General features: G+C 69.4%; 111 protein-coding genes (2 of these 111 only partly in view). 56 read left to right on the top strand and 55 right to left on the bottom strand.

Annotated elements, in window-relative coordinates; all coding sequences use genetic code 11:
- On the bottom strand, window positions 1-378 hold the beginning of the coding sequence (locus ACX80L_RS00800) for an ATP-binding protein (RefSeq protein WP_208739014.1). Its footprint begins 1314 nt before the window's first position; the window shows 378 of its 1692 coding nt (coding positions 1-378); it begins with the start codon at window positions 376-378; its stop codon lies off the left edge, out of view.
- A 196-nt stretch (window positions 379-574) separates the two neighbouring features.
- On the opposite strand from ACX80L_RS00800, the gene ACX80L_RS00795 reads away from it, so the two are divergent.
- Window positions 575-1375 carry a response regulator transcription factor gene (locus ACX80L_RS00795; protein ID WP_459287110.1) on the top strand — a complete coding sequence of 267 codons (801 nt, stop codon included), beginning with the start codon at window positions 575-577 and terminating at the stop codon, window positions 1373-1375.
- A 63-nt stretch (window positions 1376-1438) separates the two neighbouring features.
- Here ACX80L_RS00795 and ACX80L_RS00790 read toward each other — a convergent pair whose 3' ends face one another.
- The 9 genes from ACX80L_RS00790 to ACX80L_RS00750 all read right to left on the bottom strand — a co-directional run bounded on the left by ACX80L_RS00790 (window position 1439) and on the right by ACX80L_RS00750 (window position 8877).
- Window positions 1439-1816, bottom strand: a complete 378-nt coding sequence (locus tag ACX80L_RS00790) for an Hpt domain-containing protein (protein WP_459287108.1) — start codon at window positions 1814-1816, stop codon at window positions 1439-1441.
- 126 nt (window positions 1817-1942) lie between these two features.
- Window positions 1943-2824 (bottom strand): type II secretion system F family protein, encoded by an 882-nt coding sequence (locus ACX80L_RS00785; RefSeq protein ID WP_459287106.1) that lies wholly within the window; start codon window positions 2822-2824, stop codon window positions 1943-1945.
- Between the two features lie 10 nt (window positions 2825-2834).
- Entirely contained in the window at window positions 2835-3761 is a 927-nt protein-coding gene (locus tag ACX80L_RS00780) for a type II secretion system F family protein (RefSeq protein ID WP_459288059.1), read from the bottom strand.
- A gap of 11 nt (window positions 3762-3772) precedes the next feature.
- The gene (locus ACX80L_RS00775; protein WP_459287104.1) at window positions 3773-5212 is read right to left on the bottom strand and encodes a CpaF family protein; all 1440 of its coding nucleotides are present in this window, start codon (window positions 5210-5212) and stop codon (window positions 3773-3775) included.
- Window positions 5209-6405 carry an AAA family ATPase gene (locus ACX80L_RS00770; RefSeq protein ID WP_459287102.1) on the bottom strand — a complete coding sequence of 399 codons (1197 nt, stop codon included), beginning with the start codon at window positions 6403-6405 and terminating at the stop codon, window positions 5209-5211. The genes ACX80L_RS00775 and ACX80L_RS00770 overlap by 4 nt, the downstream gene beginning before the upstream one ends.
- A complete protein-coding gene (gene cpaB, locus ACX80L_RS00765) occupies window positions 6402-7109 on the bottom strand; it encodes a Flp pilus assembly protein CpaB (protein WP_459287100.1) in 708 nt (235 codons plus the stop codon). The genes ACX80L_RS00770 and cpaB overlap by 4 nt, the downstream gene beginning before the upstream one ends.
- A gap of 73 nt (window positions 7110-7182) precedes the next feature.
- Window positions 7183-8211 (bottom strand): pilus assembly protein TadG-related protein, encoded by a 1029-nt coding sequence (locus ACX80L_RS00760; protein WP_459287098.1) that lies wholly within the window; start codon window positions 8209-8211, stop codon window positions 7183-7185.
- Complete coding sequence (locus tag ACX80L_RS00755; RefSeq protein ID WP_459287096.1) at window positions 8199-8594, bottom strand: TadE/TadG family type IV pilus assembly protein; 396 nt, start codon at window positions 8592-8594, stop codon at window positions 8199-8201. Before ACX80L_RS00755 ends, ACX80L_RS00760 begins: the two co-directional genes overlap by 13 nt.
- A 79-nt stretch (window positions 8595-8673) precedes the next feature.
- Window positions 8674-8877, bottom strand: coding sequence for a Flp family type IVb pilin (locus ACX80L_RS00750; RefSeq protein WP_459287094.1), 204 nt, complete (start codon window positions 8875-8877; stop codon window positions 8674-8676).
- A 543-nt stretch (window positions 8878-9420) separates the two neighbouring features.
- Here ACX80L_RS00750 and rplM point away from each other — a divergent pair.
- The 3 genes from rplM (at window position 9421) to glmM (ending at window position 11871) form a co-directional block, all read left to right on the top strand.
- The gene (rplM, locus tag ACX80L_RS00745) at window positions 9421-9864 is read left to right on the top strand and encodes a 50S ribosomal protein L13 (protein ID WP_133082581.1); all 444 of its coding nucleotides are present in this window, start codon (window positions 9421-9423) and stop codon (window positions 9862-9864) included.
- A 40-nt stretch (window positions 9865-9904) separates the two neighbouring features.
- Window positions 9905-10402 carry a 30S ribosomal protein S9 gene (gene rpsI / locus ACX80L_RS00740; RefSeq protein ID WP_133082432.1) on the top strand — a complete coding sequence of 166 codons (498 nt, stop codon included), beginning with the start codon at window positions 9905-9907 and terminating at the stop codon, window positions 10400-10402.
- Window positions 10403-10512: 110 nt separating this feature from the next.
- Window positions 10513-11871, top strand: coding sequence for a phosphoglucosamine mutase (glmM, locus tag ACX80L_RS00735; RefSeq protein ID WP_459287092.1), 1359 nt, complete (start codon window positions 10513-10515; stop codon window positions 11869-11871).
- 10 nt (window positions 11872-11881) lie between these two features.
- On the opposite strand, the gene ACX80L_RS00730 is transcribed toward glmM, so the two are convergent.
- Window positions 11882-12691: a sirohydrochlorin chelatase gene (locus tag ACX80L_RS00730; RefSeq protein ID WP_459287090.1), complete on the bottom strand. Its 810-nt coding sequence runs from the start codon at window positions 12689-12691 to the stop codon at window positions 11882-11884.
- Between the two features lie 18 nt (window positions 12692-12709).
- Complete coding sequence (gene nirD / locus ACX80L_RS00725; RefSeq protein ID WP_459287088.1) at window positions 12710-13072, bottom strand: nitrite reductase small subunit NirD; 363 nt, start codon at window positions 13070-13072, stop codon at window positions 12710-12712.
- 224 nt (window positions 13073-13296) lie between these two features.
- Here nirD and nirB point away from each other — a divergent pair, with 224 nt between their 5' ends.
- From nirB to ACX80L_RS00710, 3 genes are read left to right on the top strand one after another with little or no spacing between them, the layout of a single operon-like run.
- A complete protein-coding gene (nirB, locus tag ACX80L_RS00720) occupies window positions 13297-15960 on the top strand; it encodes a nitrite reductase large subunit NirB (protein WP_459287086.1) in 2664 nt (887 codons plus the stop codon).
- Between the two features lie 3 nt (window positions 15961-15963).
- Window positions 15964-16998: a uroporphyrinogen-III C-methyltransferase gene (gene cobA, locus ACX80L_RS00715; RefSeq protein ID WP_133082437.1), complete on the top strand. Its 1035-nt coding sequence runs from the start codon at window positions 15964-15966 to the stop codon at window positions 16996-16998.
- The gene (locus tag ACX80L_RS00710) at window positions 16995-18116 is read left to right on the top strand and encodes a uroporphyrinogen-III synthase (protein WP_459267158.1); all 1122 of its coding nucleotides are present in this window, start codon (window positions 16995-16997) and stop codon (window positions 18114-18116) included. The genes cobA and ACX80L_RS00710 overlap by 4 nt, the downstream gene beginning before the upstream one ends.
- A 56-nt stretch (window positions 18117-18172) precedes the next feature.
- On the opposite strand, the gene ACX80L_RS00705 is transcribed toward ACX80L_RS00710, so the two are convergent.
- From ACX80L_RS00705 to ACX80L_RS00685, 5 genes are all read right to left on the bottom strand, one after another.
- Window positions 18173-19717 carry an FAD-dependent oxidoreductase gene (locus ACX80L_RS00705; protein ID WP_459287084.1) on the bottom strand — a complete coding sequence of 515 codons (1545 nt, stop codon included), beginning with the start codon at window positions 19715-19717 and terminating at the stop codon, window positions 18173-18175.
- Window positions 19714-21876: a molybdopterin oxidoreductase family protein gene (locus tag ACX80L_RS00700; protein WP_459287082.1), complete on the bottom strand. Its 2163-nt coding sequence runs from the start codon at window positions 21874-21876 to the stop codon at window positions 19714-19716. Before ACX80L_RS00700 ends, ACX80L_RS00705 begins: the two co-directional genes overlap by 4 nt.
- A gap of 3 nt (window positions 21877-21879) precedes the next feature.
- Window positions 21880-23280: an MFS transporter gene (locus ACX80L_RS00695; RefSeq protein WP_459288057.1), complete on the bottom strand. Its 1401-nt coding sequence runs from the start codon at window positions 23278-23280 to the stop codon at window positions 21880-21882.
- Between the two features lie 99 nt (window positions 23281-23379).
- A complete protein-coding gene (locus ACX80L_RS00690) occupies window positions 23380-23718 on the bottom strand; it encodes a hypothetical protein (RefSeq protein WP_459287080.1) in 339 nt (112 codons plus the stop codon).
- Window positions 23719-23748: 30 nt separating this feature from the next.
- A complete protein-coding gene (locus ACX80L_RS00685; RefSeq protein ID WP_459287078.1) occupies window positions 23749-24009 on the bottom strand; it encodes a hypothetical protein in 261 nt (86 codons plus the stop codon).
- A gap of 188 nt (window positions 24010-24197) precedes the next feature.
- Here ACX80L_RS00685 and ACX80L_RS00680 point away from each other — a divergent pair, with 188 nt between their 5' ends.
- Entirely contained in the window at window positions 24198-24929 is a 732-nt protein-coding gene (locus ACX80L_RS00680) for an SDR family NAD(P)-dependent oxidoreductase (protein ID WP_459267153.1), read from the top strand.
- A 31-nt stretch (window positions 24930-24960) separates the two neighbouring features.
- Here ACX80L_RS00680 and ACX80L_RS00675 read toward each other — a convergent pair whose 3' ends face one another.
- Together ACX80L_RS00675 and coaA are read right to left on the bottom strand one after the other, a co-directional pair.
- Window positions 24961-25803, bottom strand: a complete 843-nt coding sequence (locus tag ACX80L_RS00675) for a M15 family metallopeptidase (RefSeq protein WP_459287076.1) — start codon at window positions 25801-25803, stop codon at window positions 24961-24963.
- Between the two features lie 2 nt (window positions 25804-25805).
- Window positions 25806-26783: a type I pantothenate kinase gene (coaA, locus tag ACX80L_RS00670; RefSeq protein ID WP_459267151.1), complete on the bottom strand. Its 978-nt coding sequence runs from the start codon at window positions 26781-26783 to the stop codon at window positions 25806-25808.
- 61 nt (window positions 26784-26844) lie between these two features.
- On the opposite strand from coaA, the gene glmS reads away from it, so the two are divergent.
- The 9 genes from glmS (at window position 26845) to ACX80L_RS00625 (ending at window position 40654) form a co-directional block, all read left to right on the top strand.
- Window positions 26845-28785: a glutamine--fructose-6-phosphate transaminase (isomerizing) gene (glmS, locus tag ACX80L_RS00665; protein WP_133082446.1), complete on the top strand. Its 1941-nt coding sequence runs from the start codon at window positions 26845-26847 to the stop codon at window positions 28783-28785.
- Window positions 28786-28839: 54 nt separating this feature from the next.
- A complete protein-coding gene (locus tag ACX80L_RS00660) occupies window positions 28840-29211 on the top strand; it encodes a holo-ACP synthase (RefSeq protein WP_133082447.1) in 372 nt (123 codons plus the stop codon).
- A 44-nt stretch (window positions 29212-29255) separates the two neighbouring features.
- Window positions 29256-30809, top strand: coding sequence for a bifunctional ADP-dependent NAD(P)H-hydrate dehydratase/NAD(P)H-hydrate epimerase (locus ACX80L_RS00655; RefSeq protein ID WP_459287074.1), 1554 nt, complete (start codon window positions 29256-29258; stop codon window positions 30807-30809).
- Window positions 30810-30946: 137 nt separating this feature from the next.
- A complete protein-coding gene (gene glgX, locus ACX80L_RS00650) occupies window positions 30947-33133 on the top strand; it encodes a glycogen debranching protein GlgX (RefSeq protein WP_133082449.1) in 2187 nt (728 codons plus the stop codon).
- 47 nt (window positions 33134-33180) lie between these two features.
- Window positions 33181-35496: a malto-oligosyltrehalose synthase gene (gene treY, locus ACX80L_RS00645; RefSeq protein ID WP_459287072.1), complete on the top strand. Its 2316-nt coding sequence runs from the start codon at window positions 33181-33183 to the stop codon at window positions 35494-35496.
- A complete protein-coding gene (gene treZ, locus ACX80L_RS00640) occupies window positions 35493-37247 on the top strand; it encodes a malto-oligosyltrehalose trehalohydrolase (RefSeq protein ID WP_459287070.1) in 1755 nt (584 codons plus the stop codon). Before treY ends, treZ begins: the two co-directional genes overlap by 4 nt.
- 156 nt (window positions 37248-37403) lie before the next feature.
- A complete protein-coding gene (locus ACX80L_RS00635; protein ID WP_459287068.1) occupies window positions 37404-38609 on the top strand; it encodes a GGDEF domain-containing protein in 1206 nt (401 codons plus the stop codon).
- A 54-nt stretch (window positions 38610-38663) separates the two neighbouring features.
- The gene (mgrA, locus tag ACX80L_RS00630; RefSeq protein ID WP_459287066.1) at window positions 38664-39710 is read left to right on the top strand and encodes an L-glyceraldehyde 3-phosphate reductase; all 1047 of its coding nucleotides are present in this window, start codon (window positions 38664-38666) and stop codon (window positions 39708-39710) included.
- 185 nt (window positions 39711-39895) lie between these two features.
- Window positions 39896-40654 (top strand): HpcH/HpaI aldolase family protein, encoded by a 759-nt coding sequence (locus ACX80L_RS00625; RefSeq protein ID WP_459287064.1) that lies wholly within the window; start codon window positions 39896-39898, stop codon window positions 40652-40654.
- On the opposite strand, the gene ACX80L_RS00620 is transcribed toward ACX80L_RS00625, so the two are convergent.
- Window positions 40609-41979: a 6-phospho-beta-glucosidase gene (locus ACX80L_RS00620; RefSeq protein WP_459287062.1), complete on the bottom strand. Its 1371-nt coding sequence runs from the start codon at window positions 41977-41979 to the stop codon at window positions 40609-40611. The two genes, ACX80L_RS00625 and ACX80L_RS00620, sit on opposite strands and share 46 nt — an antisense overlap.
- A 121-nt stretch (window positions 41980-42100) precedes the next feature.
- Between ACX80L_RS00620 and ACX80L_RS00615 the strand changes: the two genes are divergently transcribed.
- Entirely contained in the window at window positions 42101-43231 is a 1131-nt protein-coding gene (locus ACX80L_RS00615; protein WP_133082457.1) for a PfkB family carbohydrate kinase, read from the top strand.
- Window positions 43232-43286: 55 nt separating this feature from the next.
- Here the strand turns inward: ACX80L_RS00615 and ACX80L_RS00610 are convergent, their stop codons facing one another.
- Window positions 43287-43865, bottom strand: a complete 579-nt coding sequence (locus ACX80L_RS00610) for a GIY-YIG nuclease family protein (protein WP_459287061.1) — start codon at window positions 43863-43865, stop codon at window positions 43287-43289.
- 130 nt (window positions 43866-43995) lie between these two features.
- Here ACX80L_RS00610 and alr point away from each other — a divergent pair, with 130 nt between their 5' ends.
- The 8 genes from alr (at window position 43996) to ACX80L_RS00570 (ending at window position 50222) form a co-directional block, all read left to right on the top strand.
- Complete coding sequence (alr, locus tag ACX80L_RS00605) at window positions 43996-45162, top strand: alanine racemase (protein WP_459287059.1); 1167 nt, start codon at window positions 43996-43998, stop codon at window positions 45160-45162.
- Complete coding sequence (gene tsaE / locus ACX80L_RS00600) at window positions 45146-45694, top strand: tRNA (adenosine(37)-N6)-threonylcarbamoyltransferase complex ATPase subunit type 1 TsaE (protein WP_459287057.1); 549 nt, start codon at window positions 45146-45148, stop codon at window positions 45692-45694. The genes alr and tsaE overlap by 17 nt, the downstream gene beginning before the upstream one ends.
- 9 nt (window positions 45695-45703) lie before the next feature.
- The gene (gene tsaB, locus ACX80L_RS00595; protein WP_459287055.1) at window positions 45704-46384 is read left to right on the top strand and encodes a tRNA (adenosine(37)-N6)-threonylcarbamoyltransferase complex dimerization subunit type 1 TsaB; all 681 of its coding nucleotides are present in this window, start codon (window positions 45704-45706) and stop codon (window positions 46382-46384) included.
- A complete protein-coding gene (gene rimI, locus ACX80L_RS00590; protein WP_133082461.1) occupies window positions 46381-46848 on the top strand; it encodes a ribosomal protein S18-alanine N-acetyltransferase in 468 nt (155 codons plus the stop codon). The genes tsaB and rimI overlap by 4 nt, the downstream gene beginning before the upstream one ends.
- A complete protein-coding gene (gene tsaD / locus ACX80L_RS00585) occupies window positions 46845-47930 on the top strand; it encodes a tRNA (adenosine(37)-N6)-threonylcarbamoyltransferase complex transferase subunit TsaD (RefSeq protein ID WP_459287052.1) in 1086 nt (361 codons plus the stop codon). Before rimI ends, tsaD begins: the two co-directional genes overlap by 4 nt.
- Before the next feature lie 113 nt (window positions 47931-48043).
- Window positions 48044-49282: an MFS transporter gene (locus ACX80L_RS00580; RefSeq protein WP_459287050.1), complete on the top strand. Its 1239-nt coding sequence runs from the start codon at window positions 48044-48046 to the stop codon at window positions 49280-49282.
- A gap of 114 nt (window positions 49283-49396) precedes the next feature.
- Window positions 49397-49714 (top strand): ArsR/SmtB family transcription factor, encoded by a 318-nt coding sequence (locus tag ACX80L_RS00575; RefSeq protein ID WP_459267145.1) that lies wholly within the window; start codon window positions 49397-49399, stop codon window positions 49712-49714.
- Window positions 49715-49724: 10 nt separating this feature from the next.
- Window positions 49725-50222, top strand: coding sequence for a MarR family winged helix-turn-helix transcriptional regulator (locus tag ACX80L_RS00570; protein WP_459287048.1), 498 nt, complete (start codon window positions 49725-49727; stop codon window positions 50220-50222).
- Here the strand turns inward: ACX80L_RS00570 and ACX80L_RS00565 are convergent.
- The 11 genes from ACX80L_RS00565 to ACX80L_RS00515 all read right to left on the bottom strand — a co-directional run bounded on the left by ACX80L_RS00565 (window position 50210) and on the right by ACX80L_RS00515 (window position 57779).
- Window positions 50210-51208 (bottom strand): NADP-dependent oxidoreductase, encoded by a 999-nt coding sequence (locus tag ACX80L_RS00565; RefSeq protein ID WP_459287046.1) that lies wholly within the window; start codon window positions 51206-51208, stop codon window positions 50210-50212. The two genes, ACX80L_RS00570 and ACX80L_RS00565, sit on opposite strands and share 13 nt — an antisense overlap.
- Window positions 51209-51363: 155 nt before the next feature.
- A complete protein-coding gene (locus ACX80L_RS00560; protein ID WP_459287044.1) occupies window positions 51364-52185 on the bottom strand; it encodes an SRPBCC family protein in 822 nt (273 codons plus the stop codon).
- A 129-nt stretch (window positions 52186-52314) separates the two neighbouring features.
- Entirely contained in the window at window positions 52315-52557 is a 243-nt protein-coding gene (locus ACX80L_RS00555; protein ID WP_459287042.1) for a nuclear transport factor 2-like protein, read from the bottom strand.
- Complete coding sequence (locus tag ACX80L_RS00550; RefSeq protein ID WP_459287040.1) at window positions 52554-52703, bottom strand: hypothetical protein; 150 nt, start codon at window positions 52701-52703, stop codon at window positions 52554-52556. The genes ACX80L_RS00555 and ACX80L_RS00550 overlap by 4 nt, the downstream gene beginning before the upstream one ends.
- Before the next feature lie 9 nt (window positions 52704-52712).
- Window positions 52713-53603 carry a TIM barrel protein gene (locus tag ACX80L_RS00545; RefSeq protein WP_133082466.1) on the bottom strand — a complete coding sequence of 297 codons (891 nt, stop codon included), beginning with the start codon at window positions 53601-53603 and terminating at the stop codon, window positions 52713-52715.
- Complete coding sequence (locus tag ACX80L_RS00540) at window positions 53600-54754, bottom strand: dihydrodipicolinate synthase family protein (RefSeq protein WP_459287038.1); 1155 nt, start codon at window positions 54752-54754, stop codon at window positions 53600-53602. Before ACX80L_RS00540 ends, ACX80L_RS00545 begins: the two co-directional genes overlap by 4 nt.
- Window positions 54751-55938 carry a Gfo/Idh/MocA family protein gene (locus ACX80L_RS00535; protein ID WP_133082468.1) on the bottom strand — a complete coding sequence of 396 codons (1188 nt, stop codon included), beginning with the start codon at window positions 55936-55938 and terminating at the stop codon, window positions 54751-54753. Before ACX80L_RS00535 ends, ACX80L_RS00540 begins: the two co-directional genes overlap by 4 nt.
- A 98-nt stretch (window positions 55939-56036) precedes the next feature.
- Window positions 56037-56285 (bottom strand): hypothetical protein, encoded by a 249-nt coding sequence (locus tag ACX80L_RS00530; RefSeq protein ID WP_459287036.1) that lies wholly within the window; start codon window positions 56283-56285, stop codon window positions 56037-56039.
- A gap of 142 nt (window positions 56286-56427) precedes the next feature.
- On the bottom strand, window positions 56428-56724 hold the full coding sequence (locus tag ACX80L_RS00525) for a hypothetical protein (protein ID WP_133082470.1): 297 nt from the start codon (window positions 56722-56724) through the stop codon (window positions 56428-56430).
- A gap of 33 nt (window positions 56725-56757) precedes the next feature.
- Window positions 56758-57051 carry a hypothetical protein gene (locus ACX80L_RS00520; protein ID WP_133082471.1) on the bottom strand — a complete coding sequence of 98 codons (294 nt, stop codon included), beginning with the start codon at window positions 57049-57051 and terminating at the stop codon, window positions 56758-56760.
- A complete protein-coding gene (locus tag ACX80L_RS00515) occupies window positions 57048-57779 on the bottom strand; it encodes a GAF and ANTAR domain-containing protein (RefSeq protein WP_459287033.1) in 732 nt (243 codons plus the stop codon). The genes ACX80L_RS00520 and ACX80L_RS00515 overlap by 4 nt, the downstream gene beginning before the upstream one ends.
- Window positions 57780-58167: 388 nt before the next feature.
- Here ACX80L_RS00515 and ACX80L_RS00510 point away from each other — a divergent pair, with 388 nt between their 5' ends.
- Window positions 58168-58392, top strand: a complete 225-nt coding sequence (locus tag ACX80L_RS00510) for a hypothetical protein (protein ID WP_459287031.1) — start codon at window positions 58168-58170, stop codon at window positions 58390-58392.
- Between the two features lie 9 nt (window positions 58393-58401).
- Here the strand turns inward: ACX80L_RS00510 and ACX80L_RS00505 are convergent, their stop codons facing one another.
- Entirely contained in the window at window positions 58402-59454 is a 1053-nt protein-coding gene (locus tag ACX80L_RS00505; RefSeq protein WP_459287029.1) for a LacI family DNA-binding transcriptional regulator, read from the bottom strand.
- Window positions 59455-59614: 160 nt separating this feature from the next.
- Between ACX80L_RS00505 and ACX80L_RS00500 the strand changes: the two genes are divergently transcribed.
- Both ACX80L_RS00500 and ACX80L_RS00495 read left to right on the top strand, forming a co-directional pair.
- Window positions 59615-60835 (top strand): Gfo/Idh/MocA family protein, encoded by a 1221-nt coding sequence (locus ACX80L_RS00500; protein WP_459287027.1) that lies wholly within the window; start codon window positions 59615-59617, stop codon window positions 60833-60835.
- Window positions 60832-61797, top strand: a complete 966-nt coding sequence (locus tag ACX80L_RS00495; protein WP_459287025.1) for a DUF6807 family protein — start codon at window positions 60832-60834, stop codon at window positions 61795-61797. Before ACX80L_RS00500 ends, ACX80L_RS00495 begins: the two co-directional genes overlap by 4 nt.
- Window positions 61798-61876: 79 nt before the next feature.
- On the opposite strand, the gene ptsP is transcribed toward ACX80L_RS00495, so the two are convergent.
- A complete protein-coding gene (gene ptsP, locus ACX80L_RS00490) occupies window positions 61877-63562 on the bottom strand; it encodes a phosphoenolpyruvate--protein phosphotransferase (RefSeq protein WP_459287024.1) in 1686 nt (561 codons plus the stop codon).
- Between the two features lie 117 nt (window positions 63563-63679).
- Here ptsP and ACX80L_RS00485 point away from each other — a divergent pair, with 117 nt between their 5' ends.
- The 5 genes from ACX80L_RS00485 to ACX80L_RS00465 all read left to right on the top strand — a co-directional run bounded on the left by ACX80L_RS00485 (window position 63680) and on the right by ACX80L_RS00465 (window position 70866).
- On the top strand, window positions 63680-64408 hold the full coding sequence (locus ACX80L_RS00485) for a TetR/AcrR family transcriptional regulator (protein ID WP_133082478.1): 729 nt from the start codon (window positions 63680-63682) through the stop codon (window positions 64406-64408).
- Window positions 64409-64470: 62 nt separating this feature from the next.
- Window positions 64471-66456 (top strand): PTS mannitol transporter subunit IICBA, encoded by a 1986-nt coding sequence (locus ACX80L_RS00480; RefSeq protein WP_208739358.1) that lies wholly within the window; start codon window positions 64471-64473, stop codon window positions 66454-66456.
- Window positions 66456-67610 (top strand): mannitol-1-phosphate 5-dehydrogenase, encoded by a 1155-nt coding sequence (locus ACX80L_RS00475; protein ID WP_459287021.1) that lies wholly within the window; start codon window positions 66456-66458, stop codon window positions 67608-67610. The genes ACX80L_RS00480 and ACX80L_RS00475 overlap by 1 nt, the downstream gene beginning before the upstream one ends.
- Before the next feature lie 124 nt (window positions 67611-67734).
- Window positions 67735-70305 carry a rhamnogalacturonan lyase gene (locus tag ACX80L_RS00470; RefSeq protein WP_459287019.1) on the top strand — a complete coding sequence of 857 codons (2571 nt, stop codon included), beginning with the start codon at window positions 67735-67737 and terminating at the stop codon, window positions 70303-70305.
- Between the two features lie 105 nt (window positions 70306-70410).
- On the top strand, window positions 70411-70866 hold the full coding sequence (locus ACX80L_RS00465) for a BLUF domain-containing protein (protein ID WP_459287017.1): 456 nt from the start codon (window positions 70411-70413) through the stop codon (window positions 70864-70866).
- A gap of 73 nt (window positions 70867-70939) precedes the next feature.
- Here ACX80L_RS00465 and ACX80L_RS00460 read toward each other — a convergent pair whose 3' ends face one another.
- Complete coding sequence (locus ACX80L_RS00460; protein WP_459287015.1) at window positions 70940-71923, bottom strand: acetylxylan esterase; 984 nt, start codon at window positions 71921-71923, stop codon at window positions 70940-70942.
- Window positions 71924-72085: 162 nt separating this feature from the next.
- On the opposite strand from ACX80L_RS00460, the gene ACX80L_RS00455 reads away from it, so the two are divergent.
- From ACX80L_RS00455 to ACX80L_RS00430, 6 genes are all read left to right on the top strand, one after another.
- Window positions 72086-73378 carry an ABC transporter substrate-binding protein gene (locus ACX80L_RS00455; RefSeq protein ID WP_459287013.1) on the top strand — a complete coding sequence of 431 codons (1293 nt, stop codon included), beginning with the start codon at window positions 72086-72088 and terminating at the stop codon, window positions 73376-73378.
- Between the two features lie 20 nt (window positions 73379-73398).
- Complete coding sequence (locus ACX80L_RS00450) at window positions 73399-74385, top strand: carbohydrate ABC transporter permease (protein ID WP_459287011.1); 987 nt, start codon at window positions 73399-73401, stop codon at window positions 74383-74385.
- A gap of 56 nt (window positions 74386-74441) precedes the next feature.
- Window positions 74442-75302, top strand: a complete 861-nt coding sequence (locus tag ACX80L_RS00445) for a carbohydrate ABC transporter permease (protein WP_208741757.1) — start codon at window positions 74442-74444, stop codon at window positions 75300-75302.
- Window positions 75299-75937, top strand: coding sequence for a hypothetical protein (locus tag ACX80L_RS00440; RefSeq protein WP_459287009.1), 639 nt, complete (start codon window positions 75299-75301; stop codon window positions 75935-75937). Before ACX80L_RS00445 ends, ACX80L_RS00440 begins: the two co-directional genes overlap by 4 nt.
- Window positions 75938-75975: 38 nt before the next feature.
- Window positions 75976-77952 (top strand): beta-galactosidase, encoded by a 1977-nt coding sequence (locus ACX80L_RS00435; RefSeq protein WP_459287007.1) that lies wholly within the window; start codon window positions 75976-75978, stop codon window positions 77950-77952.
- 113 nt (window positions 77953-78065) lie between these two features.
- Window positions 78066-78311, top strand: a complete 246-nt coding sequence (locus tag ACX80L_RS00430; protein WP_133082487.1) for a hypothetical protein — start codon at window positions 78066-78068, stop codon at window positions 78309-78311.
- Window positions 78312-78384: 73 nt separating this feature from the next.
- Here ACX80L_RS00430 and ACX80L_RS00425 read toward each other — a convergent pair whose 3' ends face one another.
- Together ACX80L_RS00425 and ACX80L_RS00420 are read right to left on the bottom strand one after the other, a co-directional pair.
- The gene (locus ACX80L_RS00425; protein WP_459287004.1) at window positions 78385-78648 is read right to left on the bottom strand and encodes a hypothetical protein; all 264 of its coding nucleotides are present in this window, start codon (window positions 78646-78648) and stop codon (window positions 78385-78387) included.
- A gap of 268 nt (window positions 78649-78916) precedes the next feature.
- On the bottom strand, window positions 78917-79363 hold the full coding sequence (locus ACX80L_RS00420; RefSeq protein ID WP_133082489.1) for a rhodanese-like domain-containing protein: 447 nt from the start codon (window positions 79361-79363) through the stop codon (window positions 78917-78919).
- Window positions 79364-79456: 93 nt separating this feature from the next.
- Between ACX80L_RS00420 and ACX80L_RS00415 the strand changes: the two genes are divergently transcribed.
- The 5 genes from ACX80L_RS00415 (at window position 79457) to ACX80L_RS00395 (ending at window position 83151) form a co-directional block, all read left to right on the top strand.
- Window positions 79457-79915: an Lrp/AsnC family transcriptional regulator gene (locus tag ACX80L_RS00415; RefSeq protein WP_133082490.1), complete on the top strand. Its 459-nt coding sequence runs from the start codon at window positions 79457-79459 to the stop codon at window positions 79913-79915.
- A gap of 211 nt (window positions 79916-80126) precedes the next feature.
- Window positions 80127-80315, top strand: coding sequence for a hypothetical protein (locus tag ACX80L_RS00410; protein WP_459287002.1), 189 nt, complete (start codon window positions 80127-80129; stop codon window positions 80313-80315).
- Window positions 80316-80425: 110 nt separating this feature from the next.
- Entirely contained in the window at window positions 80426-80791 is a 366-nt protein-coding gene (locus tag ACX80L_RS00405) for a hypothetical protein (RefSeq protein WP_459287000.1), read from the top strand.
- A gap of 271 nt (window positions 80792-81062) precedes the next feature.
- Window positions 81063-81581, top strand: a complete 519-nt coding sequence (locus tag ACX80L_RS00400; protein WP_459286998.1) for a hypothetical protein — start codon at window positions 81063-81065, stop codon at window positions 81579-81581.
- Window positions 81582-81942: 361 nt separating this feature from the next.
- Window positions 81943-83151: a cysteine desulfurase-like protein gene (locus tag ACX80L_RS00395; RefSeq protein ID WP_459286996.1), complete on the top strand. Its 1209-nt coding sequence runs from the start codon at window positions 81943-81945 to the stop codon at window positions 83149-83151.
- 119 nt (window positions 83152-83270) lie between these two features.
- Here ACX80L_RS00395 and ACX80L_RS00390 read toward each other — a convergent pair whose 3' ends face one another.
- Window positions 83271-83678, bottom strand: a complete 408-nt coding sequence (locus ACX80L_RS00390) for a RidA family protein (protein WP_208738979.1) — start codon at window positions 83676-83678, stop codon at window positions 83271-83273.
- Window positions 83679-83732: 54 nt separating this feature from the next.
- On the opposite strand from ACX80L_RS00390, the gene ACX80L_RS00385 reads away from it, so the two are divergent.
- Entirely contained in the window at window positions 83733-84023 is a 291-nt protein-coding gene (locus tag ACX80L_RS00385) for a hypothetical protein (protein ID WP_459286994.1), read from the top strand.
- A 369-nt stretch (window positions 84024-84392) separates the two neighbouring features.
- Here the strand turns inward: ACX80L_RS00385 and ACX80L_RS00380 are convergent, their stop codons facing one another.
- Window positions 84393-85532, bottom strand: a complete 1140-nt coding sequence (locus ACX80L_RS00380; RefSeq protein WP_133082497.1) for a glutamate--cysteine ligase — start codon at window positions 85530-85532, stop codon at window positions 84393-84395.
- A 148-nt stretch (window positions 85533-85680) separates the two neighbouring features.
- Here ACX80L_RS00380 and ACX80L_RS00375 point away from each other — a divergent pair, with 148 nt between their 5' ends.
- Entirely contained in the window at window positions 85681-86499 is an 819-nt protein-coding gene (locus ACX80L_RS00375; protein WP_459286991.1) for a shikimate 5-dehydrogenase, read from the top strand.
- Between the two features lie 60 nt (window positions 86500-86559).
- Here ACX80L_RS00375 and ACX80L_RS00370 read toward each other — a convergent pair whose 3' ends face one another.
- The 5 genes from ACX80L_RS00370 to ACX80L_RS00350 all read right to left on the bottom strand — a co-directional run bounded on the left by ACX80L_RS00370 (window position 86560) and on the right by ACX80L_RS00350 (window position 94053).
- A complete protein-coding gene (locus tag ACX80L_RS00370) occupies window positions 86560-88494 on the bottom strand; it encodes an alpha-amylase family glycosyl hydrolase (RefSeq protein ID WP_459286989.1) in 1935 nt (644 codons plus the stop codon).
- Between the two features lie 219 nt (window positions 88495-88713).
- Complete coding sequence (locus tag ACX80L_RS00365; RefSeq protein WP_133082499.1) at window positions 88714-90048, bottom strand: ABC transporter substrate-binding protein; 1335 nt, start codon at window positions 90046-90048, stop codon at window positions 88714-88716.
- A 93-nt stretch (window positions 90049-90141) separates the two neighbouring features.
- Window positions 90142-90975 (bottom strand): carbohydrate ABC transporter permease, encoded by an 834-nt coding sequence (locus ACX80L_RS00360; RefSeq protein ID WP_133082590.1) that lies wholly within the window; start codon window positions 90973-90975, stop codon window positions 90142-90144.
- Window positions 90976-91070: 95 nt separating this feature from the next.
- Window positions 91071-92009 (bottom strand): ABC transporter permease subunit, encoded by a 939-nt coding sequence (locus tag ACX80L_RS00355; protein WP_133082500.1) that lies wholly within the window; start codon window positions 92007-92009, stop codon window positions 91071-91073.
- Window positions 91987-94053 carry a beta-galactosidase gene (locus ACX80L_RS00350; protein WP_459286987.1) on the bottom strand — a complete coding sequence of 689 codons (2067 nt, stop codon included), beginning with the start codon at window positions 94051-94053 and terminating at the stop codon, window positions 91987-91989. The genes ACX80L_RS00355 and ACX80L_RS00350 overlap by 23 nt, the downstream gene beginning before the upstream one ends.
- 305 nt (window positions 94054-94358) lie before the next feature.
- On the opposite strand from ACX80L_RS00350, the gene ACX80L_RS00345 reads away from it, so the two are divergent.
- Window positions 94359-94490, top strand: coding sequence for a hypothetical protein (locus ACX80L_RS00345; protein WP_459286985.1), 132 nt, complete (start codon window positions 94359-94361; stop codon window positions 94488-94490).
- On the top strand, window positions 94481-95209 hold the full coding sequence (locus ACX80L_RS00340; RefSeq protein WP_459286983.1) for a trypsin-like serine protease: 729 nt from the start codon (window positions 94481-94483) through the stop codon (window positions 95207-95209). The genes ACX80L_RS00345 and ACX80L_RS00340 overlap by 10 nt, the downstream gene beginning before the upstream one ends.
- 16 nt (window positions 95210-95225) lie before the next feature.
- Here the strand turns inward: ACX80L_RS00340 and ACX80L_RS00335 are convergent, their stop codons facing one another.
- Both ACX80L_RS00335 and ACX80L_RS00330 read right to left on the bottom strand, forming a co-directional pair.
- Entirely contained in the window at window positions 95226-95930 is a 705-nt protein-coding gene (locus ACX80L_RS00335) for a maleylpyruvate isomerase family mycothiol-dependent enzyme (RefSeq protein ID WP_459286981.1), read from the bottom strand.
- Window positions 95927-96373, bottom strand: a complete 447-nt coding sequence (locus ACX80L_RS00330; RefSeq protein WP_459286979.1) for a VOC family protein — start codon at window positions 96371-96373, stop codon at window positions 95927-95929. The genes ACX80L_RS00335 and ACX80L_RS00330 overlap by 4 nt, the downstream gene beginning before the upstream one ends.
- A gap of 224 nt (window positions 96374-96597) precedes the next feature.
- Between ACX80L_RS00330 and ACX80L_RS00325 the strand changes: the two genes are divergently transcribed.
- Both ACX80L_RS00325 and ACX80L_RS00320 read left to right on the top strand, forming a co-directional pair.
- Window positions 96598-98052 carry an APC family permease gene (locus ACX80L_RS00325; protein ID WP_459286977.1) on the top strand — a complete coding sequence of 485 codons (1455 nt, stop codon included), beginning with the start codon at window positions 96598-96600 and terminating at the stop codon, window positions 98050-98052.
- A gap of 31 nt (window positions 98053-98083) precedes the next feature.
- Window positions 98084-98920, top strand: a complete 837-nt coding sequence (locus tag ACX80L_RS00320; RefSeq protein WP_459286975.1) for a PhzF family phenazine biosynthesis protein — start codon at window positions 98084-98086, stop codon at window positions 98918-98920.
- A 27-nt stretch (window positions 98921-98947) separates the two neighbouring features.
- On the opposite strand, the gene ybaK is transcribed toward ACX80L_RS00320, so the two are convergent.
- On the bottom strand, window positions 98948-99442 hold the full coding sequence (ybaK, locus tag ACX80L_RS00315) for a Cys-tRNA(Pro) deacylase (RefSeq protein ID WP_459286973.1): 495 nt from the start codon (window positions 99440-99442) through the stop codon (window positions 98948-98950).
- Window positions 99443-99458: 16 nt separating this feature from the next.
- Window positions 99459-99815 (bottom strand): hypothetical protein, encoded by a 357-nt coding sequence (locus ACX80L_RS00310; protein ID WP_133082508.1) that lies wholly within the window; start codon window positions 99813-99815, stop codon window positions 99459-99461.
- Window positions 99816-100250: 435 nt separating this feature from the next.
- Here ACX80L_RS00310 and ACX80L_RS00305 point away from each other — a divergent pair, with 435 nt between their 5' ends.
- Together ACX80L_RS00305 and ACX80L_RS00300 are read left to right on the top strand one after the other, a co-directional pair.
- Window positions 100251-101264, top strand: a complete 1014-nt coding sequence (locus tag ACX80L_RS00305; RefSeq protein ID WP_133082509.1) for a LacI family DNA-binding transcriptional regulator — start codon at window positions 100251-100253, stop codon at window positions 101262-101264.
- A 32-nt stretch (window positions 101265-101296) separates the two neighbouring features.
- Window positions 101297-101590: a DUF503 domain-containing protein gene (locus ACX80L_RS00300; protein WP_208738968.1), complete on the top strand. Its 294-nt coding sequence runs from the start codon at window positions 101297-101299 to the stop codon at window positions 101588-101590.
- Window positions 101591-101654: 64 nt separating this feature from the next.
- Here the strand turns inward: ACX80L_RS00300 and ACX80L_RS00295 are convergent, their stop codons facing one another.
- The 6 genes from ACX80L_RS00295 to ACX80L_RS00270 form a co-directional block, all read right to left on the bottom strand.
- Entirely contained in the window at window positions 101655-102356 is a 702-nt protein-coding gene (locus ACX80L_RS00295) for an HAD family hydrolase (protein ID WP_459286970.1), read from the bottom strand.
- 110 nt (window positions 102357-102466) lie between these two features.
- On the bottom strand, window positions 102467-103681 hold the full coding sequence (locus tag ACX80L_RS00290; RefSeq protein WP_459286968.1) for a class I SAM-dependent methyltransferase: 1215 nt from the start codon (window positions 103679-103681) through the stop codon (window positions 102467-102469).
- 9 nt (window positions 103682-103690) lie between these two features.
- Window positions 103691-104449, bottom strand: a complete 759-nt coding sequence (locus tag ACX80L_RS00285; protein WP_459286966.1) for an iron ABC transporter ATP-binding protein — start codon at window positions 104447-104449, stop codon at window positions 103691-103693.
- Complete coding sequence (locus ACX80L_RS00280) at window positions 104446-105459, bottom strand: iron chelate uptake ABC transporter family permease subunit (RefSeq protein WP_459286964.1); 1014 nt, start codon at window positions 105457-105459, stop codon at window positions 104446-104448. Before ACX80L_RS00280 ends, ACX80L_RS00285 begins: the two co-directional genes overlap by 4 nt.
- Window positions 105449-106462, bottom strand: a complete 1014-nt coding sequence (locus ACX80L_RS00275) for an ABC transporter permease (RefSeq protein ID WP_133082514.1) — start codon at window positions 106460-106462, stop codon at window positions 105449-105451. The genes ACX80L_RS00280 and ACX80L_RS00275 overlap by 11 nt, the downstream gene beginning before the upstream one ends.
- Window positions 106463-106494: 32 nt before the next feature.
- Window positions 106495-107439 (bottom strand): siderophore ABC transporter substrate-binding protein, encoded by a 945-nt coding sequence (locus ACX80L_RS00270; protein WP_133082515.1) that lies wholly within the window; start codon window positions 107437-107439, stop codon window positions 106495-106497.
- Window positions 107440-107765: 326 nt separating this feature from the next.
- Between ACX80L_RS00270 and groES the strand changes: the two genes are divergently transcribed.
- Window positions 107766-108062, top strand: a complete 297-nt coding sequence (gene groES, locus ACX80L_RS00265) for a co-chaperone GroES (RefSeq protein WP_055768411.1) — start codon at window positions 107766-107768, stop codon at window positions 108060-108062.
- 73 nt (window positions 108063-108135) lie between these two features.
- A complete protein-coding gene (gene groL, locus ACX80L_RS00260; protein WP_208738963.1) occupies window positions 108136-109752 on the top strand; it encodes a chaperonin GroEL in 1617 nt (538 codons plus the stop codon).
- Between the two features lie 306 nt (window positions 109753-110058).
- Here the strand turns inward: groL and ACX80L_RS00255 are convergent, their stop codons facing one another.
- Window positions 110059-111693 carry a ribonuclease J gene (locus ACX80L_RS00255; protein WP_459286962.1) on the bottom strand — a complete coding sequence of 545 codons (1635 nt, stop codon included), beginning with the start codon at window positions 111691-111693 and terminating at the stop codon, window positions 110059-110061.
- A 301-nt stretch (window positions 111694-111994) separates the two neighbouring features.
- Here ACX80L_RS00255 and ACX80L_RS00250 point away from each other — a divergent pair, with 301 nt between their 5' ends.
- Window positions 111995-112720 carry the start of an acyltransferase family protein gene (locus tag ACX80L_RS00250; RefSeq protein WP_459286960.1) on the top strand. The gene runs 1329 nt beyond the window's last position, so the window shows 726 of its 2055 coding nt (coding positions 1-726); its start codon is at window positions 111995-111997; its stop codon lies off the right edge, out of view.

Below are 112720 nucleotides of genomic sequence, written 5' to 3'. Positions count from 1 at the left end.
CGCCCACGTGGGCAGCGAGGAGCGCATGAGCCAGAGGACGGGGAAGATGGCGAGGACGCCGAGAGCCGGCTGGGTCTCCGATGCGCCAGTCCGGATCAGGGCGATCGCGATGAAGTCGAGCACGGGGACGATGAGCAGGCTGCCGGCCGGCAGCTCACGCCAGGGGACGACGAGGCAGATGGCCAGCAGCACCAGGATCATCGAGAAGCCGAGCTCGAACGTCCGGTTGGACATCAGTCCGGGCCGGAGGAGGGGCGCCGTGACACCGATGACCACGACGATCAGTGTGAGGGGGATCTGGCACAGCACGAATGAACGACTGATGGTGATCCTCGATGCCGTAGCGCGCAGCCACGCTGCACTGACATCCCTAGGCACGCACTATCCAAGGAAAGGTGAAACCCCGCATGCTGAACAACTTCCCGACGCTGAGACCTACGTACTGCCTACCATTATGTAGCCCAATCCGCGTTTTGACCGGAACCCGGCGCAAATCCGCTGCGGAGACAGGCACAATGGGATTCATGACGGATCGAACGGGCTTTAGAGCAGGCCACATGGGGGCGGGAGTCGAATGAGCGACCCGGGAGTTGCAGTGGTCATCGAGGACGACGCCGACGTGCGGAACCTCGTGGCTGCGGTCCTGAAGCAGTCGGGCTTCACCGTGCACCTGGCACCCAACGGACGGACCGGTGTGGACCTGGTCCGCACGCACGACGCGACGGTGGTGACGGTCGACGTGGGTCTGCCGGACATCGACGGGTACGAGGTCCTGCGGCGCATCCGGAGTTCCAGCAACTGCTACGTGGTGATGCTGACCTCCCGCGGGGACGAGCTGGACACGCTCACCGCCCTGCAGTCCGGGGCCGACGACTACCTGACCAAGCCTTTCCGCCCGCGGGAGCTCCGCGCGCGGATCGCGGCCATGCTCCGACGTCCCCGTGCGGTCCCCGAGCCGGTAGCGGTTGCCCCGGCGGCCGTGTCGGTTCCCGCGCCCACTGCGGCTGCTGCTCCGGCCGCTCCCGCGCCGGCACCTGAGCCGTCCCCGGTCCTCGAACACAACGGACTGGCGCTGAACACCGCCGCCCGCACCGTCGTCGTGGACGGGCGGGACCTGCCGCTGACGCGCAGCGAGTTCGACCTGCTGGCCGAGATGCTGCGGAGCAGCGGGGCCGTGAGGACCAAGGCAGACCTGGTGAGGGTGGTCCGTGGGGACTACTACGGCGAGGACACCTACATCAGCGATTCCGACGAGCGGGCCATCGAGGTGCACATCGGGAACCTCCGCCGGAAGCTGGACGAGGACCCGAAGAACCCCCGGTGGCTGCAGACCGTCCGCGGCGTGGGTTACCGGCTCACGCCTGCCCGTCCCTGATCGCCGTACCGCCCACGGCGGCCTGCAGACGGAACTCTTCGACGCGATGTCCGCGGCGACCTCTCAGGCCGACGCGAGGTAGCGGGACTCGAGCTCGTCGATGGTGTCCATGCCGCAGCGCTCGATCCCGGGAAGTGCCCTCCGGGCCGTATCCAGGTCCGCTGAGGTGACAGCGCTCTCGAAGCTCGCAGCCATCGCCGAGAGCCGCGCTGCGCCGACCATCGTCGACGAGTTGCGCAGGCTGAGGGCGGCATCGATGGCGGCGGGCAGGTCCCGGTTCCCCACGGAGCTGGAGAGGCGGAGGTAGCGATCCTCGAAGCCCGTGATGTAGTCGCGAGCGAAGGCCCGAGCGGGTCGGGGGTCGTTCAGCTGTCGCTCGAGCTGGGACAGCACGGTGAGGTCCACCAGTGGCAGGACCTTCGGGGTAGCGTTCGGAAGCACCATGTCAGGCTACGGCCGGAAGCCGATGAGATAACGGGAATCAGCTGATGCTGAGGGATAACTGCGCAATTGCTTTCCTGTTCTCCTGATTCGGTGCGGAGGCCCGGCGCTCTTGAGGGAAAGCGCCTATTGGCCTGCAAAGGTGTCGATGACGTTGAGTGCCGCGGGGCCCAGGATGACGATGAACAGGACGGGGAAGATGAACAGCAGCAGTGGGAAGAGCACCGATACTGGTAGCTTCATTGCTTTCTCCTCGGCGCGCTGGCGCCGCTTCACGCGCATGACCTTGGCCTGGGTGCGCAGCACGCCGGACAGTGCGATGCCGTAGGCATCGGCCTGCACGATGGCCTTGACGAAGCTGCGGAGTTCCGGGATGGTACTTCGTTCCGCCATGGCGAGATAGGCCTCTCGTCGGCTACGCCCCACCTGCATGTCCTGCAGCGTCCGCACCAGCTCGTCCGCGAGAGGCCCTTTACCGGTCTCACCGGCTCGCTGCATCGCGCTCTCGAAGCCTAGCCCCGCCTCGACGGAGATGAGCATCTGGTCGAGCGTATTCGCGAGCTCGAGGGCCATGGCCTTCTGCCGCTCCTGGCCCCTGCTGTACAGGAGGAGATCCGGGACGAAGTAGCCAAGGATCGTGATGAAGATTGCCAGAAGCACGAACGTCCCACTGGAATTGGACTGCAGCAGTAGCAAACCGGCGATACCGCCGGCAAATCCGAGGAGCGGCTTGGCCGCAAGGACCTTCGCCAGGGGGAGGGACGCTGGTCGTCCCGCGAGGGCCAGTAGGTAATCGAGCTTCGCCGCGTATGCCTGTGGTGTCGCCCGACGCCCGATTTGGAGCAGAGGATTCGGCCTCTCGACAGAGGTGGATGCCAAACCCATACCCTGGTTCAGGTTGTGCTGGACCGAGCGCCGCATTCTTGTGTCCGATGTGAGCAGAGACCACGTGAAGTAGCCGATCGGCGCCGAGACCATCAGCAGTGAGGTGAGCAGAATCAAGTTCACGATGCTTCCCTCAGAACTTCAAATCGATAATTTTGCGTAACCAGAGTCCACCGATTGTCATCATGACGGCGGCCACGCCGAGCATGACCCACCCCAGGGGCTTGATGAAGAGCACGTCTATGTATCCCGGGCTCACTACCGTCAGGACGAGCGCGATTCCGAAGGGTAGAGCTGCCAGGATGTAGGCGGAGAACTTACCTTCCGCCGCGAGGGCTTTGATCTGCCCCTTGATCTCAGTCCGCTCACGAATGGTGTGTCCCACCTCGTCGAGCACCTCGGCCAGGTCCCCGCCCACCTCACGATTGATCTGGATGGCTTGAGCGATCCACTCGAAATCCTCGCTCCGCATGCGGTGCGAGGTGTCGATGAGGGAGGCCAGCAGGTCCTTCCCGAGACTCGTCTCGGCGATGATGCGGCGCATCTCCTCGGACGTCGGGCTGTCGGCTTCCGTGGCAGCGGCATCGATGGCGCGGAGGATACTGTGCCCGGCTCGTAAGCCACCGGTGAGGAGCTGGAGCGTGTCTCCGAGTTGGGCGTCGAAACGATGGCGTCGCCGCCCCGACAGGAAGGACACTGTGACGTGCGCCATTCCGGGGGAGAGCAGCAACAGCAGGACACCGGCCGCTGGGCCGATCAGCACCCAGCCCAGCACCAAGCCTGTGGCTGCGGCGAGGATGACGAGGAGGTACACATCGGCCTGGCTCAGTCTGACGCCTGCCGTCTCCAGGGTGCTTCGGTCCAGGAATCGTTTTGGATTCCGGCGCAGGTAGGAATCCACAGCACGGCCTGCTGCACCTGCGAAGCGCGACAGCTGTGAATGCTGCTGCTCGAGGGGCGGGCGACGGCGGTCCAGTGGAACAGGGGACTGCAGTGGGCGGAGGGCCATAAGGGTCAGCGCGATGGCGCCGATAACGAGCAGGACGCCGCCCAGCAGCATGGTCACCGGGGTCACCGTCCCCGGACGGGAACCGACCCGAAAACGGCGGGCGAGACAGTGATCCCCATGTCCTCGAAGCGCTCCATGAAGCGGGGACGAATACCTGTCGGTACGGGCTTCCCGAGGAAGCGGCCCTTGTGATCGACCCCAGCGGAGTAGTCGAAGACAAAGGCGTCCTGCAGTGTGACGACGTCGCCTTCCATGCCCTGCACCTCGGTGACGTGCGTGATGCGGCGCGTGCCATCCCGCAGTCGCGAGATCTGGACCACCAGGTTGACAGCGGACGCCAACTGCTCGCGGATGGCACGGAGCGGGAGGTCCATGCCCGCCATGAGGACGAGCGTCTCGAGGCGCGCGACAGCGTCCCTCGGTGAGTTGGCGTGGACCGTGGACAGTGACCCGTCATGGCCCGTATTCATGGCTTGCAACATATCCAGCGACTCGCCGCCACGCACCTCGCCGATCACGATGCGGTCGGGCCGCATACGCAGCGAGTTACGGACGAGGTCACGGATGGTGACGGCGCCCTTTCCCTCGGTGTTCGGTGGGCGGCTCTCGAGGCGCACCACGTGTTCCTGCTGGATCTGGAGCTCGACGGCGTCCTCGATCGTGACGATTCGCTCATTCCCTGGAAGGAACGATGACAGCACGTTGAGCAGTGTCGTCTTTCCGGTACCGGTGCCGCCTGAGACGATGATATTGAGCTTCGCCTTCACGCAGGCATCTAGCAGTTCCGCCATCTCCGGGGTGAGCGTGCCGAAGTCGATCAGGTTCTGCACCGTCAGCGGGACCTTGCTGAACTTGCGGATGGTGAGCGAGGACCCATTGACTGCGAGAGGCGGGATGACCGCGTTGACGCGCGAACCGTCCTCCAGACGCGCATCGACGAAGGGTGACGACTCGTCGATGCGGCGACCGACCTTCGAAACGATCCGCTCGATGACCCTGCGCAGGTGCTCCTCCGAGCTGAATCGGGAGTCGCTCAGTGTCAGGTGGCCCTTCTGCTCGACGTAGATCTGGTCCATCCGGTTGACCATGATCTCGGTGACCGAGGGGTCGTCGAGGAGGCGCTGCAACGGCCCGAAACCGAGCACGTCGTCGGCCACATCCCGGATGAGGCGGCGACGTTCGTCTGGACTGAGCGGCACCTGTTCGGCATCGATGATCTGGCTCAGTTCCTCGCGGGCAACAATCTTAAGGTCGTCCTCGCTGATGGTGGTGTCACTCGCGCGGGTGCCCATGCGCTCGAAGAGGGCGGACGCGGCGCGCTGTTTCAGCCCGGCGAAGACGTCGACCTTCGCCGTGCCGGGCTTCTCCGCGGCGTCGAGGATGATCGCGGGAGCGAGCGTTGCCGATCGGGGCTCCTCTGGCTTCGCTCCGGCAGCCGTCGGTTCGACGGCTGCGGGGGTGGGGGAAATCCCTGCGGCTTGGATGCGGGCCGAGAGCTTCATCGAACCACCACGCGCCGGTGGAGCTTGCGTTGTGATTTCGCGCGCCACTCGTGGTCAAAGCGCTGCACCAGATCGTTGAGGCTCTTCGTCGCAGGGTCGCGGACCTTGTCCTGCAGCAGGGGGACGCCGCGATTGGTGGCTAGGGAGATAGCTCGGGAACGCGGAATCGAGACGTCGACGGGTGCTGCGAGGGTCGCCTCGATGTCCTGCACGGAGAGCCCGGTCTTGGCATCCGCGAAGTTGAGGACGACATGACGGGTCTCCGGCATCAGGTTGAGTTGACTCAGTACGTCGAGTCCCGTTCGTAGGCCTCTGACGCTGGGAACATCCATGCCGGTGACCCACACGGCGTCCGTGCACTGCTCCAAGGCGGCAAGGCTAGGTTCCGTGAGCCCGGGACCGGTATCGACGACGACATACCGGAACTCGAGCGCCAACTGCTGGATGAGGCGGGTGATCTGCTCCGAGGATATACGGTCGGCATCGGCAGGGTTGCGTGGACCGCACAACGCATAGATGCCCGAGGGGTGCGCAGTGAGGAACGCCTTGAGCACCATCGAGTCCTGCGTCGCGGCACCCGAGACGGCATCGAGCACCGAGTATTCGGGGTTCAAGTAGAGGCCCGTCCCGACGTCGCCGAACTGCAGGTCCAAATCGACGATGACCACGCTCATTGGGGCGATCTTGCCGAGACCGACCGCGAGGTTGGTGGCGATGGTCGTTTTGCCGACACCGCCCTTGGGGGAGAAGACCCCGATGACCAGTCCGCTCTGCTTCTCGCCAGAAAGCTGCGTGTCGGAGCGCTGTCGGGTGGCGAAGGCCTGGCAGGCGCGTTCGAGCTGAGCCCTGATGCTGGCTACGTCTGCCAGGGGCGAGAGGATGTCTCGGACGCCGGCCCGCATTGCCTGCAGGGCGATCTCGGGATGGTCGTCGTGGACCAGCACCACGCTGATTTCCGGGAACTTCACGTCCACGATGATCGCGAGGCGCAGGGCGTCTTCCAACGCGATTCCCGGCCCGAAGACCAGCACTTCGGGCCGCTCGAGGGCGAGCTGGTCGAAGATCGCGTCGGAGTCCCCGGACAGGATGCTCGCGGGCAGGCTCTTGACGTGGCCCTGCAAGCCACCTGCGACGGCGAGGCGGATTTTCTGCTCGAAGTCGGAGCTGGGGGTGATCAGGACGAATCTGCTCATCGGTACAGGTCCTTGTTTCCGATAGTGATGGGTTCAGGGCTTTCCGTTGCGGTGGTCGGTTCCTTGCTGAGCCAGACCAGGCCGAACTCGTTGCCGAAGACGAGTCGGGTTGCCTGGTCCTCCGTGACGGCGACGGTCAGGAGTAGCGAGCCGGATGGAAGCGCCTCAGCTTGTGCCCGAGCTTGTTCTTCCGGCGCCGCTGCAGGATCGATCTCGGCTTCGACGGCGGCACGCTGTACGGCCGTGACCAACACTTTGTGGAGAACCAACTGCGTCGACTCCAGCTCAGAACCAGCCGGTCGGACTCCCGGTTCCATCGAGATGAAGATGCCGACGGTATCTCCTGCTTGGATACTTCCACCCACGGCGCGGTGCGGCTCCAAAGCAAAAGACACCTCCTGGAGGCCCTCGGGCACGGGGGATCTGCCCGTGAGATCGATGCTCTCCGGTTCGATGAGGCGCTCGGTCAGTAACTGCTCACCGGGAACCAGATCGACCGCGGTGACTTTACCGCCCGAGGAATCGAGGTCCCTGAGCGCGGAGCCGCTGACCGCGGTTGCGGGCAGGCGCTCAGTGGTGAGGAAGGGCAGAAGGTCTTCCGATGGAGTGCCGGCCGGAACCGCAGTAGCCACGACGAGCACATCGACGGGCTCGAGGCCCTCGACGGCGCGGGCCTCGGCGTTCTGGGCGTAGCCGAACAGCATGATGGCGCCGATGAGGGCGAGGACGACGGAAGCGACGCCGGCCAGAAGGCGGGATTTCATGTGCTGCTCTTTCTCAAAGCGTCAGCCGGATGACAGCTGTGCCCATCGTGGGGTTGTAGGGGCCGAACGTATAGGCGTCGTCGAGGGACACCATCTTGATGAATTTTCCGATGATGCCGATGCATTTCACCGTGTCGCATTTGTAGCCCGGGTAGTAGTTGTCGCGGAACGAATCCGGGTAGGCCGAACTGCCCTCCTGCTTGAATTTCCAGCCGTGCACTTCGAATGCGGCGAAGCCGATGAGGTGATAGACCCCGTTGTTGCCGCTGTCGGTGACGTTGTCGTAGATCGGGAAGAGTCCTGTCGGCGGGTCTCCTGCTTCTATCTTGGCCCGCCATTCGTCGAGGAGGCTCCTGCAATTCGGGGGTGCTCCGTTGTTGCCGGTGTTGCTTCCCGTGGCGCTCTTCGTGATGTCAACCATGGCTTCGCACTTGCCGGGCATTTGATCAAGGCTGCCGAACCCGCCAGGGGGACCTCCGGCGCAGGCCGGCGTGCCGTCCGATTTTTTGCGGTACTCCACGACCTGCCAGCCGGGTCCGTCCCTGAGCTCGCATTCGGAGAAGGTGATGGGGAATGGAGCCGGTCCGGCTGTCGGGCTACCCCAGGTGGCGGTCGAGGATGCTGTCACTTCCGTCGAGGCGAGTCCGAGTGCTTTCGCGAAGATGAGGGAGACATGGTTGGGTGACTGTCCACTCTCCGAGGCCCCGGCGGTCACCGTCACTCTTCGCAGGGAGCTGTTGACCACGATGCCCTTGATATTGCTTCTATCATCGAGTGCATTTTTGTTGGTGAGATTTCGCGCGAGATCGGGGGCTCCAGTACAGCTGGCGGCGGCTGTATCGAGGGAACATTTCTGGGCCATCGCCAAGGCAGCGGCGTCAGCTCCGTTTTGCAACTGTGCCCGTTCGGCATAGACCATGCCGACGTCGATGGCCAAGGCCGCGAAGGCAAGCAAAACGACCATGACCAGGGCGACGATGACGCTGATTGCGCCACCTTCGTCTCGACGTGAGTGCTTGAAAAATCCTGTTAGCCACCGCACAGCATGACTCCTTTGCCACGCAGAGCGAACGGCGTAGCGATTCCGGTGAGAGTGGTCATGGTGTACCTGATCGTCACTGTGACGGTGCTGTTGACCGGACAAGTGTTCGCGGCGCCGCTCGGAGACCGCGTGACGGTGAAGTTAGCGGAGGTGAGGTTCGGGCTGAGCACGTCGGCAGCAGTAATCGCCCTGTTGATCGCTACTGTGTCATTCTTCCCGATCGCGACAACCCGGACGGCTTCGCGCGCAGCACTCGTGAGCGTCACCTGAGCGTTGTACGCCCGGCCCACCTCGATGATGCCGAACATGAGGAGGATCAGGATCGGGAGAACCAGGGCGAGTTCGACGGCGACTGCGCCGCGCTCGTTTATCTTCGACGCCATGATTGCTCCCTAATGACGTTGGGCGGCGGCCTTCGCGCCGCCGCCCAACGAGTTACTCTGCCTGATCTGAAGGTTGCCGCTAGATCGTCAGCTGGGCGAACAGCCCCTTGAAGAACGTATTGAGTGCTCCGCCGAAGAGCGTGACGCCGCCGACGAGGACCACAGCAATGAGCGCGACCATGATGCCGTACTCGACGGCGGTGGCGCCGGTCTCCTCACGGCGGAGGCGGGACTGGACGGTGAAACCGAGGGTGTGCAGGCTAGCTGCGAGGTGAGCGATCATGATGAAACTCCTGAGGGGACGGAAGTACGGCTGACCCAGCGCCAGCACTGCCAGAAAGCTAGCAACCGAATCCCTGCAGAATCGGTAGTTGATCCGATCCTGAGAGAATCGACGCAATCCTGTACCCGGCATGCGCAGAACCTGCGCTCGCCCTGCCCGTTGGCGGTGCTTGTCCCGTTTCCTGCAGGTGCGCGCCGGCGCGGCGTCGCACGCCGGCAAACCCGAGCCCGGCCCCCCCCCTGGGCAGCATCGCCGGCCGGCGAAGCGGCGGACGGGCGAAGGAGCAGGCCATTTTGACCTGGGGCACGGCGCAGGATAACCTTGGTAGTCGTTGTGCGTATCCCAGCTCGATACGTCTGCGCCCCACGGAGCGGTTCAGTTGCAGAACCACCTGGCCCGGGGGCGGAGCCGAGATTTACGGGATAACTGGTCGTATTTCAGCCCTCACCTGAAGTTCCGGTAGCGCATGAATAAGCTGAGCCCGCGGGCACGGAGATCTCCGTCGATGCGGGCGACACCGAAATAGAAACGAAGGCCAACACCGTGCGTACGTACACCCCGAAGCCAGGCGATATCTCCCGCCAGTGGCACGTCATCGACGCCACTGACGTAGTCCTAGGCCGTCTTGCCAGCCAGACCGCAACACTGCTGCGCGGAAAGCACAAGCCGACCTTTGCCCCCCATATCGACATGGGCGATTTCGTCATCATCATCAACGCAGAGAAGGTAGCGCTCACCGGCTCCAAGCTGGAGCAGAAGCGCGCCTACCGCCACTCCGGTTACCCGGGCGGCCTGAAGTCGACCAGCTACGTCGAACTCCTGGACAAGAACCCGGAGCGCGCCGTCGAGAAGGCCATCCGTGGCATGCTCCCCAAGAACTCGCTGGCAGCACAGCAGATCGGCAAGCTGAAGGTCTACCGCGGCGCCGAGCACCCCCACGCCGCGCAGCAGCCCAAGACGTTCGAAATCACCCAGGTCGCCCAGTAGTCCTGGCCACCAACACTAAGAAATCACTTCAAGGAGAACCGTGGCTCAGAACACTGAAGAGCTGAATGAACCCACTGAGGAGCTCACGAGCTACACCTCAGAGTCCACCGATGCCAGCGAGGCCACCACGAAGGAGCGCCCTGCGCTGACCGTCGGCGGCGGAGCGGTCGGACGCCGCAAGGAAGCAGTCGCCCGCGTGCGCCTCGTCCCCGGCACCGGCAAGTGGATCGTCAACGGGCGCGAGCTCGCCGACTACTTCCCGAACAAGCTGCACCAGCAGGAAGTCAATGACCCGTTCAAGCTCCTCGAGCTCGACGGCGCCTACGACGTCATCGCACGCATCCACGGTGGTGGACCCTCCGGCCAGGCCGGCGCCCTCCGTCTCGGTGTCGCACGGACGCTCAACGAGATCGACCGCGAGAACAACCGCCCTGCCCTCAAGAAGGCAGGCTTCCTGACTCGTGACGCCCGCGTCATCGAGCGCAAGAAGGCCGGTCTCAAGAAGGCCCGCAAGGCGCCTCAGTACTCCAAGCGCTAAGCCTGGGGACACGCGCAGATGCCCGTCCGGACTTCCGGGCGGGCATCGTGCTTTAACCTTGTTGGGACCCACCTCAGTGGTGTCATGTTCTTCACCTAGGATGATCAACGATGAGCAAGTTATTCGGCACCGATGGCGTGCGCGGTCTGGCCAACGGCCTGATCACGGCGGAACTCTCCCTTCAGCTGGCCCAGGCGGCCGCCGTCGTGCTCGGGCACAACGCCGTCGCCGGTGACCGCCGGCCCACCGCGGTGATCGCCCGTGATCCGCGCATCAGCGGCGAGTTCATCGCCGCAGCCGTCGAGGCGGGCCTCGCGAGTTCCGGTGTCGACGTCTACGACGCGGGAGTCCTCCCCACGCCCGCCGCGGCGTTCCTGGTGGCCGACCTCGACGCGGACTTCGGCGTGATGATCTCCGCCTCGCACAACCCGGCCCCGGACAACGGCATCAAGTTCCTCGCCCGTGGCGGCAAGAAGCTCAGCGACGCGCTTGAGGACGCCATCGAGGACGAGATGGCGAACCCCCGGCACCGCCCGGTGGCCGGCGACGTGGGCAGGATCCAGCGCTTCGCCGACGCCGAGGACCGCTACGTGGTCCACCTGCTGCAGACCCTCCCGCACCGCCTCGAGGGACTCAAGGTGGTCCTCGACTGTGCGCACGGCGCGGCGAGCGGTTGTTCCCCGGAGGTGTTCCGGCACGCCGGCGCGGACATCGTGGTGATCGGTGCCGACCCGGACGGCGTCAACATCAACGACGGCTACGGCTCCACCCACCTCGAGAAGCTCCAGGCCGCCGTCCTCGAGCACGGCGCCGACCTGGGCATAGCCCACGACGGCGACGCCGACCGGTGCCTCGCGGTGGACCACGAGGGCACGGTGGTCGACGGCGACCAGATCATGGCTGTCATGGCACTGGCCATGAGGGATGCCGGGAAGCTCCGGGAGGACACGCTCGTGGCCACCGTCATGAGCAACCTCGGACTGAAGATCGCGCTGCGCGAGGCGGGCATCACCATCAAGGAGACCGGCGTCGGCGACCGCTACGTCCTCGAGGGCATGCGCGACGGCGACTACAGCCTCGGCGGCGAGCAGTCCGGCCACGTCATCTTCGCGGAGTACGCCACCACCGGCGACGGCGTCCTCACCGGCCTCCAGCTCGCGGCACGCATGGCCGCGACCGGCAAGAGCCTCAAGGAACTCGCGGCCGTGATGACGAAACTCCCGCAGGTGCTCATCAACGTCAAGGGAGTGGACCGCACGGCGGCCACCTCGGACGAGGGTGTGCAGGAGGCCGTCCGCGAGGCCGAGGTGATCCTGGGCGAGACCGGACGCGTGCTGCTGCGCCCGTCCGGCACGGAGCCCGTGGTGCGCGTCATGGTCGAGGCGGGCGACACCGGCACGGCGCAGCGCATCGCCGAGGACCTGGCCGCCACGGTGCAGGAACGCCTCTCCCTCGAGCCCGTCGCGTAGCAGCGCCGCGTCAGACCGGCTGGGTCGCCGCACTCCGCACGCAGGTCGGGACCAGGGCCCGGCACGGCCGCCGGCATACGGACCCCGGCTGCGGACCACCCGCGAGCAGGCGCGCCACGGCGTCGTCGTACCGGTCGAGGGCGATCTCCGCGATCGCCGGATCCGGCAGCAGCGGCGCGCTGACGACGTCGGCGCCGGCCTTCGCCAACTGGTCGTGGAAGTACCCGGGAGCCAGCAGGTAGGAGGCCAGGGCCACAGGCCCCGACCCGACCGAGCGGTAGGACGCGACGGCGTCGGGCACGGACGGCGAGGCCTTCGAACCGAACCCCGCACGCACGGGACCCGTGCGGCCCTCGGCGAGGACGGCCAGCACCTCGGCGACATCCTCCGCGGCGCACGCATCCGAGGACCCGGCGGCGGCCAGGACCACGGGGTCGTCGTCCGATACGCCCGCTTCGAGCAGCCGCTGCTGCAGCACGGAGGCCAGGCGCGGATCCGGCCCCAACGGCAGGGCCGCCACCGTGCCCGGCCTGCCCGCAGCAGCGCGCGCGATGTCCACCTTCACGTGGTAGCCGACGGAGAGCAGCAGGGGGACGATGACCGCCGTGCGCCCGGGCGGCAGTGCCGCGACGACCTCCACGAGATCGGGCTCCTGCACATCGACGTATGCCTCGAGGACCTCGAGCCCCGGACGCAGGGCCTCGATGCCGGAGCGCACGGCGTCGATCTCGAGGCGCCCCTGGGCGTTGTCGGTGCCGTGCGAGCAGGCGATCAGGACGGGCGCGATGGAGCCGGACGGGGAAGCGGTCATGGCAGCCATTGAAGCACCCGCGGCGCCTCAGGCGGCAACGCCGACCTCGACGACCCCGTCCACGCACCGGACGGGATACGCACGCAGACCCGGCCCTCCGGAGAGGCACGCCCCGGTCGCCAGGTCGTAGACCTCCTTGTGCAGGGGAGAGGCGATCGTCGCCGTCGCGCCGCGCGATCCCACGATGCCCCGCGCCATGACGGCGGCCCGCGTCCGGGGGTCGATGTTGCCCACGGCGTGGAGCAGGTTCCCCGGCAACCGGAACAGCGCGACCTGTTCCTGGCCGACGAGGGCCGCCTCTCCCCAGCATTCCTCGAGGTCGTCGAGGTGGCAGACCGCGACCCAGCCGGCGCTGGATGCGGCAGGACGCTGCAGTACGAGTTCGGTCATGGCATTCCCCTCGGTGGTGTGCGGTGGGACCAACGCTAGGCAGCGGACGTGTCGCCTGCGTCCCGGCGCTGTTGCGGCCGGGTAACTTGCGCCTCACCGCCCCTCCGACCATCCGTGAGCCCGAAGTTAACTTTGCGATACATCCGCGACACACAGGAGTAATTGCCCCTTCGTACGGTGGAACCGGACGCGGGACCGCCCCGGCCCCGGACGGAAGGCACACCATGAGCGAGAACCGAGCAGCCCGGCCCGCCGACGCCGTCCCGGCATCCGACCGGCGCATCGTCGTCGTCGGGGGCGGGCCGGCAGCCCACCGGCTCGTAGAGGCCCTGTGGCGGCGCGGCACCGACGGCCTCTCCGTCACCGTGCTCACCGAGGAGCCACACGCACCCTACGACCGCGTCGCGCTGAGCAGCGCCCTGCTCCACGACGTCGACCTCGGCCTCGGCGAGCCGCTCATGTGGCGCGAACCGGCCATCCGGCTCGTCACGGGGGAGCGCGCCGTCCGGTTGGACCTCGCCGCACGGTGCGTCGTCGGCGCGTCGGGCGAGAAGTACGCCTACGACGACGTCGTACTCGCCACCGGATCCGACGCCGTGCGGCTGCCCCTGCCGGGCGGGGAGCACGCCGCGGTGTACAGGACGCTCGACGACGTCCAGTGGCTCCGCTCGGAGACTGCACGCCTGGCCGCCGAGCTCGGCAGGACTCCACACGCCGTCGTCATCGGCGGCGGACTCCTCGGGCTCGAGGCCGCCGGCGGACTGCAGCAGCTCGGCGCCGCGTCGACCGTGGTGAACCGGGCCGGCTGGCTCATGAACGCCCAGCTCGACCAGGGCGGCGGGCAGGCGCTGGGCCGCCTCATCGCGGCCAAGGGGCTGGGCATCCACTGCGGCGGGTCGCCGACGTCCATCGACACGGACGACGACGGCCGGGTCACGGGTGTGGCGCTGAGCGACGGAGCGGTGCTACCGGCCGACCTCGTGGTGTTCGCGGTGGGCATCCGGCCGCGCGACGAACTCGCGCGGCACGCGGGGCTCGAGGTGGCGCCCCGCGGCGGCGTCGTCATCAGCGCGGCGTGCGAGACCGCGATGCCCGGGGTCTGGGCGATCGGCGAGGTGGCCAGCTACGAGGGCGTCAGCATGGGCCTCGTGGCACCCGCGAACGCGATGGCCGAGGTCTGCGCCGACGGGATCCTCGGCGGTGTGTCCACGTTCCCCGGCTTCGACACGGCCACCAAGCTCAAGCTCTCCGGCGTGGAGGTCGCGAGCTTCGGGGACGCGCTCGCGGACACCGAGGGCAGCCTGGAGATCGTCTACGCGGACCCGGCGCGCGGGCTCTACCAGAAGCTCGTGGTCACCGACGACGCGAAGACGCTGCTCGGCGGCATCTTCGTCGGCGACGCCGCACCCTACTCCGCCCTCCGGCCTCTGCTGGGCCGGGAGCTTCCGGCGGAGCCGGGTGCGTACCTGTCCTCGGCCGGTGGCGGCGAGGCGCCGCCGTCGGAACTGCCCGACGACGTCATCCTCTGCTCGTGCAACAACGTCACCGCGGGCGCCTGCCGCTCGGCGGTCCACGGGGGAGGGGAGGACGGCGGCCCCGCGGAACCGGCACTGGACCTGCCCGCCCTCAAGGCCTGCTCGCGGGCCGGGACCCAGTGCGGCTCCTGCGTGCCGATGCTCAAGAAGCTGCTCGACACCGAGCTCACGAAGGCCGGCCGCACCGTCCCGAAGGGCATCTGCGAGCACTTCGCAATGTCGCGTCCGGAGCTGTTCGAGGCCATCCAGGCCCTCGACCTCGGCTCCTTCCAGGACATCCTCGGCCGCTTCGGCGCGACGGACGAGGCCAGGGCCGGCCACGGCTGCGACATCTGCAAGCCGGCCATCGGTTCGATCCTCGCCACGCAGCGCGGGGAGTACGTGCTCGACGGCGGCCGCGGCACGCTGCAGGACACCAACGACCGCGCCCTCGCGAACATGCAGCGCAACGGCACCTACTCGGTGGTGCCGCGCATCCCCGGCGGGGAGATCACGCCCCAGAAGCTCGCCGTGATTGCGCAGGTCGCCGAGCAGTTCGGCCTGTACGTCAAGCTGACCGGTGCGCTGAGGATCGACCTCTTCGGGGCCCGGCTGGAGCAGCTGCCGGAGATCTGGAAGATCCTCGTGGAGGCCGGGTTCGAGTCCGGGCAGGCCTACGGCAAGGCCCTGCGGAACGTGAAGTCCTGCGTCGGGTCCACCTGGTGCCGGTTCGGCGTGCAGGACTCGGTCGCCATGGCGATCGACCTGGAGCTGCGCTACCGCGGGCTCCGCGCACCCCACAAGTTCAAGATGGGCGTCTCGGGCTGTGCCCGGGAGTGCGCCGAGGCACGGAGCAAGGACGTCGGCGTGATCGCCACCGACCAGGGCTGGAACCTGTACGTCGGCGGCAACGGCGGCTTCCAGCCCGCCCACGCGCAGCTGCTCGCGCAGGACCTCGACGGTGCAACCCTCATCCGCTACATCGACCGGTACCTCATGTACTACATCCGCACCGCGGACCGCATGCAGCGGACGGCCCGCTGGATGGACGACCTCGAGGGCGGCCTCGACCACGTGCGGGACGTCGTCGTGAACGACTCCCTCGGGATCGCCGAGGACCTCGAAGCCGCGATGGCCCGGCACGTCGAGCACTACGAGGACGAATGGGCGGCGACGCTGAAGGACCCCGACCGGCTCCGCCGCTTCCGTTCCTTCGTCAACGCCCCCGACGCCGCGGACCAGTCGATCGTCCTCGTGGAGGAACGCGGGCAGCAGCGCCCCGCCACCCCCGCGGAGATCGAGGCCGGAGCCGGCCGCGTGGGACTCGGTACGGCGATCCCCGTCCGCACCGCAACCGGAACCCTGGAGGGCTGAAGCGTGCACCTGGACCTCGATCTGGCAGGCCGGCGCGTGGTGGTCGTCGGCGGCGAGCGGGCCGCCCGCAGGGCGGTGGCACGGTACCGGGCGGCAGGAGCCGACGTGGTCCCCTGCACCGGATCCGCGCCGGCCGGATTCGACGACGCCGTGCTGCACGGCACCGCGCTCGCCGTCGTCGTGGACGGGCTCCCCGAGCCCCTGGCCGACGCCGTCCGGGCCGCGTGCCGTCGCACGGGCACGCTCCTCGGCACCGAACCGGCGTCCGAGGACTCCGGATCGGTGACCCTGGTGGGCGGCGGTCCCGGCGCGCTGGGGCTCCTGACCCTCGACGCGGCCGCAGCACTCCGGGAGGCCGACGTGGTGCTCTACGACCGGCTCGCCCCGACGGACTCGCTCGCGGAGCTGGCCCCCGCAGCGGAGCTGGTGGACGTCGGCAAGCTCCCCGGCCACCACCGGGTCCCGCAGTCCGGCATCAACGAGCTCCTGGTGCGTCATGCGCTCGCGGGTCGCTCCGTGGTCCGGCTCAAGGGCGGCGATCCGTTCGTGTTCGGCCGCGGCAGCGAGGAACTCGCCGCGTGCCTCCAGGCGCGGGTACCGTGCCGCGTGATCCCCGGCGTCAGCTCGGCGATCTCCGTACCGGCTGCCGCCGGCATCCCCGTCACGCACCGCGGCGTCAGCCATCTGTTCACCGTCGTCTCCGGCCATGCACCGCTGACCGACGAGGAGCACCTGCACCTGGCAGGGCTCGGGGGGACCCTCGTGGTCCTGATGGGCGTCTCGACGCTGCCGCAGCTCGTCTCCGGTCTCGGCAGGGCAGGGATGCGGCCCGACATGCCGGTCGCCGTCGTCGAGCGCGGCTACAGCGCGTCCCAGCGGACGACGGCGGGAACCCTCTCGACGATCGTCACGGCGGCCGGCGCCGCACGGTGCCAGTCGCCCGCGGTGCTCGTGATCGGCGAGGTGGTGCGGGTGGGTCTGGACCTGCAGGGCGGCGCGGCACACCTCGCCCGGCTGACCGAATCGCTGGCATCATGACCGAGGCCATCCGGCTGGACGGCTCCGGCGGACAGCTCGCGGGCTTCCGGATCGGCGTGACCTCGGACCGCCGCTCCGGTGACCTGATCGACGCGCTCGAGCGGCGCGGCGCCTCGGTGTTCCACGCACCGGCGCTGAAGATCGCGCCCATCGCCGAGGACGTGGAACTGCTCGCGGACACGGCGGCCATGGTGTCCGCACGCCCTGACCTGTTCCTCATCACCACCGCGTACGGGATGCGCCGGTGGTTCGAGGCCGCGGACGCCGCAGGGCTGGGCGACGACCTCCTCGAGGTGCTCGGGGCAGGCCGGATCTACGTCCGGGGCCCGAAGGCCAGGGGCGCTGTGCGGGCGGCGGGACTCGACGACGTCGGGATCAGTTCGGACGAGACCACGGCCACGCTCGTGGACGAGCTGCTGCAGCAGGACCTGTCAGGGCTGACCATCGGTGTCCAGCTGCACGCCTACGCCGACGCCCATCAGCTGGAACGGCTCCGGGCGTCCGGCGCGACGCTCCTCACCGTCACGCCCTACCGGTGGATCAAGCCGGAGGGGTCCGAGCGGCTGCCCCGGCTCATCGACGCCGTCTGCGCCGGGCAGCTGGACTGCGTCACCTTCACGAGTGCGCCCGCCGTCGACGCGCTGTTCAGCACCGCCGCCGAGCAGGGCCTCGAGGAGGAACTGATCCAGCGGTTCCGGCGCAGCGTCCTGGCCGCGGCCGTGGGACCGGTGACAGCACAGCCCCTGATCGACGCCGGCATCGAGCCGATCGTGCCCGAGCGTTTCCGGATGGGTGCGCTGATCAGGCTGGTCTGCGACCATCTCGCCGAACACCACGTGGAGCAGCTCAGGACGCGGTCCGGCTACGTCGAGGTGCGGGGCCGGTCGGTCCGGGTGGACGAGGTCCAGGTGGATTTAGCACCCGCTCAGCTCGTGCTGTTCAAGGCGCTGCTGTCCGCTCGCGGTGCCGTCCTCAGCCGTGACGCACTGACCGGGCTGCTGGCCCATACCGGCGCCGGTCATGCGCTCGACATGAACGTGAACAGGCTGCGCAAGTCCCTGCCCGACCCGGGCCTGGTGGAGACCGTGGTGAAGCGGGGGTACCGCCTGCACGTGTAGGACCCTTCCGGACCCGGACGCGGACCCGGGCGGGGTCCGCGCCCTCCCGCCGCGGTTCAGGACGCCACCGCGACGGCGAAGTGGTGCTCGATCACGGAGCGGATGTCGTCGTGGCAGCCGCCGCAGCCCGTCCCGGCCCGCGTGCCCGCGGACACCTCCGGGACGGAGGAGCAGCCGCCCGCGACGAACTCCTGCACGGTGCCGCGGGTGACGCCCGCGCACCGGCAGAGGGTCGCGTCCGGTCCGGGAGGCAGTGCCGCGAGCACCCCTTCGGCACTGTCCAGGCTGAGCAGGCTCGACCGGTCGGCGGGTAGTTCGCTCCGGCGCTCGAAGAGCAGGACCAGTTCGGCGCCGGTCCGCGGCATGCCCACGCAGACGAGGCCCGTCAGGACGCCGTCGCGCGTGACCATCTTCGCGTAGCGGCCGTGCCCGGGGTCCGCCCAGACCGCGACGGCGAGACCGGGCGCGACGGTCCACGGATCGGCGTCGGTCTCCCCGGCGGTGACGGCGTCCACGCCGCGTGCCTTGAGGACCAGCACGGCGTCGCGCCGCTCGGGAGGTCCGGCGGCGGCGACGGGAAGGCCCGCGAGCTCCGCTGCGAAAGCGAGCCCGAGCTGGTCCGCCTGCTGCCAGCCGGGACCGATGAGGCCCGGGGGAGCGGTGGCCCCGGTGCAGGCCGCGCAGGTGCTGACCCCGCAGCAGACCTCGGCGCAGTCGCCGATCGCCCAGACGCCGCCGGTGCCGAGGGCCCGCAGGTCGTGGTCCACGAGGATGCCGTCCGCGGTCGCCAGGTCGCACCCGTCGGCGAGCTCGGTGCGCGGCCGCACTCCGCAGGCGAGCACGAGGGCACCTCCCTCCACCCGGGCCCCGCCCTCGAGGGCGAGCGCGGAGAAGCGACCGTCGGTGAGGCGGATGCCTGTCGACGTCCCGGCGACCACGGTGATGCCCGCCCTGGTCAGTGCCGCTGCCAGGACCCGGGCGCCCTCCCCGAGGAGCCGTTCCATGGGGGAGCGTCCGGAGTGCACGAGCGTGACCCGGCCGCCCTCCTCCGCCGCGGCGAGGGCCGCCTCGATGCCGAGGATGCCGCCACCGAGCACCACGATGCGCTGCTGTGCGGCCAGGGCGGCGGTGACCGCGCGGGCGTCGTCGAGGTCCCGGAGGAAGCCGACGCCCGGCGGGAGCCTATCGGCGTCGTCGAGGCCGGCGAGCCGCGGGAGGACGGGGCGGGAGCCGGTGGCGAGCACGAGGCGGTCGTATCCGAGGGCCTGTCCGTCGGCGAGCAGGACCCGCCGATAGGGCCTGTCCACCCGGACCACGCGCGTTCCGAGCCGTACGTCGACGCCTCCGGCCGACAGCTTCTCCGCGTCGGCGAGCCGGATCGCGGTTTCCCGGACGCGGCCGACGCCCACGTCCGCGACGAGCACCCGGTTGTAGGCGGCGTCGTCCTCCTGCCCGACGACGGTCAGGGCCACGCGGCCGGCGGCGACGAGTGGTTCGAGGTGCTCGACGAGACGAGCCGCAACGGGCCCGAAACCCACCACGACGATCCGCTCCGGTGTGCTCGCGTCCGTGGTCGCGTCCGTGCTCGCGTCGGTGCTCATGCGATGGCCTCCAGCCGGTCGGTGCCTGCGGGACGGAAGGACGGTGACAGGGGCGAGACCCGCACGGGCGTCGTCTTGAACTCGGGCATCCCCGAGACCGGATCCGTGGTGCTGCCCGTGAGCAGGTTCGCGCTGCCCGCCTCCGCGTAGTGGAAGGCGAGGAAGACGGTGTCCTGGCGGATGTCCGGTGTGAGGTCCGCCAGCGCACGGGCCTCGCCGGAGGCGCTCGTGACGACGACGGGGTCGCCCTGGGCGACGCCGAGGTCCCTCGCCGTGGCGGGGTGGAGCTGGAGGCGCGCCGCCGGCTGCGCCGCGAGGAGTTCCGCGACGCGCCGGGTCTGTGTTCCTGACTGGTAGTGCTCGAGGAGGCGGCCCGTGGCCAGGAGCAAGGGGGCCGGAGCGCGCGCACCGGCCGTATCGGGGCGTGGCGCGACGGGGACCAGCAGGGCGCGTCCGGCCGGGTGGGCGAAGGCGTCGAGGAACAGGCGGGGGGTCCCGGTGCTGCCGGCGGGGTAGGGCCAGTAGGCCGGCTCCTCGCCGTCGAGCACGGTGTAGTCGAGCCCGGAGTAGTCCGCGATCCCGCCGGCGCTCGCGCGGGCGAGCTCGTCGAACATGGTCTCCGGGTCCTCGCTGAACAGGGACGGAGCCGCCAGCAGCCGGGCGAGCTCCTGCAGGATCCACAGTTCGCTCCGGGCCCCGGGGGGCGGCGGGACGGCGGCGCGCCGGCGCAGCACCCGGCCCTCCAGGTTGGTGACGGTGCCCTCCTCCTCGGCCCACTGCAGCACCGGCAGCACGATGTCGGCCATGGCCGCGGTCTCCGACAGGAAGAAGTCCGAGACGACCAGGAGGTCGAGCGAGCGGAGCCCGGCGATCACCGTCGACGCGTCCGGGGCCGACACCGCGATGTTGGCACCATGGACGAACAGGCACCGGGTACCGCCCGGGGCACCGAGGGAGGCGAGGAGTTCGACGGCGGGGAGCCCGGGGCCGGGGATCGCCGCCTCGGGCACCCCCCACACGGCGGCGACGTGTGCGCGCGCCACGGGATCGGTGATCTTCCGGTAGCCGGGCAACTGGTCCGCCTTCTGCCCGTGCTCCCGCCCGCCCTGCCCGTTGCCCTGGCCGGTGAGCGTCCCGTACCCGCTGTGCGCGGTCCCGGGCAGGCCGAGGAGGAGGGCGAGGTTGATGGCGGCGGTGGTGGTGTCGGTGCCGTCCGCGTGCTGCTCGATGCCGCGCCCGGTGAGGATGTAGGCGCCGGGGCCCCCGGCCGCTCCGCTGCGGGCTCCCTGCGCCAGGAGTCTCGCCGTCGCCCGGATGGCGGCCGCGGGGACTCCCGTGATGCCCGAGACGCGCTCCGGCCACCAGCGTGCGAGGCCGCGTGCGAGGTCGTCGTGCCCGCTCGTGCGGGCCGCGAGGTAGCGGACGTCCTCGAGGCCCTCCGCGACCACGACATGCGCGAGACCGAGCAGGAGCACGAGGTCAGTGCCCGGTGTGGGCTGCAGATGGATGCCCCTGCCCTGGTCCGTGAGCCGCGCCGTCGCCGAACGGCGGGGGTCGACGACGACCAGCCCGCCCGCGGACTGCGCACCCCGCAGGTGCTGGACGAACGGGGGCATGGTGTCGGCCGCGTTCGAGCCGAGGAGCAGGACCACGGAGGCGTCGTCGAGGTCCGCGAGCGGGAAGGGCAGGCCGCGGTCGACGCCGAAGGCCCGGTTCCCGGCCGCTGCCGCAGAGGACATGCAGAAGCGGCCGTTGTAGTCGATGCGGGAGGTGCGCAGCGCGAGCCGGGCGAACTTGCCGAGCGTGTAGGCCTTCTCGTTGGTGAGCCCGCCGCCCCCGAACACCGCCACGGCGTCCCGGCCGTGCTGCGCCTGGATGCGGTGGACCCGATCGCTGATCAGCTGCAGGACGTCGTCCCACGCCGCTTCCTGCAGGTCGCCGTCCCCGTTCCGGACCAGGGGCGCGGTGAGGCGGTCCGGGTGCCGGAGCAGTTCGGCTGCGGACCAGCCCTTCCGGCACAGGCCGCCGCGGTTGGTGGGGAAGACGCGTCCGGTGACTGTCACGCCGTCGTCCCCGGCTGCCGGCGTCACGGTCATGGCGCACTGGAGGGCGCAGTAGGGGCAGTGCGTGGCGTGCCCGGCGCCGGCCTGCTGCAGCATCGGTCAGACCGTGCCGAGCGGCGAGGAGCGGCGGAGGTAGCAGAACCAGGTGACCGCGAGCATCAGGACGTACCCACCGACGAAACCGTAGAACGCGCCGTCATAGCTGCCGGAGGCGCCCTTCGAGGCGTTGAGCACCTGGGGGATGAGGAAACCGCCGTAGGCGCCGACGGCCGAGATGAGTCCGAGCGCCGCTGCCGACTTGCGGGCCGTGCTGACCGATTCCCGCAACTCCCCCGATCCGGCTGCGGCTCCCCGCCGGGCGAAGATCACGGGGATCATGCGGTAGGTGGCGCCGTTCCCGGCCCCGGCAGCGGCGAACAGGACGAGGAACAGTCCGAGGAAGAGCCAGAAGTTGGCCAGGGGCAGGGTCCAGACGACGGTCAGGGCGATCGTGGCCAGGACGGCGAAGGCGCACACCGTGATGAGGGCCCCGCCGAACCGGTCGGCCAGGCGTCCGCCGAAGGGCCGGGCGAGGGAGCCGACCAGGGGGCCGAGGAAGGCCAGGCCCAGCGTGACCGGGCCCATGGAGATCTGCGAGAAGGCGGGGAAGGTATCGGCGATCAGCTTCGGGAAGACACCGGCGAAGCCGATGAAGGAGCCGAAGGTGCCGATGTACAGCAGGGCCATGATCCACAGGTGCGGTTCGCGGACCGCTGCCAGGGACCCCGCGAAGTCGCTCTTGGCGCTCGACAGGTTGTCCATGTACTTCCAGGCGCCGAAGGCGGCGACCAGGATCAGTGGCACCCAGATCCAACCCGCGAGCGGCAGGTTCAGGGTCGCGGCGGCACCGAGCACGACGGCGATGGGCACCACGAGCTGCGCGACGGCGGCACCTAGGTTGCCGCCCGCGGCATTCAGGCCGAGCGCCCAGCCCTTCTCGCGCGCCGGATAGAAGAAGGTGATGTTCGCCATCGAGCTGGCGAAGTTGCCACCGCCGAAGCCGGCGAGCGCCGCGACGGCGAGCATCACCCCGAACGGGGTCTCCGGGTTCGAGACGCAGAGCGCCAGTCCGATGCTCGGGATCAGCAGGAGGAGGGCCGAGATGATCGTCCAGTTCCTCCCACCGAACCTCGGCACCATGAAGGTGTAGGGGATGCGGAGCGTCGCACCGACGAGGGACGGCATGGAGATCAGCCAGAAGATCTGCGACGTCGTGAACGTGAAGCCCGCGGCGGGGAGATAGACGACGACGATGGACCACAGCTGCCAGACCACGAAGCCGAGGAACTCGCAGGCGATGGACCACTGCAGGTTGCGCCGGGCGATGGACTTGCCGACACCGTTCCACTGGGCCGTGTCCTCGGCGTCCCAGTTGTCGATCCAGCGGCCGGGGCGGTGGTGCAGCTGCGCCGCGCTCGCGGGGAGGGCTGCGGTCAGGGTGGGCGTTGGTGCGTCGTCGATGCTCACGGGGTCCTCCAGGGGCTGGTGTTCCTGCTTTCCCCCGACGCTAGTGAGCGCGCGTTTCCGGTCCTGGCATGCCGCGTAAACGCCCCGTGACGTTCACCTATCCACGCCCCGGCGGGGATGTGAGACCGTGCCCCGGCGGGATCCCTCGTCGACGGCGACGGCCGGCACCTCACCCGCCGCGCCGGTGAGTGCCGTGATAAGCCTCTCCACGCGGACGAGGCCCATGAAGCAGCCCGCGTCGTCCGGCACCCGCCGGGCGAGTCGGTGGGCGATCCCCGGATCGAGCTCGACCCAGAGCCGGCCCGGCCGGCCCAGGAGGTAGCCCTGGACGAGGGGGACCCCGAGCGCGGCGGGGACGTCGAGTTCCTCGATCCGCTCGACCCCCTCGGTGATGATCCACGCGTCGGGCCTCCCCGCGAAGGCGCCCTGCATTGTCGCCCAGTGCGCGCTACACGCGGACGGTCAGCGGAGGTCGGCGGCGAAAGGCGCCCGCGGCGACCGGCAGACGTCGTCGTACAGCTCGTTGACGGACTGGGCGATCATGTCCCGGTCGAGGTCGTCGAGCTGCATCAGACCGTGGAGATAGGCGGTGACCTCGTACTCGTCCACCCAGCCACCCATGCTCAGGTAGTGGACCCAGACCTCGCCGATCGACGGGCCCGCCCTCCGGATGGCATCGAGGGCGAGCGCGGGCTGGTCCTCCTCGGGAGTTCTGTCCGTCAATGTGCCTCCTCCGGCGGTTCCCGCGGCGCTTCCTCCCAGCCTAGGAAACCCGCCGGAGGATGTCAGCCGGCACTTCCGCCTTGCACGACCCGAGGCGCCGTGCGCGGGCATTGCGGGATCCACCGGAACGCGGGAGTCTGGGTCGGTGGGGTCGGTGGGGTCGTCGCGGTTCCCGGAAAGGCAATGGCATGAGGATCCTCGTCACCGGTTCCACGGACGGGCTCGGCCTCGCCGCCGCGGAGGCATTGCTGGCGGACGGGCACGACGTCGTCGCCCACGCCCGCACCCCCGAACGCGCGGCCGGTCTCGTGCGGCGCGATCGCGGGGCGCAGGTCGTCGTCGGGGACCTCGAGGACCGCGACGCCGTGGTGCGCATCGCCGACGAACTACGGCCGGCGGTGCCGCTGGACGCCGTGATCCACAATGCGGGTGTCTGGAGCGGGCACGCCGTGATGCCCGTCAACGTGATAGCCCCGTACCTCCTCACCGCACTGCTCGAGGGTCCGCAGCGCCACGTCTACCTCAGCAGCGGCTCGCACTACAGTGGTCGTGCCTCCCTCGCCGGGGTGGACTGGCGGGGACACACGCCGGGCTCGTACGGGGACAGCAAGCTCTTCCTCACGACGTTCGTCGCCGCGCTGGCCCGGCTGCGGCCCGACCTGGTCGCCCACGCGGTCGACCCGGGATGGGTCCCCACCCGCATGGGCGGCCCCGATGCGCCGGACGATCTCGAGCTCGGCCACCGGACGCAGGTGTGGCTCGCGACGAGCGACCACCCCGACGCACTCACGAGCGGCGGCTACTGGTTCCACCGGCAGCAGCGGCGGCCGCACGAGGCTGTCCACGACACGGCCTTCCAGGACCGTCTGATGGCGGCGCTGGCAGCGGAGACCGGCGTGCGGCTACCGGCCATGCCCTGAGCGGGATGCCGTCCTGCCGACCGGAAGGACGTCAGTAGGACGGCGCCGCCGGCAGCCCGTAGTGCTCCTCGAGGGTCTGCGTCCCGGCGGCCTTCATCGCCAGGGCCACGTCCCTGCCGACGTAGCGGAAGTGCCAGGACTCCGCCGAGAAGCCGGTGATCTCGTGGAACCCCAGCGGATAGCGGAGGATCAGCCCGAAGTCCGCGGCATGCTCCGCAGCCCACTGCGCGGCCGGCGTGTCGCGGAAGCACAGCACGAGCGTGCACGCCCCGTCCGCCTGGCCGATGTCGAACGCGAGACCCGTCTGGTGCTCCGAATAACCGGGGCGGGCCGACACCGTGTCCGCCGCTGCAGGATCACCGTACTCGCCCACCCAGTACGTGTACGTCGATTCCTGGTCGGCGAACGAGCGGTAGCCGCTGACCAGGACCAGCCCGACGCCCTCGGCCGCGGCTGCCGCGAACATCCCCTCCACCGCCGTGGCCGTGTCGGGACGCAGGAGCGCCCTGTCGGTGGCGGTCGCCACCTCGGGCAGGCGCAGGTCGGCGGGGACGTAGTCCAGCGGCACCAGGGGACGCCGCTTGTTCACCACCAGGTCGACGGCGCCGGGATCGGCGTGCCGGGCAGCAGCCGCCGGGGTCGGGCCCGGCGCCGCATCCAATGCAGCGGGTGCTGGCTCACGCTGGGCCGGGGCCGGTAGGTCGCCGGGGGAGGGGATCTCGGCGGCAGCGTCCGGTGGCGGCGCCGCCGTGATCGACGTGGGGATCGGCGTGGCGATCGACGTGGGGATCGCCGCCGCCGGCTCCGGAGCGGGGGCCGAGCATGCGGAGAGTGCCAGCAGGAGCACCATCGCCGCGCCCGGCACGAGGCGCACGGTCAGGTCTTCCGCAGGAGCATGCGGCGGATCGAGTGGTCGGCGTCCTTCGTGAGGACGAGTTGCGCCCGTCCGCGTGTCGGCAGCACGTTGGCCAGCAGGTTGGGCTCGTTGATCCGCTCCCAGATGCCCTTGGCGGTCTGCCGTGCCTCCTCGTCCGTCAGGTTCGCGTACCGGTGGAAGTAGGACTCGGGGTCGGCGAACGCCCCGGACCGCAGCGACTGGAAGCGGTCGATGTACCACTGCTCGATATGGGCGGTCTTCGCATCCACGTAGATCGAGAAGTCGAAGAAGTCGCTGAGCGCCAGGCCCGTGATGCCGTCGGGTCGCGGCCGTGCCGGGGCGAGGACGTTGAGGCCCTCCACGATCAGGACGTCCGGCCGCCGCACCACCACTTCCCGGCCCGGGACGATGTCGTAGGTGAGGTGGGAGTACCAGGGTGCGGTCACCTCGGCCGCGCCGCTCTTGACCTCGCTGACGAAGCGGAGCAGCCGGCGGCGGTCGTAGGACTCGGGGAAGCCCTTGCGCTGCATCAGGCCGCGCCGTTCGAGTTCGGCGTTGGGGTAGAGAAAACCGTCCGTGGTGATGAGCTCCACGTCGGGGGTGTCCGGCCAGCGCCGCAGGAGCTCGCGGAGCACCCTCGCCGTCGTCGACTTGCCCACCGCCACGGAACCGGCGACGCCGATCACGAACGGGGTCCTGGTGGTCGTCTCGCCGAGGAACGTGTTCGTGGCCGCGTGCAGTTGACCCGCCGCGGCGATGTAGAGGTTGAGCAGGCGGGAGAGCGGGAGGTAGACCTCGCGCACCTCGTCGAGGTTCAGTGCGTCCCCGAGTCCGCGCAGGCGCTGCACGTCCTCCATGTTGAGCGGACTCTCGATCTCATGGGACAGACGTGACCACATGGGCCGGTCCAGCTCGACGAACGGTGTGAAGGATTCGGCACTGGTGGCCTGCTGCGTACCCGTGCTTCTGTCACTCACCCGACGATTCTGCCCGGTGGCCTGCGCATTAACCAATCCTGCCACCGGTACGATTGGAGGCATGTGTGGAATTGTGGGGTATGTAGGCCGGGACCACGGCCAGGGATCGTCGGCGCTTGACTCAGTCGCCCCGGCGTTCGGGCAGGAATCATCCGAAGCGCAGCACGGCGCGCTCGACGTCGTCATGGAGGGGCTGCGGCGGCTCGAGTACCGCGGGTACGACTCCGCGGGCGTCGCCGTGATCACCCCGGCCGGCATCGAATCGCGCAAGAAGGCCGGCAAGCTCACCAACCTCATCGACGAACTGGCCGCCGACCCGCTGCCGCGCTCGCTGACCGGCATCGGCCACACGCGGTGGGCGACCCACGGCGGACCCACCGACCAGAACGCGCACCCGCACCTGGCCGACGGCGGCCGGCTGGCCCTGATCCACAACGGCATCATCGAGAACTACGCCGAGCTGAAGGCGGAACTGACCGGTGAGGGCCTCACCTTCCTCTCCGACACGGACACCGAGGTCGCGGCAGGGCTCGTGGGCCTCCTGTACCGCAGGCTCGTCGACAGCGGCGCCCAGGGCGACCTCCTCACCCTGGCCCTGCAGCAGGCCTGCCAGCGCCTCGAGGGTGCCTTCACCCTGCTCGCCATCCACCAGGACCAGCCCGGCACCGTCGTCGCCGGCCGCCGCAACTCCCCGCTCGTCGTCGGACTGGGCGACGGCGAGAACTTCCTCGGCTCCGACGTCTCGGGCTTCATCGACTTCACGCGCCGCGCCGTCGAGCTCGGCCAGGACCAGATCGTCACCATCACGCCCGACGACGTCGCGATCACCGACTTCTTCGGCGCGCCCGCCGAGGGCACCGAGTTCCACGTCAGCTGGGACGCCGCGGCGGCGGAGAAGGGCGGCTTCGAGTCCTTCATGGAGAAGGAGATCCACGACCAGCCCGACGCCGTCGGACAGACGCTCCTCGGCCGGTCGGACGTCTCCGGCAACCTCGTGCTCGACGAGCTGCGCATCGACGAGTCCATCCTGCGCTCCGTCGACAAGATCGTGGTGCTGGCGTGCGGTACCTCGGCCTATGCCGGTCAGGTCGCCAAGTACGCGATCGAGCACTGGTGCCGGATCCCGACCGAGGTCGAGCTCTCCCACGAATTCCGCTACCGCGACCCGATCGTGAACGAGAAGACCCTCGTGGTCGCCATCTCGCAGTCCGGCGAGACCATGGACACCCTCATGGCCGTGCGCTACGCCCGGGAGCAGGGCGCCAAGGTCGTGGCGATCTGCAACACCAACGGCTCCACGATCCCGCGCGAATCGGACGCCGTGCTGTACACGCACGCCGGCCCGGAGATCGCCGTCGCCTCCACCAAGGCGTTCCTCGCCCAGATCACCGCGGCGTACCTGCTCGGCCTCTACCTCGCACAGCTGCGCGGCAACAAGTACCGCGACGAGATCGCCGACGTCCTCGCGGACCTCTCGACCATCCCCGCCAAGATCCAGTCCATCCTCGACGATGCCGACAAGATCAAGCAGCTCGGCGCGGACATGTCCAACGCGAAGTCCGTGCTGTTCCTGGGCCGCCACGTGGGCTTCCCTGTGGCCATGGAGGGCGCGCTCAAGCTCAAGGAGCTCGCGTACATCCACGCCGAGGGGTTCGCCGCCGGCGAGCTCAAGCACGGACCGATCGCGCTGATCGAGGAGGGCCAGCCCGTCGTCGTGGTCATGCCGTCGTCGACCGCCCGCGACTCGCTGCATGCCAAGGTGGTCTCCAACGTCCAGGAAATCCGAGCGCGCGGTGCCGTGACGATCGTCATCGCCGAGGAGGGTGACACCTCCGTGGAGGCCTACTCGGAGCACGTCTTCTACGTGCCCGCGTCGCCGACGCTCCTCGCACCGCTGCTCACCACGGTCCCGCTGCAGATCTTCGCGCTCGCCCTCGCCAGCGCCAAGGGCTACGACGTCGACCAGCCGCGCAACCTGGCGAAGTCGGTCACGGTTGAGTAGTGCCGTCCCGGTGCCGCCGCGGACTCCCGAGGCGGCACCCGTCGGGCGTGCGGCGTGATCGTCGGCATCGGGGTCGACGTCGTCGACATCGAACGCTTCCGTCAGCAGCTCGAGCGGACCCCCGCCCTGGTGGAGCGGCTCTTCGTCCCGGCCGAGCGCGGGCTCAACACCCGTTCACTCGCTGCGCGCTTCGCCGCCAAGGAGGCCATCGCCAAGGCCCTCGGTGCACCCGTGGGCATGAACTGGCAGCACTGCACCATCGCGGTCGATGACGCCGGTGCCCCCTCCGTCGTCGTCGAGGCGACGGTAGCGGCCGCGGCACGTGCCCGGGGCGTCGAGACATGGCACCTGTCGATCAGCCACGACGGCGGCCTCGCGACGGCCATGGTGGTGGCGGAGGGCCGCGCCACCTCGGCCGGCGAATAGTAACCGTACTGATTATCTGTCGGCTTACCGCTAAGCTCGATCATATGCTCAACGCCTTTTCCGGGGGTGACGTCCGCGCTGCGGAGGCACCCCTCATCGACGCCGGCCAGGGGGACACCCTCATGCAGCGGGCTGCCCACGGCCTGTTCGGCGTGGTGCTGGGGCTGCTGCGCGACGCCGGTCGCGGCATCTACGGAGCCACAGCCGTCGTGCTCGCCGGCAGTGGCAACAACGGAGCGGACGCCCTGTACGCGGGGGAGCGGCTCCTGCGCCGGGGGGTCGGTGCGACCGCGGTCCTCACCTCCGAGCGCGTGCACGCCGACGCCCTCGACGCCTTCGTCCGGGCCGGCGGTACCACCGTCCGCCTCGACGGCGCCGACGTCTCCGACCTCGCAGCGCACGCCGCAGCGGCCGACGTCGTCATCGACGGCATCCTCGGCACCGGTGCGAGCGGAGGGCTCCGGGGCACGGCCGCGGACCTCGTCCGGGCGATCGACGCGGCGGCCGGGCCCCGCGCGGCCCGCTCCGCGCTCGTCGTCGCCTGCGACCTGCCCAGCGGGATCGGGGTCGACACGGGACTCGTCCAGGGTCCGGTCCTCCCCGCCGACGCGACCGTCACCTTCGGGGCCGCGAAGCCTGGGCTCCTCATCGGCGACGGCGCCGTGGCGGCCGGTCAACTGCACGTCGTCGACATCGGCCTCGACCTCGCCCCGTTCCCGCCTGCGGCACGCACCCTGCTCGACGCCGACGCCGCCGCGCTGCTCCGCGTCCCGGGTGTCCGGGACCACAAGTACTCGCGCGGCGTCCTCGGTGTCGCCGCCGGGTCCATCCGCTACCCGGGGGCAGCCGCACTCGCGGTGGGCGCGGCCCTCGCCACCGGCGTCGGCATGGTGCGCTACCTCGGACCGCCCGCCGTCGCGGCTCTGATCCACCAGCGGAACCCCGAGGCGGTGTCCTCCACCGGCTCCGTCGCGGAGGCCCGCTCCCAGGCCTGGCTGGTGGGTCCCGGAGCCGTCGACGACGACGACCAGCGCACACGCGCCCGCGACGCGATCACCTCGGGACTGCCGGTCGTCGTCGACGCCGGTGCGCTCACCGAGGTACCGGAGCGCGTGGGACCCCAGGTCATCCTGACGCCCCACGCGGGAGAGCTGCGCGAGGTGCTCGCCGCGCGCGGCGTCGAGGCGGAACGATCCGCGATCGAGGCCGAACCCGCACACTTCGCGCTGAGGGCCGCCGAGGCCACGGGCGCCACCGTCCTGCTCAAGGGGTTCACGACGATCGTCGCGGCCCCCTCCGGCGCGCTGTTCGTGCAGGCGGACGCCACCCCCTGGCTCGCCACGGCGGGCTCCGGGGACACGCTCTCCGGGATCGTCGGGGCACTCGCCGCGACGCTCGCGGAGGACGACGGCGCGGCGGAACGCATCGGCGTGGACCCGGTGGACCTGTGGGCCGCCGTCGCCGCAGCCGGCGCGCTGATCCACGGCCGCGCCGGCCGTCGGGCGGCCCACCGTGGGCCGGTGGTGGTCTCGGATCTTCCCGGCGACATCGGAGCGGTCGTCGCGGACCTCCTCGAGGAGCGTCGCCTAGCGATGTGAGCGACACGGTTAACCAGTACGACAGACGAATGCGCTATGCATGAAGCAGGAGATCGGGGTCCGAGGACCCCGACGACCGCGAGTATCGCCGTGGCCGCCCCCGAGGCGCCCACGGCAGAAGACATCAAGGAGAACTCATGGAACTATGGCCCGGCGACGCGTATCCCCTCGGCGCGACCTATGACGGCACGGGAACGAACTTCGCGCTGTACAGCGAGGTGGCGGACCTGGTGGTCCTCTGTCTCTTCGACGACGACGGCACGGAAACCCGCATCGAGCTCAAGGAGGTGGACGGCTACGTCTGGCACGGCTACCTCCCCCAGGTGACTCCCGGACAGAAGTACGGCTACCGGGTCCACGGCCCCAACAACCCGGCCGAGGGTCACCGCTGCAACCCGAACAAACTCCTCCTGGACCCCTACGCCAAGGCGATCGCCGGTGACCTCGACTGGGACCAGGCCCTGTTCGGCTACAACTTCGGTGACGAGCACTCCGTCAACGACGAGGACTCCGCGGCGCACATGATGCTCGGCGTCGTCGTGAACCCGTTCTTCAACTGGGACGGCGACCGCATGCCGCGCACGCCGTATCACCAGTCCGTCATCTACGAGGCCCACGTCAAGGGACTCACGCAGCTGCACCCGGATGTCCCGGAGGAGCAGCGCGGCACCTACGCGGGCATCGCGCACCCCTCCGTGATCGCACACCTGCAGAAGCTCGGGGTCACGGCGATCGAGCTGATGCCCGTGCACCAGTTCGTCAACGACAGCACGCTGCAGGAGAAGGGCCTCTCGAACTACTGGGGCTACAACACCATCGGCTTCTTCGCCCCGCACAACAAGTACACCTCCACCGGTGACCAGGGCGAGCAGGTCCAGGAGTTCAAGGCCATGGTGCGCGAACTCCACCTCGCCGGTATCGAGGTCATCCTCGACGTGGTCTACAACCACACGGCCGAGGGCAACCACATGGGTCCCACGATCTCGATGCGCGGCATCGACAACGCGTCCTACTACCGCCTGGTCGAGGACGACAAGCAGTACTACATGGACACCACCGGCACGGGCAACTCGCTCAACGTCGGCAACCCGCACTCCCTGCAGCTGCTCATGGACTCGCTGCGCTACTGGGTCACGGAGATGCACGTCGACGGCTTCCGCTTCGACCTCGCCTCGGCCCTCGCCCGCGAGTTCTACGAGGTGGACCGCCTCTCGGCCTTCTTCGAACTCGTGCAGCAGGATCCGATCGTCTCGCAGGTCAAGCTCATCGCCGAGCCCTGGGACGTCGGTCCCGGCGGCTACCAGGTGGGCAACTTCCCGCCGCAGTGGACGGAGTGGAACGGCAAGTACCGCGACACGGTCCGCGACTTCTGGCGCGGAGAGCCCTCGAGCATCGGCGAGTTCGCCTCGCGCCTCACCGGTTCGGCGGATCTCTACGAGCACTCGATGCGCCGCCCCGTCGCGTCCATCAACTTCGTCACGGCCCATGACGGCTTCACGCTGCGCGACCTCGTGTCCTACAACGAGAAGCACAACGAGGCCAACGGCGAGGACAACAACGACGGCGAGTCGCACAACCGTTCCTGGAACGGCGGCGTCGAGGGACCGACGGACGATCCCGAGGTGCTCGCCATCCGCGTGCGGCAGCAGCGTAACTTCATCGCGACCCTCCTGCTCTCGCAGGGCGTCCCAATGCTGCTCCACGGCGACGAACTGGGCCGTACGCAGGAGGGCAACAACAACACCTACTGCCAGGACTCCGAACTGAGCTGGGTGCACTGGGACAAGATGGACCAGCCGTTGCTCGAATTCACCGCGGCCGTCAACCGCCTGCGGTCCGAGCACCCCACGTTCCGCCGTCGCCGGTTCTTCGACGGGCGCCCCGTGCGCCGCGGCGAGGGCGAGGCGCTGCCGGACATCGTGTGGCTCGACACGTCCGGCGAGCTGATGGCGCCCGAGGACTGGAACAGCGGCTTCGGCCGCTCGATCGGGGTCTTCCTCAACGGCCAGGGCATCCAGGGCCGTGACGCGCGCGGACAGCGGATCGTCGACGCCAACTTCCTGCTGTACTTCAACGCCCATGACGAGGCCGTGGACTTCACGATCCCCTCCGACGAGTACGGGACCTCCTGGGACGAAGTGATCGACACCGCCGGCAAGTACGCGGACAGCGAGGCCATCCCGGCCGGCGCCACGATCTCGATCGAGGCGAAGTCCATGGTGGTCCTGCGGGCGCACACGGAGGTCGAGGACGCTGACCATTCCGTCGCGGCGTCCCTGGCGATCCTCGCCAACGAGGTCACCGCCAAGACCGGCACCCCCTAGCACCACCCCGACAGGTACACCCACCCCCGTCCCAGGAGGACTTCCACGTGTTGACACCGAAATCGACCTACCGGCTGCAGATCCGGAGCGGGTTCGACCTGCATCGGGCCGCGGCCCTGGTGCCGTACCTGCACGACCTCGGAGTGGACTGGGTGTACCTGTCGCCGATCCTCACGGCGGAGAAGGGATCGGGCCACGGCTACGACGTGACCGATCCCACCGCCGTCGACCCCGACCGGGGCGGTCCCGGCGCCCTCGTGGCACTCAGCGAGGCCGCCCGGGCCGCGGGGATGGGCGTGCTCGTCGACATCGTCCCCAACCACATGGGCATCGAGACGCCCGCCGACAACGCCTGGTGGTGGCAGCTGCTGGAGGAGGGACCCTCCTCCCGCATGGCGGAGGCGTTCGACGTCGACTGGGACGCCAACGACGGACGGATCCGGGTACCGGTGCTCGGCGACGGCGACGGCGAGCTGGACCAGCTCACCGTCGTCGACGGCGAACTGCACTACTACGACAACCGGTACCCGATCGCCGAAGGGACAGCGCATCCGGGTGACACCGGAGCCGAGGTCCACGAGCGCCAGCACTACGAGCTCGTGAACTGGCGCCGCGCCGACAGCGAGCTGAACTACCGGCGCTTCTTCGGCGTGAACACGCTCGCGGGCCTGCGCGTCGAGGTGCCGTGGGTGTTCGAGGAGAGCCACAGCGAGGTGAAGCGGTGGTTCGACGAGGGCCTCGTGGACGGCCTGCGCATCGACCACCCGGACGGCCTCGCGGATCCCAAGGGCTACCTGGACGATCTCCGTACCCTGACCGGCGGCGCGTACGTGCTCGTGGAGAAGATCCTCGAGCCCGGGGAGAAGATGCCGGAGGACTGGGCCACGGAGGGAACCACCGGCTACGACGCCCTCGCCGACATCGACCGGCTCTTCACGGACCCGGCGGGCGAGCACGCCCTCACGGCGTCCGTGCCCGTGGATCCGTTCCACGAGATGATCCACGGCACGAAGCGCGGCATCGCCGACGGCATCCTCCGCTCCGAGGTGCTGCGGCTTACGCGGCTCGTCCCGGCGGACGCGGGCCTCGACCCGGAGGCTGCGGCGGACGCGATCGCCGAACTGCTGACCTGCTTCCCGGTCTACCGCAGCTACCTCCCGGGTGGCTCGGAGTACCTCGCCGAGGCGGTGCGGGACGCGCAGGTGCGCCGGCCGGACCTCGCGGACACCATCACCGCGCTGCACCCGCTGCTCGATCCGTTCCTCGACGGCGGTCCAGGGAAGCTGACGGAACTGGCCCGCCGCTTCCAGCAGACCTCCGGCATGGTCATGGCGAAGGGCGTCGAGGACACCGCGTTCTACCGGTACTCGCGGCTCGTCTCCCTCAACGAGGTCGGCGCGGATCCGGCCATCTTCTCGCTCGACCCGCTGGAACTCCACCGACGGCTGCTCGAACGGGAGACGGACAGCCCGCTGGCCATGACCACCCTCAGCACGCACGACACCAAGCGCAGCGAGGACACCCGCTCCCGGATCTCCGTCCTGTCCGAGCTGCCCGAGGTCTGGACCGACGTGCTGTCGGGGCTCGAGGACCTCGCGCCCATCGGCGACCCGACGTTCGCGCCGCTGCTCTGGCAGTCCCTGATCGGGGCATGGCCGCTGAGCCGCGAGCGCGCCCACGCCTACGCCGAGAAGGCCTCGCGCGAGGCCGACCTGAGTACGCACTGGACGGCGCCGGACGAGGAGTTCGAGCGCGGCATGCATGCCGCCGTCGACGCGGCGTTCGACGACGCCTCGGTCAACGCCGTCATCGAGGGCCTCGTCGCGCGGATCCAGCAGGCGGGCTGGTCGAACTCGATCGGCCTGAAGCTGCTCCAGCTGACCATGCCGGGGGTGCCCGACGTCTACCAGGGCACGGAGTTCTGGGACACCTCGCTCGTGGATCCCGACAACCGCCGGGAGGTGGACTACGACGCGCGCCGTCAGGTGCTCACCGACCTCGCCTTCGGCGCCCTGCCCCAGGTCGGTGCCGACGCCGCAGCGAAGCTGCTCGTGGTGACCCGCGCCCTGAAGCTCCGCCGGGACCGTTCCGAGCTGTTCACCGGCTACACCGCCATCCCGTCCTCCGGTGAGGCCGCGGACCACGTCTTCGGCTTCGACCGCGGGGGTGCCGTCACCCTGATCACGCGACTGCCCTACGGACTCGAGCAGCGCGGCGGGTGGGGGGACACCACGCTGGACCTCCCGTCCGGCACCTACACGTGCGCGCTCACCGGCGCCACCGTTGCGGGCGGCACCGTCCGCGCGGCCGATCTCTTCACCATCTTCCCCGCAGCCCTACTGGTCCAGGAGGACGCATCATGAGATCACCGTTCGACGTCTGGGCGCCCCGCGCCGAGTCCCTCACGCTTGTGGCCGACGGCACCGAGTACCCGATGACCCGTGGCGAGGGCGACTGGTGGCATCCGTCGGACGCCCCGCCGTCGTCGTCCGACGTCTCCTACGGGTACCTCGTCGACGGCTCCGACACCCCCGTTCCCGACCCGCGCTCGCGCCGCCAGCCCGAGGGCGTCCACCAGCTCTCCCGCACCTTCGACCCGGGCGCCCACGACTGGCAGGACGAGTCGTGGCAGTCGCCGGGCCTCGACGGCGGCGTCATCTACGAGATGCACCTCGGCACCTTCACCCCCGAGGGGACGCTCGACGCGGCGATCGGCAAGCTGGACCACCTCGTGGACCTCGGCGTGCAGTACGTGGAGCTCCTGCCCGTCAACGCCTTCAACGGGACCCACAACTGGGGCTACGACGGGGTCCTCTGGTACGCGGTCCAGGAGACCTACGGTGGTCCGGCCGCCTACCAGCGCTTCGTGGACGCCGCGCACCGGAAGGGCCTCGGCGTCATCCAGGACGTCGTCCACAACCACCTCGGCCCGAGCGGGAACTACCTCGGGCTCTTCGGCCCCTACCTCACGGAGGGCCTTTCCAACACGTGGGGCGACGCACTGAACCTCGACGGACCGCAGTCGGACGAGGTCCGCGAGTACGTGGTCGAGAACCTGCTCATGTGGTTCCGGGACTACCACGTGGACGGCCTCCGCCTCGACGCCGTGCACGCCCTGCACGACGAGCGCGCCGTGCACATCCTCGAGGAGTTCAGCACGCGCACCGACGAGTGCGCGGCGGAACTCGGCAAGCCGCTGTTCCTCATCGCGGAATCGGACCTCAACAACCCGCGCCTCATCCAGGGCCGCGACGTCGGCGGGTACGGACTGGCCGGCCAGTGGAGCGACGACTTCCACCACGCGGTGCACGTCAACCTCACGGGGGAGACCGAGGGGTACTACCTCGACTTCGACTCGGTCGGGGCACTCGCGAAGGTCCTCGAGAAGGGGTTCTTCCACAACGGGACCTACTCGTCGTTCCGCGAACGCCACCACGGCCGGGAGATCGATCCGTCCCGCGTCTCGCCGCTCCAGCTGGTCGTCGCGACCCAGAACCACGACCAGATCGGCAACAGGGCGGCCGGAGACCGCATCAGCGCCTCCCTGAACCCGGCACAGCTCGCGCAGGCCGCCGTGCTCAACATCCTCGGTCCGTTCACCCCGATGCTCTTCATGGGCGAGGAGTACGGGGCGTCCACGCCCTGGCCCTTCTTCACCTCCCACCCCGAACCGGAACTCGGCAGGGCCACGGCCGAGGGGCGGCTCAAGGAGTTCGAGCGCATGGGCTGGCGCCCTGAGGACGTGCCCAACCCCCAGGATCCCGCGACGTTCGCCTCCGCGAAGCTTCAGTGGGCCGAGGCGGAGCAGGGTCACCACGCCGAACTGCTCGCCACCTATCGTGAGCTCATCCGCCTGCGCCGTTCGCGCCCCGAACTGCGCGATCCCGACTTCGGCAGCATCTCGGTGGAGTTCGACGAGGACAGCCGCTGGATCGTCCTGCACCGCGGCAGCACCGCCGTCGTGCTGAACCTGGCCGACACGATGGCGACCGTCCCGGTGCGCGGGGCCGACGCCGAGGTCCTGCTGTCCACGGTCGACGGCGTCGGGCTGCTGGCCGACACCGTGCAGCTGCCGCCCCATGCAGCGCTCGTCCTCAGCCTCGCCGCAGCGTAGCCCGCGGACTCTGCAAGGGTTACGACAGGAGGGGCGCCCGGCGGGACGAACCGTCGGTGGACTCCGGCATACTGGGCGGGAGATCTTCCCCGAGGGGAGGCGGATCCCGCCCACGTGGGTGCGGGGCTCCGGAAGGCACGAGGCGGCAGGAACACCATGACCCTGGACATCACGACACTGCGGGTGGCTTTCGGGGCCATCGCCATCACCCTCTTCGTGCTGTTCTACACCGTCGCCTTCCGCCAGACCCGGTCCGCCTACAGCGCATGGTGGTGCGCCGCCATCGCCTTCTTCTTCATCGGATCCTCCGGCTACCTGCTCGACGGCACCGGGCACCAGGTGTGGGCCAACCCGCTGTCCAACACGCTGCTGGTCCTGGGGACGGTCAGTGTATGGGCGGGCGCCCGGACCCTGCGGACCAGCAAACCGGCCTGGCTCCAGCTGTCGGCGGCACCGCTCCTGACGCTGCTCGCCTCGGCGGTCGACAACCCCGCCACCAATACGTGGTCCGGTGGTCCGGTGTTCCTCGGCATGATGTCGCTGACCATCGGACTCGCCTCGTGGGAGCTGTGGCGGCTGCCCAGCAGCTACAGCAGGGTGCAGGCTCCGCTGGCGGTCGCCTCCGGCTTCCTGGCTCTCCTCTACCTGGGCCGGTGCATCGCCTTCGTGGCCGGCGGCCAGGACGGGTACGCCTTCACCACCTACTTCGGCTCGGGCATCACCACCCTGATCACCATGCTGCTGCTCGTCGTCGTGTCCTTCAGCGCAGCGGCGCTGAGCGCCGAGCAGATCGCCACGGACCTGCGCACGCGTGCCGACCGGGACGCGCTGACGGGGCTGCTCAACCGCTCGGGGTTCCTCGACCTCGCATCCGTGCAGACGGATCGGCTCGCCCGGACGGACCGGCCCGGGACGCTGATCCTCGCCGACCTCGACTTCTTCAAGAGCGTCAACGACACCCACGGCCATGCCGCGGGGGACACCGTCCTCAAGGCCTTCGCCGCGGCCTGCGCCGAGACGGTCCGCTCCACCGATCTCGTGGGCCGGTACGGGGGCGAGGAGTTCATCTTCCTGCTGCCCGGAGCCTCGGTGTCCAGGAGCGAGGACATCACGCGGGACGTGAGCATGGCCCTGCGGGGACACTCGACGCCGGGCGGGTTCGAGATGCCGACCGTGAGCTACGGCGTCGCCGCGGTCGAAGCGGCGGACTACGATCTCGACGCGGCGATCGCCGCGGCCGACCAGGCGCTCTACGCCGCCAAGGCCAGCGGGCGGAACAAATCGGTGCGCGCCATCCGCCCGGCGGGGAAGGGGCCGGGCTCATCGGCCGAGCCGCCTCCGGGTCCGCTCCGGGTCCCGTAGGCCCCCACCGTGCCTCCCCGGGGGAAGCAGCGTCCGCTCGCCTAGGATGAGGGGATGACCTACCACCCCGCTGATGACCGTTATGAGAAGATGCCGTACCGCCGAGTGGGACGGAGCGGACTGCAGCTTCCCGCCGTCTCCCTGGGCCTGTGGCACAACTTCGGTGATGACAAGCCCTTCGACACGCAGCGGGCCATCCTCCGCCGGGCGTTCGACCTCGGCGTGACCCACTTCGACCTCGCCAACAACTACGGCCCGCCCTACGGCAGCGCGGAGACGAACTTCGGCCGCCACCTGAAGGACGACTTCCGCCCGTTCCGCGACGAACTCGTGATCTCCAGCAAGGCCGGGTACGACATGTGGCCGGGCCCGTACGGCAACTTCGGCTCCCGGAAGTACCTGCTGGCGAGCCTCGACCAGTCCCTCGAGCGCATGGGGCTTGACTACGTGGACATCTTCTACAGCCACCGCCCCGACCCCGAGACGCCGCTCGAGGAGACGATGGGCGCGCTGGACACCGCGGTGCGCTCCGGACGGGCGCTCTACGCCGGGATCTCGTCCTACTCGCCCAAGCGGACGCTGCAGGCCGCCGCGATCCTGGCGGATCTCGGCACGCCGCTGCTGATCCACCAGCCCTCGTACTCGATGCTGAACCGGTGGGTGGAAAACGGGGAACCGAACCTGCCGGAGGCACTCGAGGCCACGGGTGCCGGATCGATCGCCTTCTCGCCGCTGGCGCAGGGCCTGCTGACGAGCCGCTACCTCGACGGGGTGCCCGCCGACTCGCGCGCCGCCGCCCAGAAGTCGCTCTCCGAGGACCACCTGTCGGAGGACAACCTCCGCCGGGTGCGGGGGCTGAACGCGATCGCCGAGGGCCGCGGCCAGAGCCTCGCCCAGATGGCCATCGCCTGGATCCTGCGTCCGCAGGTCAAGGGTTCACCCATCACGTCGGCGCTCATCGGCGCCTCCAGTGTCCGCCAGCTGGAGGACAGCCTGGCAGCCGTGCAGAACCTCGACTTCACCTCGGAGGAGCTGCACGCCATCGACGAGTTCGCCGTCGATTCGGACATCAACCTCTGGGCACGGGCACTGGACGCCTGACCCGGTCATCGGGCCGGCGGGCGGAAGCGGCGCGCCCGCCGGCCGGGGACGCACGCGCTTCGGGGTCGTCCCGGCGCGTCCCCGAAGCGCGGGTCCGCGTGCCACCCCGGCGCCGTCGGACCCGGTCGAGGGTGACAATGGGGGATGACTGACGGAATGCCTGGCCGGGACCCGATGCTCGGCGTGTGGGCCACCCTCGGCGAGCCCGACTCGCGAACGCACTGGCGGCGGCCGGCCTCGGCTGGGTGGGCCTCGACGCGCAGCACGGTCATTTCGACGATCGTGGGCTGCGGGACACCCTCGGTCGGCGGTCGGCGGGCGACGCCCCGATGCTCTTGCGGGTCGCAGCCAATGACGCCGCACTCATCGGCCGGGCGCTCGACGCGGGCGCGGACGGCGTCGTCGTGCCCCTCGTGGACACCGTGGCCGACGCCGAAGCGGCTGTGGCCGCCAGCCACTACCCTCCCCTCGGGGCCAGGAGCTGGGGGCCGCTCCACGGCGCCCGGCCGGTCCACCAGCCGGGCTCCGACGGCGGACGGCACGCCGTCCCGCTGTGTTCGGTGATGATCGAGACCGCCCGCGCCCTGGAGGCGGTGGAGGGGATCGCCGCGGTCCCCGGGGTGGACATGATCTTCGTCGGTCCGTTCGATCTGTCGCTCGCCCTCGGGCTGGAGGTCGACGACCTCCTCGCGTCCACGGGGGAGCGCGCTCCGCTGGAGAGGATCATCGGCGCCTGCAGGGTCGCGGGGATCCGGGCGGGTGCCTACGCGGGCACGCCCGAACGCGCGGCGATCCTCGGCGCGGCGGGCTTCTCCTGGATCGCGGCCACGACGGACACCGGCCTGCTGCCCCTGGGGGCGGACGAGGTGCGGCGCCGCATGCACGCCGACGGTCGGCATCAGCCGGACCAGGACGCTCCCAGCGCGGGGAATGCCTCCTCGTAGCCTGCAAGGACCCTCGCGGCCGAATGGAACGAGTCGACCAGCGGATGGCCCGCGAGTGCACGAAGGGCCGAGTCGCGGTCCCCGTGCACCGCGGCCCGGACGGTGTCCTGCTCCACGGCCTTGACGTCCGCCATGAGGCCGAGCTGGTGCAGCGTCAGCGGCGCGGCGGCCAGTGGACGGGCGCCCGAGCCGTCGACGACGGACGGGACCTCCACGACGGCGTCCGGAGGCAGCCCGGGGAAGGTCGACGCGTTGCGGACGTTCAGGATGAGCTCCGCGCGGCGGCCCGTGAGCAGGGCGCGCATGACCTCGAGGGCCACGCGCTCGTACCCGCCGCCGGCGAGGTCCGCCTCGTCGCGCTGTTCGTCCTCGCCGCGCGCCTCGGCGAGGTAGCCGGACTCCCGTTCCCGCCGGGCGTCCTCCCACACGGCGAGTGGTTCCGCCGCGGCGAGCAGGCGCGGGTACAGGTCCTGCTGCTGGTCGCGGAGAATCTCCCCCCGCGTCCTGTCAGCACTCCGGATGGACCGCAGGGCCTCCCGGTGGAAGTAGTAGTAGAACAGGTACTCGTTGGGCAGGGCACCGAGGGTCCTCAGGAGGTCGGGGCCGAACAGGCGTCCCTCCTCGAAGCCGGCGAGCCGCGCGGGATCGGCCAGGAGTGCGGGAAGGCGGTCGGTCCCGTCCGCGGCCAGGCCGCGGAGCCAGCCGAGATGGTTCAGGCCGACGTAGTCGACGCCCGCGAGCGAGCCGTGCAGGTCCACGCCGGCCGCCCGCGCGGCCCGCGTCACGAGGCCCGACGCCGAATCGCAGATCCCGACGACCCGCGAGCCCAGGACCGCCGAGACCGCCTCGGTGACCATCCCCGCGGGGTTCGTGAAGTTGATCAGCCAGGCGTCGGGGGCATGGTCGCGCATCAGGGTGGCGACACGCATCATGTCCGGGATGGACCGCAGGGCGTAGGAGATCCCGCCTGCTCCGACGGTCTCCTGTCCCAGCAGGCCGGCGGCCAGGGCCACGCGCTCGTCGAGGATGCGGCCCTCCGCTCCGCCGCTCCGCACCGCGGCGAACACGATGTCCGCCCCTGGCAGCGCGTCCTCGAGACGGGACTCCACGCGCACCGACGGCGCCGGGCGGCCGGCGGGCTCCGGCAGCGCACCCAGCACCCGGGCGACGGCGTGCGCGCGCTCCGGTAGCGCGTCGAGCAGGACGACGTCGGACACGAGCCCGGCGAACGGGCCCTCGAGAAGTGCGCGGTAGACCAGCGGCACCCGGAAGCCGCCGCCGCCCACGATGACCAGGCGTGCGCCGGTTCCGTCAGTACTGGGCAAGGCTCGACCCGCTTCCGTGGTGGGTGGTCCGCTGCGGTGCGTGCCCGGCGGCGGTGCCGTGCACGGTGTTCGATGGCGCCTGCCGCCCCGCGACCGGCGCCTTGGAAGTATTCTGCCGTACATGGCCCATCAGCACCGCTTCGATCCGCTGGCGGCCACACGCGCGCCGGACAGTCCCGAGTTCGATCTCCTGCTCGCCGGGCAGGTGTTCTTCGACATCAGCTTCACCGGGCTCGACCAGCTGCCCTCACCGGGCACGGAGGTCTGGACCGACGGCATGGGATCCGGGCCCGGGGGCATCGCGAACCAGGCCATCGCCGCGAGCAGGCTCGGGCTCCACACCACGCTCGCCGCGGCCTTCGGCGACGACGGCTACGGCCAGTTCAACTGGGACGTGCTGCAGGACCAGGAGCACGTGGACCTGTCGAGGTCGCGCGTCTTCGGGCAGTGGCACTCGCCGGTGACCGTGTCCCTCTCCGTGCACCAGGACCGTTCCATGGTGACGCACGGGCACCCCGCACCACTGCGTGCATCGGAGCTGATCGGGACGCCGCCGTCGTGCCGCGCCGCCATCGTGGGCGTCGAGCCCGAGGTGGAGCAGTGGGCGCGGGCGGCCGCGGCCCAGGGGACGAAGCTGTTCGGCGACGTCGGCTGGGATCCCGCGGGGGAGTGGGCGGCGGAGACGCTTGAGTCGCTCGAGCACTTCTACGCGTTCATGCCGAACGCGGTCGAGGCGATGGCGTACACGCGCACGGACGACCCCTGGACCGCCCTGTACTCGCTGGCGGACCGCGTGCCGGTCGCCGTCGTCACGGTGGGCCAGCAGGGCGCCATCGCCATCGATTCGGTCACGGGTGAGGAGGAGTGGGTGCCGGCACTGCCGGTGTCGGCCTACGATCCGACCGGTGCGGGCGATTGCTTCGGAGCGGCCTTCGTGATGGCCGACCTCGCGGGCTTCTCCCTCGCGGACCGCCTCAGCTTCGCCAATCTCTGCGCGTCGCTGTCGGTGCAGCACGTGGGAGGATCCCTGGCCGCGCCGGGGTGGGGCGATATCGCGGACTGGTGGCACCGCGTCAGCGAAGGGCGCGACGGCATCCGTAAGCAGTGGCTGCGCCGGTACGCCTTCCTCGAGGACCTGGTGTCCGATGTCCCGTCCGAGGCGTTGCGCCGGGCGACGGCGACGATCGCGCGGCACTCCGACGCGTCGCCGCCGACACGTCCGCCCGAGCCCTGCTCGGACGGGACCGGCTGAGCCGCCCGCACGGGAGGCGGCGGACGGCAGGGTCGGGACGATCGCCGGTGGGGCGTCACCCTCGGAGGGCGGCTGCCTCGCCGAGCCAGCGGGCGTACCGCGCCCAGGGATCAGTGACGCCGGCGGCGAGCCGGCCGATGTGCTCCTCGATCTCCGGAGCGCCCGCGAACCACTCGGACCGGCCGAGGCGCCAGGTGGCGAACTGCTCGTGCCGTCGGTGCTCCACCAGGCGGTCGCCGCGCTCGAAGGCGAGGACCTCGTCGTGCCAGATCCGGGCCAGCCGCTGCCGCGGGTTCGCCGTCGTGCCGATCTTGATGCGGTCCCGGTACCGGATGTAGTAGACGACGTCGACGCGCGGCGGCGGCAGCCCGTCATCGAGGGCGTCGCCGACCCGCCACTCGCAGGCGGCGCACGCCCACCCCGACGCGTACCGCACGCCGAGCCGCGAGCCGCAGGCCGCGCAGGCGCCCGGCAGCAGGTCCGTGGTGCCGTACTCGGCGCCGACCCACTCCGCGACCAGCGCCGCATGCGTCGGGCAGACGGGGAACGGTCCGTCGCCCGCGGCACGACCGCAGGAGCCTCCGTCACCGTCGGGGAGCACGCAGCCGCGGGTGCCTGACGGGGGTTCGACCATGCCTTCGATCCTTCCTCCCGCCGTGCCCGGCTGCAACCCGTGTGCGCCGGCCGGGCTCCGAACCTGCTGGAGGATGGCGGCAGGAGGTTCCGACGGCGGCGGCTCCCACCGAGCTGGCAGAATGGGGTGAGTGACTTCCACCGAGCGCGTTGCAGAGATCGACCTCGATGCCCTGCGGCACAACATCCGGCACCTGCGCGACGTCGCCCACCCCGCACGGGTCATGGCCGTCGTGAAGGCGAACGCCTACGGCCACGGTGCGGTGCCGGTGGCGCGCGCCGCGCTCGAGGCCGGTGCCGCATGGCTCGGTGTAGCCCACATCAGCGAGGGCGTCGCACTGCGCAGGGCCGGCATCGAGGCGCCGATCCTGGCCTGGCTGCACACCGCAGGGACCGACTTCACCGCAGGCGTCGAACACGGGCTCGACCTCGGGATCTCGGGCTGGGAGCTCGAGCGGGTGGTCGCCGCGGCGCGTGAACTCGAGCGCCCCGCCATCGTGCACCTGAAGATCGACACGGGCCTGGGCCGCAACGGCTGTCCGCCGGAGAAGTGGGACGCCCTGCTCAGCAGGGCGGTGGCCCACCAGGAGGAAGGGCTGATCCGCGTTGTCGGGATCTTCTCCCACCTCGCCGTGGCGGACGAGCCTGCCCGACCGGAGACGGATCTGCAGGTGCAGGCGTTCCGGGAGGCCGTCGCCGCCGCGGAGAACGCGGGGATCGATGTGGAGGTGCGGCACCTGGCGAACACACCGGCGACGTTCTCCCGGCCCGACTGCCACTTCGACCTGGTGCGCGTGGGCCTCGGCATCTACGGGCTCTCGCCCTTCTCCGACCAGGACTCCGCAGACCTCGGACTGCGGCCCGTCATGACCTTCAGCACCACCGTCTCGAACTGCAAGGAAGTGCCCGCCGGGCAGGGCGTGTCCTACGGCTACGCCTACCGCACGCAGAAACCCACCACGCTCGGGCTGATCCCCGTCGGTTACGGGGACGGCGTTCCACGCATCGCCACCGGCGCCCCGGTGCTCGTCGGCGGCCGGATGTACCCGGTGGTCGGCCGGATCGCGATGGACCAGCTCGTCATCGACTTCGGCACCACGGGCATCGCCGACGCACCGGACGGTCCGCTGGGCAAGCGCGCCGTGCTGTTCGGCGGAGCCGGTTCCCCGGCCGTCGAGGACTGGGCCGCTGCCGCACAGACCATCAACTACGAGGTGGTGACCCGGATCAGCGACCGCGTGGAGCGGATCTACCTGGACCCGGGGAAGGGGAGCGCGGGCGATGACGCCGACGCCTGACTGGACGGCGTCCTACGACGTCGGCTCGGCCACCGAACTGCAGGCACTCGCCGCGGCCCTCGCGCCGCAGCTCCGACCGGGTGACCTGCTGGTCCTCTCGGGTGAGCTCGGCGCCGGCAAGACGACCTTCACCCAGGGGCTCGGGCGGGGCCTCGCGGTCGAGGACCGCATCATCTCGCCGACCTTCGTGCTCGTCCGCCAGCACTCCTCGAGGGGCGACGGCCCGGGCCTCATCCACGTGGACGCGTACCGGCTCGAGAGTGCGGCCGCGGTCGACGACCTGGACCTCGAGGCCACCATGGCCGCCAACGTCACGGTCATCGAGTGGGGGGCCGGCCGCGTGGAGCACCTGAGCGACAGTTGGCTCCGGGTGGACATCGCACGGCCGCTCGGCGGTACCGGGCCCACGGCAGCAGACGGGGAATTGGTCACAGTGTTCGACGACGACGGCGTGGACGAGGTGCGCACCGTCACCCTCACCGGTGTGGGGCCACGGTGGACCGGACAGCAGCCCGGACTCCCGCTCGACTAGGCTGGACCGGTGCTTCTCCTCGCCATCGACACCTCCGCCGCGGCCACGGTCGCGCTCCTGCGGGACGACGTCGTCGTCGGCCGGTTCGGCAGCTCCGACACCCGGTCGCACGCCGAGGTCCTCGCTCCCGCGGTGCAGCGCATCCTCGACGATGCCGGCGTCGCGGGCACGGAACTCGACGCCGTCGTCGCGGGCGTGGGGCCGGGCCCGTTCACCGGGCTGCGGGCGGGGCTCGTCACGGCCCGCACGCTCGGCTTCGTCTGGGGCGTACCCCTCCACGGCGTCATGAGCCTCGACGCCCTGGCCCTCGATGCCGCAGCGGGCGGAGTCCTCCCGGCCGGGAGGAGATTCCTCGTCGGGACGGACGCGCGTCGCGGCGAGGTCTACTGGGCCGAGTACGGCATGCCGACGGACGGCGGGAGCCTGCCCGAACTCCTCGACGGCCCCCACGTCGGCGCCGCCGCCGGCCTGCCCGAGGGGCTGCCGCTCGTGGGCCGGGCAGCAGGGCTCTACCCGGACGACGTCGACGGCGTCCCGGCCTTCGCGTCGTCCGACCCGGACGCGGCCGCGCTCGGTCGCGTGGCCCGCCTGCGCCTCCTCACCGGACAGGACCTCCGGGACACCTCTCCGCTCTATCTGCGGGAGTCCGACGCACGAGTGCCCGGGCCGCGGAAGCGGGCGACGGCGTGAGGTACACCCTGCGGGACCTGACGTTCGAGGACATCGAGACGATCGGAGGGCTGGAGGAAGAGCTCTTCCCGGCCGACGCCTGGCCCATCGAGATGTTCTACTCCGAGTTCTTCCAGCCGGACACACGGCGCTACATCGTGGCGGAGGTGGACGGCGAGGCAGTGGGATACGCGGGCCTCATGGTCCTCGCCACGACGGCCGACATCCAGACCATCGGCGTGCTGCCCCGCTTCGAGGGCCAGGGCATCGGCCGGGCCCTGCTCACCGAGCTGCTCGACGAAGCCCGGCGGCGGGGCGCCGACAACGTGATGCTCGAGGTGCGGGCGGACAACCCGCGTGCGCAGCAGCTGTACACGCGCTTCGGTTTCGCACGGATCCACACGCGGAAGAGGTACTACCGCGACGGCGTCGACGCCTGGGTCATGAGGCTCGCACTGGCCACCGAGGACGGGGAGACACCGTGACGACCGCAGAACCGCTGATCCTCGGCATCGAGTCGTCCTGCGACGAGACCGGTGTCGGGATCGTCCGCGGCACCCGCCTCCTGACCAACACCGTGTCCTCCTCCATGGACGAGCACGTGCGCTTCGGCGGCGTCATCCCCGAGATCGCCTCACGGGCGCACCTCGAGGCCTTCGTGCCGACACTGCGGTCCGCGCTCGACGACGCCGGCGTCACCCTCGACGAGCTCGATGCCATCGCGGTCACGGCCGGCCCGGGACTCTCGGGCGCGCTGATGGTGGGTGTGTCCGCAGCGAAGGCGCTCGCCGTCGCGACCGGCAAGCCGCTCTACGCGATCAACCACCTGGTGGCGCACGTCGGCGTCGGCATGGTCGGCGGCACCTTCGCCGACGGGCTGCCGCCGAACCTCGGAGCGCTGCTCGTGTCCGGTGGCCACACGGAGATCCTCCGCGTGGGACACATCGCGAACGACGTCGAGCTGCTGGGCTCGACCATCGACGACGCCGCCGGCGAGGCGTACGACAAGACCGCGCGCATCCTGGGCCTCGGGTATCCGGGCGGACCCGCCATCGACCGGCTGGCGGCGGAGGGCGACCCGAAAGCCATCCGCTTCCCGCGCGGGCTCTCGCAACCCAAGTACATGGGAACGGCCGAGGAACCCGGCCCGCACCGCTACGACTGGTCCTTCAGCGGGCTCAAGACGGCGGTCGCCCGCGCCGTGGAGCAGTACGAGGCAGCAGGGCTGGACGTCCCCGTCGCCGACATCGCCGCGTCCTTCCAGGAGGCCGTGGTGGACATCATCACCTCGAAGGCCGTCCTCGCGTGCCGGGAGCACGGCATCACGAACCTCCTGCTGGGCGGTGGAGTCGCAGCGAACCGGCGGCTCCGGGACCTGACGCGGGAGCGGTGCACGGCTGCGGGCATCACGCTCACCGTCCCGGCGCCGTCGCTCTGTACCGACAACGGTGCGATGGTCGCGGCCCTCGGTGCGCAGATCGTGATGGCCGGCGGGGCGCCGAGCGGGATCGCCTTCGGGACCGATCCCTCGCTCCCCGTCACGAGTATCGTCCTCCCCGGAGCCTGAGGGCGGCAGCTCCGGCCCGCGACCGGTCGGAACACCGGACGACGAAAAGTCATCGTGTGCGTAAGTCTGCACGTATAGTGGAGTCTCCGTCCCCGACGAAACGGCCTCTCATCATGCTCTCCGTCCTGCGTTCCACCTCATACCGGAATCTGTTCACCGCCCAGGTGGTGGCGCTCCTCGGCACCGGGCTGCTCACCGTGGCGCTCGGACTGCTGGCCTTCGACCTGGCCGGAGAACGGGCGGGCGCAGTGCTCGGCACGGCCCTCACCATCAAGATGATCGCGTACGTCGTCGTGGCTCCCGTCATGGCCGCGGTGGTCGAACGCCTGCCCCGCAAGGTGGTCCTCGTCGCCGCGGACGGGGTGCGTGCCATGGTCGCCCTCAGCCTTCCCTTCCTCGACCAGATCTGGCAGGTCTACGTCCTGGTCTTTCTCCTCCAGTCGGCCTCGGCAACCTTCACGCCGGCGTTCCAGGCCCTGATCCCGCTGGTCCTGCCGGCCGAGAAGGACTACACCAGGGCGCTCTCGCTGTCGCGGCTCGCGTACGACGTCGAATCCCTCGTCAGCCCGCTGCTCGCTGCGGCACTGCTGTCCGTGCTCTCGTACTCGGACCTGTTCCTCGGGACGATGCTCGGGTTCCTGGCCTCCGCGCTCATGGTCCTCGTCACGCGCCTGCCGGCGATCCCGGCGGTCGCCGGTCAGGGCTCGCTGCTGCACCGCACCACGCTGGGCACGCGGATCTTCCTGCGGGAGCCGAGCCTGCGCGGCCTGCTGGCGCTGAACCTCGTCGTCGCCGCGGCCACGGCCCTGGTCCTGGTCAACACCGTGGTGTACGCACGGGACCTGTTCGCGGGCACCAACACAGACGTCGCCCTGGCCCTGGCCGTCTACGGGGCGGGCTCCATGCTCGTGGCGTTCGCGGCCCCTCGGGTCCTCGAGGGCATCTCCGACCGTACGTTCATGCTGATCGGCGCGGCCATCCTGCCCGCCGGTGTCCTGGCCGCCGCGGTCGTGGCGGGCGCCGGCTCGCCGTGGTGGGTCTTCCTGGCGCTCTGGGCGGTCCTGGGCGTCGGGACCTCCATGATCAGCACGCCCTCCTCGAGGCTGCTGCGGCGTGTTGCCATCGATGCCACGAGGGGATCTCTCTTCACGGCGCAGTTCTCGCTCAGCCACGCCTGCTTCATGCTGACCTATCCGATCGCGGGCTGGATCGGCGCAGCGGCGGGACAGCCGGCGGCCGCTCTCTGCCTCGCCGTGCTGGCCGCCGGCGGGACCGTCGCCGCCCTGGTGTCGTGGCCCGCTGCCGCGACCTCGCCTGCAGCGGCAGGTCCCGAAGCGCGCGCCGCCCGGTAGCGTAGGGGGCACGGCGGACATCGACGAGGGGAGGCCGGCATCAGCGACAGCACAGCGGCACAGCCGGACCACGGGCATGGCAACGACGGCGGTGCTCCCAGCCTCGTGCATCCGGTGGCACCGGACTCGCAGCGGCTCGAGGCGGGCGCCGGCACCTTCCGCATGCTGGCGGACCCGACGCGGTTCCATCTCCTCTGGCTGCTCACGCAGGGACCGGCCGACGTCGGCACCCTGGTCGCGGCGACCGGTGCGAACCGCACCGCGGTCAGCCAGCACCTCGCCAAACTTCGGCTCTCCGGCCTCGTGGCCACGCGCAGGGAGGCCCGGAACGTGGTCTACAGCATCATCGACGGGCACCTCACCCGGCTCATCCTCGAGGGGATGAACCACGCGGACCACCGCGTCACCGGGGAGCCGGTGCATGAGGAGTGACGACCGCGGGATGAACAGGCCGACAGAGCCATCGGCGGGGAACCAGGCGGGTTCCCCGATCGTGCGGGACTATCCGCTGAGTGCCGCGATCCTGGCGATCGGACATGGGCAGCGGTCGCTGGCCGCCTCCCTCCTGGGGGAACTGGGGCTCTTCCCCGGGCAGGAGCTGCTGCTCATGCAGTTGTGGGATCAGGACGGCCTGTCGCAGAAGTCCCTCGGCGCCCCGCAGCGGCTCGATCATTCCACCGTGGCGAAGTCGGTCCGGCGGCTCGAGGCCGCGGGCCTCATCACGCGGAGCCGGTCGACGACGGACGGGCGGGTGACGCTCGTGTTCCTCACCGACGCCGGACGTGCCCTGCGCGGGCCGGTCACGGAGGCATGGGCCCGCCTTCAGGGGACCGTTGCGGCCGGGCTGACCGACGAGGAACAGGACGAGTTCACCCGGCTCGCCCGGAAGATCCTCGACGGGATGGACCGGGCGGGCCGGGAGGCGCCTCAGACGCCCTGAACCACGATCTTCCCGCGCAGGTGGCCGGTCTCGCTCAGGCGATGCGCCCCGGCGAGGTCGTCGAAGGGGAACAGGGCGGCGATCGGCGTCGCGATCTTCCCCTGCGCGGCGAGCTCGAGCACATCGGCGAAACCGTCCGCCGTCAGGGTCGTCGGATCACCGGCGGCGGCCGCCACACCGAGGGCCGGAGCGGTGAAGTCCGAGATGGTGATGATGCGCTCCGTGCCGCCCATCAGGTCGATCGCGACGGGGATGAATCCCTGCCCTGCGACGTCGAAGACCGCATCCACGCCCTGCTCCGCCACGGCACGGATCCGCTCGCCCACGCCGTCGCCGTAGCCGACCGGGATGGCGCCGAGTGTGCGGAGGTACTCGTGGTTCGCCTCGCCCGCCGTCCCGATCACGGTGACGCCCGCCGCGACGAGCAGTTGGACCGCCATGCTTCCCACGCCGCCCGCCGCGCCGTTCACGACCACGGTCTCGCCCCTGGTGATCCGCAGCGGAGCGAGTGCGCGCCGGGTGGTCTCGGCACCCGTGGGGATGGTGACGGCATGCTCGAAGCTGAGACCGTCGGGCACCCGGGCGACGGCGTCGGCCCGGCTCAGCGCGTATTCGGCATAGGAACCGGTCGCCGCGAATCCTGCGACGCGGTCCCCGACGGCGATCCCCTGCACACCGTCGCCCACGGTGTCGACGACGCCGGCGAGTTCGGCACCGAGGATGGCGGGGAAGGTCGTCGGCATCACCTCGGCCATCCAGCCCTTCCGGATCTTGGTCTCGAGGGGGTTGATGCCGATGGCGCGGACGCGGATGCGGACCTGGCCTGCTCCCGGGACGGGGAGGGGGACATCCCTCGGTACGAAACCGTCCTCCGTGCCGAAGCCGTCGAGGACGAGGGCCCTCATGGTGGCTCCCGCCGGGCCCTGCCGGCCTGCCGGGTCGGCGGGAAGGATGTCCGCTCCGGTCGTGGTGTTCGTGGTGTCCATGGTGCTCTCCTGGGTGGTGGTGGGTTGGTGAAGGACACAATTACGTTGCCAACCACATAATTCCCCGGTTCCCACCTGGGGCTCCAGAAGATCGCCCGGGAACAGGGCAGGGGCCGGACTCCCGAAGGAATCCGGCCCCTGCGTGGGTCCTGGGACTACAGAGTGCCTCGACGATCCGTCGGGTCGCCGTCGGCCAGTGTGTCATCCCGGAGGCCCTGGCTCTCGGAGGGGACTCCGGTGCCCGGGACGCCGTCCACTGCGGGGACGGGGTCGACGTCGATGACGTCCACGTCGTCGACCACCGGGGTGGTCTCGGGGACGACGGGCGCGGCGTCGACGACGGGGACCGTCTCCACGACGGTCTCCTCCTCGTCTTCCTTGCCCTTGCTCGCTGCCGCTGCGGCCACGCCGGCCACGGCAGCTGCCGCGGCTACCCCGACTCCCGCCGCGACCTTGCCGGATACGCCGGCCTTTCCGCTGTCACCGCGTGACTGCTCGGCGTCGTCGACCGTGGGGGTCCCGGGCTGCCCGGCGACCGTCCCGCGCCAGGCGCCGGTGGCGTAGCTCTCCGACTCGATGAATTCCTTGAACCTGTGCAGGTCGGCCTTGGCCTGGTTCTCCACGACGTTGAGCTTGTCGCCCACCTTCTCGACGAGGCCCTCGGGCTCGTACTCGAGTGTGAGGTTCACACGCGTGGTGCCGCCGAGGTCCTCGAAGGAGACGGTGCCGGCATTGGTGGCACCTTCCGTGGCGGCCCAGGAGACCTTGCGGTCGGGCACCTGCTCGAGGACCCTCGCCTCCCACTGCCGGCGGATGCCGCCGATCTCCGCGACCCACTCGAGACGGTCGTCGCTGAGCTGGGTGATCTGCTTGATGCCGCCCATGAAGTGCGGGAACTCCTCGAACTGCGTCCACTGGTTGTACACGGTCGTCACTGGAAGATTCACTACAACGGTTTCTTCGACCTTCGTGCTCATCATGCCTCCCTTGTCTGGGGTGGGTACGGTCACTGACCAAATCATCAGCATGCTTAGCATATGGTGCGGTCGGGACTATTGCCAGTACCGGTCGTACGGCGGTGCGTTCCTGCACCGTCCTCGCGGTCCTCAGGAGGGCAGGTCGCCGATGCTCGCGTACTTGCGCCGCCAGTCCCTGCCCTCCTCGCCGCCGTACAGCGTCCAGTACTCGCGGCCGGAGGTGATGACGCCGTCGGCCACGGTCCAGATGGACACGACCCGGAAGATCCCGACGTCCTCCTGCGGTACCTGGACCTCGGAGACCACGACCTCACCGGCGTCGTAGACGTTGAGGACGTCGATGCTCCACCCGTTCGGATGCTCGGAGTTCACGGCGACCATGTTGTCCCGGCGCGGATGACCTCGCGTGTCACGGGCCAGAACACCTCCACGTCGTCCGCGAGCACCTGGCCCACCGCGTTCCAGTCCCTGCTCCACACCGACGACCAGTACCGTCGGACGACCTCGGTAGATTCCATAGGCCGATGCTACCGGCGTAGGTCGCCGCTCAGGTGGCCCAGGTGTGCGGAGACGGAGGCTTCGAAGCCCTCGACCGTGCGCGCGACGGCCTCGGCCGGGGGAGTGTCCCAGATGTCCTGGTTGAAGAGCTCCACCTCGATGTCGCCTGCGTAGCCCGCGGCCTGCACGGCCCGGGTGATGCCGGCGAAATCGATGACGCCGTCCCCGGGGTAGTGGCGCGACAGCAGGACGTCCGCCGCGAGGGGCGTCTTCCAGTCGCACACCTGGTAGCTCGCGATCCGGCCCTCCGCTCCTGCCCGCTCGATCTGCGGGAACAGTTCGGGATCCCACCACACATGGAAGGTGTCGACCACGACGCCGACGGTCGCGGGGGAGAAGGGCGCGGCCAGGTCGAGGGCCTGCTTGAGGGTGGAGATGACGGCGCGGTCCGAGGCGTACATGGGGTGGAGTGGCTCCAGGGCGAGCGTGACACCTGCCGCCTCGGCGTCGGGGGCCAGTTCGGCGAGGGCATCGTGCACCATGGAGCGGGCGCCCGCGATGTCCCTCGATCCCTGCGGGATCCCGCCGGCGACCATGACGAGGACCGCCACGGACCCGGGCGCACCCGAGGCCGCGAGGTGCGCGGTCTCCTCGATCGCCCGCCGGTTGTCGTCCATGGCCGCACGGCGTGCACGGCCCTCCGGCACGGTGAAGAACCCGCCGCGGCAGAGGCTGGAGAAGCGCAGTCCGGAGTCCGCGAGCAGCCGCCCGGCCTCGGGCAGCGATGCGGCCTGCACGGAGTCGCGCCACAGTCCGATACTGGTGATCCCGGCGTCGGAGGTCACCTGCAGGGCGTCGGCGAGCGGGGCGTACTTGATGGTGGCCTGGTTGATGGACAGGCGCCCGTTCGGCGTGCTCATGCTGCCGCCCCGCCCACGGCGAGCAGCGCGTGCCAGCGTTCGCGGGCGAGCTCCGGCTGCTCGAGGGCCCCGCACTCGTTGGCGAGGCGGACGATCTCCGACAGGTGCGGCAGGCTCCGGGCGGCCTGCAGGCCACCGACCATGCCGAAACCGGCCTGGTGTCCGTTGAGCCAGCTGAGGAAGGCCACCCCCGTCTTGTAGTAGAACGTGGGTGCCGAGAAGATCTGGCGTGACAGGGCTTCGGTGGGGCCGAGGATCCGCCCGTACGCCGCACTGTCATCGGCGTCGAGCGCCTGGACCGCTGCCGAGGCGTGCGGACCGAGGGCCGCGAAGGCGCCGAGGAGTGCATCGGAGTAGCCCGAGGCGTCCCCGCCGATGAGGGAGACGTAGTTGAAGTCGTCCCCGGTGAACATGCGTGCCGGTGCGTTGAGCTGTGACCGCACGGCCCGTTCGGAGCCCGCGTTCAGCAGGCTCATCTTCACGCCGGCCACCTTGTCGGGCGAGTTCGCGATGATCTTGAGGAGGGTCGACGACGCCGCATCGGTGTCCGACGAGCCGAAGTAGCTGCCCAGCTCGGGGTCGAACGCACTGCCGAGCCAGTGCAGGATCACGGGGGCGCCGGCGGCGGCGAGGACCTCCGAGTACACCCTCTCGTAGTCCTCGGCGGTACGGGCGGCACGTGCGAGGTGGCGGCTCGCCATGAGCACGACGGAGGCGCCCGCGTCCTCGGTGAAGTGGAGCTGCTCCTTGTAGGCGTCGATGACCGCCTCGAGCCCGATCACGGCGTCGTCGATGTGGTCGGTGTTTACGCCGACCACGAGGGCACCGTTCACGGAGCGCGCTTCCGCGGCGCTGCGCGAGATGAGCTCGCGCGTCGCCGCGGCGTCGAGCCCCATGTTGCGCTGCGCGGTGTCCATGGCGTCCGCGACGCCGAGGCCCCACGACCACAGGTGGTGCCGGAAGGCGAGGGTCGCGTCCCAGTCGAGGTCCGCGGGCGAGCCGGGGACGTTGTCCGCCGTGGACCGGGGCACCACGTGCGCCGCCGCGTACACCGTGCGGCTGCTCAGGGGCGTCGCGGGCTTCGAGAACGCCGGCGCGGGATTCAGTTCGACGGTGGAGGTGGCCCCGACCGCGTCGACGAGCGTGATCATGCCAGCGTGATCGCTTCCTCGAGCGAGGACGCGGTGGTGCGCACGTCCTGCAGGTCGAGTCGTCGCCCGGTGCGCGAGCTCTCCAGCCCCTGCTCCGCGAGGTACATCCCGCGTGCGCCGGCCAAGAAGTCGTACGGGTGCGGGCCGTCCTCCAGCACGTGGCGCAGGAACTCCTCCCACTGGGTCTTGAAGCCGTTCTCGAACACCTCGTTGGTGGGCACGTCGATCCAGTCGGCGTCGTAGTCGTGGGTGTCCTCGAGATCGGGGTTCCAGACGGGCTTCGGGGTGGCGTTGCGCGGCTGGATCTTGCAGCCGAACAGCCCGACGACGGCGGATCCGTGCGTGCCGTCCACCTGGAACTGCACGAGCTCGTCGCGGTTCACGCGTACGGTCCAGCTCGAGTTGAGCTGGGCGACGATGCCGCCCTCGAGCTCGAACACCGCGTAGGCGGCGTCGTCGGCCGTGGCGCTGTAGGGGCGGCCCTGCTCGTCGACGCGCTCGTCGATGTGGGTGACGGCGCGGGCGTAGACGGACTCGACCTTCCCGAAGAGGTTCTCCAGTACGTAGCTCCAGTGCGGGAACATGTCGACGACGATCCCGCCGCCGTCCTCCGCACGGTAGTTCCAGCTGGGGCGCTGCGCGTCCTGCCAGCCGCCTTCGAAGACCCAGTAGCCGAACTCGCCACGGACGGAGAGGATGCGGCCGAAGAAGCCGGAGTCCACGAGCCGTTTGAGCTTCTGCATGCCGGGGAGGTACAGCTTGTCGTGCACCACGCCGTTCTTGATGCCGGCGGCCTCGGCCAGGTTCGCGAGTTCGAGGGCGTCCTCGGCGGTCTCGGCGGTGGGCTTCTCGGTGTAGATGGCCTTACCGGCGGCGATCGCCTTCCGGATCGCCGCGGAGCGCGCCTTGGTGACCAGGAAGTCGGCGTAGATCTCCCAGGTGGGATCCGCGAGGACGCTGTCGAGGTCGGTGGAGTAGTGCTCGATGCCGTGCTTCGCGGCCAGCTCGGCGAGCTTGGCCTCGTTGCGGCCCACGAGGATCGGTTCGACCTGGACCCGGGTGCCGTCCGCGAGGAGGACTCCGCCCTGGTCGCGGATGGCGAGGATGGAACGGACAAGGTGCTGGCGGTATCCCATGCGTCCGGAGACGCCGTTCATGATGATCCCGATTGTCCTCGTTGACATTGATACTCCTTGGGTCCGGCGGTGACGCTGTTTAGGAAAGCGCTTACCCAGAGTGTAGGGGAAGGAGGAGGAGGTGACAATAAGCGGCCGGGGGAGGGTCAGCGGCCCGGGCCGGGACGGCCCGGGATCTCGCGCCGGGTGCACTGGTCCGGGCGCACCCACGCCTCGCGGGCGATGGAGAATTCGACCCATTGGGCGCGTACCGCCGAAGCGGTCCACGCCATGGCGAATGCACGGACGGTCTGCCGGGAGCCGTCGGGGTACTCGAGGTCCACCCAGAGGGCCGGCGCGGGGGCGACGGACTCGGTGATCCCCTCGGTGGGTGCTTCGAGCTGGAGCGGGGCCATGAACCGATGCGTGGTCGGCGGGAGGCCGTGCCAGCCGGCGGCCCTAGCCACGCCCACCCGTGCGCACCGCGGGGTGCCATGCCGGCTTGTCCATGCGCCCACTCTACGAGGGCGACGGGCGGGAACCTGAGAGCGGGTGCGCTCAGGCGGCGTGTGCCGCCGAGGGCTTCAGGTCCCGACGCCGGCACCGTGCGGCGTCGACCCATGCTTCCCGCGCCCGTGAGTACTCGATCCACTGGGCACGCACGGCCGTGTCCGTCCAGGCCATCGCGAAACCCTTCCGGGTGCAGGTGGAGCCGTCGGGGTAGTCGAGGTCCACCCACAGTGCGGGCGATCGCAGGGGCTCCGTGATGCCGGTGGAAGGAGCGTCGAGCTGGAGCGGTGGGATGAACCTGTCAGCGCTGGGAGGGATGCCGTGCCACCCCGGTCGTTCTGCCATGCGACGAGGGTATGCCGCGGGTCCGACACTCGATCACGGCGACGGGGCGTCCCCGGCTCCGGCGTGCGCCCGGGCGAGCTCGTCGCTGAACGGTGCGCGGCGCCTGGGGGGCAGCTCGTCGATGAGCTCGTTCACGGCGAGGGCGAGCAGGTCGCATTCGAGGGCGGGCATCGGCATCAGGCCCGCCAGGTAGGCCTCCACCTCGTACTCGTCCACCTCGCCGCTCAGCGAGAAGTAGTGGAGCCACACCTCACCCGTCGAGAAGCCCGATTCGACGATGGCCGCCGTGATCATCGCCCGCTGTTCCTCCGAGTAGGGGAATGTCATCGGGACGCATCCTCCGTTCCGTGGTCACCGTGACCGTTCACGATGTCCGCGGTGAGTTGCCGGAACGGCACCCCGGTGATGCGGGCTCGGGCGGTCAGTGCCGTGAGTGCCTCCGACTCGGTAAGGCCCTCGCGTTCCATCAGGATCCCCTTCGCGATGCCGACGAGGTCGCGCGAGCGCAGCGACGCGCGCAACTCGCTGCTGATCCGGGTCGATGTCTCCGATGTCTGCACGTGTCCGAGCAGGGCGGAGGCGGCGATCGACAGGCTCGTGAGGCGGGCACGGTCGGCGTCGTCGAACGCGGCGGGGACGGTCGAATAGACCTTCATGGCGCCGAGGGAGTCGCGGCCCCTCAGGAGGGGCACGCTGAAGCAGGACCGGACGCCGGCGTCGGCCGCCGCCGCGCTCCACTGCGGGAACCGCACGTCGGTGCTCGTGTCGTCGATCGTCACCGGCGACCGTGTGGACCACGCCGTCAGGCACGGTCCCTCGGACAGGGTGTACTGGAGATCGTCGGCAGTGCGGACGAGCGCGTCCGTCGCGCCCACGCTGGTCCGCTGCGACTCGTGGATGAGTGACACGCCCGCGCCCGACGCATTGGGTGTCGTCTCCTGCGCCACCTGTGCGAGGAGGTCGACGGCGTGCTGCGCCGTCTCCTGCGTGAGCACGAGTCCGCGGATGCGACCGAGCGTCGCACCCAACTCGTTGGAGGGGGGAAATAGGTCCATCAGTAGCCTCGAACGTCATGCCGGGCCTGATCCCGGCGCCACGGGCCTTCTGCTAGACCACGATCGCACGTTGCCGCCGATCCGCTGCTCCCATCCTAGCCGGGCGGGAGGGGAATGGGCGCCGTGATGCAGATGGTTGTTGCGGCGGACACCGCGTGCGGGTAGGCGCTGCACGCCGGGGCTGCCGGCCAACTCGGTGCGGGGCCGGTCCACCCCGTGGCAAGGCATCCGTCACCTGCTTTTCATCTCGTGGAGGCAGGTGTCTGGTTAGGATTGTCGCGACGACGCCACCGACACCGCGCCTCGGACGAGCCGTCCGGAGGACACCCTGGAGGAGGTGCGCCGGCGTCGATGCCGTCGAGCCAGGAAGTGAGGTACGCGCAACGCCATGACGAACGGTGATCTGCAGAAGATCCGCGTCGCAGCAGCGGACAAGGAGGATGTCGAGTTCGAGCTCGACCGCGCCGAACTGATCCTGAAGGAAGCCGTGACCGAGGCGCTCAGCCACGGCGAGGACATCGAGGTCGTCGCCGAGGTCGCCGAGCTGCCGCTGGACGACGTCGCGGAGCTGGCCCGCCAAACGGCCGCACCCGGGCCGATCCTGCCCCTGTGATGCCCCGTCCTAGCGACGCGGCGTACTGTCCCGGATGATCGTCTCCGTGGGGATGGGGGCCGGACCTGTGCCGTTCTCCGCGGAGGCGCCGTCATAGACCGTTCCCGTCGCGAGCTGGAGGGCACGCCGTCCGACGTCCTCGAGGGGGATGCGCACGGTGGTCAGGGCCGGCGTGATGTCGCGGACCGTCGGGATGTCGTCGTAACCCGCCACGCCGATCCCTTCGCCGGGCACGATCCCCGCGTCGCGCAGGGCGGACACGACGCCGACGGCCATGACATCGTTGGCCGCGAAGACCAGGTCCACGGGCGCTCCCGAGGCGAGCAGTTCCTGGGTGCCGCGGTAGCCGCCGTCGCGCGTGAAGTCGGCGTGGACGATGCGCTCGGGGGGAAGGGGGATGCCGTGCTCCGCCAGTCCCGCCGTGAAGCCGTCCAGGCGTTCCTCGGAGGTCCTGATCTCGGGCGGTCCGGCGATGACGGCGAAGTCCCGGTAGCCGAGGCCCGCCAGGGTGACGGCGAGGTGACGTGCGCCGCCACGGTTGTCCAGGAGGACGGTCGCGAAGGGCGCCGCGTCCTGGCTGATGAAGGCGACCTTGCCGCCCGTGTCCTCGAAGGAGGAGAGCTCGGCCCGCAGGTGCTCCTCGAAGGCGGAGCCGGTGGTCCGGGATCCCGCGAGGATCATGACGCGGGGACGCTGCCCACGCAGGGCCCGCACCGTGTCGAGCTCACGCTGGGCGTTGCGGCCCGTGACGGCGATCGTCACCACGAGCCCCTCCTCGCTCGCCGCATCGATCACTCCCGCCGCGATGCTGGAGAAGTAGGGGTCCGCGATGTCGGCCACGAGCAGGGCCACCGTGGTGGTGCTGCCCTTGGCCACGGCCTGCGCGAAGAGGTTGGTGGTGTAGCCGAGTCGCTGGGCCGCTTCGACCACGCGCTGCCGGTAGGCCTCGTTCACCTTCCGCGCGCTGCCGTTCAGGGACCGCGATGCCGTCGCGAGCGAGACTCCGGCCTCCCTGGCGACATCGTGCAGCGTCGCGGGACTCTTGCTTGCCGGTGCAGACATTGCGTGCACTCCTGATGGTGTGGGCGGTAGCCTCGGGCCACGCCCTGCGAATTGCGGAAAGGGCCATTCTTGCACGACGCCGAACGATGCTCGCTCGCGCCTGCCCGGCCGGGTAAACGCTTTCTCTGTTAGTGTTCCGAGGACCGCAACCCTGCCGATGATGGAGGTCTCCGTGCCCCTGCCGAGTCCAGTCGCCGAGTCCGCTGCCGAGTCCGGCACAGAGTCCGCTCCCGGCCCGGAGGTTGCGACGGCCGGGCCGCTCAGGGCGGCCATCCTGGGAACCGGTGGGGTGGCCCACCTCCACGCCCGAGCGCTACGCCTCCTGCCCGGAGTGGAACTGGTCGCAGCTGCGGATCCCTCCGAGCAGCACCTCGCGGCCTTCGCCGACACGTACGGCATCGACTCCCGTTCGGCGTCGCTCGAGGACATGCTCGCGGCCGTCAGCGTCGATGTCCTCCACATCTGCACGCCCCCCGGCGGACATGCCGAACAGACGGCGGCGGGATTCGGGGCAGGAGCCCACGTGGTGGTCGAGAAGCCCGCGGCCCTGAGCCTCATCCAACTCGACACCATGGTCGAGGTCGGTCGCGCCGCCCAGCGCGGCCTCGCCGTCGTCTTCCAGCAGCGCTCGGGAACGGCCGCCGCGCACGTCAAGGAGTTGCTGGACTCGGGTGCGTTCGGACGGACCCTCTCGGCGCTGTGCCAGACGAACTGGTACCGGACGGCGGAGTACTTCGCCGTTCCCTGGCGCGGGACCTGGGCCACCGAGGGAGGCGGCACCACGCTGAGCCACGGAAGCCACCAGGTGGACCTGCTGGCCTACCTGCTGGGCGAGTGGTCCGCCGTGCAGGCCACGATGTGGCGGCTCGGACGGGACGTCGAGACCGAGGATCTGTCCCACGCGTCCCTCGTCTTCGCGTCGGGGGCCGTCGCCTCCGTGGTCACCACCGTCCTCGCGCCGCGGGAGTCGAGCCTCCTCCGGATCGATACCGAGAACGCGACGATCGAACTGGAGCACCTCTACGGCCACGGGCACGCGCACTGGAAGATCACGCCGGCACCCCATGTCGACGAGCGGACAGCGGCGTCCTGGGCGCTCCCCGAGCAGGAGGTCCCGAGCGGGCACGATGCCCTGTTCGCCGAGATCTACGGCTCACTGCTGGCCGGAGGCGGCATGCCCGGGGTCGTGGGACACCCGGCCCGCGCACTGGAGATCGTCAGCGCCATGTACGCCTCGGCACGTGAGGGCCGCTGGATCTCGCGGGCCGACCTCGCCGATCCTGCCTTGCGCGGCGCCCTCACGGCGCCGGTCATCGAAGGCCGACCGGCGGGTCGCCCAGAAGCCCTCCCCGGGGCTCGGCCGCACGGACCCGCGGCATGACCGGTCCCACGCCCGTCCGGACGGCGGACGGCCGGCTCGCCGGCGTCCTGCACGACGGCGGGGGAGCGCCCGCCGAGTATTCGCCCCGGCCCTTCCTGCACCCGGTGTCGACGCCCACGGGCGGCACCGTCAGCGACTGCGGGCCGGCCGACCACCCCTGGCACCGGGGCCTCGGCATCGCCGTGTCCAATGTCGCCGTCGCAGGACAGCGCTACCCGGTCAACCTCTGGGGCGGGCCGACGTACAGCGAGGGTCAGGGCTACGTGCAGTTGCCGAACAACGGCTCCCAGCGGGGCGTCGATGTGGGCGGGGCTCCCGGTGTCCTGCAGCGGCTCGAGTGGTGCGCGGCGGACGGGAGCGCGTTCCTGGACGAGGAGCGGAGATGGGGCGCTCGGACCGTCCACGCCGGCGCCGACTGGATCCTCACCTCGGTGCGGAGCCGGTGGGTCAACACCAGCGCGGGTGCGCTGGCCTTCGGGAGTCCGACGACCGCGGGCCGGGCGAACGCGGGGTACGGGGGATTCTTCCTGCGCCTGGCGTCATCGTTCGACGGCGGCGACATCGTCGCGGGCGCTGCCGCCGGGCCGGATGACCCCGGGCACGTGCCTGCGACCGCCGGGCCGGATGACCCCGGGCTCGCGCCCGGGTCCACCGGCGCGGGGTCCGGTATCGGGTCCCTGAGCGAGGAGGACGCCATGGGCAGCAGACGCTCATGGCTCGGCCTCAGGTCGCCGACCGCATCGGTGCTGATGGTGCCCGCTCCGGGCAATCCCGGCGGGCCCTCGCCGTGGTTCGTCCGCAGCGCCGGCACACCGATGCTGTGCGCCGCACCCTTCTTCCACTCGGAGCTGCACCTCGGCCCGGGCCAGGCGTTCGACTGGGGTTGGTCGCTGCTCGTCGCCGACGGGCGGATGTCGGACTCAGCGTTCGTCGACGCAGCAGCGGCAGCGATCCGGTCCTAGGCCGGGCACCGTCGCACAGCGGCTGACGACCGCGTCCCGTCGAAGGGGACGCGGTCGGGTGAGCCGCGGGACGTTCCCGCTACAGCCCCAGGGACTCCAGGACGGGCAGTTCGGCGCGTGCGCGAGCCCGGGCCTCCGCCGCGGTCGGGGCGGCGACGGCGATGCCTGCGATGCGCTGCGCCTCGGCGAGGGTGACGCTGTTGAGGACGGCGCCGACTCCCGCGAGCGCTCGCGGTGTCATGGACAGCGTCGAGACGCCGAGGCCCACGAGGACGACCGCGAGGGCGGGGTCGGCCGCGGCCTCACCGCACACGCCGACGGGCTTCGCGTGCCCTTCTGCTGCGGAACCCTGCACCGTCAGCTGCACCATGCGCAGGACGGCGGGCTGCCAGGAGTTGTTCAGCGCGGCGAGCGAACCGAGCTGGCGGTCCGCCGCCATGGTGTACTGCGTGAGGTCGTTGGTGCCGAGGCTCGCGAAGGCCACCTCGCCGAGGATCGCCTCGGCCATCAGTGCCGCGGACGGGACCTCCACCATGACGCCCGGGGTCTGCAGGCCGGCGTTGCTGCACAGCTTGGCGAAGTCCGCGGCCTCCTCGGCCGTCGAGATCATCGGCGCCATGACCCAGACATCGGCACTGGCCTGCGATGCTGCGTCGGCGACCGCCTGGAGCTGGCGCTCCAGCACCCCCGGGGACGTGAGGTCGGTGCGGTAGCCGCGGACACCCAGGGCGGGATTCGGTTCGCTGGCGTCGGTGAGGAAGGGCAGGGGCTTGTCGGCGCCGGCGTCCAGGGTGCGGACCACCACCTTCTTGCCCGGGAAGGCGTCGAAGACGCCCTTGTACGCCTCGATCTGCTCGTCCGCCGTCGGCTCCGTGTCCCGCTCGAGGAAGCAGAACTCGGTGCGGAGGAGGCCGACCCCCTGGGCCTTCGCCTCGGCGGCCTTGACGGCGTCCTTCGCTCCGCCGACATTGGCGAGCAGGGGGACCTCGTGCCCGTCGGCGGTGACGCCGGTGCCGTCGAAGACCGTGAGCGCGGCCGCGGCCGCCTTGTAGGCCTCGGCGGCTGCCTCCTCCTCGGCTCCCGGGTCGAGTGCGATCGTGCCGGCCGCTCCATCCACGAAGACGTCCGTGCCGTCGGCGATGTCGTCGACGCCCACGGCCGCGACGACGGCGGGCAGGCCGAGGGAGCGGGCGATGATGGCGGTGTGCGACTGCGGTCCTCCGCCGGAGGTGACGAGGGCGAGGACGACGGCCGGATCCAGGGTGGCGGTATCGGCGGGTGCGAGATCCTCGGCGACGAGGATGAAGGGCGTGTCCGACGACGGGATGCCCGGTGCGGGCAGGCCGCGCAGCTCGGCCACGATGCGGGAGCGGACGTCGAGGACGTCGGCGGTGCGTTCGGCCATGTAGCCGCCGAGGTTGTGGAGCATCTCGGCGACGGACGCACCGGCTTCCCAGACGGCACGCGCGGGAGACGTGCCGTTGTTGATCAGCTTGGTCGCGGACTTCAGCAGCATGGGATCGGCCGCCATCAGCGAGGTCGCCTGCAGCACGGCCTTGGCATCGCCCTTGGCGATCCCTGCCCTGCGCTTCAGCTCCTCCTGGACGGCCTTGGAGGCGGCCTTCAGGGCTGCGACGGCGGCCTCGGGAGCGTCCGGGGAGTCGTGCCGTTCACCGGCTGGAGGTTCGCCGACCGACTTCGGCATGTGGCGGATCGGACCGATCACGCGTCCGGGGCTGACTCCGACCCCTGCGAAATTCTCCATTGAACGTCCTTGTCTCCTTGCCGGTGTGTTTCGGTCTAGCACCATTGTGCCGCTCGAGGCAAAAACTATTTGTGATGCAGTTCATATAACGGTGCTATAGGTGCTACGGTAGCAGGCATGAAAAAAGTAGGCGAACCAGCGCCTAAGGACAGGCTGCTGAGGGCCGCCGCAGCACTGCTCGCGGAGTCCAACGGCGAGCCCGTCTCCACCCGGCAGATCACCGAAGCCGCCCGGGTGACCGCTCCGACCCTGTACCACCACTTCGGTGACAAGGAAGGCCTGTTCGACGCCGTCGTCGCCGAGGGTTTCTCGGAGTACCTCGACGCCGAGAGGGGCCTCCCGACGTCGGGACAACCGATCGAGGACCTCCGGATGCACTGGGACAACCACGTTCAGTTCGGCCTCGACCATCCGCACCTCTACCTGGTGATGTTCGGCAACATCCGGCCCGAGCGCAGGCCATCCATGGTGGCCAGCGCGGAGGCGTTCCTCGAGGAGGTGCTGGCGCGGGCGGCCGCGGCGGCCCGCCTCGTCGTCTCACCGCGTGAAGCCGCCCGCAGCATGCTCGCCGCCAACATCGGCGTCACGCTCATGCTGATCGCGGAACCTGCGGCGAAACGCAACCTCGAGCTCTCCGCCATGACGCGGGAAGCCGTGATCTCGGCCGTGGCCACGGATTCCGAGGGCGACCCCACCACCGACACGGAGGGGACACCCTCCGTGGTCGTGGCGGCGATCGCCCTCAATGCCGCGTTGCAGTCCTCGCACCCCGACCAGCTCTCCAGCTCCGAACTGAAGCTCTTCCTCGAATGGCTCCAGCGCATCTCCAGCAGGTCGGGAAGCTGACGCTTCCCGGTCATCACCCATCCCTCTCCGCAGAGTTGCGGGGACAACGGTAAGGAAAGAATGTGGCAACACAACTAGAAGCGAGGTCCGGCACCAGTGCCCGGGTCCGCGTCCAGAAATTCGGGACGTTCCTGTCCGGAATGATCATGCCCAATATCGGCGCGTTCATCGCCTGGGGCCTCATCACGGCACTGTTCATCGAGGCCGGCTACTTCCCCGTGGGCGTGCTCGGGGGCTTCGGCGAGAACGCGGCCGGCGATCCGAACGTCGGCCTCGTCGGTCCGATGATCACCTACCTGCTTCCGCTGCTCATCGGCTACACCGGCGGCAAGATGATCTACGAGACCCGTGGCGGCGTCGTCGGCGCGGCCGCGACCATGGGCGTGATCGTCGGCACGAGCATCCCGATGTTCATCGGCGCCATGATCATGGGCCCGCTGACCGCCTACCTCATGAAGAAGATCGACAGCATCTGGGACGGCAAGATCCGCCCCGGCTTCGAGATGCTGGTGAACAACTTCGCCGCCGGTATCTTCGCCGCACTCATGGCGGTCTTCGGTCTGCTCGCCGTCGGCCCGCTGGTCACGCTCTTCAGCGACGCAGCCGGCAGGGGCGTGGACTTCCTCGTCAGTTCGGGACTCCTGCCCTTCACGAGCATCCTGATCGAGCCCGCCAAGATCCTGTTCCTGAACAACGCCATCAACTACGGCGTGCTCACCCCGCTCGCCACGGAACAGGCGACCGAGACGGGCAAGTCGCTCCTGTTCCTGCTCGAGGCGAACCCCGGCCCAGGGCTCGGCCTGCTGCTCGCCTACGCGGTCTTCGGCCGTGGCATGGCCAAGTCGTCGGCTCCCGGCGCCATCATCATCCAGTTCCTCGGCGGCATCCACGAGATCTACTTCCCGTACGTCCTGATGAAGCCCCTCATGGTCCTCGCCGTCATCGGCGGCGGCATGGCCGGTATCTTCACCCTCGTGCTCACCGGTGCCGGCCTGCGCTCGCCCGCCGCACCGGGCAGCATCATCGCCGTCTACGCCGCGACCGCCCAGGACAGCTTCATCGGCATCACCCTGTCGGTCCTGATGGCCGCTGCGGTCTCCTTCCTGATCGGCTCGGTCATCCTGAAGACCTCGAAGTCGACGGACGACGACATCGCCGGTGCCGCCTCGAAGATGGAGGGCCTGAAGGGCAAGAAGAGCTCCGTCGCCGGGAACTTCCGCTCGACGTCCGCCACGGACGGACCGATCCGCAACATCGTGTTCGCCTGCGATGCCGGCATGGGCTCCTCCGCGATGGGTGCCTCGGTGCTCCGCAACAAGATCAAGGCGGCCGGCTTCCCGGACGTCAAGGTCACGAACCTCGCCATCGCCAACCTGAAGGACGACTACGACGTCGTCGTGACGCACCAGGACCTCGCCGCCCGCGCCGAGCCCCTGACGCAGCGCGCGACGCACGTCTCCGTCGACAACTTCATGAACAGCCCGCGCTATGACGAGATCGTCGAACTGGTGCGTGCCAGTGCCTCGGCCGAGGGTGGGGTCGATCCGAAGAACCCGATGCCGGCCGCCGCGGCATCGGAGGCCGACGCGGACACCGACGGCGCAGGCACCGGTGCCAATGACGTCCTCGCCGAGCAGAGCGTCGTGCTGAACGGCAGGGCGACCACCCAGGAGGACGCCATCAACGAGGCCGGCCGCCTGCTGGTCGAGCGCGGTGCGGTCGACTCGAGCTACGTCGCAGCGATGCACGAGCGCGAGAAGTCCGTCCCGACCTACATGGGCAACTTCCTCGCCATCCCGCACGGCACCAACGCGGCGAAGGACCTGATCAAGCGCTCGGCCGTGTCGATCGTGCGCTACCCGGAGGGCATCGACTGGAACGGCAAGCAGGTGAAGTTCGTGGTGGGCGTCGCAGGCGTCAACAACGAGCACCTGTCCATCCTCTCCGCGATCGCCCGTGTCTTCTCCGACAAGGACCAGGTCGCCAAGCTCGACGAGGCCACCTCGGTGGACGAGGTCCTCGCCCTCTTCGGAAAGGTCAATGCTTAGTGAAGGCAGTACATTTCGGAGCCGGGAACATCGGACGCGGCTTCGTGGGGCTCCTGCTCCACGAAGCCGGGTACGAGGTGGTCTTCGCCGATGTCGCGGATGCCCTGATCGATCAGCTGGCCTCGACGTCCAGCTACGACGTCCACGAGGTCGGCGAGGAGCCGGCGGTGAAGACGGTGGACAACTACCGTGCCCTCAACTCGCGGTCGCAGGAGGAGGACGTCGTCGCGGAGATCGCGACGGCGGAGATCGTCACGACCGCCGTGGGGCCGAACGTCCTCAAGTTCCTCGCGCCGGTCATCGCCCGGGCGATCGCCCGGCGTAGCGACGAGCTCGCTCCGTTGCAGGTGATGGCGTGTGAGAACGCCATCAACGCGACGGACATCCTGCGCCGCGAGGTCGAGCAGACGTACGACGGTGCGGCCCTGGACCTCGCGTCACGCGCGGTGTTCGCCAACACCGCCGTGGACCGGATCGTGCCGAACCAGGCGCCCGGGCAGGGGCTCGACGTCACCGTGGAGACCTTCTTCGAATGGGTCATCGACCGCACCCCGTTCAAGGGCAACGCGCCTGAGATCCCCGGCGCGACCTACGTCGACGACCTCGAGCCGTACATCGAGCGGAAACTGTTCACGGTGAACACCGGCCACGCGTCGGCCGCCTACTTCGGGTACGCGGCCGGCGTCGAGAAGATCGCCGACGCCATGGCGGACGAGGCGATCGCCGCGAAGGTGCGGGCCGTGCTCGACGAGACGAAGCGGCTGCTCGTCTCCAAGCACGGGTTCGACGCGGCGGAGCAGGAAGCCTACGTGCAGAAGATCCTGCGCCGCTTCACCAACCAGCACCTCCCGGACACGGTGGTGCGCGTCGGCAGGGCGCCGTTGCGGAAGCTGAGCCGCAAGGAGCGGTTCGTCGGTCCGGCCGCCGAACTGGCCGAGACCGGCGTCCACCCGGCCGCGTTGCTCGAGGCCATGCAGGCCGCACTGGCCTTCTCGGCCGCCGACGATCCCGAGGTCGCAGCACTGGCCGAGATCCTGGCCTCCCAGGAGCCGGGCGAGGCGACGACGACGATCACGGGCCTCGAAGCGGAGCACCCGCTGTACGGTCCCGTGCGCGAGATCATCGTGCAGCACGCGCCGGGCCATTCCGCCTGATCGGCCGACGGCAGGGAAAGGGAGCAGCTCCGGCTGCTCCCTTTTTCGTGGTCGGACCTTGACGCCGGGAGCCCCGAAACCTAGGTTGGTTAAGGAAAGCGTTTTCCAATCAAAGGATTCAATGATGAGTTCGGTCAAGAAAACCGCGGTCTCGACCTGCGTCGCCCTCGCCACGGGCACCCTCCTCACCCTCTCCGGTCTCGCCGTCCCTGCCATGGCGCAGGGCCAGGGAGCCGGCAACGCCGCTCCGATCGGGGGAGTGCAACTCGACTACCTGGACCGGGGACTGGTCGCCGCCGCGACGCCCCAGGGTGTGTTCCTCAGCTGGCGGCTCAGAGCGGGCGAGGTGGCCGGCGCGACGGCGGACGGCCTGACGGGCACCGACTTCACGGTCTACCGGAACGGCGAACCCGTCGCCACCGTCACGGACAGCACCAACTACCTCGATACTGCCGTGACCGGGGAAGGCGCGGCCGCCGCCGCACGGTACAGCGTGGGTGCCGTCGTCGACGGGGTCGAGGTGGAGCTGAGCGCCGAGGTGGCACCCTGGACGCAGGCGTACACCGACCTGCCGCTGACCAGACCGGCCGACGGCGTGACGCCGGCGGGCGAGGCCTACACCTACGCGGCGAACGACATGAGCGTCGGCGACGTCGACGGGGACGGCGCCTACGAGTACTTCGTGAAGTGGGATCCCTCGAACTCCAAGGACGTCTCCCAGATCGGGTACACGGGCAACACCTACATCGACACCTACACGGCGGAGGGGCGCCTGCTGAGCCGGGTCGACCTCGGCGTCAACATCCGGTCCGGCGCCCACTACACGCAGTTCCTGGTGTCGGACTTCGACGGCGACGGCCGGTCCGAGCTGATGCTCAAGACGGCGCCCGGGACGAAGACCATCACCTACGGACCCGACGGAGCGGTCACCTCGGAACGCTACGTGACACTGCCCGAGGCCGACGTCGCCGCCGGCTACACGGACACGGACGACTACCGGTTGGATGCCGCAGGCTACTACGAGCACGTCGTCGGGATGTTCAAGGGCTGGCAGGACCACCCCGAGGTCGCCGCGGGGAACTGGCCCGCCACGCTCGAGGAGGCCTTCGGGATCGCGCAGCGCTACGACTACCCGCTGTCGGACGCCGACGCCCGCGCGATGGCGGACTACTTCATCGACGTGTACGCCCCGTCCCGGAGCGCGCGGAACAACCTCCGTGCCTTCGAGGGCTTCATCGTCGACGGACCCGAGTACCTCAGCGTGTTCGAGGGAGCCACCGGTGCCGAACTCGAGACCGTCCCCTACGAACCGGGCCGAGGAGACGACGGCCTGCTGTGGGGGGACTACGCCATGGCCCGCATCGAGCCCGGCAACCGCGTGGACCGTTTCCTCGCCGGCGTGGCGTACCTCGACGGCGAGAACCCGTCGGCCGTCTTCGCCCGGGGCTACTACACGCGGGCCAACATCGTGTCCTACAGCTGGGACGGGGAGCGCCTGGCCCAGGACTGGGCCGTCGATTCGGGCCACGTCCCCATGTCCAACCCCTTCAACGACGGGCCGCACGGCGGCAGGGGCAGCAGCGAGGAATTCGGCGCGCTGTCCGGGCAGGGGTTCCACTCGCTGAGCGCCGCGGACGTCGACGGCGACGGCCGGCAGGAGATCGTCTACGGCAGCGCCACCATCGATGACGACGGCTCGCTCCTCTACAGCTCGTCCGACATCCTCCCCGCCGGCAGCTCCGCCCCCGGGACGGAGGCGAAGCTGGGCCACGGCGACGCGATCCACGTCACCGACATCGACCCGGACCGCCCCGGCCAGGAGATCTTCTCCGTGCACGAGGGTGCGACGGGGGCTCCCTACGGCTGGGCCATGCGGGATGCATCGAACGGCGAGGTCCTGTTCGGCGGCTACACGGGCAGGGACACCGGCCGCGGCATGATCGGCGACATCGATCCCGCCGTCCGCGGCATCGAGAACTGGGCCGTGGGGCTCCGCTCGGCGTCGGGGCAGCTCCTTCCGGGCAACGGCCCGGGGACGAACATGAGCATCCGCTGGGCCGCCGATGGCACCACTCAGCTCGTCAACGGCACCGGCAACCAGTCCACCACGATCGACGACGCGAAGCGCGGCCGCCTGCTCACGGCGACCGGCACGCGTACGAACAACGGCACCAAGGGCAACCCGTCGCTCGTCGCGGATGTCCTCGGCGACTGGCGCGAGGAACTGCTGGTCCGGACGGCGGACAGCTCTGCCGTCCGGATCTTCGTGAGCACCGAGGTGACGGACCGGAAGCTGTACACCCTGATGCACGATCCGCAGTACCGTGCGGAGATCGCCCGCCAGAACACGGCCTACAACCAGCCTGCCTATACCGGCTTCTACCTGGCCTCGGACACCGACTTCACCGGTGTCCCCGTCCCGGACGCGTTTCTGCCCGGTGCGCTTCCCGCCCTGCAGCGACAGCTCGAGCAGGCCATCGCGGCGGGCGACGTCTCGGGTCCGGCCGCGCAGCAGCTACGGACCTCGCTCGACCAGGCCCAGCGCGCCGTGGAGAGGGACCAGTCCGGCAATGCGGTGCGGGCCCTGCAGAAGTTCCTCGACCGGCTGGAGCAGACGAAGCCGGGCACCGTGTCCGACGAGGCCCGGGTCCAGCTCGGGTACGCGGGATCGGCGGTCCTCACCACGCTGGGCTGACGACGCCGAGCAGAACTTCAGGCAGGATCGCGTGCGGACGGGCACGCGGTCCTGCCGGAGCCCGGGCCGCCCCACGGTCGGCGGCCGTTGGGTAGATTGTGCCGTGTGAGCCGAAACCCCCAAGACCTGCTGTCGATCGTCTACTCGAGCACCGCAGCCCAGCTGTTCGACGACGGCGAGCTCAGCGCACTGCTGGCCCTGAGCAGGGAGAATAATGCCCGTGCGCACCTGACGGGCATGCTGCTGTACCGCAGCGGACGATTCCTCCAGGTCATCGAGGGGCCGGCGGACGTCCTGCGCGAACGCATGTCCATCATCGCCGCGGATCCCCGGCACCTGGACGTCCGCGTCCTCCTCCGGGAGACCATCGACGAACGGCAGTTCCCGGACTGGACCATGGCGTACGAGCCCGCCTCCGATGTGGCTGCGGAGGACATTCCCGGGTTCCGCAGCACGTTCGCAGACATCGAGGGCGGGGACGATCCGCAGGAGTCCGTCGCGGCCCTGCGCGAACTGCTGCTCTGGTTCCAGGACCGCGCGGTCCGGCTGCACCGCGCCTGACCGGCCCTCCCCGCGACCATGGGAGAGCCGGGATGTGGGCGATCCGCCGTCGTGCGCACGCGGCCAAGAGGCCTCAGGAGCCCGTGAGCTCCCGCACGAACGCGAGGTGCTCGACGTCCTGGAAGGCGCCTCCCTGCTCGTGCCCGTTGTACGGGTACACCTTCATGCGCTTGGGCCCGGCGTAGTGGTTGTGCGCGGCGAACACGCACGACGGCGGGCAGACGTCGTCGAGCAGACCCACCGAGAACATCGCGGGGATGGTGCTGCGCGTCGCGAAGTTGACGCCGTCGAAGTAGCTGAGGGTGCGGAAGACACCGTCGACGTCGTGCCGCCGCGTGCCGAGGTACTTCGCGATCTCGGAGTAGGGAGCGGTGTCGACGATCTCGGTGGCGCGCCGCATGTGCGAGAGGAACGGGACGTCCACGATGGCGCCGACGGGCGGGGTGTCGTTCACGCGCTGCGTGAGGGCTGCCGCAGCCAGGGTGATGCCGCCGCCCTGGCTGCCTCCGGAGATCACCACGCGGGACGAATCGACGGCGGGGTGCGACTGGGCGGCTTCGACGGCGTGGACGGCATCGACGAAGAGCCGGCGGTAGTAGTAGGTCTCGGGATGCTCGACGCCGAGCGTCATGAAGCCGCCCAGATGCGGACCCGCCAGGGGCCCGTCGGCCGTGTCGCCCGTCCGGTGTCCCGAGCCCTGTCCGCGGAGGTCCATCACGAAGTGCGCGAAACCGGCACTGGGCAGGCCCGTCCATTCGCCGAGCAGGCCGCGCCCGCCGCCGTAGCCGATGAACGTGACGACGGTCGGCAGCGGACCGGAAAGGTGGCGGGGCGTGAGCAGCCAGCCCTTCACGGGCTGGCCGTCGTAGCCCGCGAACGTCACGTCCTCCGTGACCAGCTGCGTGTACCCCGCGTCGACCTCCTCGAAGGTCGGGGGTGCGGCGTGGCCGCGCTGCTCGGCGAGGGTCTTGTCCCAGAAGGCGTCGTAGTCGGCGGGTTCGTCGCGTTCGGGCAGGTAGCTGCGCAGCTCGGACAGGGGGAGATCGAAGTGGGGCATGGGGTGCATCCTTTCACGGCTTCGATAGGCGAAGATAGAGCGCGGACAAGGTCGCCGGGATCAGGCTGTTGACCATTGATACGATTCAACCTACGCTGTGGGATAACGCTTTCCCAAGGCGTCCCACGATGGCTGACGAAGAAGTTTTCCAGGAGGACAAAGATGTTCCGCACACTCTCACGGCGCACCCTGACAGGCGTTGCAGCGCTGGCCGTTACCGGCCTGGCCCTGACCGGTTGCGGCGGTGGCGGTGGCGAACCCGCAGCGCTGGACACCGAGGAAGAGATCACCCTCAACTACACGTTCTGGGGCAACGACGATCGCGCCGAACGCTACGACAAGGCCATCGCGGCGTTCGAGGAGAAGTTCCCGAACATCACGATCAACGACACGTTCACCGACTACCCCTCGTACTGGGAGAAGCGCCAGACCGAGGCTGCAGGCGGTGGGCTGCCGGACGTCATGCAGTTCGACTACACCTACCTCCGCCAGTACGGCGACAACGGCCTGCTGCTGAACCTCGAGGACTACTTCGGCAACGGCATCACCACCGACGCCATCGACGAGAGCCTGCTGTCCACCGGCAAGCTCGAGGACGGCACGTTCGCCATCCCCACCGGATACAGCGCGTGGTCCGTGTTCCAGAACCCGGCGCTGCTCGCCGAGGCCGGCGTCGAACCCTACGAGGGCGGCACGAGCTGGGACGACTACGACGCGTACATGGCATCCGTGACCGAGGCCACGGGCGGCAAGGTGTACGGAGGAACCGACACCACCCAGCGCATCCAGGACCTCGAGCTGAAGCTGCGCCAGCAGGGCCGCGAGCTGTTCACCGAGGACGGCGAGCTCAACTTCACGCAGGAAGAGCTCGTCGAGCACTGGACCGAGGGCCAGGAGAACCGCGACAAGGTCACCGTTCCGCAGAGCAAGCTCGAGGAGATCAACCCGGTCTCCGGCTTCGGTGGCAACCTGACCACCAGCGAGATGAGCTGGAGCAACTTCCTCGGCGGCTACCTGGGAGACTCCGGAGCCGAGGAGATCACCATCGTCGCTCCTCCCACCGACAGCCCGGACGAGAAGGACCTGTACCGCAAGGTCGGCCTGATGCAGGCTGCATCCTCCTCGACCGAGCACCCCGAGGCAGCGGCGGCATTCGTCGACTTCCTCATCAACAGCCCGGAGGTCGGCGAGATCTTCGGCGCGACACTCGGCATCCCCGCCTCGGAGACGCAGCTCGAGGGTGCGAACCTTGAAGGACCGGACAAGGCCGTCAAGGACTACCTCGATTCCATCGAGGGCCGCATGGGCGACGCTCCGGCGGCACCGGTCGCGGGCTTCGGCGCCATCGAGCAGACGTTCTGGGACCTCGGCAAGTCCATCGGACTGGGCGCCGTGACCCCGGAGGACGCCGCGAAGCAGTTCTTCGACGAAGCCTCCGTCACGCTCGGTAGCTAGGCAGACAAAGGAGTTAGATCGTGACAACGGACTCGGCGCACGCGCCAGCAACAGCCCGCACCGCCGATTCCGGTGCCCGTCCGGCGGCCCGCCGCCGGACGGGCACGCCCCGGCCCCGCCGTTCCCGAAACCGCGACACCGTGGCGGGCTACGTCTTCCTCTCCCCGTGGCTGCTCGGCTTCATCGGCCTCACCCTCGGCCCCATGGTGGCTTCGCTGTACCTCGCGTTCACCGATTACAACCTCTTCACCGCTCCCGAGTGGACCGGGCTCGAGAACCTCACCCGCATGGCCGGGGACGAGAAGTTCTGGAGCTCGGTGCGGATCACCCTGGTCTACGTCCTGGTGGGAACGCCCATCAAGCTCGCGGCCGCACTCGGCGTTGCGATGCTCCTGAACTACAAGGCACGCGGCACGGGCTTCTTCCGCTCGGCGTTCTACGCACCGAGCCTCATCGGAGCGAGCGTCAGCATCGCCATCGTCTGGCGGGCCATGTTCTCCACCGACGGCCCCGTCGACGGCACTCTGAACCTCTTCGGCATCAACCTCGGCGGGTGGATCGGCAACCCGTCGCTCATCATGCCGATGATGATCCTCCTCGCGATCTGGCAGTTCGGCGCCCCGATGGTCATCTTCCTGGCCGGGCTCAAAGGGGTCCCTGCCGAGCTGTACGAGGCGGCATCGGTGGACGGGGCACGCGCCTGGCGCAAGTTCCTCAGCGTGACCGTTCCGATGCTCTCGCCGGTCATCTTCTTCAACCTGCTCCTCGAGATGATCAATGCCTTCCAGGTGTTCGCCTCGGCCTACATCATCGGTTCCGGCACAGGCGGCCCGGGCGGCGCCACGAACTTCTACACCGTGTACCTCTACACGAGGGCTTTCGCCAACAACCAGATGGGCTACGCCTCGGCGATGGCATGGGTCCTGCTGCTCGCCGTCGGCGTCCTCGCCTTCATCCTGTTCCGCACCTCCAGGAGCTGGGTCCACTACGCAGGAGACTCCAAGTGACCACGATCGAATCCAACCCTGCCGTCCCCGTCCCGGTGAACCCCGACGATCCCACCATGCGGGCGCCCCGGCGCCGTCCGATGCGCCGGCACATCCCGACAGCGATCTGGATCATCGGCATCGTCGCGCTCACGGCCATCGTGCTGTACCCGCTGCTGTGGATGGTCTCGGCGTCGCTCAAGCCGAACTCCGAGTTCGGCAGCAACCAGGGCTTCCTCCCCGAGAACCCGACCTTCGACAACTTCGTGAAGGTGATGCAGGGCATCGCCGGGATCCCGACCTGGAAGTTCTTCCTCAACTCCCTGCTCCTCGGCGTCGGTGCTGTCATCGGCACGGTCATCTCGTCCTCGATGGCCGCGTACGCCTTCTCCCGCATCAACTTCCGCGGCAGCAAGATCCTCTTCGCCGCCATGATCGGGACGTTGCTCCTGCCCTTCCACGTGCTGATCATCCCGCAGTACATCATCTTCCGGAACCTCGGACTGATCGACACCTTCTGGCCCCTGCTGGCCGGCAAGTTCCTGGCCACGGAGGCGTTCTTCGTCTTCCTGATGGTCCAGTTCATCCGCAACCTGCCCCGGGAACTGGACGAGGCCGCGCGGATCGACGGCTGCGGTCACGCGAGGATCTTCTTCTCCATCACCCTGCCGCTCATCAAGCCCGCCATCATCACCTCGTCGATCTTCGCGTTCATCTGGAGCTGGAACGACTTCCTCGGCCCACTGCTCTACCTGAACTCGCCGGACAAGTACCCCCTGCCGCTCGCCCTGCGCATCTTCAACGACCAGACGAGCACCTCGGACTACGGCGCGACCATCGCGATCTCCGTGCTCGCACTGCTGCCGGTCATGCTGTTCTTCGTGATCTTCCAGCGCTTCCTCGTCGACGGCGTCGCCACCCAGGGCCTCAAGGGATGAGCCGGCGCCGGCGCGAGGCCGTTCGCGGGCAGGAAGCTGCCACCCGCGACGGAAGCGGCCTGCGCTGGCCCGGGGCGTCCGCCCGTTTCGCCCTGTTCGGAGAGGTCCTGTGGGTCGGGGTGCTGTGCTGTGTGGCGGGCCTCGGGATCGTCACGATCCCTGCGGCCTTCGCTGCCGGTTCGGCCCATCTCCACCGTTTCCTCCGCGCCGAGGACTCCTCCCTCCGCCACTTCGCCGCGGACTTCACCGCAGCCCTGCGGACCGGCTGGCTCGTGGGTCTGGGCGTCGTGCTGGGCGTCGCGCTCCTGCTGCTCGACATCGTCGTCGCCGCTGCGCGGATCCTGCCGGGGTGGCAGTTCGTCCTGGCGATGGGCGTCGTCCTGCTGGTCGCCCTGCTGGCAGCCCTTGCCGGGACGACGGCCCGCTGGCAGGACTCGCGCTCATGGCGCACCGCCGGGGTCCAGTGGGTCCGCGACGTGCGGCGCGACCCGGCGGGCGTCGTCTGGCTCGCCTTCGCGGTGGGCCTGACGGCGATCGTCGCATGGCAGCTGCCACCACTCGTGGTCCCGGGCATCGGATGCCTGGTGTTCGCGGCGCTGGCGACCTCCGTGCGGGACCGCCCCACCCGGTCCTGACCATCCTTCCGACCACCCCGACTACCCCTGGAGCTCGCGTGCATTACGGCGGCGATTACAACCCCGAACAGTGGCCCGAGGACATCTGGCCTGATGACGTGGTACGCATGCGCGAGGCCGGGGTGACGATGGTCAGCCTCGGGATCTTCTCGTGGGCCCGGATCCAGCCGTCCGAGCACGAGTTCGACTTCGACTGGCTGGATCGCATCATCGCCCTCCTGCACGACGCCGGCATCGCCGTGGACCTGGCCACCGCGACGGCGTCGCCACCACCCTGGGCGACCGTCGCCTACCCGGAGATGCTGGCCGCGGACGAGCACGGGTCGCCCTACTGGCACGGCAGCCGCCAGCACTACGCGTCGTCGTCGCCCGCCTATCGGAAGCTCGCCGCCGCACTCGTGACGAGGATCGCGGAGCGCTACGCGCAGCACCCCGCCGTGGTGCTCTGGCACGTGAACAACGAGTACGGCTGCCACCTCAATGTCGACTACTCCGATGCGGCTCGGGATGCCTTCCGCCTCTGGCTGGAGAAGCGCTATGTAACGGTGGACGCTCTGAACGAGGCCTGGGGTACCATGTTCTGGTCCCAGCGCTACGGCAGCTTCGGCGAGGTCTTCCCGCCCCGCCACGCGCCCTACAGCCACAACCCCGGCCAGCTCCTCGACTACCGCAGGTTCACCTCCGACATGCTCCTCGAGTGCTACCGGATGGAGCGCGACATCATCCGCGCCGCGGGCGCGACGCAGCCCGTCACCACCAATTTCATGGGCGCCTTCAAACCGGCGAACTACGCACAGTGGGCGCCGGAGCTGGACGTCATCAGCGACGACCTGTACCCGGACCCCAACGACCCCGAGAGCTTCCGCGAGGGCGCCTTCCACGGGGACCTCATGCGGTCGCTCAAGCCGGGCACCCCGTGGCTGCTGATGGAGCAGGCGTCCAACGCCGTCAACTGGCGGCCGTCGAACGCGCCTAAGGCGCCGGGGCAGCTCGCGGCCCAGAGCATGCAGGCCGTGGCCCGCGGAGCCGACGGCATCCTGTTCTTCCAGTGGCGCCAGTCGCGGGCGGGATCGGAGAAGTTCCACTCCGGTATGCTGCCGCACGCCGGGACGCAGACGCGGACCTGGCGGGAGGTGGTGGCACTCGGGAAGGAGCTCGACCGGCTGCCGGGACTGCCCGCCGACGACGGTTCCTCGCGCGTCGCCATCCTGCTCGACTGGGAGAACTGGTGGGCCATCGAGAACCCCGACCACCCCACCTCCCTCGACTACCTGTCCCTCGTGCGGGGCTGGTACGACGCCGCACACCGCCTCCACGTGCAGGTCGACATCCTGCCGCCCACGGCCGACCTCACGACGTACGACGCGGTCATCGCTCCGCACCTCTACCTGCTCACGGACCAGTCCGCCGGCAACCTCGTCGCCTTCGTGGAGCAGGGCGGACACCTGCTGGTCACGGCCTTCAGCGACGTGGTCGACGAGAGTGACCGCTTCCGTCCGGGCGGGTTCGGCACGCAGCTGCGCGACCTGCTCGGGATCGTCGTCGAGGACTTCGGCGCGCTCGTCGCACCGGACTCGCAGGGACCCGGGCAGCAGCAGGCGCGGATCGCCGGCCGCGGGTTCGGCTTCGCGGGCTCCTACCTCGCGGAGGAAGCCCACGTCGTCGACGCCGAGGTCCTGGCGACCTTCGACGGGGCCCGCCAGCACGGCCGGCCGGCACTGACAGTGCGCCGGGAGGGGGCAGGAGCCGCCTACTACCTCGCCACGGTGCCCGACGACGACGGTGCCCGGCAGGTGCTCGGGCACCTGTTCGCGGCGGCGGGCGTGGAGCCGGTGCTGCCCGGACTGCCGCCGATGGTGGAGGCGATCCGCCGCGGCCGGTTGCTGACCGTCATCAACCACGGCGTAGAAGCCACGGAGATCGAGGTGGCGGGCGAGGACGCCCTCACGGGCCTCGCCGTGGACGGCGTCACGCTGCAACCCTTCGGCTACGCCCTCGTATTGACCGATCGCTGACGCCGGTCGAAGAATCGCCCTCCCGGTACACCGCACTCCCGGCAGGTGCAAGACGGGAGTGCGGCTTCCACGGGGGCTGCGGGGGAGCCGGCGGCGGGCCTACGCTCGGGATCATGGACCAGCCGACTGAAGAACATCACCTGAAGGATCTCGGCAGCACCGAGGGGATCGATCCGACCGACGTCGGCCAGATCCAGGACGGGCCGCTGACCGCTGCGGACGAGGTCGACCTCATCGCGAATCAGGCAGTCCCGGACGGCGACCCGTCCGTCGAGACGCTCGCGGGCAACGTCGGACTCGAGGACTCGCCCGCGGACAACCCGACGACGGACGACCGCTTCACCGGGGGCTCGCGCTAGCAAAGGCCCGAGGGGAGACCCTCCCTGCCGCAGGCGGTTTGCCGCGGGACCACAGCCGTGATCCCGGAGCGGCTCAGGACTCGCGGACCGCTCTCTCGCCCGTCTCCTCGCCCGTCTCCTCGGCCGGAGCGTCCCGGATGGCCTGACGCCGATCCAGCTCCTCGCGGAGCTCGTGGTGCTGCCCCTCGGTCTCGGCATCCACCTCATGATGTTCGACGAACTGGCGGTCCCGCGACCGGTGGTTCCTGCTGTTCAGGATGTCCAGGTCGTCCCTGTCCACGGTCGACAGGTCCTCGGGGAAATCCTTCGCCGGATCCAATCTGCTGCTGTCTGCCACTGTCCAACTCCTCATGGGCGCGTTGATCCATCTTCCCCGAGTTTAGGGTCGAAGCCCGTGTTCCGCCCACCGCGACAACCCACGAGCCGGATCGGCACCGAAGACCAGGCTGCTACCGGGTCGGATCGTCGTCGCGGAAGCTGTAGATAACGTCCACCGGGCAGGTGGCAGCAGGGCACCCTCTCTCCTGGACGACCGGGGTTGAGTGGCTTGCCGCAGGCGAGACCGTTCCCGTTGCCTTCGGCGTCGACCTGCGATTCTGCGCCTGTCAGGCGGTGTCGCGCTCGTCATGCCGCGGTGTGGACGGTGCTGTCAGGGGGTCCGGTGAACGGCGTGCGCGCCCTGCATCACTGACCGTGGCGAAGCCCTCGCGGGACCAGTACTCGAACCCGCCGATCAGTTCGCGCACATTCGTATAGCCCAGCGACGCCAGGTTCAACGCGCCGCGGGTGCTGCCGTTGCAGCCCGGTCCCCAGCAGTAGACGACGATGGCGGCATCCAGGGCGGGGGCGACGTCGGTGATGCGTGCTTCGAGCTCTGCGTTCGGAATGTGGGCGGCACCCGGAATGCGGCCCTGCCTCCAGGAAGCGGCCGAGCGGGTATCGATCACGATCGGGCCGAGGCCAGATGCACGCTCAGCAGCCAGGTCCGCAGGGTCGGTTTCATAGGCGAGCTTCGCAGCGAAGAAGTCAGCGGCGGAAAGGGAAGGAGGCATGCATCTATCGAATCTCCTCCAACGCTCTTCTGGAACAGCACATCGATTGTGCAGAAGCGCCGACGGCCGTGAAACCACGGTACATTCACCGTTATGCCATCGAACCCACGGTTGGACCTCGACGCAACCGATGAAGCGATAGTGCGCCACCTGCAGCAGGACGGACGGACGAGCGTCGCGCAACTTGCTCGGGCCATAAATCTCTCACCGAGCGCGACCAGCGATCGTCTCCGGCGCCTCACCGATGGCGGGGTCATCACCGGGTACTCCATCACCGTCGATCCTGAAGCTCTCGGGTACGCGGTAACAGCGTTCGTGCGACTGGCCTACCCCACCGGCAACTACAAGCCGTTCCACGACCTCGTTGACGCGATGCCCGAGATCATCGAAGCACACCACGTCACCGGAGCGGATTGCTTCATCATCAAGGTCCTGGCCCGCTCGATGCGCGACCTCGAACGCATCACCGGTCGCCTCGCCACTCTCGGTGGCATCACGACCAGCGTGGTCTACTCGAGCCCGATTCCCTCGCGACACATCACTCCTGCCTGACACGGGAGGCATCGCCCACTTCGACCGTCCTGGTCACGAATCGAACTCACCCGTGTACGGAGAGGGATCCCCACCGTCACCTACGAAGCCGGACGCAGGTCCACCGGCTTCCGGGCGGCTGAAAGATCTCGGTGGATGGCGGCCTGCGGAGGTCCGCCTTTTCCAAGAGGACCCGTTTGTTGTTGCAGCACCGCACCGGTAGACATAGGCCATGACCTCGAACATCCCTGTCGCGAAGACGCTATTCACCATCAGCACCATCGTCGCAATAGGCATCCTTACTTACCTGTGGGTCCAATTCGACAACACACCCCTGGTGATCAAGGTGTTCTTCTCACTGTTCATGGTCGGCATCGTCAGCTTCAACGCGCGACGAGCGTTCTCACGCCGTAACCCCTGACCCGTATCCGGCCACGCCGTCCCCTACTCCCTCGGAGCAGGTCACCATGTGCAGGAGAACACCGTCGTCTCAGCCGTGACGCGCACGGGAACAGCTGCCATGGAGGCCGCATGAACTACTCCATGGTCGAATGGATCGCAGCCTTCAGGGCATCCTTCGACCACATCTCCGCCATCCCACGGGACGAGTGGAACCTCGTCGCCGTATACCCTTTGGACGACGAGACGCTCGCTGTAGTCGTGGATCAGGGGCCCCATCAGTTCGGCCGGCGCTTCCGTCTCGAGTCGCTGAACAACGATGGCTTCCGGGGCCTCCGCCACCCTGGCGAACTAGCCGCCATCCTCATTCTCGGTGAGGTCCTGGAGCCACACTCGTTGAACAGTCGTCCCAGCTCACTGGTTGCCGAGGGCATCTACCCGAAGGCGATCTGGGGTGGGGAGCAGCCCGAAAACGACGACGATGCAGCGACGGACTAGCTTCTGACGCCGTCGGTGAGGAGCCGTGAGCGTACAGCTAGGCGTCTGGGTGGAACGTCGCACAGCTCGCCGGCCTGGCCACTCCCTCCTGCGCCCGACACCGCCGGCGTCGAGCACGAGGACACTGCAGCCGTGCGAGGTTCAAGCGTCCAACCCAGTGACCGCTAGCTTACAGCGGACCGCCGTTGACAGCCCGTTCACTCACGCGCACCCTTTAGGCACGACGTGACGGCGACTCCGCTGCCCCGCCCTTCCACGAAAGGCAGCCGTCATGAAGAATCCCCGCCTCCTCGTGCCCGTCGCCGTGCTCGGCCTGTCCTTGACGGGTGCCTCTTCGGTTGTCGCAGCCGGACCCGAACGCGATCCGGTGACGGTCGACAGCTACGACTTCCAGTTCAGCTGCGGCGATGACTTCGACGTCCGAATCAGCGGAACCTCGAGCACGAAGTCTCTGTTCTGGCTCGACGAGCAAGGCAACGTGACCCGATTCAGGATGCAGGTGTCGGCACCACGCGATGTCCTCACGAACCTGGACACCATGACGTCGGTCGAAGTGGCGGCACACTTCGTCCAGACCTACACCCGCGTACCCGGCACCAACGAATACACCGTCACGGTGGTGGGACACAGATACCTGGCCACTGATCCTGGCGCCGGCATCATCATGCGCGACGTGGGCAGGATCGTCTTCTCCGATCCCTCCGAACAGACTGTCACCTTCGAGGCGGGCGTCCACGACGCCGCAGATCCAGACCTCCTGGGACTCGCCCTGTGCGGTGTGGTCGACTGACGCGGGACCGCCTTCGCCGGCAACAACGCGCGGCTACCCTCCGCTCCAGCTGATCTCGCTCGGCCGGCGGTGGCCGAAGTCTCGGACCCGCGCGCTACGCTCGAGCATCTGATCGTTCACCGATGGGGGTAGCTGTGCGTCTGGATGGATTCTCGTTCCTGATCGTTCTCGTCGTCTGGGTCATCGTGCCGGTGATCTTCGGGCTGGTCCTGTACTGGATCATCCGGCTCGGAGTGAAGCACGGACTGCGGTCGTATCACTCCGACGCCAGCGGGAGCTCTCCCTCTGCGGAAGAGCTGACGTCGAGCGACTCTCGCCCGCGATGTTTCCCGTTTCGGCCCCCGCTTGAGAAAGTAGCGGCATGACCCTGGACATCGCGGCCTTCCGCGCGCACTTCCCCGCCCTACGCACCGGTACCGCGTACTTCGACGGCCCCGGCGGGACGCAGGCCCCCGCCGTCGTAGGAGCCGCGATAGCCGACGCCATCACCGGGCCGCTGTCCAACCGCGGCCTCGGCATGGGCTCGGAGAGGAACGCCGAATCGGCGGTCAGCGGATTCCGGGCGGCGATGGCCGACCTGCTCGGGGCGCATCCCGGCGGGGTCGTCTACGGGCGGAGCGCAACGCAGCTCACCTACGACTTCTCCCGCCACCTCGCCAAGACGTGGCAGCCGGGCGACGAGGTCGTGGTGTCACGGCTGGACCATGACTCCAATATCCGCCCCTGGGTGCAGGCAGCCGACGCGGTCGGCGCCATCGTACGCTGGATCGATTTCGACCCGGACACCACGGAGATCGACGAAGCGTCCGTCGCGACCGCGATCACCGAGCGCACGAAGCTGGTAGCTATCACCGCCGCTTCGAACCTGCTCGGCACGAAACCGCCGGTGCGGCGCATCGCCGATGCCGCGCACGGGGTCGGCGCTCTGGTCTACGTGGACGGCGTGCACTACACCGCTCATGCGGCGGTCGACGTGAAGGCGCTGGGAGCTGACTTCTTCGCCTGCTCGCCCTACAAATTCCTCGGACCCCACTGCGGTGTTCTCGTGGCCGACCCGGAGCTGCTGGAGTCGCTGCAACCGGACAAGCTGCTGCCGTCCACGAACGCGGTTCCGGAGCGGTTCGAGTTCGGTACCCTCCCGTACGAGATCATGGCCGGGACCACGGCTGCCGTGGATTTCCTGGCAGGGATCGCGCCGGGAACCGGGACCGGCCGCCGTGCGCGCCTTCTTGCGTCCGCTCATCTGGTCGACGAGTACGAGCTCGCGTTGCGCTCCCGCGTCGAGGCAGGGATGGCGGAACTGGGCGACGCCGTCGTGCTGCACTCGAGAGCCCAGGATCGGACACCGACACTGCTGGTGACGTTCCCGGGCCGGTCCTCCGCGGACGCCTACCGGTTCCTCGCGGATCGCAACATCCTCGCGCCGGCCGGGTCCTTCTACGCCTACGAAGCCTTCCGTCGCCTCGACCTCGAGGACAGCGCCGCCCTGCGGGTCGGCTTGGCGCCCTACAACGACGACGACGACGTCGATCGCCTCCTGACCGCGCTCGGCGAGTTCGTCGCCTCATGACGCGGGTGTAGGTCTTCACGTCGCACGGGATGGGCCGATGCCGGCGACGACGACGAGCAGGATGCCACCGGTTCGGCTGTGGCGTAGCAGGATCCTTCGCCGAACGCTGACGCGGATCCTCAGGTGCGCACAGCGGCTACGGCTTCGATCTCCACGAGTTGGTCCTCATAGCCAAGAACCGTCACGCCCAACAGGGTGCTCGGTACGTCATGGGCACCGAACGCTCGGCGTACAACCTCCCATGCGTCGACGAGATCACCCCGATCGGTCGATGCCACGAGCACGCGGGTGCTGATGACGTCTTCGATAACCGCTCCAGCTGCGTGGAGAGCCGTCGTCATGTTTCGAACGCACTGTTCCGCCTGTGCTGCGTAATCGCCTTTTCCCACTGTTGCCCCGGTTTCGTCGAGGGGACAGGACCCCGCGAGGAAGATCAGTCGCGCGTCGGCCGGCGCGGTGGCGGCGTAGGCATACTGGGCTGCGTCCGTCAGCGCGGTGGACCGGATCAATGTCACCGCTGAAGCCATCAGATCCTGCTTTCCCTCGTGCCGACCAAGCAAGCTTCCCATCATTCACCCACCATGGAGGATCCTTCCCCCTTGATGGTGTCCGTCCTCCTGCTCCTGGGCTTCATCGCCTCCACAGGCACCGTGATCCTGTTCGGTCGCGCATGGAGCCGTGGACGCCACTGTCCCGAGGCCGCCCGGATCACTGCTGTGTCAGTCGGTCTCGTCGGCCTGGTGAGCGTGCTCCTCACGGGAGCGTTCGGACGAGGAATCGCCGTGGCAGACGCCGGACGGTCATCGTGGCTGGTCGACACGCTGTTTCTGATCAGCGCCATCGGCATCCCCACGCTCTTCCCGTCGGGCTGATCGCCTTCTCGAGAACCCGCCGGGAACAGCATCCGGTGCCCCTCGTTCGCTGGGGGATCCGAAAGCGGGCAACCATGCGTCCGGATCGTCGGGTGCACTTTCCCGACGCCGCGCAGCTCGCCTGCCCAGCCACTCCTCCCTGCAGGCATCGGTCTTCGCGGCGTCCGCGGTACCCGCTGGCGCGCCGTCGTTTAGGGGGAATACGTAGAACAACGACAGCACGACCAGGGCGCCTATGGCTTGACCGAAACCGGCGAGGAAGGAGACGACCCCACGGATGAGGAGGATCGCAGCGGCCGCCTTCCAGCCGGACATGTGGGCCGGTGCTTCCGGTCGCGGTGGAGGCGCCGGGGCCGGCGGCGGTGCCCGCTACTCGCGCAGCTGCTGCACCATGTCCAGCACGACGGCGCGCAGGTCGCCGTCGTGCTCCTCGGCGATGCGCCGCTGGCGCTGGTACCCGGCTCCGCGCTGCATGATGCCCTCGACGTCGGCCAGCTCGCTGCTGCAGCCGAGTCTCGCGGCGATGGGCTCCAAGCGGGTGAGCACGTCGGCGAGGTGGTCCGTCACGAGCTGCTCGTTGCCGTCGGCGTCGAGGATGATGATGGCGTCCAGCCCGTAACGGGCGGCCCGCCACTTGTTCTCCTGGATGTGCCAGGGCTGCATGGTGGGGATGCTGCCGCCCGCGTCGAGGATCTGCGAGAACTCGTGGACGAGGCACTGGGTGAGGGCGGCGACGGCACCGACGTCGCGCAGCGTGGACAGGCCGTCGCACACGCGCATCTCCACCGTCCCGAGGTTCCCGACCGGGCGGATGTCCCACCGGATCTCGCTGACGGCGTCGATCACTCCCGTGGTGGACATGTCCTGGACGTAGGACTCGTACGCCGCCCAGTCGTCGAAGTGGAAGGGCAGGCCCGCCGTGGGCAGCTGCTGGAACATGAGCGCGCGCTGCGAGGCGTAGCCCGTGTCCTCGCCGCCCCAGAACGGCGACGACGCCGAGAGCGCCTGGAAGTGCGGGAAGTAGTTGGTCAGGCCGTCCACCACAGGGAGCGCCTTGTCGCGGTGGTCGAGGCCCACGTGGACGTGCACGCCGTAGATGACCATCTGCCGGCCCCACCACTGCGTGCGGTCGATCAGCTTCGCGTACCGTTCCTTGTCCGTCACCTGCTGGGAACGCGGCGCACTGAAGGGATGCGAACCGGCGCAGAACAGTTCCACGCCCATCGGGTCGGTGACCTCCCGGACGGCGGCGAGGGAGCGGGACAGGTCCTCCTTCGCCTCGTCCACGGTGGTGCAGATGCCGGTGACGAGTTCCACCGTGTTGAGCAGCAGTTCCTGCTTGATGTGGGGGTGCTCGTCGTCGTCCTGCAGTTCCGGGTGGTTCGCGCTGACCCCGCGGAGCACCTCGTTGGCCACGGGGACGAGCTCGCCGTTGTAGCGGTCCACGAGCGCCAGTTCCCACTCGACGCCGAGCGTGGACTGGGCTGACTGCGCAAAGTCGATCTTCAAGGAAGCGGCTCCTGACGGGTACGGGCTCATCGATTGGTGCCTCGGGACGCGCCGTCGCGGAAAGAGACTCGTCCCTATGCTAGTGCTTGGCGCGGCGCGGAGCGGGTCCGCTCGCCCGGGCGGGCATGCTGCTGGAAGAATAGGCACCGTGCCCATCCTGAACAAAGACATGACCCTCTGCATCTCCCTGGCCGCGCGGCCGAGCAACATCGGGACGCGCTTCCACAACTACCTCTACGAGGAGTTGGGCCTGAACTTCATCTACAAGGCCTTCACCACCCCGGACCTGCCGGCGGCCATCGCGGGCCTGCGGGGTCTCGGGATCCGGGGCTGCGCCATCTCGATGCCGTTCAAGGAAGACGTCATCGCGCTCGTGGACCGGTTGGACCCCTCGGCGAAGGCGATCGATTCCGTCAACACCATCGTGAACGACGACGGCGTCCTCACCGCGTACAACACCGACTACCTCGCGGTGGAGCGGCTCCTGCGGGAGCATGCCGTGCCGACGTCGCATTCGGTCCTCGTGCAGGGGTCCGGGGGCATGGCCAAGGCCGTCGTCGCAGCCCTGCGTGATTCCGGGTTCACACGGGTGACCGTCGTGGCCCGCAACGAGCGCACGGGCCGGGCTCTCGCGGACCTCTACGGCTTCGCCTGGCAGCAGACGGTGGGGGAGTCGACGGCCGACCTCATCCTCAACGTGACGCCGCTCGGCATGGCCGGCGCGGACGCCGACGCCCTCGCCTTCCCGGCAGCCGCCATCGAGGCGGCACGGGTGGTGTTCGACGTCGTCGCCTCCCCGTCGGAGACGCCGCTGATCCTCGCCGCCCGGGCAGCGGGCAAGCCGGTCATCACGGGTGCGGAGGTCGTCGCACTGCAGGCCGAGGAGCAATTCGTCCTCTACACGGGTGTCCGTCCCACGGCGGAGCAGGTCCGGGCTGCGGGGGAGTTCTCGCGCCGGGAGGCGTAGCAGGCGGGTCGGGCGGCGGCGTTTCCCTGCGCCGGCAGGCGGTGCCGACGGGGCCCGGGCCTAGACCTCGGCGCGGACCCTGAACCACCGCACGCCGTGCGGTTCGAGGGTGATACCCGCTGTCAGGTGCGCCCGCTGCCCGGTGATGAGTTCGAGGGCCCTTCCCGGCAGGCCGGAGAGGGTCCGGGCGCTGACATCCTGCGGGGTGTCGGCGAAGTTGGCGAGGACGAGGACGGTGGAGTCCTCGTCGTTGAGCAGGCCGGGCCGCTGGTAGCCCAGGACATGCGGGTTGTCGGTGTGGAAGGGGACCAGGCGGCCGCCGGTGAACTCGGAGGTGTGCTTGCGCACCTCGATGAGGCGGACGAGGCCGGTGTGGACGGCCCCGGCGTCCGTGGCGGGGTCCTGCCGGGTGGCGTAGCGGTCGGCCGGGTAGGCCGGCCGGCCGACCCAGCGGCTGTCGCCGGCCTTCGCAGGATCGGAGAGGTAGGTGTAGTCGTTGAGCTGCCCGACCTCGTCGCCGAGGTAGAGCAGCGGGATGCCGCCGGTGCTGAGGATGATCGAGTGGGCCAGCAGGATCCGCGCGACGGCGGCACCGGGGGCCTCCTCCGTGCCTCCGGTCTCGGCCGCTTCGAGCCCGGCGAGGGACGCGGTGGTGCCGGAGATGCGGCAGTCCCCGGTGCGGGGGTTGTCCTGGAACGGCACGCCGCGGGCGAAGCTGCCCGGGAACCGGTTCACGTAGAAGGCATTGAGGAACCGGCGGTGGTCGTGCCCGTTGATGCCCAGTTCGGCGGCATCCTCGTCGGAGAAGGTCCAGCCGATGTCGTCGTGGCTGCGCACGTAGTTCACCCAGGCGGTGCCGTCGGGGATCTCGTGCCGGCGTTCGAGGGCTTGGGCGAGGAGGGACACCTCCCGGGTGGCCAGGGAGTTCCAGATCAGGGCCATCTGCAGCGGGTTGTAGCTGAGCTGGCACTCACCCGGGTCGATGTACTGGACCACTTCGTCGGGGTGGACGATCGCCTCGGACTTGAACAGCAGCGACGGTGCTGCGAGCCGGCAGACGGCGTTGAAGGCCTGCAGGAGCAGATGCGCTTCGGGGAGGCTCTCGCAGGTGGTGCCGAGCTGTTTCCAGATGAACGCGACGGCGTCCATGCGCACGATGTCCACGCCCTGGTTCGCGAGGAAGAGCATCTCCCCGGCCATGGCCCGGAAGACCCGGGGGTTGCGGTAGTTGAGGTCCCACTGGAAGGAGTGGAACGTCGCCCAGATCCAGCGGCCGTCCTCGAGCTGCACGAAGGAGCCGGGGTGGTCGTCGGGGAAGATCTCGCGGACCGTCCGCTCGTAGGCGTCGGGCATGCCCCGGTCGGGATAGATCCAGTAGAAGTCCTCGTAGTCCGGGTCTCCGGCGACGGCTCGGCGCGCCCAGTCGTGCTCGTCGGAGGTGTGGTTGAAGATGAAGTCGACCACGAGGGCGATGCCGTTCTCCCGCAGTTCGCGGGCGAGGTCCGCGAGGTCGTCCATGGTCCCGAGTGCCGGGTCCACGTCGCGGTAGCTCGAGACCGCGTAGCCGCCGTCGGAGTTCTCCGCCGGCGCCAGGAACAGCGGCATCAGGTGCAGGTACGTCAGGCCCAGCTCGCGGAGGGAGGGGATCCGGTCACGCAGTCCGGCGAGGTTCCCCGCGTACAGGTCCACGTAGCAGACCCCGCCGAGCATCCGGTTCGAGGCGAACCAGTCCGGCGCCATGGTGCGGGCGGCGTCGAGGGCTTTCAGGTCCGCGGGCCGGTCCTGCCAGGACGCTGCGGCGTCGAGGACCACCTGCAGGAGCTCTCCATCCGCTCCCGGACCGTAGATGCGATGGAACAGGGCCTGCAGACGCGGGAACTCGGCATCGAAGCGCGCCAGGAACGAGGACCAGTCCGCGTCGGACGTTCCGGAGAGGCGCGATGCCTGCACCTCCACGCGGACACGGTCTTCGGGGAGAGGCTGCGGGGAGCTCATCCGGCAAGCCTATTGCAGCGGAGCGGCCAGGGGCGGAGCACGTCCTGCCGTACGTCGGCTGCAAGAGCACGGAGGGCGTGGACGGCCGGGAACGCCGGGTGCTGCCGCCCGGCCTCGACGGGAGCATCCGCGAACCGCAGGAGCACGCCGTCGACGCGCGAAGCGCCGCGCCCCTTCCGGGACGCGGCGCTTCGGGACGTTCCGGCAGGTGCGCCGGTACTACTCGGAGACGGGGATCGACTGCGATTTCAGCGAGTCGACGGTCTTCTGCTGTCCGTTCTCGAGGGCGTCCATCAGGGTGCCGGAGCCACCGATGGCAGCACCGAATCCGTCCGAGACGTCCGTGTAGGTCTGCGTCATCGTGGGACCCCAGGTGAAGTCGGGGTTCACGTTCGCGGAAGCGTCGGCGAAGACGTCGTAGATCTTCTGCCCACCGTAGTACTCGACGCCGCCTGCGAAGGCCTCGAGGTCGGTGGCCGACTTCGCCGCGGGGTAGAGGCCGCCGAGCTCGTTGGCCAGCGCGAGTGCCTCGGGATCGGTGTTCAGCCAGAGCGCGAACTTCGCGGCCTCGGCCGGGTGGTCCGAGCCCTTCAGTACCGCGGTGGAGGAACCGCCCCAGTTGCCGGCGGCCTCTCCGCCGTCCTCCCACTGCGGCATCGGGGCGACGGCCCACTTGCCGGAGGTGTCGGGCGCGCCGTCGGACAGGGTGGTCGCACCCCACACGGCAGAGACCCAGGTCCACTGCTGGCCCGTGTTGAACGAGGCGTTCCACTCGTCCGAGAACGACGGCAGCGTGGAGACGAGGTCCTTGGACAGCAGGTCCTGCCAGTAGGTGGCCACTTCCTCCGATTCGGGGCTGGTCAGGTTGACGTCCCAGTTCTCGCCGTCGTTGGCGAACCACTGGCCGCCGTTCTGCCAGACCATGCCCGCGAACCAGTTGACGTCCGTCTTCGGGAAGTTGGTGATGTAGGAGCCCTGCGCCTTGATCTGCTCCGCCGCCGCCGCGTACTCCTCCCACGTGGTGGGAACCGCGATGCCGGCCTGCTCGAAGAGGTCCGCGCGGTAGTACATGGCCATCGGGCCGCTGTCCTGGGGGACCGCGTAGACCGAGCCCTCCTCACCGAAGGTCACCTGGCCCCAGGTCCAGTCCACGAACTGGTCCTGGGCGTCGGCGATGCCCTCGCACTCGGCGATGTTCTCGAGACCGTCCTGTACGCGGAAGTTGGGCAGGGCGTCGTACTCGATCTGGCCGAGGTCCGGTGCGTTGCCCGCCTGGATCTGGTTGAAGAAGTTCTGGTAGGTGCCGGAGTTGCCGTTGGGGCCGGTCTGCACCTTCACCTGGATGTCAGGGTTCTCGGTGTTCCAGAGCTCGGCCACCTGGTCCATGCCCGGGACCCAGGTGGTGAAGCTCAGTTCGACGGGTCCTTCGGAGGCCTCGCAGGGGACGGCTTCGGCCCCTGCCTCGGAGCTGTCTCCGCCGGCTGAACAGCCGGAGAGAGCCAGCGCAGAGATCATGGCAAAGGCCGCGGTGACTTTTCCGTAATGCGCGCGCATTGTCTTTCCTATCGGTTGATTGAGCAGTGCGGTGCGGGGCGGACGCCGGCGCACCAGGAGTGCTGGTCGGGGAGTGCTGGTCGGGGAGTGGTGCTACTTGACGCTGCCGGCGCCGAGCCCGCTGCTCCAGAAACGCTGGAGTGCGAGGAAGGCGATGATCAGCGGGAGGATCGAGACGAGCGCCCCGACGATCACGAGGGACCGCAGTTCGGGGATCTGGCTGATCTGGCTGTTCCAGGCGTACAGGCCCAGCGTCACGGGGAAGAGGTCCTGGTCGCGGAGCATGATCAGGGGCAGGAAGAAGTTGTTCCAGATCGCGACGAACTGGAACAGGAAGATCGTCACCAGCGCCGGTGCCATGAGACGTGTGGACACCGTGAAGAAGGTGCGGATCTCTCCGGAGCCGTCGAGCCGGGCCGCCTCGAGCAGTTCCCCCGGCACGCTGGCGGCGGCGTAGATCCGTGCCAGATAGACGCCGAAGGGACTCACGAGGCTCGGCAGGAACACGGCCCACATGGTGTTGGTGAGGTTCACCTGGCTGAAGATCAGGAACAGGGGCAGGGCCAGGGCGGTCGCGGGGACCAGGACGCCGCTGAGGACGATGTTGAAGATCGCCTCGCGTCCCCTGAACTCGTACTTGGCGAGCGCATAGCCGCACATCGCAGCGATGATCGTGCCGATCAGTGCGCCCACGCCGGCGTAGAGGGCGGAGTTGAGCAGCCAGCGGCCGAACAGTCCGTCGCCGTAGGAGAAGAGCCGTCCCAGGTTGCCGAAGAACGTCCCGAGGGAGTCCGCGGTGAACCACAGGGGTGCGGTCGAGGTGACCTCGCCGCCCGTCTTGGTGGACGTGGTCAGCAGCCACCAGATAGGGGTCAGGAAGTAGAGGGTGAAGACCCCCATGATGAGCATCGCGGCGCTGCGGGACATGACGCTCTGCCGCGGTCCGCGGGTGCGGGTGTCGGCGCTGTTCGCCGTCGAACGTCCCCCGCGCTGGCGCTTGGGGGCGGTGGCTGGGGCTGCCGTCACTGGGTGACCTTCCGCTGGGTCGACTTCAGGAAGATGAAGGAGAGGATGAATGTGGCGAGGGCCAGGACCACGGAGAACGCCGCGGCGAGGTTGTAGTTCGGCACGGACGCCGTGGTGTAGACCGCGAGGTTCGGTGTGAAGGTGCTGTTGATCGCCGAGCTGAAGCTGCGCAGCGTCTGCGGCTCGGCCAGGAGCTGGAGCGTCCCGATGATGGAGAACACGGCGGTGAGGATGATCGCGGGGATCACCAGGGGGATCTTGATGCGCCAGGCGATCTGGATGTTGCTCGCACCGTCGAGCCGGGCCGCCTCGTAGATCTCGGTGGGGATGGCGAGCAGCGACGAGTAGATGATGAGCATGTTGTAGCCCACGTAGACCCAGGTCACGATATTCGCGATCGCCCAGAGGACGAGGTTGCCGGACAGGAAGTCGATGTTCGAGGTGACCGCGCCGAAGGGGGAGAGCGACGGCGAGTACAGGAATCCCCACATGATCGCGGCGATCACCCCGGGCACGGCGTAGGGGGCGAAGAACGCGAGCCGGAAGAACTTCTTGCCCTTGAGCAGGGGAGAATCGAGGAGCAGCGCGAACAGCAGGGCGAGGCCGAGCATCACCGGCACCTGGATCGCGCCGAAGAGCAGCACGCGTCCCACGGATTCCCAGAACGCGGTGTTCTGGAACACCTGCTCGTACTGGACGAAGCCGCCGAAGACCTGCCGTGGCTTGCCGAATGTGCCCTCGCGCTCCACGGTGAGCAGCGACTGGACGACGGCGTAGACGATCGGGATCGCGTAGAAGGCGAGGAACAGGATCGCGAAGGGTGCGATGAACAGGGCCACCGCGCGGCGCTGTGCCCCCGACGAGCGGTTCTTCCTCGTGGCCGGGGGCGCCTTCGGGGCCTCCGCCGGCGTACTAATGACTGTCATTGCCTGCATCCTTTCGGCTCTGCGACGAGCCGTCGGTGTCGGGACGTGCTGGGGTGGTGCGAACGACGCGGACGGCGCCGGCGGGAACGACGACGACGTCGGCCACGGCCTCGGAGGTCAGCAGTTCCAGGCCGTGGACCCGGTGCTTGCGGTCCTCGGCGGAGTGGTTGATCAGGAAGAGGTAGTCGTGTCCGTTGCCGCGGCGGGTCACGGCCTCGAGGCCGGACTGCGCCTCGGTCAGCCGGACCCCGGCGGTGACGGCGGCGCGCAGCAGCAGGTCCTTCAGGACGCTGCCGTCGAGCACGGTGCCGACGTACCAGGCCTCGCCCGTGCCGAAGCGGTTGCGGGTGACGGCGGGTGCGCCGGCGTGATGGCCGGTCGCATAGCTGAGCACCGGCTCGGCGGTGGTCAGGCGCAGCGCCTCCGACCACAGGGACGCGGGCGAACCGTTGTCGAGTGGAAGCGGATGCGCCGGATCGAGGGGGAAGAACTCCTCGGAGCGGACGCCGAGCAGATCCCGGAAAGCCCCGGGATAGCCTCCGGGCCGCACCCGCTCGTTCTCGTCGACGATCCCGCTGAAGAAGGTGACGAAGGCAGAGCCTCCGCTCTCCACGAAGTCGCTGATGACGGCGGCGTGCTCGTCGCGGACCAGATAGAGGTTCGGGACCACCACGAGCCGGTAGGCGGAGAGGTCGGCGCCGGGCGGCACGACGTCGACGGTGATCCCGGCATCCCAGAGCGCCCTGTACGCGGCATGGATCTGCTCGATGTACCGTACGTCGCCGGACGGATGCGAGTCCTGGTCGTGGGCCCACCAGGCCTCCCAGCTGAAGACGAGCGCCACCTCGGCATGCACGGTGGTGCCCGCGAGCTCGCGCAGCTTTCCGAGCGAGGAGCCGAGTTCGACCACGTCGCGCCAGATCTGCGAATCCGTGCCGGCATGCGGCACCATCGCGGAGTGGAACTTCTCGCTGCCCTGCAGGGAGGCCCGCCACTGGAAGAAGCACAGGCCGTCGGCGCCACGGGCGAGGTGGGTGAGTGAGTTGCGGATCATCTCGCCGGGGCCCTTGGCGATGTTCCGCGGCTGCCAGTTCACGGCTCCGGTGGAGTGCTCCATGAGCAGCCAGGGCCGGCCCTGCGCGAGCCCGCGCGTGGTATCGGCGGCGAAGGCCAGCTCGGCCAGCGGCGCGTCGAGGCGGTGGTCGAGGTAGTGGTCGTTCGCGATGACGTCCATCTCCGGTGCCCACGTCCAGTAGTCCTGGTTGCGGATGTGCGCGGCGACCATGAAGTTGGTGGTCACCGGGGCATCGCTGTTCCGACGGAGGACGGCCTCCTCGGCCGAGTAGTGCGCGAGCAGTTCGTCCGAGCTGAAGCGGTTGAAGTCGAGCGTCTGCGTCGGGTTGGTGGCCGAGAGGGTGAGCCTGGGGGGCAGGATCTGCTCCCAGGCGGAGTAGCGCTGGCTCCAGAAGGCGGTGCCCCACGCCGCATTGAGCGCATCGAGATCCCCGTAGCGAGCGCGGAGCCAGTCCCGGAACGCCTCGGCGGAGACATCGCAGTAGCACAGGGAGTTGTGGCACCCGATCTCGTTGGAGACGTGCCAGATGCGCAGGGCGGGGTGGCTGCCGTAGCGCGCGGACACCTTCTGCACGAGGGCGAGGGCGGAGTCCCGGTAGACGGGGGAGCTGGGACAGAAGGCCTGGCGGCCGCCGGGCCAGCGGACGGTGCCGTCGGCCGCGCGGGGGAGGATCTCGGGATGCGCCGTGCTCAGCCACGCGGGGGTCGACGACGTCCCGGTGCCGAGGTTGACGCCGATCCCGTTCTCCGCGAGGAGGTCCATCACCGCGTCGAGGTTCTCGAAGCGGAACGTGCCCTCCTCGGGCTCGAGCTCCGCCCAGCCGAAGATGTTGACGGCGACCAGGTTGACGCCGGCCTCCTTCATCAGCCGGACGTCCTCGTGCCACACGGACGGGTCCCACTGCTCGGGGTTGTAGTCGCACCCATACACGAGCTGTCCTGTGCCGGACAGTCCTGCGACGGTGGTTGTGCGTGCCAAGCCTGCTCCTCGGTGGGGGTGTGCCGAATCCCTGCGACTGCGTGAGGGAGAAGACGAGCGGCGTTCTGTGAACGCTCCCAGAATTGGGCGGCCGAGCTCTCCATCGAGAATCTGTGAACGTTCCCAGAGTAACTGCGGTCACATCGGCTGTCAACGGCGGTCGATGCTCCCGCTGCTCGACCGGTACGTCCCTCCCTGCGCGGCGACGTCCGTCCCGGACCTCCGCAGCAGCGGGAGTGTGGCTCTCGGCCCCCGTGGAGTTGTACCGTTCTCGAACCACTCTTCTTCCTGGGAAGGTTTCGATGATGAGACGTTTTCTCCGTAGCTCCGCCCTGCTCGCCGCCACGGCGGTCGCCCTGTCCGTCGCCGGCGCGTCCCCCGCGTCGGCCATCACCGAGGGCAGCCCGACGGCGAGGAGCACCCGAATGTGGGGCTGATCCTCGCCTACGGTGACGATGGCGGCCGGTACCGTTGCTCGGCGACCCTGATCGAGCCGACCGTCCTCCTGACCGCGGCGCACTGCACCGACGGGACAGTGGGAAGCACCCTGGTCACCTTCGACTCCGTGGTGGCTGTGGCGCCGCCCGCACCGTTCCCTGACGCAGCGGATGCGTCGGTGGGGTACACGGACGCGGAGATCACCAGCGCCGGCTACCTGTCGGGCACCGCTGCCACCCATCCCGGGTACTCGGACTTCACGGATGTCGACAACTGGAACGACGTCGGTCTCATCGTCCTCGACGAGCCGGTCACCGATATCGAGCCGGCGACGATCGCGCCGGTCGGGTACCTCGACCAGTTCGCGTCGCCCGCGCTCAACCGGACCCTCTTCGAGGTCGTCGGCTACGGCACGGAGGTGCGCAAGCCGGAGGCCGGCCCGCAGAAGCCCCAGCCCATGTCCTACCCGCTGATCCGCCGGAACACCACATCGCCGGGCCAGAAGCTGACGCCGCAGATCCTGCAGTTGCAGGGCAACCCGAACGACAACCGCGGCGGAGGCGGCACCTGCTTCGGTGACTCAGGCGGACCCGTGTTCCACGGTGACTACATCGTGGCCGTCACGAGCTACACCTACACCGCGAACTGCCGCTACCTGGGCGGCTACCAGCGCGTGGACATCCCCGTGGTGCAGGACTGGCTCGCCGACGAGCTCTGACATCGTCCTGCCGGGGTCAGGCCCCGCCGGTGATCCTCGACCGCAGGACCGGCACCCCTGGCCCCGACAGGTCGGCGAGATACGCCGGGCGTCCGGCGAGGCACATCACGAGGGCGAGCAAACTTCCACGGACCTCGGGCCCCTCGCCGGACGCGAAGGGGGCGTCGGTCGCGTCCAGTCGCAGGCCGGATGCGACACGGCGACTCGGGACGGTGAAGTTCCTCGCGACGAAGAACTCCGCCACCGGCAGCAGGGCGTCGACGCCGGGCTGCGTGGCGATGCCCAGCGGCCGCCGGATGTCCTGGGCGTGCACCACGATCTCCCCGAGGTATGCCGGCAGGTGCGGCGACGGTGCGATGGACAGGTTGACCACGGCGCGGAACCGGTCGAGCGTCGCCGCGGCAGTGGGGCCGCGGTGCTCGGACAGCCTGCGCCGGTTGTGAACGGCAGGGCGGAAGCCCGCGAGGAGCATGCTCCTGATCCACGTCCGGCCACCGACGGAGGCTGCCGCCGAGAGATGCGCCGTCACCTCCTCGACGCTCCATTCGCCGCAGAGGGTAGGCAGGTCCCACTGCTCCGGGGAGAGCGCGGCGAGGTCGTCCGCAAGGGACGCACGCTCCGCATGGACCAGGTCCCACAGCGCGTCACCGGCAGTCACGACCGCGCGGCCCCCGGTGCCGGAGGCCGCGCGTCGTCGTGCCGGCCCGAGGCCCGGCGTCATGCCGGCTGCTGCTCCCCGTACTTGGCCTGGACGGCTTCCCAGTCGCCGGTCCGGGCGATGGGGTCCATCCACATGATCTCCCAGGCGTGGCCGTCCGGGTCCGCGAAGGAGCGCGAGCGCATGAACCCGAGATCCTGGGCCTTGCCCTCGGTGGCGCCGGCCGCGAGGGCCCTGTCCACGAGGGTGTCGATCTCGGCGGGATCCTCCACACCGAGGGCGTTGATGACGGCGGAGGTGGTGCGGGTGTCGGCGACCGGCTTGTCCGTGAACAGCGCCCAGTGATGGTGCCCGAGGACCATCAGGTAGATGGTGTCGCTGATGATCACGGCCCCGGCGTCGTCGTTGGAGAAGTTGGGGTCGAGCGTCCAGCCGAAGCTGGTGTAGAACTCCTTCGACGTCGCGAGATCACTGACGGGGAGGTTGATGAAGACGTTGGTGGACATGGCCGCTCTCCTGTTCCTGTGGTGGCCCTGCTGGGCTCTTGGTACCTCTGAGACGGACGGTAGCTCGGGAAATCATCTGTGCCGGACGGTCGATCCGGCAAGGGGTACCACGGCAGGGGCGCGACGGCGGTCCTCTCCACGCCCGCGGATTTCTCGTGCGCACCTCTTGCTAAGCAGGCTGATCAGGGCCACAGTGAGGTGGAAAACCACAGGGGAGGCCGACCATGAGTACTTCTGCCGAGCACGTGTCCGACGCACCCACCACCACCGGGGAACCGGAGCTGAAGCGGGTCCTCGGACCCAAACTGCTCCTCCTGTTCATCGTCGGGGACATCCTCGGGGCCGGCGTCTACGCCGTGACGGGCACCATGGCCGGCACGGTCGGCGGCCTGGTCTGGCTGCCGTTCCTGCTCGCCTTCATCGTGGCGACGCTGACCGCGTTCTCCTATCTCGAACTCGTGACGCAGTACCCCCAGGCCGCGGGGGCCGCGCTCTATACCCACAAGGCGTTCGGCATCCACTTCGTGACCTTCCTGGTGGCGTTCGCCGTCGTCTGCTCGGGCATCACCAGCGCCGCCACGTCCGCGAACGTGCTCGCCCAGAACTTCTTCGGCGGACTCGAGATCAACGGCTGGCTGGACATGCCGGGCCAGGGTGTGATCACCGCCGTCGCGCTCGGCTTCATGGTCCTCCTGGCCGTGATCAACCTCCGCGGGGTCGGCGAGAGCGTCAAGTTCAACGTCGTGCTGACCCTCGTGGAGGTGGCGGCACTGTGCATCGTGATCGGTGTCGGGTTCCTCGCGATGGCGCAGGGCAACGGCAACGTCGGTGAGATCTTCGTCTTCACCGACTACCAGGACAAGGGCATGTTCCTCGCGGTGACGGCCGCGACGTCCATCGCGTTCTTCGCCATGGTGGGCTTCGAGGACTCCGTGAACATGGTCGAGGAGACCCAGAACCCCGAGCGCATCTTCCCCCGGACCATGCTGACCGGCCTCGGCATCGCCGTCATCTTCTACATGCTGGTGGCGATCTCCGTGGTCACGGTGCTCAGCCCCACCGAACTGGAGGGCATCCGGGAGGCCGAGGGAGCGGCCCTGCTCGAGGTGGTGCACAAGGGTTCGCCCGATTTCCCCATCGACAGGATCTTCCCCTTCCTCGCCGTCTTCGCGGTCGCCAATACGGCCCTGATCAACATGCTCATGGCGAGCCGCCTGATCTACGGGATGGCACGGCAGGACGTCCTGCCCCGTCCGCTCGCCAAGGTCCTGCCCGTGCGCTGCACGCCCTGGGCCGGTATCGCCTTCTCGACCGTCCTGGCCCTCGGTCTGATCCTCTACGTGACCAGCGATCCCGACAGCAACATCGTCGCGAACCTCTCGGGCACCACGGCGTTCCTGCTCCTGTGCGTGTTCACCATCGTGAACGTGGCCTGCGTGGTCCTGCGCCGCAAGCGGGACGTCAACCGGAAGGTGTTCTTCACGTCCCCGGGCCCGCTTCCCGTCGTGGCGGCACTCCTGTGCGCCTTCCTCGCCGGTCCGTGGGTGGGGCGCGACGTCGTCCAGTACCAGATCGCCGGCAGTCTCATGGCGATCGGCGTCGTGCTCTGGCTCGTGACCTGGCTGATCAACCGCAGGACCAATACCGAAGCGGGCGACCCGACGGCGGTCGACGGCTGAACAAGCGCCCGGCTGCCGCTAGCATCGCAGCATGGAGATCCTCCGCTACGCAGCCTTCACCGACCGCGCCGACGGCGGGAACCCCGCCGGGGTGGTCCTCGACGCCGACGGCCTGACGACCGGGGAGATGCAGGCCATCGCCACCGGCCTGGGCTATGCGGAAAGCGCCTTCATCTCGGAGCGGTCCGGCGGCGCGGCCACGATCCGCTACTTCGCACCCGAGGCCGAGATCCCGTTCTGCGGCCACGCGACGATCGCCACGGGAGTCGCGCTCGCGGAACGCGAGGGGGCAGGGACCCTGCTCCTGTCGACGCCGGTCGGCCCGCTCGGCGTCGACAGCAGGAACGTGTCGGGCCCGTTCGTCGCGTCCCTCGTGACGGTCGAGCCGCGGGTCGAGGTCATCGCGCCCGCCGTCCGCACGGACCTGCTGCGCCACCTGCGCCTGGGCGAGGACGACCTGGCCCCTGACCTGCCCGTGATGCTGTCCTTCGCGGGGAACATCCATCCGATCGTGCCCGTGCGCAATGCCGCCGTCCTGAGGAGCCTCGACTACGACTACGACGGGCTCAAGCGGCTCATGGCCACGCAGGGATGGAATGCGACCGTCGCCGTCGTGCACCGGCTCGGTCCCGCGGTCTTCGAGGCCCGCAATCCGTTCCCTCCCGGCGGGATCCGCGAGGATCCTGCGACCGGGTCCGCGGCGGCATCCCTGGGCGCCTACCTGCGGGCACGGGGCGAGGTCACGCCGCCGGCGACCCTCACTGTGCACCAGGGAGCCGACGTCGGCCGTCCCTCCGTCATCACCGTCGGCATACCCCGCACGGGCGGCGTGACGGTCTCGGGCGGAGCCGTGCCGATCGGCGCATAGGAGCGCGCCGCCACGGAGATCTGCGCGCTAGGGTCCTGCGATGGGTGCCGACAGGGCGTTCGTGGCGGACATGAGATCGGCGGGCGCCAGCTCGATGTCCAAGCCGCGCTGGCCCCCGGACACGAACACCGTCGGATGGTCGTGGGCCGACAGATCGATCACGACGGGGGAGGGCTGCCGCTGCCCGATGGGGGAGATCCCGCCCAGCACGTAGCCCGTCCGCCGCTGGGCCAGTGCGGGATCGGCCATCGCGGCCTTCCGCTTGCCGAGCGCGACGGCCAGCGCCTTGAGGTCCAGGGATCCGCTGACGGGCACGACCGCGGCAACGAGAGTGCCGTCGACGCTCGTCATGAGCGTCTTGAACACCCGCTCGGGTGGGACTCCCAGGGCGGCGGCCGCTTCCAGCCCGTAGGAGGAGACGCCCTCGTCGTGCTGGTAGGGCCGGGCGGTGAAGGGGATGCCGGCCGCGGTGAGGGTGGCCAGTGCGGGGGTGCTGCGGGACCCTGCGACCTTCCTGCCCACGGCACCTCCTCGGGTGTTACGACGCTGCGGCGACGTCTCCCGCCGGCGCCAGCTCCCGGACGTCCGGGTGGCCCCAGGCGCCGGTGAAGTCGCAGGACAGGATGAAGTCGGTCATCACCGGGCCGGTGAGGACGAGCCCTTCGAGATAATCTACGCCGTCGCGCCGGGCCGGTTCCACTCCGCGGGACCGGAGGGCGTCGAGGACGGCACTGGTGTCCGTCGGGTCCGCTTCGTCCGTGCCGTCCGAGGTGGCCACGGCTCGTAGGGAGGACCAGTAGAGGTAGAGGCCCTCGACCTCATCGAGGGATGCGAGGGTGCCGTCGGCGGTGACGGTGGTGCATTCCTGGAGGAATTCTTCGATGTGCTGCGTCATGGTGGTGATCCTTTGCAGTGTCTGGAGAGCAGTGCCGGTGCAGGATGGGCCGGCGGAGGGGACCGCCCGAGCGTGATGTGCTCGGGAGCGATCGGGTGCGGGAGTGCGAGGTGCGCAGTCACCGCGTCAGGGCGCTGGAGAGCCCGCGGGAAGGGGTTACGTCGTCAGGACAGCGCGGCGCGTGCCGGGGCGTGGACTGGACGTGGGCGCAGGTCGGGATGCTGCACCGCCTGCGAGCGGCTGTGGAAGAAGGGCTTCGTGGTTGCTCATGATGCACTCCCCCTATCGGGGATGGTGCTCTGCTGTTGCGTGCCCGGCGGTAGCACCGGGGAACGAAGAGAAGAACCGGGGGCAGCCGCCTTCTTCTAGACAACTGCCTTCACCCTACGCCCTTTCCGCGCCGATGGCCCGGAGAGGCTCGGCTACAGTACAGATATGCCCCCTCGCACCCGTAACCGCCGGGCGACGATCAATGACGTCGCGAGCGCCGCGGGGCTCTCCCGGGGCACCGTCTCCCGGGTCGTCAACGGCGAACGCTACGTGTCGGACGAGGCACGGACAGCCGTCGAGGAAGCCATCGCCCAGGTGGGATACGTGCGCAATTCGGCCGCGAGGAACCTCGTGACCCAGGAATCCCGGGCGATCGCCCTGATCATCCACGAGCCGCACTCGCTCCTGTTCGAGGACCCGAACATCGGCTCCATCCTCCTCGGCGCCAACGCCGTGCTCTCGAAGGCCGACTACCAGCTCGTCTCGCTCATCATCGACTCGGACCGGGACAGCCGCAGGGTCGCCGACTATCTCCGGGGCGGGCTGGTGGACGGTGCGGTGATCGTCTCCGCCCGGGCGTCGGACCCCATCGCGTCGGCGGTGCGGGACATCGGTGTGCCGGCGGCCTTCGTGGGGCATCCCCCCGGCACGCCCGACCTCCCGTACGTCGCCATCGACAACGCGGCGGCGGCCCAGGCGATCACGCGGCGGCTCGTGGAGACGGGCCGCAAGCGGATCGGCATGATCGCCAGCGCGATGGACCGGGACTCGGGACATGACCGGTTCACCGGTTTCCGGAACGCCCTGGGCGGGCGCTTCGACGCCTCGCTCGTGGTCGAGTACCCGCTCTACACCTACGCGGCGGGCCTCGAGGGGATGCAGGAGCTGCTGCGTCGCTGCCCCGAGATCGACGGCGTCTTCGCGGCGTCCGACGCCGTCGCCGCGGGGGCCATGACAGCCCTGCAGGAATCAGGACGGAAAGTGCCCGACGACGTCGGGATCGTCGGCTTCGACGACAGCAGCTGGGCGCTGCGTACCCGCCCGCAGCTGTCCACGGTCAGGCAGCCCGCGGACCTGCTCGGCAGCACCGCCGCAGAGCTCGTCCTGGCCCAGATCAGGGGACTGCCGAGTCCGGTGCAGGTCCTGGAGACCACCGTCGTCTGGCGTGATTCGGCCTAGTCCGGGTAGCGCCCAGCCCAAGGAGGACCGCCATGTGGATCGGGTTCATCGAGTTCGACGTCCTGCTCGGCGACGTGCATTCGCTGAAGGGCAAGCGCTCCGTGGTGCGTCCGCTGGTGTCGGACCTGCGCCGCACGTTCGAGGTGTCCGTCGCCGAGGTCGGCAACCAGGACCTGCACCGCCGGGCCGTCGTCGGGGTCGGCATGGTCGGGGGCGACCGGCAGCACCTGGTGGACGTGCTGGATCGCGTGGAGCGATACGTCGCCGCGAGGCCGGAGGTGGAGCTCCTGAGCGCCCGGCGGCGGCTCCTGAGCAGCGAGGACTAACGCCGGCAGGCGGGCGGGTGCGGACTCCGGTCCGCCCCACCGGGTGCCCGCCCGCGCGCTGCCCTCAGGAGGTCGCGAGTCTGTGCAGCGCGCCGTCGTCGAACGCGTCGAGCAGCGCCCGGATGTCCTTGTACACCTCGACCGCCCCGGCGTCGCGCAGCTCGGCCTCGCTCGTTCCGCCCGAGGCGAGTCCGATCGTGGGGATCTTCAGGTCGGAGGCGGCGAGGACGTCCCACACCGAGTCCCCAACGAACACGGCGTCTGCCGCATCCAGGCCGCCCGCGTCGAGCGCCGCCCGGAGGATGCCCGGGGAGGGCTTGCTGTTCTCGGCGTCGGAGGAGCTGGTCGCGGCGCTGATCGCCTCGTCGGCGCCGATGATCCCCCGCAGCACGCCCAGTTCCTGCTGGGAGGCGGACGACGCGAGGACCACCGTGAGGCCGTCGTCGGCGCAGCGGCGCACGAGGTCCGCGGCTCCCTCGAAGGAGCGGAGGCCGGGCCAGTAGGTCGAGAAGACCGCGCCGTGCGTCGCGTCGAGTTCGGCGTCCTCGTCGGCGTCGCGGTCCTCGCCGAGGAGGTGCGCCACGAGTTTGTCGCCGCCCATCCCGATGGCCCTGTGGATCTCCGCCATGGGGACGTCGTGGCCGAACCGGCGGAACGCCTGCCACCAGGCGAGGGTGTGCTGGTAGTTCGAGTCGACGAGGGTCCCGTCGACGTCGAAGAGCACGCCGTGCCGTCTTCCCGGTGTCTCCGCCGTGCCGTCCGCCATCTGCTGCCTCCCGCTCGATCCGTCTGTTCTCCCACCGAGTCTAGGAACGCGGACACCCGGACGGTGCGCGGCACGGTCGGTTGCGGGCAAGGGCGATGTGTGGCCTGCCGTCACGCCGGGCCGGCGGGCTCGACGACGACCGCCACCCGTTCGTCGCCGATGCGGGTCAGCACGAGCGTGGCCTTCTTGCGTCCCTTGCCCGATCCCGTCAGCAGCTGCTTCCGCACCTCCTCCGGCGTCACGGACGTGCCGCGCTTCTTGATGTCGAGGACGCCGATGCCTTCCGAGCGCACCCATGCCCTGAGCGCCTTCACGTTGTAGGGCCGTACCTGCAGCACGCGGTAGGCGCGCGCGAAAGGAGTGTCGGTGAACGACGGCGCGCAGATGTAGGCGATCATCGGGTCCAGCAGGTGCCCGCCGAGCTGCGCTGCGAGGTCCGCCACGAGTTCGGCGCGGATCACGGCGCCGTCGGGCTCGTAGAGGTAGCCACCGGGCTCGCCGACCGCGGCGGTGGGGCCCTCGCCGAACTCCGCCCCCGACACCATCTCCGCGGCGCCGCGGGGACCGATGACCAGCGCAGCCCGCCGGACGCCGTCGCGGCGGAGCGCGTTGAACCAGAGGCCCACCTCGGTGACGTCCCCGTCCACGGAGATCCACTGCGCCTCGCACGTCGACGGGATCGCCCCGTGCGGCATGCCGGGGCCCATCTTCACGCCGACGGGCGTCCCGCCGTCCGCCAGGCGCTGCACGAAGGACAGGGGAGGCGAGAACGCCTCGGGGTCGAAGAGTCGCGACGTACCCGACGTCGTCGTGGTCCGGCGTGCCGGATCGAGCCACACGCCGTCGTAGTCCGCGGTGTCCACGGATGCTGCGTCGGCGTTCACGACGCGCGCGTTGGGGAAGGGCAGCAGGTTCATGGTCGCCGCCGCGGCGGTCGTCTCGTCGAGTTCGACGGCGGTGACCTCGCGATCGAGGGTGGCCAGGGCCATGCTGTCCGCGCCGAGGCCGCAGCCGAGGTCCGCGACCCTCACGAGCCCGGCGTCGACGAAGCGCTGCGCATGGCGTGCCGCGACCATCAGGCGCGTGGCCTGCTCCAGTCCGGTCGAGGTGAACACCATGTGCTCCGCGAAGGGCCCGAACTTCGCGGACGCCTTCGCGCGCAGGCGTGACTGCGTGAGGGCGGCGGCGACCACCTCGGGGGAGTGGCCGGCCTTCCGCAGCTGCTCCGAGAGGCGCAGGCTGTCTGCCTCGGTGTAGGGCCCGAGCGAGTTCAGCAGCTGCCAGCCCTCGGGCGTCAGGATGTCCGCGATGTTGTCCGAAGCCATGCTGCCAGCCTAGGCGAAGTAGACGCCGATCCTGTTGCCCCGGATCCGCTCCACCTGGATGTCCACGTCGTACACGTCCCGCAGCACGTGCGGTGTCATGATCTCTTCCGGCGTGCCCGAATGGATCAGGGCGCCGTCGCGCATCGCCACAATCGTGTCCGAGTAGCAGGAGGCGAAATTGATGTCGTGGATCACCAGCACCACGGTCTTCCCGAGGTCGTCCACGAGCCGGCGGAGCAGACGCATCATGTCCACGGAATGCCTCATGTCGAGGTTGTTGAGCGGTTCGTCGAGCAGGATGTAGTCGGTGTCCTGCGCCAGCACCATGGCGATGAACGCCCGCTGGCGCTGCCCGCCCGAGAGCTCGTCCACGAACCGGTCGGCCAGGTCGGTGAGGTCGAGGTAGTCGAGCGCCCGGTCGATGTGCTCGCGGTCGACCACGGTGGGCCGCCCGTTGTTGTGCGGGAACCGGCCGAACCCCACGAGGTCGCGCACGGAGAGCCGGACCGTCAGCTGGTTCTCCTGGCGCAGGATGGACAGGGTCCGCGCGAGGGCGGGACCGGGCGTCGTGCTGACGTCCAGCCCGTTCACCCGGACCGAGCCGGCGTCGAGCGGGAGGAGCCGGCTCATCATCGACAGGAGGGTGGACTTCCCCGCGCCGTTGGGTCCGATGATCGAGGTGACACCCCCGCTCGGGATGGTGCAGGTGACGTCGTCCACCACGGTGGAGCTGCCGTAGCGCTTGGTGGCGTGGTCGATGGTGATCATCGGATACGGCCTTTCAGGAGGAGTGCGAGGAAGACGATTCCGCCGGTGAACTCGATCACGATGCTGAGCGCGGTGTCGAACTCGAAGACCTGCTCGAGGACCAGCTGCCCGCCCACGAGGGCGATCACGCCGAGCAGCACGGCGATGGGAAGCACGACCGCGTGCCGGAAGGAGCTGCACAGCTGGTACGCGAGGGCGGAGACGAGCAGGCCGAAGAACGTCGCCGGTCCTACGAGGGCCGTGGAGACGGCGACGAGCACCGAGCAGATCACGAGGACCAGCGTCACCGTCCGCCGGTGGTCCACCCCGAGCCCGACGGCGGTGTCCCGGCCCAGGGCCAGGACGTCGAGGCGGTGGCGCAGGCGCCAGGCGGGTACGCAGAGCCCGGCGACGACCACGGCGGAGATCAGCAGGAGCATCGGGTCCACGCGGTTGAAACTCGCGAAGAACAGGTCCTGCAGGATGATGAACTCACTCGGATCCATCAGGCGCTGGAGCAGGGACGAGGCACCCCGGAAGAAGACACCGAACACGATCCCCACCAGGAGCAGCAGGTGGAGGCTGTGCCCGCCACCGGTGAAGAGCCACCGGTACAGCAGCCAGGAGAAGGCGACCAGGAGCGTGACCTCGACGGCGAAGCGGAGGGGCGCGCCCAGTGTGAGGAGGGTCGAGGCGCCGAGGGCGAAGGCGAGGACGGTCTGGATGAGGATGTAGAGCGCATCCAGCCCCATGATGGACGGCGTCAGGATGCGATTGCCGGTGACGGTCTGGAACAGCACGGTGGAGACGCCCACGGCGGCGGCGACCAGCACCATGGCTCCGACGCGGTTCAGGCGCCGCGGCAGCACGTAGGCGAGGTTCCCCTGGAGGTCGACGAGGAGGAAGGCCGCGATGAGTGCGGCGGCGGCGATGCCGAGCACCACCAGCCAGGCGGCGGGCGGGAGGGTCTTCGCGGGCTTCCGCCCGGTCTGCACGACGGCGGTGGGCAGGGCGGTGGTCCTAGCGCGCACGGGCGGTCCTCCGGACGAGCAGGGCGATGAACAGGGCGCTGCCGACCACGGAGACGATCACGCCGACCGGCACCTCGTAGGGGAAGCGGATGATCCTCCCGAGGATGTCGCAGGCGAGGACGAAGCCTGCGCCGAAGACGGCGATCCAGGGCACGGACCGGCGCACGTTGTCACCGATGAGCAGTGACACGAGGTTGGGGACGATCAGCCCGAGGAACGGGATGGCTCCCACGACCACGACCACGACGGCGCTGATCAGGCTGACCAGCACGAGTCCGAGGTTCATGGTGCGCCGGTAGTCCAGCCCGAGGTTGGTGGTGAACTCCTCGCCCATGCCGGCCACGGTGAAGCGGTCCGCGCACACATAGCCGACGACGGCGAGGACGGCGACGATCCACAGCAGCTCGTAGCGGCCGCGGACGAGGCCGGAGAAGTCCCCGATCATCCAGGTGTTGAGCGTCTGCAGCAGGTCGAAGCGGTAGGCGAAGAAGGTGGTCACCGCCGCGATGACGCCGCCGAGCATGATCCCGACGAGCGGGACGATCAGGGTGTTCCGCAGCGGGATACGCCGCAGGACGGCCAGGAAGAGTGCGGTCCCGGCCACAGCGAAGACGGCCGCGATTCCCATCTTCGCCACGATCGGCGCACCGGGCAGGAGCAGCGTGGCGACGAGGATCCCGGCCGTGGCCGATTCCACCGTGCCGACGGTGGAGGGCTCCACGAACCGGTTGCGGGCCATGAGCTGCAGGATGAAGCCGGCCACGCTGAGGGCGACGCCTGCCAGGATGATCGCCAGCGTGCGGGGGACCCGGCTCACCAGGAAGGTCTGCCAGACATCGGGGTCGCCGCCCAGCAGGTCGGCGGGGGAGACCTCCGAGACTCCGACGAAGAGGCTGAGGACGGCAAGCAGCAGCACGGCTCCGCCGGCCGGCCAGAGGGCCGGCGATCGGGTGGAGCCGTGCTGCTGTGCGGCCCGCTGGGGCCGGAGGGAGAGTGCTGCCATGGGGGCGCCGGCCGTGGGTACGGCGGAGCGGATCAGGCCGCGACGGCCTCGTCGACGGCGGAGACCATGGCGTCGAGGTTGTTCAGGCCGTAGCCGATCAGGTACCAGCTCGCGGAGTCGAGGTAGGTGATGGCGTCGTTCTTCGCTGCGTCGGTCCCGTTGACGAGTTCGTTGTCCAGGACGGCGGATCCGGCCGCGCCTGCCTCGCCGACGGCGGCGTCCCGGTCGATGACGAACAGGTGGGCCGGGTTGACCTCGGCGATGTATTCGAAGGAGACGGCCTCGCCGTGCGTGCCTTCGTTCTTCACCGCGGCTGCGGGCTCGACCCCGAGCACGTCGTGGATGAGGCCGAAGCGGGACCCGGTGCCGTAGGCGGTGACCTCGCCCGCGCTGGTCAGCAGGATCAGGCCGTCGCCGGCGGATGCTGCCGCTTCCTTCGTCTCGGCGATCCGGGTGTCGAGGGCGTCCAGGCGTTCCGCGACCTCGTCCTCGGCGCCGAAGATGCGGCCGAGGGATTCGGTGTGCCCGGTGAAGCTCGCGATGGGGTCGGTGGCGTCCACGCTGAGGTCGATGGTCGGCGCGATCTCCGAGAGTTCGCCGTAGGAGTCCGCGACGCGCCCCGAGATGATGATCAGGTCCGGTGCGGCGGCGGCGATGGCCTCGAAGTCGGGCTCCTTCATGGACCCGATGTTCGTGGTGTCGCCGCCCTCGTAGGCCGAGAGCTGCTCGGGCAGCGTTCCCTGCGGGACGCCTGCGACGTCGACGCCGAGTGCGTCCAGCGTGTCCAGTGCGCCGAGGTCGAACGTGAAGACGGTCTCGGGGTCCACGGGCACCTCGGTGGTTCCCTGTGCGTGCTCGATCGAGACGGTCGAGGCCGCTGCCGGCTCGTCGGCAGCTTCGGAGGAACCACCGCAGGCCGTCAGGGCGAGGGTGGCCGCAGCGGCTGCGGAAAGGACGGCGAGGCGCACGTGTGCCATGGGATGAACTCCGAGTGGAAGGGGCCGGCCCGGCCCGATGTCGTGGAAGTAAGGGGTACCTTACCTCTACGAATCTAGAGGGAAGCTCGGGAATTACGCAACCGAAGCATGCCCTATTCGGAGTGACGTCGGTCACCATTTCGCCTCCGGCCTGTCAACGCTGGCACTCGCCTTGACCGAGTGCCAGCCCTTGCATACAGTCGGAGTTGGCACTCGCTCCCTGCGGGTGCTAATCCCGAGGGAAGCGTTCGCCGGCACCGCGACGACGGTTCACGCCAACCCGACGGCCTACATTCCATTGGTAACGAACGCAAAGGAGAGCCCGAGTGTCGGTCTCTATTAAGCCTCTTGAGGATCGCATTGTTGTCCGCCCCCTCGAAGCGGAGCAGACCACTGCTTCCGGCCTCGTCATCCCGGACACGGCCAAGGAGAAGCCCCAGGAGGGCGAGGTCGTAGCAGTCGGACCGGGTCGCGTCGACGACAACGGCAACCGCGTCCCCGTCGACGTCGCCGAGGGCGACATCGTCATCTACTCGAAGTACGGCGGAACCGAAGTCAAGCACGGAGGCCAGGAATACCTGGTGCTGTCCGCCCGCGACGTCCTCGCCGTCGTCGTCAAGTAGTACCCCGATTGGAAAGCCCCGGCCCGCAGTGGCCGGGGTTTTTCTCGCTGCACAAGCCTGAAAGGAATCAACAATGGCAAAGCAGTTGGAATTCAACGACGCCGCCCGCCGTGCCCTCGAGGCCGGCGTGGACAAGCTCGCGAACACCGTCAAGGTGACGCTGGGCCCCCGCGGACGCAACGTCGTGCTCGACAAGAAGTGGGGCGCCCCCACGATCACGAACGACGGCGTCACGATCGCCCGTGAGGTCGAGCTCGACGACCCCTACGAGAACCTCGGCGCGCAGCTGGCCAAGGAAGTCGCCACTAAGACGAACGACGTCGCCGGTGACGGAACCACCACCGCCACCGTCCTCGCGCAGGCACTGGTCAAGGAAGGCCTCCGCAACGTGGCCGCCGGAGCCGCACCCGGCCAGCTCAAGCACGGCATCGAGGTCTCGGTCGAGGCCGTCGCCAAGCGCCTCCTGGAGAACGCCCGCGAGGTCGTGGGCCAGCAGACCGCCAGCGTCGCGTCCATCTCCGCCCAGAGCACCGAGGTCGGAGACCTCCTCGCCGAGGCGTTCGACAAGGTCGGCAAGGATGGTGTGATCACCATCGAGGAGTCCTCCACCACGCAGACCGAGCTCGTCCTCACCGAGGGCATGCAGTTCGACAAGGGCTACCTCTCGCCCTACTTCGTGACCGATGCCGAGCGCCAGGAAGCCGTCCTCGAGGACGCGCTCATCCTGATCAACTCCGGCAAGATCTCCTCGCTGCAGGAGTTCCTCCCGCTGCTCGAGAAGGCCCTGCAGGCAGGCAAGCCGCTCTTCATCATCGCCGAGGACATCGAGGGCGAAGCTCTCTCCACCCTCGTGGTCAACAAGATCCGCGGCACCCTGAACGTCGTCGCCGTCAAGGCCCCGGGGTTCGGTGACCGCCGCAAGGCCATGATGCAGGACATCGCCACCCTCACCGGTGCGCAGGTCGTCTCGCCGGATCTCGGCCTCAAGCTGGACCAGGTGGGCCTCGAGGTGCTCGGCTCCGCACGCCGCATCACCGTGACCAAGGACGCCACCACCATCGTCGACGGCACCGGCAGCGAGTCCGACGTCGCCGACCGCGTGGCGCAGATCCGCGCCGAGGTGGAGCGCACCGACTCCGACTGGGACCGTGAGAAGCTCCAGGAGCGCCTCGCGAAGCTCGCCGGCGGCATCGGCGTCATCAAGGTCGGCGCTGCCACCGAGGTCGAGCTCAAGGAGAAGAAGCACCGCATCGAGGACGCCGTGTCCTCGACGCGTGCAGCCCTTGAAGAGGGCATCGTCGCCGGCGGCGGTTCCGCGCTGGTGCACGCCGGCAAGGCACTCGACACCGATCCCGACGTCCTCGCACTCGAGGGCGACGCGGCGACCGCCGTCGGACTCGTCCGCCGCGCCCTCGCCCAGCCGCTGCGCTGGATCGCCGAGAACGCCGGACACGAGGGCTACGTCGTCGTCGCGAAGGTCTCCGACCTCGAGGTCGGGAACGGCTTCAACGCCGCGACCGGCGAGTACGAGGACCTCGTGGAGGCCGGCATCATCGACCCGGTGAAGGTGACGCGCTCCGCACTGCGCAACGCCGCCTCCATCGCGGCGCTGGTGCTCACCACCGAGACCCTCGTGGTCGAGAAGCCCGAGGAGTCCGACGGCGAAGAGGGCCACGGCCACTCGCACTAGGACGCCTGGGCTCCGAGCCCGTCCCGTTCGACTGCAGCACCCCGGCTCCTCCGAGCCGGGGTGTTGCTGTGTGTCAGCGGGCCCGTGGCGCCTCGGTGTCGACGGGAGCGCCCACCGATCGGCTCGCGCCGGTGGGAATGCTCGGACATGCCCACCGGAGGGCCGTGATCAGTGGGTCGGTCCGCACAGCAGGACGTTCGGCGGTCGCTGTCGGGCGCTGTCGGGCGGCCGGCGCTGTCGGGCGGCCGGACGACGAAGGCCCCGGTACTCCTGGGAGTACCGGGGCCTTCGGGGTGCTGCTGGGGATCAGGCGTCGACGACGATCGCCGAGACCACGGGCTGGCGGTTGTAGTACCGGCGCATCCAGTTCGCCGTGGCCCGCTCGATGATGTCCTCCGGGTCCTGGCGGCGGCCGCCCTGGCGGTTGGAGGCGGAGTCCCGCAGCGCCTTCTCGACGGCGGCGCCCGCCTTGTCGAGGTCCTCGTCGGAGCAGGAGAAGCCCTTGGTGAAGAACTCCGGCGCCTCGACGATGTCCCCGTTGTCGGGATCGATGATCGCGAGGACCGTGACGACACCCTCCTCGGCCAGGCGGCGGCGCTCACGGAGGTCCTCCTCGGTGATCCCGCCGACGCTGTCGCCGTCGACGAAGACGAGACCGGCCTCCACCTTGCCCGAGAGCGTGGCGCGACCGCGCACGAGGTCGACCGTCACGCCGTCCTGGGCGATGACCACGTTGCGGGGGTCGACGCCCGTGGCGACGGCGATCTCCGAGTTCGCCCGCAGGTGGCGCCATTCGCCGTGCACCGGCATGACGTTGCGCGGCTTGACGATGTTGTAGCAGTACGCGAGCTCACCGGCGCTGGCGTGCCCGGAGACGTGCACCTTGGCGTTGCCCTTGTGCACCACGTTGGCGCCGATCTCGGTCAGCGCGTTGATGATGCCGTAGATAGCGTTCTCGTTGCCCGGGATGAGGGAACTGGCCAGCAGCACCGTGTCACCCTCGCTGATGCGGATGGCGTGGTCCTTGTTGGCCATGCGCGAGAGGGCCGCCATCGGCTCGCCCTGCGAGCCGGTGCAGATGAGGACCACCTTGTGGTCGTCGCTGCGCTCGAGCTTCTTGAAGTCCACGAGCAGGCCCTGCGGGATGTTGAGGTAGCCGAGGTCCGCCGCGATGGTCATGTTGCGCACCATCGAGCGGCCCACGAACGCCACCTTGCGGCGGTGCTGGTGTGCGGTGTCGATGATCTGCTGGATGCGGTGGATGTGGCTCGCGAAGCTCGAGACGATGATGCGGCGGGGGGCGGTGCGGAAGACCGCGTCGATCGCCGGCGCGAGGTCCTTCTCCGAGGTCGTGAACCCGGGGACGTCGGCGTTGGTGGAGTCCGTGAGGAACAGGTCCACGCCCTCGGCGCCCAGGCGTGCGAAGGCGCCGAGGTCGGTGATGCGGCGGTCCAGGGGGAACTGGTCCATCTTGAAGTCGCCCGTGTGCAGCACCATGCCGGCCGCGGTGCGGATGGCGACGGCGAGGCTGTCCGGGATGGAGTGGTTCACGGCGACGAACTCGAGGTCGAAGCCGCCCATGGTCCGACGGTCGCCCTCCTTGACCTGCACGGTCTTCGGGGTGATGCGGTGCTCCTTGAGCTTCGCCTCGATGAAGGCGAGTGTGAGCCGCGAGCCGACCAGGGGGATGTCCGCGCGTTCCTTGAGCAGGTACGGGACGGCGCCGATGTGGTCCTCGTGCCCGTGCGTGAGCACGACGGCGACGACGTCGTCGAGCCGGTCCCGGATGTAGGAGAAATCGGGCAGGATGACGTTGACGCCGGGCTGGTGCTCCTCGGGGAACAGGACACCGCAGTCCACGATCAGTAGCTTGCCCTCGAACTCGAAGACGGTCATGTTTCTGCCGATCTCACCGATACCACCGAGAGCGACGATGCGCATGGCTCCCTTGGCCAGTTCCCGTGGTGCTTTCAGTGCGGCAGGTCTCGTATTCACAGATCAGTTATCTCTCGTTCATGCGGGGGCGGGGCGGCGGCCCTCGGACGTATGTCGGGGCCGGCAGACCCGGCGATTCCGTTCGGGTGGTCCCCGGCGTTCCCGGGGAGATACTCCTTCTAGGGTACGTGCTACGCGGGCGACCGGACGGATCGGGCTCCCCGGGCACCGGCATCGCCGAAGATCACGAAACGGTAAACTGGGATTTTGCGTCCGCCCGATCCCCAGGCCTCCGAGGAGGAACAGCATGGTTACCGCCTCGCAGTCCCCGCCGTCCGTGGCCCTCGGGGAGGAGCCGGCCCGCCCGGATGAGCGCCGGTTCCGGCCGGAGGTCCAGGGACTCCGGGCGCTGGCCGTCGGCATGGTGGTCGTCTACCACGTGTGGCTCGGGCGGGTGTCGGGGGGTGTGGACGTCTTCCTGCTCGTCTCCGCCTTCCTCCTCACCGTCACGTTCACCCGGCGCCTCGAGGCCGCGCAGCCCCTCGACCTGGCCGCCTACTGGCTGGGGCTGCTGAAGCGGCTCCTGCCGGCCGCCGTCGTGGTCCTGCTGTCCGTCCTCGCGGCAACCGCAGTCCTCGTGCCCGGCTCGCGCTGGCGATCCGTGTTCGATCAGACCTGGGCATCCCTGACCTACCGGCAGAACTGGCAGCTCGCGGCCGACGCCGTCGACTACTACGCGCTCGACTCCAGCGCGGCCAGCCCGCTCCAGCACTTCTGGTCCCTGTCCATCCAGGGTCAGGTGTTCCTGCTCTGGCCGGTCGTCTTCGCGTCCGCCGCCGTCCTCGTCGCGGTCACCCGGCTGCGGCCCCGGCCCGTCCTCCTGGTCCTGTTCGGCGCCGTCTTCGCGCTGTCGCTCGCGTTCTCCGTCTGGCAGACCGGCGCGGACCAGGCGGCTGCCTACTTCGACACCCGCGCCAGGCTCTGGGAATTCGCCCTCGGCTCGCTCGTGGCGCTGGCCCTGCCCTATCTGGTG

It is taken from the genome of Arthrobacter sp. MDT1-48-3 (genome assembly GCF_054511015.1).
Note: the sequence above shows the minus strand (reverse complement) of the source record. Positions and strands in the feature narration are given on the sequence as shown.

Bases quoted from the DNA above. Each gene is read 5' to 3' on its own strand.
- ACX80L_RS00385 (WP_459286994.1), top strand. From the start codon at position 83,733: ATGGAGGATCCTTCCCCCTTGATGGTGTCCGTCCTCCTGCTCCTGGGC.
- ACX80L_RS00295 (WP_459286970.1), bottom strand. From the start codon at position 102,356: ATGGCGGACGGCACGGCGGAGACACCGGGAAGACGGCACGGCGTGCTC.
- ACX80L_RS00770 (WP_459287102.1), bottom strand. From the start codon at position 6,405: ATGAGCAGATTCGTCCTGATCACCCCCAGCTCCGACTTCGAGCAGAAA.
- groL (WP_208738963.1), top strand. From the start codon at position 108,136: ATGGCAAAGCAGTTGGAATTCAACGACGCCGCCCGCCGTGCCCTCGAG.
- ACX80L_RS00705 (WP_459287084.1), bottom strand. From the start codon at position 19,717: ATGAGCACCGACGCGAGCACGGACGCGACCACGGACGCGAGCACACCG.
- ACX80L_RS00405 (WP_459287000.1), top strand. From the start codon at position 80,426: ATGAACTACTCCATGGTCGAATGGATCGCAGCCTTCAGGGCATCCTTC.
- ACX80L_RS00545 (WP_133082466.1), bottom strand. From the start codon at position 53,603: ATGAGCACGCCGAACGGGCGCCTGTCCATCAACCAGGCCACCATCAAG.
- ACX80L_RS00395 (WP_459286996.1), top strand. From the start codon at position 81,943: ATGACCCTGGACATCGCGGCCTTCCGCGCGCACTTCCCCGCCCTACGC.
- ACX80L_RS00270 (WP_133082515.1), bottom strand. From the start codon at position 107,439: ATGGCACACGTGCGCCTCGCCGTCCTTTCCGCAGCCGCTGCGGCCACC.
- glmS (WP_133082446.1), top strand. From the start codon at position 26,845: ATGTGTGGAATTGTGGGGTATGTAGGCCGGGACCACGGCCAGGGATCG.
- ptsP (WP_459287024.1), bottom strand. From the start codon at position 63,562: ATGGAGAATTTCGCAGGGGTCGGAGTCAGCCCCGGACGCGTGATCGGT.
- ACX80L_RS00445 (WP_208741757.1), top strand. From the start codon at position 74,442: ATGCGGGCGCCCCGGCGCCGTCCGATGCGCCGGCACATCCCGACAGCG.
- ACX80L_RS00440 (WP_459287009.1), top strand. From the start codon at position 75,299: ATGAGCCGGCGCCGGCGCGAGGCCGTTCGCGGGCAGGAAGCTGCCACC.
- ACX80L_RS00460 (WP_459287015.1), bottom strand. From the start codon at position 71,923: ATGCCCCACTTCGATCTCCCCCTGTCCGAGCTGCGCAGCTACCTGCCC.
- ACX80L_RS00345 (WP_459286985.1), top strand. From the start codon at position 94,359: ATGAGACGTTTTCTCCGTAGCTCCGCCCTGCTCGCCGCCACGGCGGTC.
- mgrA (WP_459287066.1), top strand. From the start codon at position 38,664: ATGACCTACCACCCCGCTGATGACCGTTATGAGAAGATGCCGTACCGC.
- glmM (WP_459287092.1), top strand. From the start codon at position 10,513: ATGAGCAAGTTATTCGGCACCGATGGCGTGCGCGGTCTGGCCAACGGC.
- ACX80L_RS00535 (WP_133082468.1), bottom strand. From the start codon at position 55,938: ATGTCAACGAGGACAATCGGGATCATCATGAACGGCGTCTCCGGACGC.
- ACX80L_RS00325 (WP_459286977.1), top strand. From the start codon at position 96,598: ATGAGTACTTCTGCCGAGCACGTGTCCGACGCACCCACCACCACCGGG.
- glgX (WP_133082449.1), top strand. From the start codon at position 30,947: ATGGAACTATGGCCCGGCGACGCGTATCCCCTCGGCGCGACCTATGAC.
- ACX80L_RS00410 (WP_459287002.1), top strand. From the start codon at position 80,127: ATGACCTCGAACATCCCTGTCGCGAAGACGCTATTCACCATCAGCACC.
- ACX80L_RS00330 (WP_459286979.1), bottom strand. From the start codon at position 96,373: ATGTCCACCAACGTCTTCATCAACCTCCCCGTCAGTGATCTCGCGACG.
- ACX80L_RS00700 (WP_459287082.1), bottom strand. From the start codon at position 21,876: ATGCTGCAGCAGGCCGGCGCCGGGCACGCCACGCACTGCCCCTACTGC.
- ACX80L_RS00515 (WP_459287033.1), bottom strand. From the start codon at position 57,779: ATGGACCTATTTCCCCCCTCCAACGAGTTGGGTGCGACGCTCGGTCGC.
- ACX80L_RS00580 (WP_459287050.1), top strand. From the start codon at position 48,044: ATGCTCTCCGTCCTGCGTTCCACCTCATACCGGAATCTGTTCACCGCC.
- ACX80L_RS00355 (WP_133082500.1), bottom strand. From the start codon at position 92,009: ATGCAGGCAATGACAGTCATTAGTACGCCGGCGGAGGCCCCGAAGGCG.
- ACX80L_RS00610 (WP_459287061.1), bottom strand. From the start codon at position 43,865: ATGGTCGAACCCCCGTCAGGCACCCGCGGCTGCGTGCTCCCCGACGGT.
- ACX80L_RS00470 (WP_459287019.1), top strand. From the start codon at position 67,735: ATGAGTTCGGTCAAGAAAACCGCGGTCTCGACCTGCGTCGCCCTCGCC.
- ACX80L_RS00400 (WP_459286998.1), top strand. From the start codon at position 81,063: ATGAAGAATCCCCGCCTCCTCGTGCCCGTCGCCGTGCTCGGCCTGTCC.
- nirB (WP_459287086.1), top strand. From the start codon at position 13,297: ATGAGCGAGAACCGAGCAGCCCGGCCCGCCGACGCCGTCCCGGCATCC.
- ACX80L_RS00570 (WP_459287048.1), top strand. From the start codon at position 49,725: ATGAACAGGCCGACAGAGCCATCGGCGGGGAACCAGGCGGGTTCCCCG.
- ACX80L_RS00485 (WP_133082478.1), top strand. From the start codon at position 63,680: ATGAAAAAAGTAGGCGAACCAGCGCCTAAGGACAGGCTGCTGAGGGCC.
- ACX80L_RS00290 (WP_459286968.1), bottom strand. From the start codon at position 103,681: ATGGCTTCGGACAACATCGCGGACATCCTGACGCCCGAGGGCTGGCAG.
- ACX80L_RS00360 (WP_133082590.1), bottom strand. From the start codon at position 90,975: ATGTCCCGCAGCGCCGCGATGCTCATCATGGGGGTCTTCACCCTCTAC.
- ACX80L_RS00520 (WP_133082471.1), bottom strand. From the start codon at position 57,051: ATGACATTCCCCTACTCGGAGGAACAGCGGGCGATGATCACGGCGGCC.
- ACX80L_RS00310 (WP_133082508.1), bottom strand. From the start codon at position 99,815: ATGACGCAGCACATCGAAGAATTCCTCCAGGAATGCACCACCGTCACC.
- ACX80L_RS00285 (WP_459286966.1), bottom strand. From the start codon at position 104,449: ATGATCACCATCGACCACGCCACCAAGCGCTACGGCAGCTCCACCGTG.
- ACX80L_RS00750 (WP_459287094.1), bottom strand. From the start codon at position 8,877: ATGATCGCTCACCTCGCAGCTAGCCTGCACACCCTCGGTTTCACCGTC.
- treZ (WP_459287070.1), top strand. From the start codon at position 35,493: ATGAGATCACCGTTCGACGTCTGGGCGCCCCGCGCCGAGTCCCTCACG.
- ACX80L_RS00390 (WP_208738979.1), bottom strand. From the start codon at position 83,678: ATGGCTTCAGCGGTGACATTGATCCGGTCCACCGCGCTGACGGACGCA.
- ACX80L_RS00420 (WP_133082489.1), bottom strand. From the start codon at position 79,363: ATGCCTCCTTCCCTTTCCGCCGCTGACTTCTTCGCTGCGAAGCTCGCC.
- ACX80L_RS00335 (WP_459286981.1), bottom strand. From the start codon at position 95,930: ATGACGCCGGGCCTCGGGCCGGCACGACGACGCGCGGCCTCCGGCACC.
- ACX80L_RS00710 (WP_459267158.1), top strand. From the start codon at position 16,995: ATGACCGAGGCCATCCGGCTGGACGGCTCCGGCGGACAGCTCGCGGGC.
- ACX80L_RS00680 (WP_459267153.1), top strand. From the start codon at position 24,198: ATGAGGATCCTCGTCACCGGTTCCACGGACGGGCTCGGCCTCGCCGCC.
- ACX80L_RS00540 (WP_459287038.1), bottom strand. From the start codon at position 54,754: ATGATCACGCTCGTCGACGCGGTCGGGGCCACCTCCACCGTCGAACTG.
- nirD (WP_459287088.1), bottom strand. From the start codon at position 13,072: ATGACCGAACTCGTACTGCAGCGTCCTGCCGCATCCAGCGCCGGCTGG.
- ACX80L_RS00775 (WP_459287104.1), bottom strand. From the start codon at position 5,212: ATGAAGCTCTCGGCCCGCATCCAAGCCGCAGGGATTTCCCCCACCCCC.
- ACX80L_RS00755 (WP_459287096.1), bottom strand. From the start codon at position 8,594: ATGGCGTCGAAGATAAACGAGCGCGGCGCAGTCGCCGTCGAACTCGCC.
- ACX80L_RS00550 (WP_459287040.1), bottom strand. From the start codon at position 52,703: ATGGAATCTACCGAGGTCGTCCGACGGTACTGGTCGTCGGTGTGGAGC.
- ACX80L_RS00495 (WP_459287025.1), top strand. From the start codon at position 60,832: ATGACCGGTCCCACGCCCGTCCGGACGGCGGACGGCCGGCTCGCCGGC.
- ACX80L_RS00255 (WP_459286962.1), bottom strand. From the start codon at position 111,693: ATGCGCATCGTCGCTCTCGGTGGTATCGGTGAGATCGGCAGAAACATG.
- ACX80L_RS00560 (WP_459287044.1), bottom strand. From the start codon at position 52,185: ATGAGCACGAAGGTCGAAGAAACCGTTGTAGTGAATCTTCCAGTGACG.
- cpaB (WP_459287100.1), bottom strand. From the start codon at position 7,109: ATGCTGTTCGGCTACGCCCAGAACGCCGAGGCCCGCGCCGTCGAGGGC.
- ACX80L_RS00500 (WP_459287027.1), top strand. From the start codon at position 59,615: ATGGAGGTCTCCGTGCCCCTGCCGAGTCCAGTCGCCGAGTCCGCTGCC.
- ACX80L_RS00565 (WP_459287046.1), bottom strand. From the start codon at position 51,208: ATGGACACCACGAACACCACGACCGGAGCGGACATCCTTCCCGCCGAC.
- ACX80L_RS00370 (WP_459286989.1), bottom strand. From the start codon at position 88,494: ATGAGCTCCCCGCAGCCTCTCCCCGAAGACCGTGTCCGCGTGGAGGTG.
- ACX80L_RS00730 (WP_459287090.1), bottom strand. From the start codon at position 12,691: ATGGCTGCCATGACCGCTTCCCCGTCCGGCTCCATCGCGCCCGTCCTG.
- ACX80L_RS00780 (WP_459288059.1), bottom strand. From the start codon at position 3,761: ATGCTGCTGGGCGGCGTCCTGCTCGTTATCGGCGCCATCGCGCTGACC.
- ACX80L_RS00690 (WP_459287080.1), bottom strand. From the start codon at position 23,718: ATGCAGGGCGCCTTCGCGGGGAGGCCCGACGCGTGGATCATCACCGAG.
- ACX80L_RS00795 (WP_459287110.1), top strand. From the start codon at position 575: ATGAGCGACCCGGGAGTTGCAGTGGTCATCGAGGACGACGCCGACGTG.
- ACX80L_RS00655 (WP_459287074.1), top strand. From the start codon at position 29,256: ATGCTCAACGCCTTTTCCGGGGGTGACGTCCGCGCTGCGGAGGCACCC.
- ACX80L_RS00365 (WP_133082499.1), bottom strand. From the start codon at position 90,048: ATGCGCGCGCATTACGGAAAAGTCACCGCGGCCTTTGCCATGATCTCT.
- ACX80L_RS00415 (WP_133082490.1), top strand. From the start codon at position 79,457: ATGCCATCGAACCCACGGTTGGACCTCGACGCAACCGATGAAGCGATA.
- ACX80L_RS00300 (WP_208738968.1), top strand. From the start codon at position 101,297: ATGTGGATCGGGTTCATCGAGTTCGACGTCCTGCTCGGCGACGTGCAT.
- ACX80L_RS00635 (WP_459287068.1), top strand. From the start codon at position 37,404: ATGACCCTGGACATCACGACACTGCGGGTGGCTTTCGGGGCCATCGCC.
- ACX80L_RS00510 (WP_459287031.1), top strand. From the start codon at position 58,168: ATGACGAACGGTGATCTGCAGAAGATCCGCGTCGCAGCAGCGGACAAG.
- ACX80L_RS00430 (WP_133082487.1), top strand. From the start codon at position 78,066: ATGGACCAGCCGACTGAAGAACATCACCTGAAGGATCTCGGCAGCACC.
- ACX80L_RS00275 (WP_133082514.1), bottom strand. From the start codon at position 106,462: ATGGCAGCACTCTCCCTCCGGCCCCAGCGGGCCGCACAGCAGCACGGC.
- ACX80L_RS00615 (WP_133082457.1), top strand. From the start codon at position 42,101: ATGGCCCATCAGCACCGCTTCGATCCGCTGGCGGCCACACGCGCGCCG.
- ACX80L_RS00505 (WP_459287029.1), bottom strand. From the start codon at position 59,454: ATGTCTGCACCGGCAAGCAAGAGTCCCGCGACGCTGCACGATGTCGCC.
- tsaE (WP_459287057.1), top strand. From the start codon at position 45,146: ATGACGCCGACGCCTGACTGGACGGCGTCCTACGACGTCGGCTCGGCC.
- ACX80L_RS00525 (WP_133082470.1), bottom strand. From the start codon at position 56,724: ATGGCAGAACGACCGGGGTGGCACGGCATCCCTCCCAGCGCTGACAGG.
- ACX80L_RS00305 (WP_133082509.1), top strand. From the start codon at position 100,251: ATGCCCCCTCGCACCCGTAACCGCCGGGCGACGATCAATGACGTCGCG.
- ACX80L_RS00320 (WP_459286975.1), top strand. From the start codon at position 98,084: ATGGAGATCCTCCGCTACGCAGCCTTCACCGACCGCGCCGACGGCGGG.
- ACX80L_RS00455 (WP_459287013.1), top strand. From the start codon at position 72,086: ATGTTCCGCACACTCTCACGGCGCACCCTGACAGGCGTTGCAGCGCTG.
- ACX80L_RS00530 (WP_459287036.1), bottom strand. From the start codon at position 56,285: ATGGCCCCGCTCCAGCTCGAAGCACCCACCGAGGGGATCACCGAGTCC.